This is a genomic window from uncultured Mobiluncus sp. (assembly GCF_947254095.1).
In the GTDB taxonomy this organism is placed as follows: domain Bacteria; phylum Actinomycetota; class Actinomycetes; order Actinomycetales; family Actinomycetaceae; genus Mobiluncus.
The window spans coordinates 1-115,343 of record NZ_CAMYBV010000005.1 but is presented as its reverse complement, the minus strand read 5'-3'; the positions used below and the strand labels follow the sequence as shown (position 1 = coordinate 115,343).

Here is a 115,343-nt window from a genome sequence, read left to right as displayed (position 1 = left end):
GAACTTACCCGCCGCAACGCCCTTGTGACCGGGCATAACGCCTCGGTAGGGAGCTGCGAACCCCGACACCACGTCCGCGGAGGCGGGCAACTCCCGGGTGGACAGAGTCACGCACCAAGACGCGAAAGTGGCGTAGCTCAGGGCCTCGACCCCCTGCATCCAGGCGGTTTGCGCCTGTGCCTCGGCCTCACGCAAAGTCGCGGGAACCCAGCGCAAAGGGTGTTCGGCCGTGAAAGCCGTGACGATGTCGCGCACGCGGGTATAGTCCTCAGTCCGGCCCTGTTCCAGCGCCGTCATCATCTGCTGGCAGCCCTGAGACAGAAAAGCGAACTCCAGCCCCAGGTGGTCGTCCGGTTCGGTGTGCAGCCGAGGAACCTGCAAACCCAGGCGGGCATAATAGCGCCGGACTTGAATCGTCTCGGTATCGAAAACCAGCTGCTCCTCACCAACATGAACCGACTCGAAAGGCGAAACTCGGGCGCTGGCCGAAACCCCGTAGAGGAAGTCCTGATCCATGCGAATCGTGTCATCGTCCTCGTGACTTTCCCAAGAGCGTTGCAGCAGGTCGGTGCCGCGGGTGTGGGCGGTGTGGGCGTCCGTCTGGAGGTCAGCGAGTTCGGGGAGGGGGGACGGTTCAGACCAAAAGGGCCAGTCCGAGAGTTGCGAGTAGATGTCGCGGCGGGTGTCCTCGGTGGCGTGACCCAGGTGCAGCCGGCCCAGAACCAAAAAAGACGCTGCAAAAGCATCGAGATAGGGGGTGTCGACGCGCTGACTCATGGGTATCTTCCTTCTGTCATAAAGCGTGGCTCCCGGTTATGCGCCGGGAGCCACCGAGTTTTCTCTTGGACCCCGGTTAGGGTGCGATAACGTTTTGCACTGTATTCAAGCCTACATGCCACAAGCCCTCGTAGTGGACGGCTCGGCCCATCAGTTCGCTGATGAAAGCCAGCAGTAAGGAACCGCACAGCAACACGGTCAGGGTGGTCGTGGGCTGCGAATGCAAACGAATCTGGGTGAAAGCAAACACGCCAGCGCCGATGACGGCGATACCTAACAGAATCAGGCGGCAGGTCAGGAAACCACCCGAGATGACGTCGGCAACCTGCGCCGCCGCCCCGCCCTGCTGATGCAGACCCAAAAGGTAAGCCGGGTAGGTAATCATGATGACGATGCCGCTGGCCGCGCTCACGATGGTGAGGATTTGCATGGCGGAGTGCACCAGCGACTTCAGGTCGTCGCTAATCTGGCCGACCGCGAGACGTGAACGCCACCCCTTTGCGTCGGTCGCAACTTCGGTAGCGGACAGCGCCTTTTTCCACACCAGCAGCAGGCTCAGCGCCACCGCGAGCGGGCCGGTCAACAGAGCCGAGGCAAAGAAGAACACGGGAACCGCGGGGGTGTGCCACGCCGGAATGGTCCTGACGGTGCAGTACACCCCGCTCATCGCGGTCAGCAGAGCCAAGCCGCTTAGGGCGGTGAGGATCGCCAGCGCATCGCGGATGGTGCGGCTCAGCCACTTATTCCACTGGCACGCGGCGAAAACGAAACCGAAACCGCCGAACAACACCCCGCTCAGCAGTTCGCGGCTGAGCCACGAGGAGCCGACGTGCAGCAGCGTGAACGGGGCGTGGAACGGGTCGTTTAGGTGGAAAAATGCCGCGAAGAAACCGAGAATCAGCAGCGGTCCGACCGCGAACAGAGACGTGTCGGTCACCCGGTCTATGGCTTCACCAGGCAGTTTGCGGAGCCGTCCTCGCAGTTGGACAAACCCCAGAGCCCAAAAAGCCCCGATTGCCATCTGGGCGATGACGGTAAACAGAATCATAGGGAGTTCTTCCATTTTCAGATCTCCTTCGGGTTGGTGATTTCGCCGGTGGGCTGATCCCACGGTTCCGCGTCCCGGTGTGCTTCGATGACCAGGTGCGGTTCCGTCAAGGACGGGTCGGGCAGGGGGGCAATACCGTTGAGGTTACCGTGTTTCTTACGAAGTTCCTCGATGGGTCCCCATTCCAAAGCGCGCGAGGGGCAAGCCGCGACACAGGCCGGGTCTTTACCCTCCGAACGGTAGTCGTAGCACAGGTCACACTTCGACATGTGGCCGGTCTCCGGGTTGAGCTGGGGTGCGCCGTAGGGGCAGGCCCACTGGCAGTAGCGGCAGCCCACGCACTTCGATTCGTCCACATATACAGTGCCGTCCTCGCGGCGGCTCATCGCGGTAGTCGGGCAAACCTCCATGCAGATCGGGTATTCGCAGTGGTTGCAAGAGATGGAGACATAGTAGGCAAACACTTTCGGTTGGAAGGTGTTGCCCTGGACTTTCCAGGTGCCCCCGGAGTATTCCGCGACTTTGCGCCAGTGCACGCCCAGCGGCAGGTCGTGTTTGTCGATACAGGCAATCTGGCAGGCTTTGCAGCCGTTGCAGCGGGTCTGGTTGAAATAGAACCCGTACTTGGCGCCAGCTTTGGTGAAGTTTTCAGCCATGATGTGTCCTCCTAAGCCTTCTCAATTTCCACGGTGATGGTGTGTACCGCGTTGCCGTGCGCCAAGGGCGAGGGACGCAGCGAGGACAAAGTGTTGGTGTTTCCACCAATGTCCACCGGAATATCGGGGTTGGCACCGGCCGGGGGTTTCACCTCGGAGGCGTCGACCGGATGGTACCAGGCACCTTGAGGCAGGGAAACGACTCCGGGAGCAATACGGGGAGTGACTTTCGCTTCAATCCTCACGGTGCCGCGGTCGTTGTAGGCAAACACCAGGTCGCCGTTCTTGATTCCGCGAGCCTTGGCGTCAATCGGGTTGATCCAGATGGTTTGCAGGTGAGCCTCCCGCAGCCAATCCACGTTTCCATACGTCGAGTGCGTCCGGCCTTTGAAGTGGTGGCCGATACATTGCAACGGGTATTTGCCGGTCATGGCGGCGGCCGGTCCGTCCCAAGTCTCAACATATTCGGGCAGCGGCACCAGCCGGTCTCCCTCGGCCTTTTCGCGGAAGTCGTCAAAAGTCCACTTGGTGGCCATCTGTTCGATGCGCTGGGAATAGATTTCGATCTTTCCGCTGGGAGTGGGCAGGGGGTTGGCCTGCGGGTTCGTGCGGAAGTCTTCCATCGAGACAACCGGCCCCTCGTAGCGACGGTAGACGCCCATCTTTTTCCATTCCTCAAAGGTGGGCAGTTCCGGGTCGTCAGCGCGTGCGGCGTCAATCGCCTCTTTCAGCCAGCCCTCGCGAGTCTTGCCCTCGGTGAAATCATCCTTTATGCCCAGGCGGTCGGCCAGTTCGGTGCAAATCGTGTAAACGTCCTTGCACTGATACAGAGGTTTGATGGCTTGCGAGGAAACAATCCCGTACGCCATCGGCGCGCCGTTTTCCCCAGCATGATAGTCGCATTCCTCAGCGGCAGAAGTGCCGGGCAGGACGTAATCGGCGTAACGGCAAGACACCGTCATCTGAATGTCGCAATCGACAATGAGTTCGCACTTGGATTCGTCCTGGAGGATTTTCACAGAAGCGGCGTTTTCTCCGGTCTGGTTGACCAGCGAGTTTCCGCCGTATTGCCACACCATCTTAATGGGGACTTCCAACTTCGTGTTGGTGGGAGTGCCGTTATCGTCGACCGGGACTTTAAAGTTGCGCACCCCCAGTTCGGGCTTTTCCATTACGCCCGAGTTGAACGTGTCCATCTTTTCGCCGTGCTCAATCGCGTCCAGCCACGAGAACACCGAGATAATCTTCATCGACGGGTTCGGTTTCGAGGAGGTCAGGTTCTTGCCGACCCCGAGGGCGGGTGAGGATTCCCGGGCGCCGTTACCGCCACCGGGGATACCCACGTTGCCGGTCACGCAAGCCAGCAGGAAGATAGCGCGGGCAGTATTTTCTCCGTTGGCGTGGCGTTGCGGACCCCAGCCCTGGGTAATCGCGCAGGGTTTCGCGGTGGCAATTTCACGAGCCAGCTGGCGGATAGTTTGTTCCGGCACGCCAGTGACTGCGCTGGCCCACTGAGGGGTCTTTTCGATGCCGTCCTTTTTCCCCTCGATGTAGGCGCGGTAAGACGCATTCGCGGGAGCGCCGGGCGGCATATGGGCCTCGTCAAAGCCCACACAATAGGTATCCAAGAACGCTTGGTCTTGCAGGTTTTCCTGGAGCATGACGTGAATCATGCCCGCAATGAGAGCCGCATCCGTCCCCGGACGCAACGCCACCCACTCGTCCGCCAAATCCACCGCGGTTTCGGAATAGCGTGGGTCGATGATGATGGTGCGCACCCCGGAAGCCTTTTTTGTCTCCAACGTGGTGAACGTCAGTCCGCCCCCGCTCATGCGAGTTTCCAGCGGGTTGTTGCCAAACATGACCTGCAGCTTTGAACGCGCCGCGTCATCGAGCGAGTTCGATCCAAACCAAGTCCCGTAAAAGTACGGGTAGGCGGTGGTGATTTCCGTGGTGGAGTAGTCGGAATAGTGATCCAGGTAGCCGCCCCAGCAGTTCATGAGGCGGGCAAAAGCGGTCACATCCGGGGGCCACGAGGTCGACACGACAGATCCGAGGGTGCCGGTGCCGTAGTTGATGTAAAAGGCTTCGTTGCCGTACTTGGACTTGATTTCTTTCATCTTTTCGGCGATTTCGTCCAGGGCTTGCTCCCAGCTGATTTCCACCCATTCACCGGCGCCGCGTTTCGTGCCGGGTTTGCGCTTCAGCGGCTTCTTTAGCCGGTCAGGATTGTAAATCCGGTGCCGGATGGAGCGACCACGCACGCAGGCGCGCACGGATTGTGAACCGAGTTCGTTCGTGCCGGTGTCATCAGGCAGAACCCGCACCACCCGACCGTTCTTGACCTGCAGCTGCAGTGGGCAGCGCGAACCACAGTTCACGGTACAAGCCGACCACACCAGCTTGGTGTCGTCAGATGCGGCGGCGTTGGCTGCCGAAGAGCCCGGCAGCGAGCCTTCCATGCTCAGCAAGGTTGCGGTTCCAGCAGCCACACCGGACCATTGTAAAAATGACCGCCGGGAAATTCCCGAGGTCTTTTCGCTCTGTTGTGCCATAAGTGTTCCTTTTCCGCAGTTCAAATGAAGCCACTTTGCTTCTGGATTTATATTACACGCTATTGGACACGTGTTCAATAGAATGTTGCGTAATTCTTTATTAATGTTTCGGCTTGTCCGCGGGTTGTGTCACAATAAATTTGTGGCAAGAAACGAGCCTTTGAGTTTTCCGACCGGTGAAGTGGCGATGGATCCGCGCTATGCCCGCGCGCGGGCCAGCCTGAACGACGCTATTTTGCGCCTCTGCGCCACCCGGGCTCCGGAAGACGTCTCCGTGTCGGAACTGACAAAAGCCGCGGGCGTGTCTCGGGGCACGTTTTACGCCCACGCCTCCAGCCCCGCCGAACTGTTAGCCAAGTGTCTGCTGGCAGAAATTCATGAATTCTTCCCCGCTATTGGTCAGCTGCTCAGCGCCAGCCGAGAAAACTACCTGCTGCGCTGGCGCCAGATTTATATCGAACTGTTGGAACACATCGCCAGTCACGCTGGGGTGTACCGCCATATTTTCCTTGACGTGCCCTCGTCGGGAACCCGCGGCTATTTCAGCGACTACTTTCACCAGTATCTGCGCCGCTACGTTCTGGATTACGTGACTTATTCCGGCGAAAACAACGGCGACCTTTGGGTTGCCATGGCTGCCGAACAGCAGGTACAAAACACTTTCGTAATTATTCGTTCCTGGCTGCAAAACGAAATGAAAACCAGTCCGGAAGTCGCCATCAACACGTTCATGAGCCTGGCGGCGCCCTGGCAGTTCACCAAGTTCGACCAGCCCGGCGCCACACTCAACCGCCGCCGCCACGCCATCGAACAGCTCCTGCACCCCTAGTGCGTTCGCAAGGTCAAGGGAAGGCGTAGATTTGGCTCCGGGGAGCCAATGTGCTAGTCTATACGAGCCTAAGACCGCCGGTCCGATTGGATAATTCAGCGATAGCTGAGCCTGCGCAGGAAACGATAAGCGAATCACGAACGGTGACCCACCGACCTTGTGCAGGGATAAAACCCCACAGAGTGTGGAAACTGTAACTGTACGCCCCGGATCTTGCGCCCGGGGCTTTTCTATTGCCCGAAAGTCCGTGACGCCGGCTGAAAACGGAAGGAGGGCTCATGGCAAGGCCTGATAAAGTCACAGATGTGCAGTCGCTCGCGGCATCCGCGAAGGACTCCACCGCTGTTATTTTGACCGAATACCGTGGTCTGACCGTAAAGCAGATGAAAGAGCTGCGTACCTCGCTTGGGGTAGGAGTACGTTACTCCGTAGCGAAGAACAAGCTCGCGAAGCTGGCTATGAAGGAAGCAGGGCTGGAGGGTCTCGACGAATATCTCGTGGGACCGACCGCTATTGCCTTTGTCCCGGCCGATGGTGATGTCGTTAGCGTTGCCAAGGCTTTGGATACCTTTGCGAAAGATAACAAGGCGCTGGTTTTGAAAGCGGGCATCATGGACGGAGAATTCCTCGATGCTGACGCTGTTAAGAAACTCGCTTCCCTGGAATCCCGCGAAGTTTTGCTGGCTAAGTCCGCTGGATTGCTCAAGGCGCTGCAAACTCGCGCTGCCGGGCTGTTCCAGGCTTCCGCCTCCAAGACGGTTCGTACCATCGACGCCTACCGCGAAAAACTCGCGGCCTGAGGCGCTTTACTCTAGACCTAGATTCAAAAAGAAATGCGCTCGCCCTCGCGAGAGCGACGCCCGGTGTACAGAAACCACCAGGCGGATAAACCGAAAGGATGCCGAAAATGGCGAAAATGACTGTTGATGAACTGATCGACGTGTTCAAGGATATGACCCTGATTGAGATCTCTGACTTCGTTAAGAAGTTCGAAGAGGTCTTTGACGTGACCGCTGCTGCTCCGGCTGCGGTGGCCGTGGCGGCTGCTCCGGCTGCTGGTGGCGAAGCCGCTGGTGGCGAAGAGCAGACCGAGTTTGACGTAGTGCTCGAGAACGCTGGCGCCTCCAAGGTTCCGGTTATCAAGGTCGTCAAGGCTCTGACCGGCCTGGGCTTGAAGGAAGCCAAGGACCTGGTTGATGGCGCTCCCAAGGCCATCCTCGAAGGCGCCAAGAAGGAAGACGCTGAGAAGGCCAAGGCTGACCTCGAAGAGGCCGGCGCCGAGGTTACCCTGAAGTAAGTTTAGCTTCGATAATCGGGTTTATCCCGAAATCCAAGGATTCGTCATAAACGGCTGTTGAGCCGGTAATGACGAATCCTTGGTTTTTAAGTTCGTTTAGCCTTGAGTCGGCGACTTGATTCCGGGTTTAGTTTCGGGCTTAGCCGGGTTTAGCGGCTTGAACAGCCTGTTTTGAATCGCAGCCAAGGCCTCGTTGTATTTCTTGGTCAGAATTTCGGCCTGAACCTGCGGTTTCTCCTTATTCTCCGGGTCAATCCGCATCATATCCAACAGGTTCGTTGTCGGTTTTCCGTCTTTGTCCTTACCGGGCGTGAACAAAATCGACAGGGTGTTGTTGGCAGCGAAGGCGTTGGCGAGGGCGTCGACCTTCCGCAGGGAGGCCTCGTCGCCCTTTTCCTCAGCGAGTTTATACATCTGGGTCAGCACGCTCTTTTGGTCGCCGCTCAGCGAGGATGTCAGACCGGAAATGCGTGAAGAGTACTTGTCAAAAGCAGCCTGAGGGTTACTGGCTTCCGCCCTGGCTTCTTCGTGTTTGATTTCGACAATGCGTTTCCACACTTCCAGCTGCTGATCCTCTTGCAGATGCGGATACTTTCCGACCCGCCCTTCGTAGAAGCGCACCATTTCCTCAGCCACGTCACGGACCTTACGGTACGGTCCACCGTCCATAGAAAACACGCCGTCAATCATGCTGCGAGCCCGAATCTCGACAAGGTCTTTCTTCGGTGGCTCTTTCGCCTCTGCCTCCAAGGAATGCCGGGCGGCGACCTCGCCTTTACGCCAGTTCAGGTAGCGCTGAGCCAGCGGAGACATCTCCACAGGCTTACCGTCATCAGTGTTCGGCGTGCGCGAATAGGCGTGTACGAGTTTTTCGAGGTCTTGGAAATGAGCTAGGCTGCGGGTGTTCTCTCCGCCCCAGTCCGTAACGAAGCTCCAGTTTATGGCGTGTTCGGAGATGAGGTTGTCCTTCATGGCCGCTGAGGACAAGGTGCGCAGGGCGACCTCATCGCGCTGCAAAGCTTCCGCATCATCCCTGGCGGAGTTGTTCCGGGTGTTAAATCCGTAGCGACGGATGGAATCCACCAGGTAGTCCCGATTTGAAACTCCATGAATGTCCTCGCGGGTATCCGCCGCCTGTTGAGCGAGACTTGCCACTTCATCGTATTCCTGCAGACCTGTCGACCAGGAACCTCGCGTCGCGATGTCAACCATTGCCGAAGCGAGGGAATGAACTGCGCCGTCCTCACTCATGCCGTGGTCATGGGCATAAACAAAGAGATTAGCAATGAGATTGCGCTGCTCGTTAGTCAAAGCGTTGGCGGGAATGTAGCCAGCGGCGAGACCGTAGCCGTCAACCGACCTATCCAAACTGCTAAAGCGAGGAATAACCGGAATGTCAGTGCGATCGAGATTCTCGGTCATGCCAAAACAGTGCCTCAGCATGGCGGCCCAGCCATCGTAGCCGTCAATGGCAGAAGAAGTGGCAAGCTCGCCGCAGACGTGCTTTTGAGCATACGTCCCGTTGGTTGCGGTCGGATCGAACACGGCTTTTTGGGGAGATTGCTGCGGGGTTGGGGAACTAATTTCAACCGTATCCACAATGGGCTTTCCCAGGCCGGTTGTTGGTGCCGACGCTTCCTGTGCGGGGGCGGAATTCGAAGGCTTTGCCTGCGGCTTGATTCCGTTCATCGCCGCGTAATTACTCAGTCCAATAGCATCCATGCTGACCACTTCCATCAAGAAATCCTCGGGTGGGCAAATTCCACCCACGTTTCCTATCGGTCGCAGAGAGGGGTTTATTAGCTTTTTTGCTTTATTGGTTTAAATCCGTTGGGCACTGCAGATGCAGTGCCCAACGTGCATTTACGGATTTGCGACCGGAGGTTAGCCCTCGACCGGCAGGTCGTCCGTCTCCGAGTTCCGGTCGGGAATCCCGGTCGGAGTCTGGGAAACCGGGAGCTTCGACACATCAACGGGGTGGAGCAGGTCGATGGCGATGCCTACCGCGACCCCGGCCAGAGCGGGGGTCAGCCAGCCCATTTGGACACTGCCCAGCGGAAGGATATGCAAAACGTCTTGCAGAGCCTGCTGCCAACCGCTGACGTTCTCCCAATCCGGCAGCTTGAAAGTCGAGATGGCTTCAAAAATCCCGATGATGGTGGCTACCCACGCGGACAGCCGGTAGGTCCAGAAAAGCTGGCGCTTCATGGTGTAATCCAGTAGGGCGATGAGAATCAGGCAGATAGCCGGGGGATAGGTCGCCAAACCAATCGTCACCACGATGGCGAGGATATTCTCTAAGCCCAAGTTGGCCACCAGCAGGGAAACCACTACGTGAATCCCCAGCATGGCCGACCGATGAACCTTCGGGAACAGGTCGCAGAAGTATTGGGTCGAGGCTCCCATCAGCCCGGTAGCGGTGGTCAAGCAGGCCAGGAACACGATAATCGAGAACAAAATCTGACCGACCGGACCGAAAATCATTTGCGCCGCCAGGGACAGGCCGGCAGCCGGGTTAGCAATCTCCTGGTCAGCCACGCGGGTACCCACGAATGCCAAGCCGGTGTAAACAATGGCTAGGGACGCTCCGGCTATCCCGGCGGTAAAGGTCGTCGCCCGGAACACGGAACGCTTTTCGTTGTAGCCGTGAGCGTGCAGCTGGGTAATGATAACGACGCCGAACACCAGGGAGGCCAAAGCATCCATCGTGCCGTAGCCGGTAATCAACCCGGCGGTAAAGGGCGAAGCCTGGTAGGCAGGGTCAGGGTGGAGTGTCTCGACACTGGGCAGTTTAAACATCGCGATGGCAATCATCACCAGCAGCAAAATCAGCAGTGCCGGGGTCAGGTACTGACCGATACGATCGAGCATCCGGTCGGGGCGATTCAGCAAAATCAGCACGATGGCAAAGAAAATCAACGAATAAATAAACAGCCCGACATGATTCGCGGCGGTCTCCCCGCTCTGGGCTCCGAGGCTGGTCAAAGGCCGGACAGCCATCTCCCAAGACACGGTCGCCACGCGGGGCATCGCGTAGAGCATCCCGCAGAACAGGAATACGGCTACGGTCAGAATCAGGCCCGGAATGTGTCCGATGCGGTCCGCAATCCGCCCGGCTCCATAAGCATCCGTCGAGGCCGCCATCATCCCCGCCACCGGGAACAGTACGCCCGTCAGCAAAATACCGATAACCGCGGGGATTACGTTGGCCCCGCCGCTGACGCCGACTTGGAACGGAAATATCAGGTTGCCGGCGCCGAAAAACATGGCGAACAGGGCAAATCCGGAAACTAAAAGGTAGGTGTCGAAGCCTTTACGGCTAGGGGAATTCATATATATAGCCTTCCTGAGGGGTGGCAATTTGGCGGGACTTTCCCGGATTCCAAGCCTAGCACAAGTCGGATTTGCCAGGAATTTCCCGGTTTCTCAAGGATTTCAGGGGAGCCGGGTTGGTGAAGGCCGGTCATGGTTGGTGGAGGGCGGTGAGTGCGGTCGAGGTCGGTGCGGGTGGTGGCACAAGACGGCTGGTGGTGCGATGGCACGAGGCAGCGCGTCGCCCGGTGGCGCGGTGGTGCGAGTTCCTCCGCCCGCGCCAAGCTGGCTAACAGCGCAGTTCGTGGAACGGAACTTCGGCAGCCCGCAGACGGGCGGCAGTCAGGTCAGCGATAGTGTGTAGCCCCTGCTCGCCAGCCGGGCCGGATGTAGCCGAGCTAAACGGCTCTTCCAGTTGAATCAGGAAAAAACGCCGCCCGGTGGCGTGCGCAGCCTGCCCGGTGGTGCCTGAGCCGGCAAAAAAATCCAGAACCGTGTCGCCGGGGCTGGTAGCGGCCTCGATGAGGACTTGCAACAGTCCCGTGGGCTTGGGGGTTTCAAACAGTCCGCCGAGCCCCAGACGCTGCAGTTCCCGCTGCCCTGAAATCGTAGAGGGGCCCATGACCAGGTCTTTTAGGGCAGTTTCATGAAAATTCCGGATTTTCGTATAAATCTTTAGGCTACGGTGCGCCCCCCGACGGTGAACCTGAAATTCCAGGTCAGCGTAATCGCGTTCCACCTTGGCTCGCGACCAGCGCCAAGCGTGATACTTCAGTCCCGGTTTCGCATTCGGGTGGGGGTGGGCGCTGACCCAACCGGCACCTGTCAGTTCGGAGTCAGCGGCCCCGACCTCGCTGGTGCGCACCGCCCCGGTCTGGGGGTGATAGTGAATGTCGAACACCATCGAAGGGGCGGTGACCTCGTTGAACTTCGAGTTCGTGTTGTACAGCTCGTTCTTGGTGACATAAGCCCCGCGCGCATCGTGTTTCACTTGGCGTTGGGGCAGGTGATACACGGTGGGCATGAGTTGTTGCAAAAGCTCGGTGCGACCGCGGAGCTGGCCCACCTGGGCGGCGTCGCGGGAATAAGTCAAGATGTATTCGTGTGTTCCGGCCGGTCCAGCCCCCAACTGGCGGCCTTTCAGGTTAGAGACCCACACGAAGTTGCCAATCAGATTTGCGGTGCCAAAAATGCGGTCCATCTCGAGTTTCAGTTCGCACAGTTGGTTAAAGTCAATCGAGATAAAGATGAGACCGTCAGTGCTGAGCAGTTCACGCCCCGCCGCCAACAGCGGACTCATCATGGCGAGCCACTCGTCCTTAGCGCGCCGGTCGTGGTAGGCGAAAGTGTTTCCGGTGTTGTAGGGCGGGTCGATGTAAATCATTTTCACTTGTTGCCCAGCCCTGTGCAGCGCCCGCAAACCGGCCGCGGCATCGGCACGCAACAGCCAGTTACCTTCCCGAAAATCGTCCACGAAAAAATCCTATCCAGGCAATCGCCCTTCACCGGGAAAAATCGCCGACGAGCCCGGGAAAGTCAGAACCGGCGCTTGGGGTGGGACACAGAAATAATGGCGCCCTGGGGCAAAACCTTGTTCGGATCCAGGGAGGCCGGCACGGTGGCGACAAAAGCCTGGAAAGTCGGGGGGCGGCGCTCAATGAGTTCGAGTTTCCCGCCATCGGCTTCGATGAGCTGTTTCGCCAGCGCCAAGCCAATACCGGTCGAACCGTGCCCCGAAACGCCCTTCTTAAAAATATCCGGGGCGATTTCGTCGTCCACCCCCGCGCCCTCGTCGCTGACCTCGAAATACATGCCTTTCTTGTTGCCGCTCATTTTGGCGCGCACCGTGGTCGTGCCCGCCCCGTACTTCAGCGAATTCTCCAGCAGGGTGGCGATGACTTGACCCAGCGAGCCCGGCGTGGCTAGGGCGGGACGGTCGGTTTCGTTGCGGAACACCAGCGGGCGATTCGCCGCCCGGAACTGGTTTTCCCACTCGTTTTGCTGGTGCACCAGGAATTCGTCCACGTTAATCGCCTGGGTGGTGCCTCCGCCGGCATTCTGGGAGTTGCGTTTCAGGTCCTCGACCACGCCGGTCAGGCGTTCGAGCTGTTCCAGGCACTGTTCGGCTTCTTGCTGGACTTCCGGTTCACTGCTGATCATCTGGATTTCTTCCAGCCGCATAGACAGGGCCGTCAGCGGGGTGCGCAGCTGGTGGGACACGTCCGAAGCGAACTGGCGTTCCGCAGCGATACGCCCCGCCAGGTTTTCGCTGGCCCTAACCAGTTCGTCTTGCACCAGGTCGATTTCCTCAATCCCGGAGGGGGTCACGCGGGGACGCACCCCGCCGGAACCGAGCTGTTCAGCTTGGGCGGACAGGTAAATGAGCGGCGCCGAAATCCGGCGAGACGCCCGCAACGCGATAAACGCGCCGACCAGGACTGATGCCCCCACTCCGGAAAGCGTCACCAAAACGAACACCACGGAACGCGAACGGGCGTTGTCTGACGAAGAAATGACCGTCAGGGTGGCTCCCGTGGCGGTCTCGACCCTGGAGATGAGCGGGAAAACTGGGCGAGTCCCGAAGCTCAGGTCGCGCCCGTCTTGAGTGGTGACTTCCACCCTGGTGTCCGCCGCGCGTCCTGGCCAAAGCCAGCTGGCCACGGTCACGTCAGTCACATAGTGGCCGGTCAGGGACGTGCGGTCCAGGGCGAGCGCGTATTGTTTAGCGGTCGCGTCAACATCGGCACGTGCTGAATCCCACAGCTGATTGACAGCGAAGGCGGCCAGGGGCACGCCCAGCAGCAGCACGGCAATGATTACCGCGCTGAGGATAGAAATCAGGATTTGCTTGCGCAAGGGCTAGGCAGTTTCAAAACGGAAACCCATGCCGCGCACGGTGGTGATGTAATGCGGATTGTTCGCGTCGTCGCCGAGTTTGCGGCGTAGCCACGAGACGTGCATATCCAGGGTCTTGGTGGAACCCGACGGGTCCCCGCCCCACACTTCCCGCATAATGGCTTCCCGCTCCACGACCGCGCCGGCTTCGCGCACCAGCACCCGCAGCAGCTCAAACTCTTTCGCGGTCAGCTGCAGTTCACGCGTGCCTTGGAAAGCGCGGTGAGCGGAAATCTCAATGCGTACATCCTGGACGGTGAGGTCGTTTTCTTCAGTGATTTCCCCGCCGGAACGCCGCAGCAGAGCCCGCACGCGGGCCAGCAGCTCGCCCAGCCGGAAAGGCTTGGTGACGTAATCGTCCGCCCCGGCGTCTAGGCCCACCACCATGTCGACTTCGCCGGTACGCGCGGTCAGAATGAGAATCGGAATGGTCAGGCCTTGGGCGCGAATCGTGCGAGCCACGTCCAGGCCGTCCATATCGGGCAGACCCAAGTCCAAAATCACCATGTCGGAGTCATTGACTTGTTTCAGGGCGGAACCGCCCGTAACGTGGGCGCCGACCTCGTAGCCTTCGCGTTGCAAAGCGCGGGTCAGCGGCTCGGCAATCGCGGGATCGTCTTCGACTAAAAGGACTCTGGTCATTCTTTGTTCCTCTGCTTTCGTTTCTCTATATCCTGGTTCCGTTCTCTCGAATTTACCGAAACGCTGGACTATCGCAGGTATTCGTGAACTGGGAGATTGGTAAAACCCTAAGTCATCATCGAGTAAAACTTTACCCTTTTTTGACCCGTCGCGCTATTCGACGGAACATTTAAATTATTCCTTAGTATTCCCAGTCTTTCTGGAGTCTCTGGCGGGTACTTTGTCCGGCTTTTCCGGGTGGGAACGCAACCGAAGCTAGAATAGTGCTGGCGAAAGGAAACTGGTGATGCTGTCCCATTATGTGTCGGGTGAGCCCCAAAACCCGATGGTGGTGTTGGTTCACGGAGTCTGCGATTCCGCCTTGGCCTGGGTCGATTTGCTAAACCACCTGCGCGACCGCTATTTCGTGGTGGCGCTGGATTCGCTGGGACACGGCACCTCGCGGCGTCTGCGCGATACGGAGCTAGCCGACCCGGCTGTGGCTTCCGCAACAGAATTGGCGCTGACCTTGCAATATCTGGAACAGCTTTATGGGCAAACCCCGGTAATCGTAGCCCATTCTATGGGGGCGGCCATTTCCAGCTATCTCGGTGGGCGTCGTCCCGAATTGATGAAAGCGCTCTTTCTCGAGGACCCCGCCTGGTTAAGCCCGGCACAAGCGGCAGGGTATCGCCAGCGGGCCGGCGAACAGGTCACCCGTTGTGAACACACTTGGCAGGCCAATCCGGTGGAAACGCTGGCGGACAACGTGGCGCTGCGCCCGGGCTGGAGCGCCGCCTCGCACTACGGCTGGGCTTTCGGAAAAGGGCTGGTGGATTCGCGCCTTCTGGCCACCGGTATCGTGAGTTTTCGCGAGCCTTGGCCTGAAATCGTCGCGGCGCTGCGCGTGCCGACCAAAGTTGTTACCTCAGACACTGATGAAGTGCTGATTGGTCTGGAGGGCGTGGCCGCTATCGCCCAGGTGGGTAACCCTTTGGTGCAAACCGAGGTTATTTCCGGGACTGGTCACGGCGTGCGGCTCGGCGCCCCGGAGCAATACCACGCCAGCTTGGACGAATGGCTCCACCGCTACGCGGGCTGACCTGAGAGGTAAAACGATGCAACCCTTCTTGTGCCCCGAACTAACGCCAGCAATCGCCGCTACGCCCCCACAAACACCTTGTGAACTGCAAACTATGCGAAGCGAAGGGGACCGAATGTTAGGTATGTCCACAGAAACCCCGACCGGAGTGAACCTCGACGTGAGGGAAATCCCCGGCGGGGATGGCCAACCCATGGAACTGCGTTGTTTCACCCCCCAACCCGCTGCGCAGTCTCCGGCAGCAAAAGGTCGGGCGGGCGGTGCGCCAATCTTGCTCACTTTCCATGGCGGCGGCTACGTGGCTGGCAGGGCTCGGTTTGATGATGTCCACAATGTTGAGCTGGCTAAGTATTTGGGGGCCATAGTCCTGTCCGCAGACTATCGCCTCGCCCCCGAATTTCCGGTGGACCGAGCGGTGGCGGATTGCCGCTCGGCGCTGCTTTACGCCCTGGAGCGGGGTCGCGAGTTGGGGCGGGGAGTGTATGTTTTTGGCGATTCCGCCGGGGCGGGCTTGGCGTACTATGCCGTGGCCGACCTGCTGGCGGAATCAGCGGAGTGTCCGGTGGCGGGAATGATCCTGTTTGAACCCTGCTTGGACCCGCGCTGCGAGAGTGAATCTATGAAAACCCACGCCGCTGGCCCGGTCTGGACGGCCGAGGCTAATCGGGAGGCTTGGGCTTTGGCGGCGCCGAGCCCGGCCCTGCGTGCGAAACTGACGGAAATCCTGGACAGTCCGGCAGTGGCTGAGAAAATGCCGCGCAGTCTCATCGTGGTGAACCCCATCGATCCGCTACGCGATGAAGGGCTGCGTCTGGCGCTGCGCCTAGCTGATTGCGGGGTGCCGGTGGAGGCGCATATGTATGCCGGGACCTTCCACGGATCCTTGCGAGTGCCGGGCAGCCAAACCTGGGCTGAACTGCGGGAACTACTGGGTCGTTTTCTGGGTTGCCGTGATTCAAACCCGCGCGATTAGGCTAGAGGCATGGAAAAATCGGATTCTGATTGGGGTGCGGCCGCGGTGAGCGTGGTGTTGGCTTCCGCTTCCTCGGCGCGGCGCAAAGTGTTGCAAGGTGCGGGGTTGCGCCCGGTGGTGCGGGTTTCTCATGTGGACGAGGACGCTTTGCTCGCCAAGCTGCGTGCGCGTGCGGCCGGTCCGGCCGAGCAGGTTTTGGCTCTAGCGCAGGCAAAAGCGCGGGCGGTAGCGGGGGAGCTGGAGACGTCGCTTTCGCCGGGCGCGGACGCATTGGTGGTGGGCTGTGACTCCATGCTGGAGTTTCATGGCGAAGTGTTGGGCAAGCCCCATAATCCCGAGGTGGCCCTCGCGCGGGTACGCGCCCTGTCGGGGGATTGTGGGGTGCTGCACACCGGACACTGGGTGATGCGTTTACGCAGCGATGCTACCGAGGCCGTTGCAGAAGTGGGGCGCACCGAGTCTACCGTGGTGCATTTTACGGATTTTAGCGAGGCGGAGGCTCGCGCCTACGTGGCCAGCGGGGAACCGCTGGAAGTCGCCGGCTCATTTACCATTGACGGCCTGGGTGGGGCCTTCATCAGCGGCATCGAGGGCGACCCGCACAATGTCATCGGGATTTCCCTGCCCTTGTTGCGAAAACTGGCTGGCGAGCTGGGGATTTTCTGGCCCTCGTTGTGGAGCTGAGCCGAATCCCCCTCTTTATTGACCTCTGAAAAAGTTTCCCCTTGACAGCTGTGTGCCGGTGTATTAGTGTTGTAGTACACAAACATGGTACCGCGTTTGTCTAGGTAAGGAGGATCTGATGGATTTCGATACTGGAACGCCCATTTGGCGCCAGTTACTTGACGAATTCTCACGGCGTATCACCAGCGGAGCGTGGGAGCGAGGTTCCCAGATTCCCTCTGTGCGCGATTTATCCGCCGAGTACGGGGTCAACCCCAACACCATGCAAAAGGCGTTGACCGAGCTGGAGCGCACCGGCTTGGTTGCCTCGCGCCGGGGCTTGGGACGTTTCGTCACTGAAGATGCCCGAACCGTTCGGGAACTCGGCAAGGAGCTGGCGAAAACCTCCGTACGCAACTTCATAACAGACATGAAAACTTTGGGACTGAGCCTCAGCGAAGCCCAAGATCTGTTGAATAGTCAATGGAAAGGACGTGATTGAGATGCAACCCTTAGTGGAAGTGTCCAACCTCACTAAACGCTACCAGGGCATCAAGGTAAACGGAGTGGTGAAACCGGCATTAGACCAGCTCACTCTCAACTTGAGCGCCGGAAAAATCATCGGTTTGCTGGGCGAAAACGGCTCAGGGAAAACCACGCTGCTAAAAATTCTGGCCGGGGTGCTGGAACCCACCAGCGGGCAAGTTCGGATAGACGGTCAGGAAGTCGGGGCGAAAACCAAAGCCATGACCTCTTTCCTGCCCGACGCCGCCTGGCTGCCCGAATCAATCAGTGTCGACGCGGCAATCGGGCGACACGCCGACTTCTTCGCGGATTTTGATGCGAAAAAAGCCACGGAACTGGTGGAATTCCTGGGGCTACAACGCCGCCAAACCACCAATCACATGAGCAAAGGAATGCGTGAAAAACTGCAGCTAGCGCTGGTGATGTCACGCTCCGCCCGGCTCTACCTGCTGGACGAGCCGATTTCGGGGGTGGATCCGGCGGCGCGCCAAACCCTGCTGGACACCATTGTGAAAGGCTGGAATCCCGAAGCGACGCTGTTTATTTCCACCCACCTGGTTACCGACATTGAGCCGGTGCTGGACGAAGCCGTATTCCTGCACGCGGGCAAACTGTTCAAACAGGGTGAAGCCGATGAACTGCGGGAAGCCTACGGCATGTCCCTAGACCTCATCTTTAGGAAGGAATACTCCCATGTTTGCTAAGTTATTCAAGTATGAAGCCAAGGAAATGGGCTGGCAGCTGCTGCTCTATCTGGTTGTCGGCTTGGCGGTGGTCTTTGCCTCGGGGCTGCTGAGCCTCACTAACCAAAGTTTCCTGGCCACCACGGGCACCACTATCGGCGCTCTCGCGGCAATCATCATTCCCTTCCTTGTGTTTATCATGGGTTCCAAGTACTACTACCAAACCGTCCACGGACAGCGCGGCTACTTTACAAACACCCTGCCAGCCTCGGGTGGAACCGTGCTGGGTGCGAAGTCTCTGTGGCTGTTTATCGCGGTCCTACTCAGCATTTGTTGGAGCTGCTTGGCACTGGGTTGGGTCATCTTAACCCGGTGGGTGGAGGCGGCAGGCCCCGAGCTGAGTTTCGGCGACAAATTCGCTGCCACCTGGGAGGCTATCGGTAAGCTCCTGCAAAGCACCCCCGCCTACCTCATCATCGCGATGATTGTGGTCTTACTGCTGGCGACGGCACAGTTTGTGCTGTGGGTGGTGTGCTTTTCCGCCCTGGCTAACCGTTTCGGCTTCGCTTACCTGTCCACCAACAAGGCGGTGACCATCAGCGCGATTCTCATCTATGTGGTTTATGAAGCGGTGTTGGCTCTGTTTACTTTCCTGGTGCCGGCGACGTTGAGTATCACGGGTTCGACAAGCAGTCCCCAGATGCAGTTGGTCTACGGGGCTATATTCTCGCAGTCCAACGAAGGCGCCGGCGTATTTATTCCGCTGGGAATGTTGAGCATAATCCCCCTGCTGATTGTCGGCTACTGGTTTGCTCACAACTCGCTGTCTCGACACCTGTCGTTGCGTTAGTTGGGTGTTTCACTGTGGCGGCTCGGTATTCCGGGCCGCCACAACATTTAGGGTCACAAGGTCGGGGCGGCGCTTACTTGCCCATCAGCAGGTCAGCGGCCGCGCGGGCGGTGGAAAGGGACAGGTCGGGGTCTGTGCCGCAGACGTTGACGTGGCCAAGTTTCCGCTTGGGGCGGTTACCTTTACGGTAAAGGTGCAGCTTGACCTCGGGATATTGTTCCATGACTTGCCTGCTCGCAGCACCGGGGTCGTCCAGCTTGCTGCCCAGGACATTAGCCATCGCAGTGTAGGGCGCGGTGCGGGACGTGTCGCCCAACGGCAGGTCCAATACCGCCCGCAAATGCTGCTCGAACTGGGAAGTCACGCACCCGTCTTGGGTCCAGTGTCCAGAGTTGTGCGGGCGCATCGCCAGCTCATTGATATAGAGGCGGTGGTCTCCGGCAGGGGTTACTACCAGGAACATTTCGACCGCGTACACCCCGGTGATGTCGAGTTCCACCCCAATCTGGCGCGCCAAGTCCTCAGCTTGATCCATGATGTCCTCAGGAATCGGAGCCGGCTCCAAAACAGCCGCACACTGTCCCTGTTCTTGCCAGGTTTGCATGGGTTTATAGGTACGCAGTTCCCCCGAGGGCCGCCGCGCCGCCATCACCGCCAGCTCGCTGCTGAAAGGAACACGCTGCTCGACCAAGCACTCGATACCCTCGTCTAAGCCCTCTCGCCAGGTCTTGAACTCGTCCAAACTCGATACCAGTCGCACCCCGCGCCCGTCATACCCGCCGTGGCTGATTTTCGCCACCAGCGGCCAGCCGCAGCGCCGACCCACGTCCTTGACAGCATCTAGGTCTGCCCCATTAGCCCAAGCGGGCATGGGCAGTCCCAGTTCTCCCAAACGTTGGCGCATCGCCAGTTTGTCTTTGGCATAGAGCAGTGCGGATTGGGAGGGTCGGGCGGGAACACCGGTCCCAGCGGCGGTGTCGAACACGGTGTCTGGAATCAACTCGTGTTCAAAAGTCACCACGTCAGCCCCGTCCAGCAGCTCGCGCAACACCTCGGGGTCGTCTGGGGAGCCCAGCACAGTTTCGGGGCATACGAAAGCGGCTGGATCCAGGCGCGAGTCAGCCAAAATCCGCAGCCGAAATCCCAGTTCACCGGCTTCGGTAGCCAGCATTCGGGCCAGTTGGCCAGCGCCGATACACGCCACCACCGGCGGATGATAGGTGGTCAACTCAGTTCTCCTCCGTGTCCATCACGTTTTTCAGAGCTTCGCCCTTGTCGATAGCTACTTGGCGCAGCAGGGCTTGATAGTTCAACATACGTTCGCGCATCTGTTGTGCCTCCGGTCCTTCACCGGCGCCCAAGATGCGGGCGGCTAGCAGACCGGCGTTCTTGGCATTGCCGATAGAAACGGTAGCAACCGGCACGCCAGAGGGCATTTGCACGATGGACAGCAGGGAATCCATGCCTTCCAAGTGCTTCAACGGAACCGGCACCCCGATAACCGGCAGGACAGTAGCTGCCGCCAGCATCCCCGGCAGGTGCGCCGCTCCGCCCGCGCCGGCAATAATCACCCGTAAACCGCGCTTTTCCGCCGAAGTCCCGTACTCCAACATATCGATAGGCATCCGGTGGGCGGACACGACCCGAGCCTCGAAAGGAATCCCAAAGTCGCGCAGCACCTCCGCGGCGGCCGACATTGTCGCCCAATCGGAATCCGAACCCATAACCAAGCCCACCAGGGGCGCATTCTCAGCTTCGCTCATAACGTCATTCTACCCCGCCGGTTTGCAGCCCGGTGCGGCGATTGCGCCATTCGTCCCCGCTTCGGGGACGTCACAAGGGTTGTGGTTTGGGTGGGCGGAGATGTCGCTCGCGGAGGTCTCGCGCGACTTGGGGGGTCACAGACCCCCCTCGGAAAATGCTTGCAGAGCATAGCATTTTCCTCACCCCCTAGCGTCGCCTGCGAGTACCTCCGCCATCGCTCATCTCGCCCCGCTGACGAGCGAGGCCCCGCCCGGCTAGCTATCTAAACGAGCGATACCCCGCCCGCTCGGCTATCTAAACGAGTGACACCCCGCCCAGCTGGGCAGTTCAACGAGCGATAACAACAAACCTAGAACTGCGGGGTCAGGTCGGCAGGGGTGAGGGTTCCGTTACGCAGTCCTTCCCAGAAAGCGGGGGTGCGGCTCTCATCCAGCTTCACCGTCGAGCCAACCCCGCCGCCGGGATTGTAGCCGAGCGACGCAATGGGGGGCACCCCCTGCAGACCGGCGTCCCCGGCCTTCCGCAGCGCCAGCGCGAGCCGAGCAATGTCAATGGTCTGTGCAGAACGGTCAACTGTCAGAGCAGCCGCGCCAGCGTCTGCCAGCGCGACTTGCCGGGCGGGATTAATCAGCACTTCTGGGCTCAGCGCTTTTTTCAGGGTGGAGCTGATGACCAGGCGTTGGCGTTGGGTGCGCCCGATGTCGCCCAGCGGGTCGGAGTAGCGCATTCGCGCAAACAGCAGCGCGGTCGGCCCGTCCACGTCGTGACAGCCGGCTTGCCAACTGAGCCCGGACATTCGATCCGAAAACGTCTGATCCCAGCACAGGTTAATCCCGCCAACCCCGTCGACGACCTGGGAGACCCCGTTGAAACCGATTTGCACATAATGGTCGATAGTCAGTCCGGTCAAGCCTTCGACGGTGGAAACCAGCAGCGCCGGACCGCCCTCAGAAAACGCGGCATTGAGCTTGTTATGACCATGACCTGGAATTTCGACATAGGAATCGCGGGGTAGGGAAACAATCATGGCGGTGCCGTTGGCGGCTTGGTGTACCAAAATGATGGTGTCGGAACGCTGGCCCTGCACCCCGCTGTTCGCCTCGGCGGTGCCCTCGCGGGAGTCTGAACCGGCGATGAGCCAGGTCGTGCCCGGCGTGTCGGCGGCCCCGCTCAGGGCATCGGTGCGACCGATATTCGTATTGACCCGATTGTTCAGGAACAGCCCCCAAAACACGATGGCCAAAACCAGCGCCAAAAGCAGGGTCAAGATGGTGATGAGAATGCGTTTTGGCCAGTTGCGGGCGGCGCTGGAGCGGGGCCGACCGACGGGCGGGTGTGGTTTCGGGCTGGTCACAAGGCGGGGTGCGGGCCTTGGGCTGGCAGGTTTTGCCGGGGGTGTGCTAGGTGTATTGGATGTGCCGGGGCTGTGGCTCGCAGCCGAACCGGGGGCATAAGCTGCTGGCAGCGCTAAATCCGCATAGCTCAGTCCTTGGCGCTGCGCCGATGATGGTGTGGAGTCGCCCACCACCACGGCAGTGCGCAAATCCGGTCGGTTTGTCGCATTGGGGCTGGCTGGAAAAGCCGGGGGAGCCGGCTGGCTAGCTTGGTGCTGAATTTTCGGGGACTGTTCCGGGACGGGGCGGGGCTGGGAACTGCCCGGCGGAAATGACGGCGGTAAAGTCATTGCTGGGGATCCTGCCACGTGCCGCTACCACCGGACGTTTCTCCAGATGGGACGTTATTGGCAGAATTTCCTCCCGATTCACCCGTACCGACCGAGTTCGGATTGTTCGCAGTGCCTGAGTTATGTGCCGGGGTGTCAGTGTTACCCACGTTGTTACCTGTAGGGTTGCTGTTCGTCGAGCCTCCTGCGGTTTGCCCGGAGTGAGCAGAATTGGCCCCGCTCGTCCCGCTCGTCCCCCGGGAAAGCGACCCTCCGGTACGACCGGAGCTGTTCCCTTGTGAAGGGACAGACCCGCCGGAACTGGCGGAATCAGGCGAGAGCGAGGACGCCGGAGCCTGCTCACTGGGCTCGTGGAGGTTCCCGTTCATGTCCTGATAAGGGAAATAGGGAGGAACTCGCTTGTCCAAACGCAGGGCATCGAACATATCCACGGCATTGTCCGCCACCGCCACGCGCGCCCGGTCGGGAGCATATTCCCCGAAAGGCAGGGTGTAAAAGCGAATGTTTTCAGGTTTGACTTTAGCCAAGGAAAACGCCAATCCGCCCAGGTTTTTAGCATTGCCGAATGTCTCGGAGGTAGTCAAAGAACGCATCCCGGCTCGCAGGAAAGCGTAAAGGGAGGGCAGGTCGGTCAACAGATTGCGGCTCTTGGCTTCTTTCATCATGGCGCCAATCAGCTGCTGCTGACGACCAATCCGGGAAATATCCGAGCCGTCCCCCACCCCGTAGCGGGCTCGGGCAAAACCGAGTGCCTGTTGGGGATCCAAAACGTGGCAACCAGCGGGCAGATTGATGTTGCCAAAACTATCTTTCATCGGCTTGTCGATACAGATGTGTACCCCGCCCAAGGCCGCCACCATTTCTTGGAAACCATCGAAGTCCACTACCACGAATTCATCTATGAAAATCCCGGTCAGTTGCTCGACAGTTTTAATTGTGCAGGCTGTACCGGTGGCGATGTCGGTACCGTCGCTAAGTTCGGCGAAAACGGAATTGAACTGGACGTTCCCAGAGCTTTCGGGAATGTTCCGGCCTTTCGAGTTGATGCAAGCCGGTCGCTTTACCATCAGGTCACGCGGAATAGACATGACTTCCACTCGGGTGCGATCCGCGCTAATATGCGCCACCATGGTGGTGTCCGAACGCATCCCGGTAACCAGTTGTCCGTGCTGGTCATATTCGGGCTGGGCTCGATAATCCGAACCAAGTACTAAAATATTTAGGTCTCGATTTGCGAAAGTGTCTCCGGGCTTGGCTGTTTCTTTGCGATTCTTTCCCAAGACAGAATCTATATTCACCTTGTTTGTCCAAGACGAGATGTCAGCGTTTACCATTCCCCCAAAGCTAAGCGCAAAGAGTGCCAAAAACAAAAATGCGAGGCTAAAGAAACGCGCTGCCCTCCGTGGGCGCGGCAAAGATAAAGCGTGTGAAGCCAAGGGGCGACGCAAATTGGGCACCCCGCCATTTTAGACTATTGTGGCGTTTTCGCATTATTAAGCATCGGCGCTGCGGAAAGAACGCAATTTCGGCGTCAGAGTACCAGCCGGGGTGCGCAATAGGTTTCTCCGTTCTTCACGGGTAGGATTTCGCTTTATGAGGTCTGGTCTGGTTGATGCCCTGGTGTACCAGGATTGGTTTTACAACTGGGCATTGTTTCCATTCGCCGTGGTGTTGGCGGCAGCTTTGCTGTGGATTCCGGGTCTTATCATTGGTGTCGCTGCAGGGATTCGGGGGATTCGTCTAGCCGCTTGGGCTCCGTCCGCGTCAGTCTTCGTTTTTACCACCGCCGGGGTATTGGCTCCCTATTTCGGTTTGAGATGGGGACTGTTGCCGGCTCTGGCTATGACTTGCACCATAGCTATTCTGTGTCTGGTTTCTAGACTGCTGTGGAGGCTGTGGTGCTCCTGGCGGAAAAGCACCCGGATCGAACCAAATCGAAACAAACCGGTCACGGAAACTGTTGCCTCCGGTTATGCTGGCTGGGTTTTGCCAACCATAGCGGGTGTGACTTTCCTCAGTGCCACAGTCGTTTTCGGTTTCCTCATCAGACTTCCCGGCGCTTTTGCCCAAACCTGGGACAACGTTTTTCACATGAATGCGATTGCCGCTATCCTCGATACCGGCAACGCCTCGATTTTCAATCAGAATGTCTACAATCCCACCGCTCCAGTATTTTATCCCGCCGCTTGGCATGACTTGGTGAGTCTTCTCACGGTTACTACCGGGATTCCCGCCCCCACCGCTGTAAACGCCAACGCGGTTATAGTGGCCTTTCTTGCGTGGCCGCTGGGGATTTTTCTGTTGGCACGTCAATTGGTTGGCGATAAGCGTGTGGCTCTGTTCGCTCTGCCCGCTGCGGTGATTTTTCCCCAGTTCCCGTTAATGTTTCTGAACTATGGAACACTGTATCCAAATTTTTTGGCCATGGCTTTCTTGCCGTTGCTGGTGGAAATCACGGTCGGGGTGCTGCGCGAGACTCTGCCTGTGTCTACTTCCGCCTTTGCGGCTCTGGTGGTTTTCGCTGCTCTATGTGGCGCGCAGCCCAATGTGGCGATTCTTTACGTGCCAGTGGCTATAGTTTTGTGCGGCGCTTTCAGTGTCTACCGGGTGTGGACCAGCCTTCTCGCAACTCGGTGGCTGCGGGCGCTCATCATTGTCCCGGTGACGGTGGCGTGGACGGCGGTAGGTTTTCTATTCAATTGGCTGCTTGATCAGGTTCATGCTCTCAGCTATATGCGTACCGGCTATCAGTATTGGCCAGAGTCAGGTTCACTGCCCCGCGGTATCCTCGAGCTGGTTTTGTGGTTTGGCGGGGAGCCGATTGATTTTCCAGGTTTGCTGAGAGCCACCCACCTCTTCCCACTGGGCCTGCTGGTTCTCTCAGGGATGGTTGTGGTGGCTCTGAAGTATCACAAAAAGTTAATCTTTATTCTTTATGCGCTGTTTGCGGTGTTTTTCCTGGTGGCTTACACAGTGTCGGGAGACCTGCGCACGTATTTGTTGGGCATCTGGTACTGCGACATACCTCGTCTGACTGCGCCGCTGGTGATGCTGGCACCCATCTTTGTAGGTGCCGTAGGTGCCGGCGTCTGGGAGAAAATAGTGAATCAAACCGACTCGTGGGCACTACGAGGCATAGCGGCGGCGGGGATGTCGCTATGCCTAGTGATGACTGGCGGATGGGCTTGGGTCAACTTAGCCAGCTATTTCCATCAGATGTACGACATTCCTGCCGCGTCAGAATCCGCCAAGCTGGAACTGGTTGACCAAGATGAGCTGCAACTATTCTTCCGGATGCGCAGCAACTTGCCCCCCAACGCTATTGTGGCGGCAAACCCGTGGGAAGGCGGCACGTTTGCTTGGGCTATTGGGGGAACCCAAACGTTATTCCCCAAGATTACAGCGAATGTCGAAACCGACCGCAGCTATCTGGCGCAACATCTGAAAGACGCTGCGACCGACCCCCAGGTTTGCCCGCTCATCAAGAAATTCAAGGTGACCCACGCTTTAGACCTTTCCAACATCTATATGCGTGCTGGCAGTGGATTCGGCGTGGAATGGGCGTACCCCGGATTGGACGGAACCGCCGACGCCGGTATCGGGCCAGTAGTGGATCAGCAAGGTCAGGCAAAACTCGTGAAAATCACTGTTTGTGGCTGAGCTTGCACCGTCCCCGACGCAATAGACGCAACACCCAGCCGCTGAGGGGGCGGTCTATGCGAATATCGTTTCTGAAGTCTCTGAATTCCTGCTGGAGCTCAGAAAGCTGCGCTGACTGTGCGACAATTCGTGCCTGCGTATTGGCAGTCTTTTGCTCCAGTTCATCAACCTGATAACGAATAGCCAGGGAATGGTCGGAACTTAATTTTTCGATTTTGCGCAGGTTTTCATCCATTCGGTCGGTGATTTCTTGGACGTACGCTCCGAGCTGCAGGGCATGACCGAGGCCTCCCGCGTCAATAAAGTCACGTAATAGACCGTCGCGGTATTCTCCTTCGACGCGAGCGTGAACGCCGTGCATCTGGATTACCGAGTTGCCTGATTCCACCGACTGGTCTTCAGGGCGTTGATGCCAGTAGGCGCGAGGCTCTCCATCGATAAAACCGAAAGTACCGCGCCTTGCCAACTGCATATTGACCAGCCAGTCCTCCACCACGGGGGCGGACTCCAACAGCTCTCGCAATTCTTGCAGTGCAGACTTTCGGTAAAGAGTCGCAATCGGCACAGTCTGGTTCGTCCGCATCAGATTTCCCAGCGTAATTGCGGCGTGGCGTTCTTGGTAAATCCACCTATACAGTTCAGTGAACTGTCCGTTCTCGATTTTTTCCGCCACAACTTCGAGACGTACTGCCACCGCCGGCGATTCCTGGTGTGTGTCCAGAAATTGCGTTGTCGCAGCCAGGAAATCTGGTGCCCAAGTGTCGTCGTCGTCATGAACTGCAATGAACGGTGCTTTAGCCGCATTCAGTCCCTGTACCCAAGCTTTGCCGCGCCCCACAGAATCGGGGTTGTTCAGAATACGCGCCGCAGGCAAGAGCTCCGACACCGTTGCCGCCAGGACGGTTTCATCCCCGCCGTCATTGATGACAATAACCTCAAAATCAGTGAAGGTTTGGCGGGAAATATCCTGTAGTGCCCGGCGCAGGAAAATGTCGCGATCTTTCGTGCGGATTATGATGGAAACTTGTGGCATCTGCGTTCCTAACCTTGGCCCTACTTGACCATACCGAAAAACTTGCCGAATGTGTGGAAAATAAACTGTCTGAGGTTCGCGGGGATAATCCGGTAGGGAAGACGTATCGCCAGGTTGCGCAGATATTCCAGGGGAGTGATGAATCCGATGCTCAAAAGCTGACGCTGCAGCCTGAGTTCGGTTTTTAGCATCGTCCATCCGCCGCGCCGTTCGAAGGCACCGCTGCCTATCCGGTAATAAACCAGTGGTTCAGCCAGGTTCCCCACGCGTGCGCCGCGTGCCATCATGCGCGCGAACAGCCAGTAGTCCTCCATCTTGCCGCCACCTCCGTAACCACCGCAAGACAACACAAAGTCCCGGCGAAACACGACAGTGGGATGGTTGAATGGGTCACGTAATTTCGCTGCTTGACGAATAGCTATTGGATTTGTCGGTGGGGTACGACGGTTACCGGGCTGAGCTGGATTGTCAGAGAACTCCAGCATTCCCGCCCCTAACAGATCGAGCTTGCGCAGCAGCGGAATTTCTTTGGCGAAACGCTCGGGAGTAGAAATGTCATCCGCATCGGCGCGAGCCACCACGTTGTGTTCGGCGAATTCTAGTCCGAAGTCGAGTGCCGCCGCCAAGCCTCGGTTTTTGTTCAGCCGGTGTACTTCCACTTCTTGCTTTGCGATTTCGGTGGCCTGTGCAATAGCGCGTTCGAGCTCGGCTGGTACCGGACCGTCTTGCACCAAGATAACCTGATTGGGGCGGAGGCTTTGATTCTTGGTAACTGATTCTAGGGCGTCACTAAAGAAGTCCGGTTCATCACCGGCAAACACACTCATGAGGACGGTGAAGTTGGGGACAGCCGTCTGTGACTCTAACTCAGCGTGGGCTGGGGACGTGGGACTCAGCACTGCTTTCACGTCGTGTGCAACCGGAGTGTTCGCCAGAATACTTGCGGTTGATTCGGGGCGATTTCGGGCCTGGTGCAGACCCTCACGGGCATAGGCCAGCAACTCTTTGGAGTCAGACGAACAGCACAGTAATTTAGACCAGCGCAGCAGAGTTTTCCCGCCATAGAGCAGTTTTTCCTCGGGGCGTAGTCCGCTGCTGTCCCGAAAAGTCCAGATTTTGTTGCGTACCTCGTTAGAGAAACGGGCCCCGGGACTGGCTGCCGAATTGCCAAACTTGGCTGTCTTGTGAACGACGATTGAAGCGGGAACGTACAGCCCTACCCTCTGGCGCAAAAGCCGGGAAGTGTATTCGAAGTCATCGTTCCACAGAAAATAGGCGGCGATTGGTAGGCCTTCGGTCCTGATGGCGCGCGCGTCCATGAGGATAGACACGAAAGAGGCGGTACGGATGGGGACACAGTCTATGGCAGCGGCATTCTTTCGCACCCCTCGAGTCAAGAAAGGGCGTCTGCGGGGACGGTTCATCGGGTGTTCTCGTCCGTCGGTCCAGACTGCTTGTGATGCCAGCAGCGCTGGAGTACCTCGATACGCTGCGCGGGCGCGCAGCAGTTCTGCTAGGGCGGTGGGGGTGGGGACGGTGTCGTCATCCATAATCCACACTAGGTCGGCCTTGTGAGTAGCCACTGCACGAGCTATGCCTGCCGCAAAGCCGCCCGCTCCGCCAGTGTTTTCGTCAAGTCTCACGTAGTCGGTGACGGCGGGATGAGTTTGCGCCACTGCTGGGGTGTTGTCGGTGCTGGCATTGTCGATGAGCAAGATTTGGTCAAGGGGACGGGTTTGGGATTTGAGGCCGTCGAGGCACTCGCGCAGCAGTTCAGCGCGGTTGTAAGCGACCACAACTGCCGTGATGACAAGGTTTTGCCTCATCTTTGTCCTCAATCTTTCTGATTTCTGGTTCGTAACATCTGGTCATCAATCCAGTAGCTGGTTAACAGAATACAGTCTTGTGGGCATTGGTTTTGCTGCGGTCAGAAATCCGGTAGCATAGGGCAGTACTAAGTGGCGAGAGGAATGCCTGTTGAATGAGCGTTAAAACCAAAGATGGGTTTGTGTTGCCTGGGCAATCAAGAGGTCTTCTAGGTGCCCTAAGCCAAAACTACTTGCTAAGCTTATTGGTGCATAAGGAACTGCGAGTTCGCTACCGGGGATCTTTCCTGGGAATGTTGTGGTCATATGTGAAACCTGCCACCCAGTTCCTGGTCTTCTATTTCGCAATTGGCGTGTTTATGGGCATGAACCGCAACATCACAAACTACGTCGTGTATATGTTTTCAGGTGTGGTCATAATCAACTACTTCAGTGAAATCTTTGGCAACGCGACGCGCATCCTGGTGGGAAACTCGGATTTGGTGAAAAAGATATACATGCCACGAGAGTTGTTCCCGCTGTCCTCGGTGGTGGTTGCTTTCATCCACTTCTTTCCCCAAATTGTCATCATGATAATCGGAGCGCTCTTTTTCGGCTGGAAACCCCAACCGGTGGCCTTCCTTGCGCTAATCCTAGGAATCATCATCACCACCATTTTGGCGCTGGGGCTTGGGTTGATATTTGGGGCCCTAAATGTGCTGTACAGAGATTCAGAAAATTTCGTGGACCTCATCTTGATGATGGCGACCTGGATTTCTCCGGTACTCTACCTGTGGTCGATGGTTCACAATGTCTTTTCGGGTTCTTGGGAATGGCTATGGCATCTCTACCTGCTCAACCCGATGACCATCGCTGTCGAGTTGATGCACAAAGCTTTCTGGGAGCCGACCAACGGGGTGGGTGCGGGTCAGGTTCTGCCCAATCTGGGGCCGTGGACTCTCGTGGCTTTAGGGATTTCTTTTGTCATCTTAATCATTGGCAACGCTGTTTTTAAGCACTTCGAGAGTAAGTTTGCCCAGGAGTTGTGATGAGCAAGGAGGTAACTGTTTCGGTTCGTGACGTAGTGAAGGATTTTTCGCTGCGTCACACGCACACCCTAAAAGAAAGACTGGTGTGGACTCTGACTGGTCGCCGCAGCGAAATGATTGATAATTTTCGCGCTCTTGACCATGTCAGCTTCGATATCACAGCTGGGGAAACCGTGGCTTTGCTCGGGCTGAACGGATCGGGCAAATCAACAATGTTGAAGCTCATCTCCGGGGTGATGCGCCCCAGCACCGGCTTTGTCGGTTACAAGGGGCGAATTGCCGGCTTGATTGAGGTGGGGGCAGGGTTCCACCCCGATTTGACGGGACGTGAAAACGTGTACCTGAACGGAACCATTCTGGGTATGACAAAGGCTCAGATTGATGCTGCCTTCGACGACATTGTTGCTTTCAGTGAGATTGAACAGTTCATCGATACAGAAGTGAAGTTCTATTCTTCCGGTATGTTCCTGCGCCTAGCCTTTTCGGTTTGCGTCTATACGAATCCCGACGTTTTCTTGATTGACGAAATCTTGGCTGTTGGCGACGAGCCCTTCCGCAAGAAGTGTTACGAGCGGATTCGTGAACTTCAGAATGAAGGAAAAACCATGATTATAGTCAGTCATGACTTGGATACAATGCGAGATTTTTGCGCCCGTGGACTGGTGCTGGAGAGAGGGCGTCTGGTCAAGGACGGTCCTATCGATGAATGTATTGCTTACTTAAGAGAAGAGAGGGAATGATGGCAGATATGCGCGTAGCTGCAGTGGTGGTTACCTTTAATCGCAGTGAGTTACTTAAGAAAACCTTAGCGGGGCTGGAGGCCCAAACCGTGTCGCCGGCAAAAATCATCATTGTTGACAACGCCTCGACTGATGATACCCAGGAAGTTTTGCGTTCCCGCGACAACAAGCTGCCCACTAAAGTCTTCCGTTTGGCCAAGAACAGCGGTGGTGCCGGCGGTTTCTTCTTTGGTATGAATGCGGCCTATGCCGATGGCTACGACGCATTCTGGGTCATGGACGACGATACCGTTCCCCAACCCAAGGCACTCGAGGAATTGGTCAAGAACCTTGAGGCCGCCACCGTGGCCAGAGGTGGGGCTGCGCCTTCTTTCGCCGCTTCGATGGTGCTGTGGACCGACGGAAACGCCTGCCTGATGAACTTCCCCACAGCACGCTGGGAATGGCCGCAAAACCTGGCGGCAAAACAGCCCTGGATTGACCTGGACTGCACGTCGTTTGTGTCTTGTTTGGTAACGCGGGAAGCCGTTGAACAGTGCGGTTTGCCCCATCCCGAATACTTCATCTGGTTCGACGATGCCGAATACACCTATCGACTGGCAAAGTGGCGTTCGGGGATTTTTGTGCCGAGTTCGCTTACCGACCACCTCACCCCGGAAAATAAGGCGGTGTTCTGGTCGGATGTGAACGAAAAAAACATTTGGAAGTATGCTCACGGAGCGCGCAACCAAATGTCCACGGCACTGTCTTTGCGCAAACCGCGCATCCTCACGGACTTGTTGTTCGGTATGTTCCAGGGCCTACGTCACTCTGACGTGCCGTGGAAACTGCGGGCACGTCTCTTGTGGTCTGCGCTGAGCGGTATCTGGAACCAGCCGGAGGTACGTTTCCCTGGCGAGGTTAAGACTTCGGCGTAACTGCGGGGACTTTGAGTCCTAGTCCGTCTGCCAAACGAGGCACCAACAGCAGGCTGTACTGCCGGTTGATATGGGTAGTGTCGAAGTACACCGGCATTCCGCCCGCCACTGCGTAACAATAGTCTCGGTCGCAGAAGGCGTCGGTGAAGTCCAACAGTTTCACTTTCTCGCTGTTCACCGAAGCGGCAACTCCGGGGAGGGGATCGGTACCCAGCGCCTGGACCCGATTAACGCGGCATTCCCGGGCTGGGTTCCGCGCTATGCTGTAGCAGAAGATATCGCGCACCCCCATGTTGTAGGGCACGTCAGCAATAACATAAATCCTGCCGACACCGGCCTCGAGCCAGCCCTTGAAAGTGGTACCGACTAGGTTATTCCAGTTGTCCTGCTGTGAGCCCGGACCCGGCAGCCATTCGTCCTTGGCATAGCTGGAATACACCAGTATCGAGGGTTTTGCTTTCTTTATGTAGTCACTGATGACCTTGTTGGAAGTGCCGCACTGGGCTTTGCTGACATCGTCGTATTCATCCTGAGCAGCTTTATCCTGAGGAGTGAAAACCGAGCAGCCGCTGTTAATCAAGATTTCAAGACGTTTATGGTTAGCCTTGGCAATCTGGTACATCGGCCACTTCCACTGGTCACTATGCGAGTCTCCCACCAGCACAATTAAGTCTTCAGATTTGACCGGTGCGGACTTGTTTTTGCGAAAGTCGAGCATGGTTTGCCCGGCAAACTTGTTCGTTGTGAAGCCCATATCGACTTTCACAGCTCCGGGAGGGGTCGAGGAATAGTCTGTATCCGGCCCCAGAACGGTGCTGATGGGCTTGTCGAACAGGGTATCGCAGCCGTTCTTGGGGTCGAGAGCGGCAGGACCGGCGCACCCCTGCGCAATAGAACGTTGAAGTTCGGAGGCGCTTGTCTGCATTCGGATTTCTGCCAGCTTGCCGCCGAGTTGCCAAGAAAGGGCAAAAATTATGATGCCGATGCACATGAACGCAAAGGCGCGGCGTAATTTGGCGCCGAACCACACCGAGTGGATGCCCCGATCCTCAATAAACGGTTTGGAAAGTCCCGCCAAGACAAGAGTTAGGGCAAAGATTCCCAGCTTGTGTTTCGTGGTGACGGTAGTGCCCAGGACATAGGGAGCCAAGACGATTAGTGGCCAATGCCACAGATAAATCGAGTACGACACGTCCCCCAGCCAACGCACTGGACGCAGGGAAGTAAACCAATCCAAAACCAGAATCTTGGCATCAGTGCCGGCGGCAATCACGGCCGCAGCACCGAAGGTGGGAACCGCCGCCCAGTATCCGGGAAAGAACGTGGCGGGAGTGAAGAACCAGGCGCTCAGCATCATGGCAATCCACCCGGCTACGGCGAGCAGAAGTCGTGCGGCTCGGTGAAAACGGCTCGAAGCAAAACTGGTTGAAAGAGCCGCGACCAAGCCGCCGGTGGCAAACTCCCATACCCGAATGGGAGTGAAAAAGTATGCTCGATTGAAGTCAGCGTGGGTATACCACACAGAAAAAGCCAGAAATCCAGCTACAAACACCGCCATTCCGATGGCGGTAACGTGGCGTGCGTTGTGTCCTCCACGCCTCGCTAGCCAAGCCAAAGCAAGCAAAAGCCACGGCCAAACAATATAGAACTGTTCCTCCACCGATAGTGACCAGTAGTGTTGAGCCACCGTGGCCGCTTGACCTTGAGCATGGTAATCCACCGCGCGAGCAGTGAGATAGAGGTTCTGCACGTAGGACGAGGACGTGAAGATTTCGGTTAGGTTTTGACGCCACATATCCGGGGGCAAGAATGCCAGCACGCCCACGGTGGACACTCCCAAAACGGTGAATGCGGCCGGTAAAAGGCGGCGAATACGTCGCGCATAGAAAGCGCCTAGGTGTAGTTTGCGTGCTGGATCCAGGGTCGATTTCATCAAATGTGTCGAGATCAGAAAACCTGAAATCACGAAGAACACATCCACGCCAATAAAACCGCCGCTGAGACGCCCAGGGAACAAGTGGTTTGCCGCCACGACCAGAACAGCAAAGGCGCGCAAGGCTTGGATATCCCCACGGAAATCCTTACGCGGTCCCGATTTTTTCATTCCTCCTAAGGGCAACTTCGCGTCTGTGCGCGCGGCGGAGATTAGTGTGGATGCGTTTTGAGACAACTTTGATACTTTCTGCGCGGGGTTACTTTTTTCGTTCTAGCAGTCCACGCAGTTTGTAGTATTTCTTTTTAGCAAAGCTGAACGCAGTCTCCGGACCTGTGGTGCGGGCCTGCTTCAGCATTGCGGCCTGCCACAAGAGTGCCCCAATTCCATTGTGGGCAACGTAGTCTTTCAAGTATTCGTCACGAATTTGCAGGTCAAAGTATGCGTGCTTTTCCGCTGCAGCAAAAGTGGAATTGCCCAGCACGCCCTTTTGTGAGCGGCGCTGGTGCCAAAATGCCAGCGGCTTTCCATCAATGAATCCGACATCGTACTTTGCTGCCAGACGCAGGTGGAACTCCCAGTCTCCCACCACTGGCAGGTCGGAGCGAAAGCCGCCTAGGTCTTTGATGACGACCCGTGGATACATACAGGAAATTGGCACCGCGATATTGTTTTCCAAGAGCATCGACAGCGAGAACTGGTGCACCTCAGGCCACGCGGGCAGACGACCTATTTCAATCAACTTATCGCCAGCGATTCTTTCCAGAACCATCTCGGTACGCACCGCGACACCACCAGCCTCAGGATTTGCTTCGAGATACCCGGTGCAAGTCTGGAGGAAGCTGGGTGCCCAAGTGTCATCGTCATCGTGGATGCAGATGTACTTGCCATCGGAAGATTCAATAGCCACGTTAGAGGCTTTTTCCATCCCTAAAGACTCAGGGTTATGTATCACACGAGCGCGACCGTGGAACTGTTTATCGTATTTTCGCAGCAGCTCATCAATTGGGGCAGGGTCGCCGCCATCGTTGACAATCACCATCTCAAAGTCGGTAAAGCTCTGGTTGAGACAATCATTAAGAGCGCGCTCGAGGAAGACCGGGCGGTCTTTCGTGCGCGTGACGATGGTGACTTTAGTTGGGTCAGACATTATTGCTCCCTAATTTTCGTTCGTTTCACCTGATAATTTACTATATTTCCCTCCAATAGTCCGGATTGGACCGGGAGGACTTCACTGCCCGGTTTCGGTGTTTCGTTTCGTGGTTTCCTGAGAGTCATAGCGTGCTTCTGCCAAGGCCAGAGCCCGGGTCAGTTCGGTCAAGCGCGCCTGGACCGCGATGTTGTAACGCCACTGCACCAGCCAGGTCGCCAACACCACAATAACCAGCAGATACAACAGTAAATCAGTGCCGCGCCCCACGCCGAGGAACGCCGCGACCGCGGAAATAACCGGCGGATAGATGATTGACACGGCTGCCAAAACCGCGAACAGTAGCGCCAGGATACGCCGCAATGCCAGGTCGCGGGCTCCTTGCAGGCTGGACACGTAAACCAGCCCCACCGCGACCACAATTAACAGGACAATCTTGATACCCCATTGGCCGGCCGCGACCCAAGCCAGCAGTGTCGGAACATGCGCGGGAACCAACCCGGCCACACTTGTGAAAACGTCCACGTCAACGCACCCCCATAACTAAATCCATGACGATGTTTATCGAGTTCCACAGGGATTGACCCTTGGCTTTGGAATAGTCGGTGTAGCGGATATGGACCGGCATTTCCGCCCAGGGCAGACCGCTTTTGCCCAGCTGCGCCACGATTTCCGAAGCGTGGGCCATACGGTTTTGCTTTAGATTCAACTTGCCCGCCGCCCGGCGCGACAGCAGTCGCAGTCCGTTGTGAGCGTCGGTAAGCTCCATGTGGGTCGTGCGAGCGGTGGCCCAGGCGGCGGTTTTCAGCACGATACGCTTGGCGGCACCCATCTCTTGCCTTTCGGACAAAAACCGGGAACCAAAGATAATGTCGAATTCGTCTGTTTTGGCGCGTTCCCACATGGAAACGACGTCATCGGTTCGGTGCTGGCCGTCGGCGTCGAAAGTCGCGACATAGGGAAGGTCGGTGGCTTGCAAGTAGTAAGTGATTCCGGTCTGCAGGGCGGCGCCTTGTCCCAAGTTGATAGCGTGGGTCAGGACAGTAGCGCCGGCGGCGCGAGCCAAGGCGGCGGAATCATCGACAGAACCATCGTCTACGCAGATAATGTGAGGGAAAATGGTTTTCGCCTCGCTGAGAACCTTGGCAATTACCGGACCTTCGTTGTAGATAGGGATAACCAGCGCAACTTCGCGTCCTGCAGCGGAATTTTCCTCATCAGCAGTAGGGTCGGGCACTTTCCCAGTTTTATTCACGACCCTATTGTGACATTTCAAGGGGCTTCGACGAAAAGCTGGACTTTAGCTATACTCTGCTGTGATAATGTCGGGCTCTAGGACACGAGGACAATAAATACCATGGGCGAAACAGAGCAGGCTGAATCCGCAATCCGAACCTGGTGCGCCAAGAGGCCTGGGCTTATCCTGTTTGTCTTGGTTTTCTTGGGTTCCTTGGGGCTGCTGACAATTTTCCTTTACTGGGGTAGTTATGCCCCGTTCGGGGGAGAAGACCAGCGTTCGTTGGCGGGGCATGATGCCAACATTCAGTATTTGGATTTTTTTGCTTACCTAAAGGATGTTCTGGCAGGGAAACAGTCAATAGGGTATACCTTCAGTGCTTTACTTGGAGGAACTGGCATCGGGACTTTTTCTTACTACCTGTCATCCCCGGTAAATATTTTGATACTCTTTTTTGATAAATCCGAGCTTAATTCCTTTTACGACATTGCGGTTATCGTCAAAATCGCTATGGCATGCGCGACCATGTCGTACTTTTTAAAGAACCGCTTCGAAAAAGGCATGCCCTACCCTTACATTGTGTTGCTGTCACTCAGTTATGGAATGGCGGCGTACTCTTTCTATCAGGTATGTAATGTCATTTGGCTCGATGGTGTCTATATGCTTCCAATAATGATGCTGGGCGTGTATAGAGTCGTTACTGAAAACAAATTCATCACTTTAGTACTGGCTACTGGGCTGGGCATTCTCTTTAATTGGTACGCGGCAGGCATGAACTGTATTTTTTCAGGTATCTGGTTTGTGCTGGAACTTGGACTCTACGCTACAAACAACGGGATTACCCTAAAGCGCATAGTTAAAACTACTGGTTTATATGCCCTCGGCGGAGCTTGGGGAGCCTGCCTAGCAGCGTGGCTGTTCCTCCCGACCGTTATCAATTTACGCGATTCCAAGGGGGATAATCTTGGAATCGGATTGCACGGGTTTGGCCTTGTGGGTAATCCGTTGCGCATGGTCGGAAACTATGGACTAGGTGCAACCAGCGGGCTCGGAATTGCCTCCGTGTTTTCTGGAGGTTTGGTACTGGTTGGCTGCTTGGGATATTTCTTAACTAGGGGTGAGCGCAAACAGAAAGTTATTCTCGGCTCCTTACTGGTGCTGATGGTGTTAATGTTCTATTGGAAGCCTCTGGTCTACGCGTTCTCGCTATTTACCCCGGTGTACTCCTATTGGTACCGCTATGGTTACTTGGGCAGTTTTATATTGGTATTTATTGCAGCTCACTATTTCAAAAATTCGCATGGATTATCTTTGAGGTTGGTTCTTGCAACTGTGCTTAGCTGCGGCACCATTTTTGCCCTCAATAAGTTTTTCTCGACTAACCCGGATTATAAGATATTAGTAACGATAGCAATTGTACTCGGATTTTTGCTGGCTACCCAAGTTTTAGATAAATTCCCGTATCCAGCTGGTAAATCCCTGGTGGTGTTTGTCCTAGCGGTATTGAGTTTTTCCGAGATTCTGTTGAATTCCTTTTGGCTCGTTAAGCCTCTTACGGTAGATGTGGCATCAGTAGCTGGTACCAGGAACTACATAACCAGTGAATCCCGGTTACTGGAAACCCTACGAAACCGAGATCCCGGGTTTTATCGGATTACTCAGACTACGACCCGGGGTACGTGCATTCAAAGTGACGCCCAGCAGTTTTTCCTTAACGAAGCTCTGGCTTACAACTATGCGTCCACTGAAGGGTACAACTCTACGAATAACTTCAAAGATTTGGCATTGCTGCAGGCCTTGGGATACCGAACAGAAGGGCAGGTCGCGACGGTGCGGGAAACCAGTCTGCTCCCCTCAGACGCTTTGTTGGGGGTGCGCTACGTGCTTTCACCAGAACCTATTCCGGGCCTAGTACCCGTCGACGGGCTGCCCGAGACTAACCGCAAACAAGTTTTTGAAAATCCCTTCAGTCTTCCTCCGGTTTTTGTTCACGAAAAATCAAAATCTAGCGCGAATTTCACCGGAAATCCTTTTGAATACGTCAACGCTCTGTACGCTGAGATTACCGGGAGACAAACCCCAGTTTTTAAGCCTGTCCCTTTTGAATCGAGTATCGACGGTAAGCAAATGACCTTCACTCTCGATGTGGCGCGAAATGGTAAGTTTCCTGTTTATGGCAACATTCCCTGGAACGAGTATGCCGACGACACCATCGAGATAAACGGAAAATCTCAGCTTCCTTATGCGACTTGGGGCAGTTTTGGGACGTTCTCTGTTCCCGTGAATACCAATGATTCAACTGCGAAGGTGACTTTGAATACGGAAAACCCCGGCAATTTCATGCCTGCGCAGTTCTACTACGCTGACTTGGATGTTTTGCGGGACGCGGTTGACTCTATCCAGCAAAACCAGCCCTCTCAGGTGACTATCCAACCGGGCTCTGCAGACATCACGGTCAGAGAGGGGGACAGTAAGCAACTATTCACTTCGATACCGTTCAACCAAGGGTGGACAATACTTAACAACGGCGCTCCGGCAGACGTAGAGCTTTTCGCGGATTCGCTAATATCCATAGATTTGCACCCAGGGATCAATCGAATCACCATGCGTTATTCCGTCCCGTTTCTGTGGCCTGGGATTTGCCTCACTGCTATTTCCGCGGCAGCGTTGATACTCCTTGCAGCCATCAAAGCAATGAAACTGCGTCGCCGACCGAATCCTCGTGAAACCGCAGCCGTAGTTCAGTCCGAGGCGAATTCGAGGTGACGTCTTACTGGTGGATATCCTCAGCAATAATGTAATCTGGCCGGTTCTTTACTTCTTCAAAAATGCGGGCTACGTATTCGGCAATTACTCCCAGTGACGTCATCAGGATTGAGCCGATGAGTACGATAATGCCGATAGTAGTTAGGTAGCCGCTGACCTCGACTCCGTTGAGGGCCCAGCGTATCAACAGCCAAATGAGGTAGATTACCGCCAAAAAAATCCCGAACATTCCAATCCAGGAAATCATGCGCAAAGGTTTGGCTGAAAATCCAATCACCCCGGTTAGCGCATAGTTGACCAGACCGCGCATTGACCAGTTAGTTTCTCCGTGGGCTCGAGGGGCATTATCGTATGATATGACCTCGCTGGGATACCCAATCCAGGAATACAGTCCTTTCGAAAAGCGGTTATGTTCTGGCAGAGACAGTAGTGAATCCAAAGCGGCACGTGACAGTAGGCGAAAATCGCCTTCGCCGTCAGTTAAACGCACGGTAGCAAGTTTATTGATTAAGAAATAGAACAGCCTGCTGAAACCGGTCCGTATGGCTCCGTCCCCTTTACGGTTGCGTTTTGCGATGACCTGATCTGCCCCGGTCCGTTCGTGACAGTCGATGAGCTGACGAGCCACCTGCGGGGGATGCTGCAAGTCGGCATCCATAATAATTACAGCGTCTCCCTTGGCGGCGCGAAGCCCTGCAAGTAGCGCGGGCTCCTTGCCGAAGTTTCGCGAAAAGGACAGCAGACGAACACGCTTGTCTTTCTGTGTCAGCGTTTTAGCAACATCGAAGGTGTTATCGCTTGATCCGTCATTGACTATGACCAGTTCCCATTGCAGGTTCTGAAATTCTGCTGAGAGGTGTTCAAGCAGCAAGGGCAGGTTTTCCCCCTCGTTGTGAGCTGGAACAACAACCGAGTATAGTTTAGGCATAGCCACTATTATAATGGGCAGGTGCTTTTTTGAGGTTATCGTTAGTCTTAAACCGTCAGCTAGCAAAGCGTCCAAATCGCGAGGTGAGAGAATGTCTGAAGGTGAAGCGGTCCGCTCCGAATTGGACGGTTCTTTCCCACGTGCCACTGCAGATGACGTCGCTAAAAAACCTCTGGATATAAAGCAGATTTTTCGTTATCTCTTTAGCGGTGGGTCGTCATTTCTTCTGGATTTTGCGCTCCTGTACGTTTTCAAGGCGTGGGTAGGGATGCCCGCTTGGTTGGCGGCCGCTGCGGCGTTCGTCATCGCCACAGTGTTTTCGTACTATATGCAAAAACTGTTTACTTTCAGTTCTGATATTCAAAACCGCAAGGCGATGTGGCGGTTCCTCGCCTTGGTTGCTTTCAACACCGCTATGGCGGCAGTAATCGTGCAAGCATTCGATTCTTTCTTTGGGCTCTATCTGGTCGGGAAAATTGTCGCGAGTACTCTGACCACAATTTGGAACTACCCCTTAATGCGGCGTTGGGTATTTCCCAGCAACTCACTCCGCTGAGCCGTCTTGGTGCGCCGGGGCGGGTAAACAAATCAATTTTTCGGGCTGGAAATCGCGGGGAGGCGACTCCAGTCGTGTTACCATTGTTACTGATGTGAAAATTCAGCATCAAAGCGCATCAAAACGCAAGATAATTCTGAGGTTTTGAGCAAATACATCTGGACAGAGATGAATAAATCAGGAATGCTAGATTCTGGCACTGATGGGAGGAACTTATGCGTAAGCGCGTCATAATGGGGACTTTATTGGCTTTTAGTCTGTTGGCTAGCCCGGCTGCGGTAGCTTCAGCAGCAGAGGGGGACAGCGGTATCGCCGATAACGTCAGTTCTGATTTTGTGAGCCAGCCGGCTCTGGACGGTCTGGGCAACGCGGAACTGAACCAGAAAACGTCAGCATTTCAAGCCTCCCGGCAAGGCGAGGTGGCTCTGTTCGACAGTCAAGGAATACTTCGGGAATCACGATCCGCAGCTGCGGTTGAGTTAGGCCAGACGAACAAGCTCGTCTCCACCGTGACAGTGCAAGCACCCGTAGCGTTGATAGCGGCACGGTGGCCAACTCGCGGTCCGCAGCCCCTGGTGGTATTGGGGCGTTACCTACAAGGCGGAGCCTGGAGCGAGTGGCAAACCATCGGTGACGAATTTGAGTCCAGTAAAGACGCCGCACTCAACGCTACCGAGCCGTGGATTTTGACCAACGTAGCGGCAGCGCAAATCGCTGTGGTAATCCCGCAGGGGACGAAACTGCAGCCGACCGTAGAGGTGATTGATTCCCAAACCAAAGCCGAGGACCACGCTTTTGCCACCGTCGAAACGGGTGACACGCAAGTATTTGTGTCCGCCGGGGTGAAGCCCAGCATCGCCACCGGCCCGGACGGGGGTAAAGAAAAGCCCGATAACAACACCAGTGACGCCGGTAAACAGGTTATTCCCCCCGACCCGGCCCAAAATGCTTGGACCAACGTCCCGGCAACGGGACAACCTGCCACGGTTTATTCCCGGGCTGACTGGGGAGCGGACGAGTCCTGGATGGGGTGGAGACTCCGGGCGGGCGCGGTCCGTGGAGCAGTAGTGCACCACACCGCCACGGGAAACAACTATTCCCCCGGAGACGTCCCGGCCATCCTGCGTTCCATCTATCGCTACCACGCCATCAGTTTGAAGTGGGGCGACATCGGCTACAACGTGCTGGTGGATAACTTTGGGCGAGCCTGGCAGGGCCGCGCCGGCAACTTCTGGACCTCCAACATCGTCGGCGGGCACGCCTATGGCGTAAACAGCACGACCTTCGGGATTTCCGTGCTGGGTAATTACATGGACTTCCGGCCATCCGACGCGGCCGTAGACACAGTCGCGCGCGTCGTGGCTTACAAGCTGCGGCCCACCGGCTTGGATCCGTTGAATCTACGAACCAACATCCGTAAAGACGGACATGATTTTATGGCTCCGGTCGTCTCCGGGCACCGTGACGTTGGCGCTACCGCCTGCCCGGGCAACGCCTTTTACGCATTCTTGCCGACGCTGCGGCAAATGGTGGCGCAATACGTTTCTGAGCCAGGTAACCCCATTGTTTCCCCTGACTTCAATCAGTCGCAACAAGATCAGGTCAATAAGGGAATCCCCACGGTTCTAGCTGGGCAAGACCGGGTGGGCACCTCTATCGAAATCGCCCGGCACGCTTTCCCGCAGGGTTCGCGTACGGTCTACGTGGCTAATGGGGTGAATACCGCTGATGCGCTGGCCGGAGGGTCGCTCACGGATGGTCCGATTGTGCTGGTGCTGGACAAACGGGATGCCCAAGCGGCGGTCGCGAAATACGTGAAAGAAGCGAAAGCTACCAAGGTGGTCGCTTTGGGCGGTACCGGAGCGGTCAGTGATGCGGTGCTGAATACCGTGGCGGCGGGGGCGGCGACCGACCGAATCGGAGGCCGCGACCGGGTGGAGACTTCCGCTCTCATTGCCCGTCATGCCGCGGAAACCCGGCCGGCTAGTGCCGTATTCCTGGCGGAAATGTCGCGAGGAGTGGACGCGCTGGCGGCCGGTTCGTTGACGGCTGGGCCGGTCATTTTGGTTCCCACCAACGGCAAGCTGCCCTCGGTTGTGGCCCAAACGATTGCGGCCATAAACCCGGCCAAAGTCGTGGCTTTGGGCGGTCCGGGCGCGGTATCAGACGCAGTTTTGTCGCAAGCCGCCGTCGGGCGCGCCAGCGAGCGGGTTTTTGGGGCCGATCGCTACCAGACCGCCCGCGAAATCAGCAAATATCAGTTCCCGCAAGGCTCCGACCACGTTTACCTGGCATCCGGAACGAACCCGGTCGACGCGGTAGCTGGCGGGGTGCTGTCAGACGGGCCGATTCTGCTGTTGCCCAACGCCCGAGGGAAATCCTTAGGCGCGAGCACGGCGGCTGAGATTGTGCGTCTCCAGGCACGCACAGCCACGGCCCTGGGCGGCCCCGGTGCAGTGTCCCGTGAGCAACTGAACCAGGTCTTTGTGACCCTGCAATCCATCTCTGTAGCTCAGCCAGCCGGCTCTAAATGATGCCTGATCAGCGGGGGCTCGGGGCGATTCCCGAGCCCCCGTTTTTTGCACCCGAGATAAATCGCGGGGGTGGAGTTCTCGACATCGGGGGTGCCTGTTGCTGAGCGATTCTAATTCGCGATTAAATCGGGGTAGGTGGCTATATAGACCAGCACCCCCGTTTTAATCGCAGATTTCGATCACCAAACTCGGATATTGTTTGGCCCGCCCGCTTTCCACCAGGCTCCGTTGGGATAAGATGGAGGAGTTTGATTTGGTCAGAAAGGCAGCTATGGGTCGCATCGTTGAAACCGCCCAAATTGCGCCGTCGGCTGCAATCGGTGCCGGCTGCTCGATTTGGGATTACGCCCAAGTCCGCGAAAATGCGGTGTTGGGAGAAAACTGCATCGTGGGACGCGGAGCCTACATCGATGCCGGCGTGAAAGTCGGCGCGAATTGCAAAATTCAAAACTATGCCCTGGTTTATGAACCGGCGGTGCTGGAAGACGGCGTGTTTGTCGGTCCGGCCGCGGTCTTGACCAATGACCAGTGGCCGCGGTCCATCAACCCGGACGGCACCTTGAAATCCGCAACTGATTGGGAAGCCGTGGGGGTGACGTTGCGCCATGGCTGCGCCATCGGGGCTCGGGCAGTGTGCATCGCCCCGGTTACCGTGGGGCGGTGGGCCACAGTCGGTTCCGGCGCGGTGGTCAGCCGTGACGTTCCTGATTACGCCCTGGTGGTTGGCGTTCCGGCTCGCCAGATTGGGTGGGTAGGGCGCGCCGGGGTGCGCCTCGAAGCGGTGGAAGGCAAAGCTGGGCGCTGGCGGTGCCCCGTCACCGGACAGACCTATACCGAAACTGACGGAACACTGACTTTTGACGAAGCCTGAGGCTTTAGAGAGTTACACAAGCAAGGAGACAATATGAGTAAAGAATTCATCCCCGCAGCCAAGCCGATTATCGGCGCGGAAGAACGCGAAGCAGTGGATGCGGTCCTGCGCACCGGAATGTTGGCTCAAGGTAGCGTAGTGGCTGAGTTTGAACAAGTTTTCGGCGCCCAGCTGGGGGCGGGGAGGGAAACCGTGGCGGTCAACGCCGGCACTTCCGCCCTGCTGTGCGGGCTGCTGGCGGCTGGAATCGAGGCGGGCGACGAAGTCATCGTGCCATCCTTTACCTTCGCTGCCACGGCGAATTCGGTAGCGCTGACCGGGGCAAAGCCCGTGTTTGCTGACATTGAGGCGGAGCATTTCTGCCTCGATCCCGGCGCAGTTGAGGCGGCCATCACGCCGAACACTAAGGCGATTTTGCCGGTCCACCTCTATGGACACCCGGCGAATATGACCGAGTTGGGTCGGATTGCGCGCGAACACAACCTGATGATTTTCGAGGACGCCTGTCAGGCTCACGGGGCGACTTGGGACGGCCAGCCGGTTGGAACATTTGGGACCTTCGGGGCGTTCTCGCTGTATCCGACCAAGAATATGACCTCCGGCGAAGGCGGCATGATTACCTCTGAAACCCCCGAGCATGCTCGCAAGTGCCGCCTGTACCGCAATCAGGGCATGGAAAAGCAGTACCAAAACGAAGTCATCGGCTTTAACCTGCGCATGACGAATATTCACGCCGCAATCGGGCGTGAACAGCTGAAAAAGGTCGCGGGTTGGACGGCGAAACGCCAGGAAAACGCTGCTTTCCTGAGCGAGAACCTGCAAGGGGTCACCGTCCCGGCCATCGCTCCGCAAGCCTCTCACGTGTTCCACCAATACACGATTCGGGTCACGGCCGACCGCGATGGGTTTGTTCAGGCATTGCGCGAAGAATACCAGATTGGTTCCGGTGTGTACTACCCGATTCCCAATCACCGGCTGGGGTCCCTGTGCCACTTCGCGCCGGGCTTGGACCTGCCCCAGACCGAAGCGGCCGCCCGCGAAGTCGTGTCTCTGCCGGTGCATCCCTCCCTAGATCAGGAAGACTTGGAACGCATCGTGACTGCCGTCAACGCCCTGGCCAAAGCCGGTGCCTAGATTCCAGCGTGGCGCCGGTGCGATAATGGGGGCGCCGCGTGTTGGTCTGGAGGCGTTTAGAAACGGTCCGGGGGACCGTTTTAGCCGGAACTCAAAGCAGATAGGAAAGTCATGAAAGAAATACGTGTTGGAGTAATCGGTATTGGTAGCATGGGTCGCCACCACGTCCGCAACGTCCGCGAAACCCCCGGCGAAACCCTCGTCGCCGTAGCGGATCCGGCCGGCGACAAGTTCGGCGTGGCCGGAGACTTGGAAGTCCTGCCGAATGTGGAATCTCTCATTGCCACCGGAATCGAGGCGGCGGTCGTGGCAGTGCCCACGGCTTTTCACCTGGAAGTGGCGCTGCAGCTGGCCGCCGCGGGTGTCCCGGCTCTCATCGAAAAGCCCCTGGCCCGCACGGTTGCGGAAGGCGAGCAAATCGTGAGCGCTTTCCAACGGGCCAACCTGGTGGGTGCCGCCGGCTACGTGGAACGCTGCAACCCGGCGTTAATCGAACTGCAAAAGCGGGTTGCCGCCGGCGAGCTCGGGGAAGTGTTCCAGATTGCTACGCGGCGCCAAGGCCCGTTCCCGGCCCGAATTTCTGACGTGGGGGTCATCAAGGACCTGGCGACTCATGACGTGGATTTGACCGCGTGGATTGCGGGTTCGCGCTACCAATCCGTGTCCGCCCGGACGGCTCGCAAATCTGGGCGCGAACACGAAGATTTGCTATTCGCCACCGGGGTTCTGGAAAACGGGGTGCTGGTGAACCACATCGTCAACTGGTTCAGTCCTTTCAAGGAGCGCCTGACCACCGTCACCGGCGAAAAGGGCGCGCTGGTCGCGGACACGATGAACTCCACTTTGACGTTCTATGAAAATGGCACCAAAGCTGTGGAATGGGACCAGGTGGCGAACGTTCGCGGGGTCAGCGTCGGGAAAGTGACCCAGTACGCCTTGGACCAGCGCGAACCGCTGCGGGTCGAGCACGAAAACTTTGTCGCCGCCCTGAATGGGGACGCCAGCCGAATCGTGCCGCTCACGGACGCGCTGCAGACCCTCAGAGTGTTAGAGGCGATGATTCAGTCGCGAGACACGGGACAAACGGTCGACCTCTAGAGCCGCGACTCGAAAGCGCCTTGACACCCCCTTTTCGTCACCAAACCCGAAAAAGCCTCGCGGTGTCATATCTGGCATACCGAAGCAACACAATAGGTTTTACGAACCACCCTGGCACACCGAAAAACGCGGCCAATCCGCCCTCGTGACCGGAAAAACTTGGAAAGAATGGAGCTATGCGCGCACGTCCTGATGTCACCGTGGTTTCCCGGATTTTTGCCCCGGAGCCGGCCGCGGCTTCGTTCCGGCTCGAAGCCCTGGTGAAAGCCCTGCTAGAACAACGTGCCGCCGTAAGCGTGCTGACCACGATTCCCGCCCCCGGCACTGACCGCGACGCGCGGGCGCAAGTTGAGGCGCAAACCGGCGCGGGGAACCTTTTGCACATCCAACGAGTCCAGGCCAAACGTGACGAAACCGGGTACATTCGCGGCTACCTGCCTTATATGAGCTTTGACATTCCCGCGTTTTTCCGGCTCCTGTTCGCCCCGAGCCCCAGGGTCTATGTCAGCGAGCCGCCGCCGACTACCGGGGCAATGCTGCGCGTTTTGGCAGCTTGGAAACGCCGTCCTTACGTGTATTACGCGGCCGATATTTGGTCAGATGCGGCTCAGACGAGCGCCCCGGCCTGGGTGGTGCGGGCGCTGCGAGGGATGGAACGTTTCGCGCTGCGCGGTGCCGCCACGGTCATTGCCGTGTCTGACCAGGTGGCATCCCGTTGTCAGGAGCTGGGAGCCCGGCGGGTGGCGGTGGTGGAAAACGGGATAGATACCGAGGTGTTTACCGCGCTCGGTCCCGCCCCGCAGCCGGTGGCGGGGTTGAGTGCCGATGAGGTCGCACAGGCGGATTGGTTGGTTTATGCCGGGACGGCTTCGGAGTGGCAGGGGGCAGAAATTTTTGCCCAGGCGTTTGCCGAAGTTGCCCCGAAGTTTCCCCGCGCTCGCCTACTGTTCCTGGGGCAGGGTAGTTCTTTCGCGGCGATGCGCGATATTGCCCAGCGCTTGGAGCCGGGGCGAATCCTGTTTGATCAGGTGTCCCCGGTTGAGGCTGCGGCGTGGCAGCGTCAGGCGCGGGCTTGCCTGGTCAGTATCAAACCGGGGCGGGGCTATGATTTCGCCTACCCGACCAAGGTGTTGGCGGGGCTGGCTTGCGGCGCTCCGGTCATTTACGTGGGCGGGGGGCCGGCCGGCGCGGACATTACCGAAAACCGGTTAGGTTTGACCCTGCCTTATGACCGCGAAGTCCTGAAAATGGCTCTGACCAGCGTTTTAGAGGGTCGGTTGCGGACCGATGAGACGCGCAAATGGGTGGAAGAGCACCGTTCGTTGCGTTTGACCGGCCAGAACGCGGCTCGGGTCGTTTTGGCGCAGATACGTCACTAGAGTCCGGCGTCGCTTTCGTGGGTTCACCAGCTTCGCGCCTAGGTACAGGCGCCCGGTCTTGGTAAGTTAGAGACATGAAAATCATGTCGATTGTGGGGGCGCGCCCCCAGTTTGTGAAACTGGCACCGATTGCGAAAGCGTGCGCCGAGGCGTCGGTGGAACATCTCATTGTCCATACCGGCCAGCACTACGACCCGATGCTGTCCGAAGTGTTCTTTAAAGACCTAGGGATTCCGCGTCCCGACGTACATCTCAACGTGGGCAGTGCCAGTCACGGGGTGCAAACCGGGCGGATGCTGGCTGAGCTGGAACCGGTCATTGCCGAGGCACAGCCGGACTGGGTGCTGGTTTACGGGGACACGAACTCGACGCTGGCTGGGGCGCTCGCAGCGGTGAAGATTCACCAGCGGGTCGCGCACCTGGAGGCCGGGCTACGTTCCTTTAATCGGGATATGCCCGAAGAAATCAACCGGGTGCTCACCGACCACGCCGCGGATTTACTGCTGGCACCCACCCAGGTCGCGATGCGCCACCTGGCAGACGAAGGCCTGGAGGGTCGCTCGGTCCTGGTCGGGGACGTGATGACTGACGTACTGTTTACGATTCGCGACCGGGTTCAATCCGGGCAGATTGCGAACCCTATCCCCGCCGAACTCGGCTTGGAGCCTGCGCAATACGCCCTAGCCACCATTCACCGAGCCGAAAATACTGACGATCCGAGCCGTCTCGAGGCCGTGGTGGCGGCTCTCGCGGCGCTGCCGTTCCCGGTCGTGCTGCTAGCCCACCCGCGCTTGCGCGCCAAAGCGGAGGTGGCGGGCGTGAACCTGGCGCGCGGAGCCATTCGCCTGCACGAACCACTGGCATATCCGCAGCTGGTGGCGGCGGCGCTGCAGGCTCGCCACATCGTCACGGATTCCGGGGGGCTACAAAAGGAAGCATTTTTGCTACGGGTTCCCACTACCACGGTGCGACCGCAAACCGAGTGGGTAGAGACAGTTGAGCTGGGCTGGAACCAGTTGGCTGAACCAGCCTCGCTGGTCCAGGCGGCGACCCGGCCCCTGCCGGAGCCAACCACCGCCACCCCCTACGGAACTGGTGCCGCCGCGCGTGAAGTCGTGCAAGTCCTGGTAGAACACGCAGCTCAGGGCTAATTTATGCGCCAAAACCCGGTTTGGCACACCGGTGAACCAGCCGGGCACGCGGGAAGCTCAGCACACCTAGCGTCAGTCTAGCGTAGAATCAACCGTGGACAGATGGTGCCGAGTTCGCGCTACCATGCCGCACAGGTACCACGTAAGCGTTGCGAAGGAAAGGAAACGCCGTGAAAATCGCTGTTGTGGGAATGGGAAAGATTGGCCTGCCGTTGGCGACGCAATACGCGTCAAAGGGTCATCAGGTCGTGGGGGTAGACATCAATCCCCACACGGTTGAGGCCATCAACAGCGGGACAGAGCCGTTTCCAGGGGAAGCTCACCTTGGCGAATACCTGGCCAAGCTGGTTTCGACCGGGCAGCTGCACGCCACCACGGACTATGCCGAGGCGATTCCCGGAGCTGATGCAGTGGTCATCGTAGTGCCGCTGTTTGTCAACGACCAGACCTGGGAGCCAGACCTCACGATTATGGACGCGGCCACGACTTCGGTGGGAGAAAACCTCACCGCCGGCACGCTGGTTAGCTACGAAACGACCCTGCCGGTGGGCACGACCCGTCACCGTTTCCAGCCGATGCTCGAAAAACTCTCCGGTCTGCGCGAGAGTCAGGACTTTTGGATGGTGTTTTCCCCCGAACGCGTGTTGACCGGGAGAGTGTATGCTGACCTGCGTCGTTACCCGAAACTCGTGGGTGGACTGAGCGCGGAAGGCACCCGGCGCGGTATCGAGTTCTATCGCGCAGTATTGGATTTTGACGAGCGTACCGACCTGCCGCAACCCAACGGCGTGTGGGATATGGGCAGTGCTGAAGCGGCCGAGATGGCGAAACTGGCGGAAACGACCTACCGGGATGTGAACATTGGGCTGGCCAACCAGTTCGCGCGTTTCGCCGACAGCGCCGGGATTGATGTGATGAAGGTCATCAACGCCTGCAACTCTCAGCCGTATTCCCACATTCACCGTCCCGGTATCGCCGTGGGCGGGCACTGTATTCCGGTCTATCCCCGGCTTTACCTCTCGACCGACCCTGAAGCAACGGTGGTGCGCTCCGCCCGGGTGGCCAACTCGGAAATGCCGGCTTATGTGGTGGAACGTCTTTCACAAGCCCTGGGCGAGCGGGGTACGGCGCTTTCGGGAGCTACCGTGGTGGTGCTGGGTGCGGCCTATCGCGGCGGCGTCAAAGAAACCGCGTTTTCCGGCGTGTTTGCTACTGTCGCGGAGCTTTCGCAGCGTGGGGCACACGTGGTGGTACACGACCCGATGTTCAGTGACGAGGAGCTGCGCGGGTTTGGCTGGGAGCCTTATCACCTGGGCGAGCCGGTCGAAGCCGCCATCCTGCAGGCTGATCACGCCACATACCGGCAACTGTCCGCAGCGGACTTGCCCGGAGCAAAAGCGATTTTTGACGGCCGTGGTATCCTCACGCCCTCGCGTTTCCCCGCCGCACGCTACCTGCGAGTCGGTGGCGGCGCCAGCGCATACAGCGATGCGACCGCGGCTTTTGCCAACGCGAAACTGGCGACTGACGCTTAAAGAATCGAACCCGTTTATCCCTGGTACAGACAGCGTCAGCTCAGATAGCGTCGCGGTAGAGTTTCTCCAGGTGAACAGCATAAGGCGAAGCCTGGTGGTGACTATACACCCAGTCTTTGCCCCCCAGGGCGGCAGCCATCGCCGGAGGATCTTGCAAAGCCTGAGCAATTCCCGCCATAACGGTTTCCAAGTCCCCCTCGATAACGGGAGAGCTGCTGCCGTCATCTGGGCGAGGAATCCGGGAACCGAGCGCTGCCAAGGGCAAGCCGATAGCCATAGCCTCAAATTCAGAGACGGCGAGAATGCGGTTGGCTTGACCGATAGCGAGGGTCCCGCCGGCAAGCCACTGCAAGTAATCCGCATATTTCATCTTTGGTTGCAGCTGCACGCCCAGAGACTTCGCCGCGCCGGCGCCGTAATCCCAATCTAAGCCTTCCAAGGGAATCTGAGGGAAAGCCCGGCGCAGTTCGCTCACGACTTGCAGTTGTTTTTCAATGCCTTTGTCGTCATCCCAGCGCGAGGTGAAAATAATTTTCGGGGCATTATGCTCTAGCTGCCACTTCGGCAGGAACTCAGTCTGGACGAAAGCTGGCATATATTCCGCGTCGCCACGTGCGGTGGTGGCTTCTTCGATGGTGTCCAGGTTTGTGTAAAAAACTCCTTGAGCTTCGTCGATGGCACGCTGTACCTGGTCATGGTACGGTTTTTCTTTCCAGCGGCGGCGAATATCACTGCCGTGCAGGTGCAGAAAGTAAGGACGCTGCGGGAGGGGAGACTGCTGAATCAGCGGCACAGAAGTGGCGTAGTGAACGTGCACCACATCCGTTCGTCTCAGGTGGGATCAGCGGCGGAAAAAATACGGGGTCCAAGCCAATCGTGACCAGCCGAATCCGGGGTTGACCTGGGGACGCACCAAGGCGGGCGGAAGATAATCCCAATCTCAACCCTGCTGCCGGGCAGCGCGGACCAGGGACTGCCTGACGTTAGCACAATCATTGAAGTGCAGGACTCGAGGGGAATCAGCGCTGCTCATACCCCTATTTTAGGGGGAAAAGCCAGTCGGTGCTCGATACTTAGATATCACGGTGAGTGTGGGTCAGTGTAGACTGGTCAGGTGCGTGTTTTGGCTGTAACTACCTGGTTTCCTCATCAGAAGCGTCCCTCCAGTGGTGCTTTTGTGGTGAAGGATTTACATGCGATTGCATCTGCCGGGAACCAAGTGCGAGTCGTTCATCTGGATGCGGATTACCGAGGTTCCCCGCAACGTTTCCAATACGAAGGCATCGCGGGGTTGCGAATTGCGTTCCAGCCACTCAACCCGCTTTCGGCAGTGTCAGTCTCACGTCACCTGCGCAACTCAGTGGGGGACGCCGACGTGATTCACTCGATGGCGATGTCCACCCTGTTGCCTACAGCTTTGGCGCACCCCCAGGTTCCGTGGGTGCACACCGAGCACTGGTCCGGGCTGACGAACCCTGACTCCTTGACACCACTGCTGCGGCAGGCTCGAAAAGTCATTTTTCGGCTGGAGAAACTTCCGGACATTGTCACTACCGTTTGCCCCTATCTGTCCCAGCCTATCCGCCAATATCGGCATCGCTCCACGGTAGAAGTGCCTTGCGTAGTGGAGCCGGTGCCTGACCTTACTCCGCGAAATCTACCTGCCCCAGAGCCCTGGCGTCTGATTTCGGTGGGGGGACTGGTGGAGCGCAAGGATCCGATTTTTGCGCTGCAAGTCGTGGAGGAACTGCAACGCAGAGGGCGTCGGGCGGAACTGACTTGGGTGGGTCAGGGACCTTTGGAAGAAGCCGCGCGTGATTATGCGGCGAATCACGGCCTGCCGCTGCGTTTGACCGGACCTCTGCCCTATACCGGGGAAGGGGGCGTTTCAGCGGAACTCCAGGCAGCAGACTTGTTTATTGGTCCCACTCATGGCGATAATTTCTTTGTGTCTTGCGCAGAAGCGATACTGAACGGCCGTCCCGTGGTGGTCGGCACGGCGGGGGGCCACCCAGATTTTATGCGCGACTTTGTGGGGCGAGCTATCGCCACCCATGATGTGAAAGTCTATGCGGACGAGGTGACGGAACTGTTGACTGCCACCCCTGATGACGCGCCTAGTGCCGAGGCTATTGCCGCCAGTATCGGAGAGGCTTTCTCCAGCCAAACCGTCGGGGAGTCCTACCGGAAAGTTTACGAGGCTGCCGTGGCCGGTGACCCCGCACTTTTGGAGCGGCTGCCTTCCTGGAGGGGCTGGTAGACAGACTGCACAAGGTCGGTGCGGTGGGTCGCGCGGTGCCCTCAGTTTGTGTCGAGTGCTAGCGCACCAGGAAGCTGGCCACGTCAAAACGGAGTGGTCCCTCCCTGTGCCACCAGCCTTTGGGATATGCCGGGATGAGAGCTTGTGGGGTGAAAAACTTGCGTCTGGCTTGCGCTCTGGAATACATAATGTCCACCGATATGGATGGGTTTAGTATGGCGTCCAATAGTGCAGTATCGGTTCGAGAAAACACCTGTTCGCAGCCAGGGGCGAAATCCATTACCGCTTGTGCATATTCAGCTAATGCTTCGCGGGAGTTTGTGCTCCACCAGGACTTCTCCCGGGTGTCTAAGACTCCAAAAATCAAAATCCGCAGGGTCGTAATTGCGATGGATTCACGGGTTGTGGCATCTAACCCAGATATGAAATTTCGATTCAAAAGATCTGTGATGTGCTGCAGCTGTTCGTCTATCAGCCGGGGTATTTCTGTAACCCGATTATCAGTGTTAGTGGCATCTGAAATTTGAGCAGTTTTGGCATTTGAAAATCGAGCACTTCTGTCAGATCAGGAGTGTGATTTCGTTGCATGATTGGGAAGTTATTCAGTCTTTGGCGCGGTCGGGTGTTCCGAAAGCGCAGATTGCTAGGGATTTGGGGTTGGCGCGTAACACGGTGGCGCGTGCTGTTGGGGCGGATTCACCGCCGCGTTATCAACGGTCTGGGAGGGGTTCGTGTTTTGATGCTTACGAGACCAGAGTCCGCTCGTTGCTCCAGGAAACACCGCGTATGCCGGCAACGGTTATCGCGGAACGGATTGGCTGGCCGTGGTCTGGGAGGTTGTTACGTCATCATGTTGCTTTGATACGTCCTGAGTTCTTACCTATTGATCCGGCAGACCGGCTGGAATGGGATATCGGGGACGCTATCCAGTGTGATTTGTGGTTCCCTCCGTACAAAGTGCCGTTGGACGACGGACAGGAATGTCTAGTTCCGGTTTTAGTGATGGCCTGCGCGTATTCACGTTACACGGTATGCGTGGTGATACCTACACGTACAACTGCTGACCTGTTACAGGGTATGTGGGAAGGAGTGCAGCGTTTTGGAGGTGTACCACGCCGATTCATTTGGGATAACGAGTCTGGTATCGGGCGTGGTAATCATCTCGCTGCAGGGGTTAGCGGGTTCATGGGAGTACTTGGAGCCACGCTCAAACAGCTCCCGCCCAGAGACCCAGAATCCAAAGGGATTATCGAGCGGTTTAATAGGTACGCAGAAACATCATTCATGCCAGGACGGCATTTTCTTTCCCCGCAGGATTTACAGGCGCAGCTCGATGATTGGATAGTGAAAGCTAACGGTCGTACGCATGCCACGTTACATGCTATACCTGCTGAAATGTATCAAGAGGAACTGGCTCATTTCGCGTCGTTACCACCCGTGAAACCAGAGTGTGGCTGGTTCAAAGAAGTCCGGCTAAGACGGGATTATTACGTTTCCCTGGACGGGAACCATTATTCCGTGAGCCCGGAATGCATAGCCGCTCTCGTCCAGGTCAGGGCCGACCTGAACACTGTTAGCGTTACCTGCAAAGGAGAGGGTGTCAAATTGTTTGTGTAAGTGACACGTAGAAAGGGATTGTGTTGTGAGCATAACGGATGGTTTTGTTCCCGGTAGCCTTGAGGTTATGGCTGATAGGAGTGAGCGGAAGGATTACACTCAGGAGCTGGTAGTTTCGGGGGCCTTGGACAGGGGCTTTGACTCCATTGACTCTGGCGAGTTACAACTTACTGGTGAGGGCGGGTTCATCCCGTCCATGATTAAAGCAGTTCTGGAACGGGCCTTGCAGGCCGAGCTGTCTTCCCATTTGGGTTATGAGAAGAACGAGGCCGCTGGGCGGGGGTCTGGTAACTCCCGCAATGCTACCAGCCCCAAGACTCTGATTACCGAGGCTGGCTTGGTATCCTTGGGCGTGCCCCGGGATCGTAACGGCGTGTTCGCTCCGCGTCTGGTTCCTAAAGGGATGCGTCGTACTGGGGGTCTTGATGACATGATTATCTCTTTGTATGCCGGTGGCATGACGGTCAGGGAAATTGGTCATCACCTGGAGGCCACTTTCGACACTCAGATTTCTCACGAGACGATCTCGAATATTACTGACCAGGTCCTAGATGAGGTTAGGGTGTGGCAAGACCGGCCTTTGGACGCGTTCTACCCGGTGATGTATCTGGATGCTATCAGCGTGAAAATCAAAGACGGCGGCAAAGTCGTCAACAAGGCCGTCCATATCGCCCTGGGTGTGGATATGGACGGGATCAAGCACGTGCTAGGGACCTGGGTCCAGCCCGAAGAAGGAGCCGCGTTTTGGGCTGGTGTGTGCGCTAACCTTGCCAACCGCGGGGTACGTGATGTCCTGGTCGTTGCCACCGACGGGCTATCCGGCTTTCCTGAGGCCGTGGAGGCGACCTGGCCGAACGCTATTATTCAAACCTGTGTGGTTCACCTGATCCGGGCCTCAATGCGGTTCGTGGCTTACAAGGACCGCAAGGTCGTGGCCAGGGGTCTGCGGTCCATCTACACCGCGCCCAGCGAGGAAGCCGCCTTAGAGGCCCTGGAAGCCTTCGCTGAGTCGGATTTGGGCCGTAAATACCCGCCCACGGTCACTACCTGGCAGCGGGCCTGGGAGAGGTTTATCCCGTTCTTGGACCTGGCGCCCATGGTCCGCCGGGTTATTTACACCACTAACGCGATCGAGTCGTTCAACTACCAGCTACGCAAGATCTCGAAGAACCGGGGCCATTTCCCCAACGAGGAAGCCGCAGTCAAACTCTTATGGCTAGCCATTATCAATATCGAGGAAAAACGCGCCCGAGAGCGCGAGAAAGAGAAAGGACGAAAACGAGGCGAAAACCGGAAAGCTAAAGGATACCTAATGGAAGGGCAAATGACCACAAACTGGAAACAAGCCCTAACCCAACTAGCAGCCGCATTCCCCGACCGCATGGAACCCCACCTATAAACCCCCACTTACACAAACAACTTGACAAGCTCAAACACTAACGTTTTGTTCAACACCGCTCAAGGCTGGATAGAAACCCTGCAAACCGCGCATAACCACGCACAGCTAGCCCAAGCATTAAAACGCTTGAAAAATACCCCCTTCTCATCATTGACGAGTTCGGATACCTCCCAATCGATGCGGACGCCGCGAACCTGTTCTTCCAACTCATCTCGGACCGCTACGAACAAGGCTCGCTCATAATCACTTCCAACCTACCATTCAGCCAATGGGGAGAAATCCCAGGCTCCACAACCATAGCCACAGCAATAATCGACCGCGTAGTCCACCACGCCCAAGTCCTGCAAACCAGCGGAGAATCCTACCGACTACGCAACCACGACCAACCAAACCCAGTAAAATAAAACTGCTCAAAATTCAACAGCCAAAAACGCACCATTTTCAACTGCCACCGACAATCAGCATCTTCCCCCACCAGATAGCCCGGACCGCGTCTTTGCACAACCACCCTTGAAGGGGTATAAAGCCGCGCTGAAAAGGCGATGTCTGAGCCAACCGGAAGTCCCTCGGTCATGTGAAGCCCCAGCTCACGCAATCGAGACAGACGTATTAAACCCAGCGGGGCGTTTCGGTAAAACAAGCGATCGCGTACCGGATCTGCCACCCCGTAGAGCCAGGGGCGAACCGCGGGGGCGTGAATGGGAGCCTGTGATTGCCCACGGGTGGTTGAATCTGCTGTATTCCGGGCTGTTGATGTTCCCGCATCACAAAGAGGAAATATTGCAGATGCTCAGTGAAAGATAGTATTTTAGGCTTGAGCTCCACAATTACCAAATTGAGGATTCGAGCTGTTGGGTTCCAAGGTGTAGAGTTAATCCCGGTCTGAACTCAGGGTTGGAATGCTAAGTATGCGGAGGTAGTTTTGAACCTTACATGGGCGCGTCGTGCCACCGTCATCATTACAGACGCAGTCTCTTGGGTCGTTTCTATTTCCCTAAGCACATTTCTGGTGTTCGGAACTGAGCTTGATTCGCTCAAACTTCAAAGCATACTTTCCTTCGGTATTTCAACGGTTTGTTTTCAAATTGTTGTCGGCCTAGTCATCAAGCGCTACCAGAACCGCTATTGGTTAGCTTCTTTCGAGGACGTTGTCTCGCTGGCGCTACTCACTTACGTATCCGCAGCATTTGGTGTAATCCTGGTGCTCCTGTCCTGTAGGACTCTGGTCCCTCCACAGATTTCCGTCGTGGCCCCGTTCATCGCGCTCTTCATTATGTGTACAGCGCGGGCTTTTTGGCGGATTTTGCAGGAAAGAAAACACCGGGGGCGTCCCGGAGCGGAACGCGTACTGTTAATTGGTGCCGGTCGCAATGGTGAACAACTTCTCCATCAGCTCGAAACCGACACCTCCGCCCCCTACCAAGTAGTGGGTTTTATCGATGATTCCGTTTATAAAAAAAACCTCCGTATTCGTGGGATAAAGGTCTTAGGGAACCGCACTAAGTTTGTTGCCGCAGCCCGGCACCTCGATGTGAGAACCGCTATCATGGCGATTCCGAATGCAAGCGACGAAACCTATCAGGCTTATTCTATGGCTGCCTCGAAGGCAGGGATTAAGTTACTGACAGTCCCTTTGGTGGGACGTATCATCGACGAAAAGATGCAGGGTGAAATTGACTTGCATAACATCCGTCAACTAAATGTTGGAGATATGCTGGGTCGTCGCCAAATCCAGATTGACTTTGAAGAAGTGACTAAATATATTACCGGCCGTCGTGTTCTCGTTACTGGGGCTGGGGGCTCTATTGGTAGTGAATTGTGCCGCCAAGTAAAGGCATTGAGTCCTGCGGAACTCGTACTCCTAGACCGAGACGAATCTGCCCTGCACGCCATGGATTTGGAACTTTATGGCTCTGGAATGCTGGACACACCGAATTTTGCTCTATGCGACATTAGAGACCGCGAGGCGCTTCGGTCCATCTTTGATCAGCATCACCCGCAAGTAGTTTTCCATGCAGCAGCACTAAAGCATCTTCCAATGCTAGAACAGTACCCAGAGGAGGGTTGGAAAACAAATGTTTTGGGAACCCGGAATGTGGTTGAGCTCTGCACTGAATTCGGTGTAGCGAACCTAGTGAATATTTCTACCGATAAAGCCGCCGAACCCACTACTGTATTGGGAAGAACGAAACGTACTGCGGAACGTATCGTAGCTTACTATTCTCAGAAAAATGCGAATAAAGGGTGGCGGTACGTGTCGGTGCGTTTTGGCAACGTGCTGGGTTCTCGAGGCTCTGTGCTATGGACTTTTACCTCTCAGATTGAAAGAGGGGGTCCAATCACAATCACTCACCCGGATGTGGAACGCTTTTTCATGACAATTCAGGAAGCCTGTTCCCTAGTTATGCAGGCGGGAGCTATTGGAAGAACTGGGGAAGTGCTGGTCCTTGACATGGGTAAGCCGGTAAAAATTATCGATGTTGCTAAACGCATGATTGAGATGAGCGGTAAGGACATAGAAATTGAAATTACGGGACTGCGACCCGGGGAGAAACTAACCGAGGTTCTGCATTTCGAAGGTGAAAATGATGAGCGACCGTTCCACAAACTGATTTCTCATGAGAACGTTCCCACCCTAGAACCTGAAGCTGTTGAGTCTGTGCACAGCGAAGTCACGAAGAAAGACAAACTTCTCTATCAGATTTGAGTTTCACCTGAACTGCGGAGAGCGCAATGCTCTAGTCGGTTTAGCGCACCAGGAAGCTGGCCACGTCAAAACGGAGTGGTCCCTCCCGATGCCACCAGCCTTGTGCATACGCCGGAATGAGGGCTGCGGGCGCAAAGAACCGACTCCGAGCATGAGCTAACTGGAGCAGCTGGTCATTGGGGGATTGTGGGTTTAGGATGGCCTGCAACAAAGCTGTGTCGGCTCGTGAGAAAGCCTGCTCACAACCGGGGGCAAAATCGCACAATGATTGGGCAACCGCTGCCAGAGAGAGGCGTTGGGCGGGTGTCCAGAAATCCATCTCTCGGTTTAGTAACAGTCCAAAAACGTGAATCCGCAGAGTCTTGATCGCCACCCCGGCGCGCATTTCTGCGCTCCAATCTGCCACCCAAGACCGAGATAGCAAATCAGTGATGTGTTGCAGTTCCACATCTACCGGTCGAGACGTAGTGGTGACCCGCGTTTTGGCGTCTTCGCCGACCAGGTAGCCGGGTCCGCGACGCTGCACCACCACTGTAGACGAAGAATAGAGTCGCATCGAAAAAGCAATATCTTCACCCACCGGAAAGTCAGGAGTCATGCGGAGTCCCAGTTCCTCCAGGCGTTCGCGGCGCATTAACCCCAACGGGGCGGAACGATAATAGAGCCGATCTTTGGCAAAGTCCGCCACTCCGTAGAGCCAAGGGCGAACCGCGGGGGCGTGAATCGGACGGCGGGCTTTTCCGCGGCGCAATCGCGTCAACACCATATCAGCGTCCCAACGTTTCGCCAGTACGCGCCAGTAATCGACTGCCCCCGTTTCCAGAACATCGTCGGAACCCATGATTGACACGAAGCGGGTGTTTGTGATGGTTAACCCGTGATTGAATGGTCCCGCCGGGGAGGGAATACCATCCGTAAACGGCTCCAGACGCACCCGGGAGGCCAGTGGACCCAAGGCGGTGCGCATCCCTTCTGAATCCGTATTATGAGCTATCACCAGCACATTTACTCCGCTGGAACGTAGCGCTGAAGCGACCGCGCGTCGAATCGGACGGTTGGGGTCGTGGCAGGGAATTATGACCGTGGTATCAATCCTCATTGATTTCGTCCTGTTCAGGTTTGTTGGTTCCGGCGTTGCCTATTTCATCATCAAAAGTCTGGTCAGTTGGTTTTCCGGTTTCGGCGGCTTCTGCTTTGTCGTAGGCTCGGGCGGCTAAATCAGCGATAAAGATAAGCACTAGGAGCATGAAGGCCATCATGAGGCTCAGAAAATGCAGAGTCATCATGAAATCTAGTGGTGATAAAGCTAACCAAAGTAGCGGCACGGCGGTAAAGATGATGGTGTGCAACAAAATCCAGAGTTGACGTCCGGTGACTACGAAAACTCCGGAAAGCGGGGAAGCAATGAGGTTTATAGCGAGCCACGGAACGATGGCGCGGGCGATTAATCCGGCTTGGGCCCAGTTGGGGCCAAAAACCAGAGGCACCAGCCAAGGGGACAGTATCCACAGTAAAACGAAAGGAGGAATACCGAAAAGCGTGGCTCGCTTCATCACGGCGCGAACCAGCCCGGTAAGTTCACCACGTTTCACACGAGCCATACGTTCCAAAAAAACTTGGGCAATAGCACCGTTCAAAAGAGCAATCGGAGCCTGAAGAATTCTCCAGGCCAAGTTAAACTGACCCAGAGAGTCTAAGGCAATGGCTCCTATCAACATTTGGATTCCGTTTGTGCGCACTGCGTCTATCAGAGCATTAGGAAGGTTCAGCAAGGGCATCTTTTTGTAGCGGTTGGCCATTTCCCAAATCGATGCCGTGTCCTCGGTCGGGGGAATTCGAGTTTCCCTGGATTGGCGCCCTAAATTGAACAGTGCCCACAGCAATCCTATGAGGTTGCCCGCTATCAGACCTAACAGTGAAGTGAGTCCAGCTAGTCCCAATCCAAGTTGACCGAAAGATGTGCCCGCACCCGATTCGAAACGATTGAGGGCAATAACTGTGTATTGTCGTTTTCGGTTATACCAATACTGCCAAATCGATACTTGGGCTGAGCAAAAAATAGCGACACCAATCAGCGGGATCCAGGTTGCTAGAATTTGTGAGCCCCAAATTTGTAGGACTATCGGGCGCAGAGCGAACGCCAGGGCAGTAGCGGCAATCGAGACTATGAAATTGGTTCGCGTAGATAGTCTAATCAGCTGACGAGCGTCTTTGTCAGTATCAGGCAGCACTACAGCCAGGTCATACCTGAGAGTAGCAATGACCACGAACACTCCGACTATGGCAGAAAACAAGGCAAACTCACCGAATACCGCAGGAGAGAAAATACGAGCGGTAAATATTGAAACAATCAATACTAAAGCTTGAGTAGCGGCAGTTCCGGTAGCCAGGATGCTGATATTTGAAAGCACCTGGTGTTGGGTGGTGAATTTTTTCCACCATTTTGCCACGTTAAAATTAGTAGGCATAATATTTATTATTCCTGTTCAACCGGTCGATGGGCTGCTCCTACCAGAGATAGTAGAAGCTGTTCTTTCTCGTGGTTGGTTGTGGTTGCATTAAAGTTATCTTCTACCCAACGGCGGTATTTTTCATCCGGGGTGGTAAGCTCAAGAATTCTCCGAGTCGCTTCCTCTGGACTGTTTACAATCCATTCATGGGGATATACGGCTGATGCTGCTCCATAATGTAGAAGTTCAGGCCAGTTACGTACCACAGGAACGCACCCGGCACACGCTGCTTCTGCAACCGCCATGTGCAGTCCTTCCTGGACCGATGCAGAAATTATGTAACCAACTTCCGGCAGATAGTTTTCGACTTTGTCCCAGTTTCCTGTTATTTCAATCCAATCGTATTGAGCAATTTGTTCATAAATCTTCCGGGCCCACACCGAGCTCGGATTTGGTTTCGGACCAACAATCAAAAGTCTCCATTTGGGGTCGTGTTCGTGAACCCGGCGCATCACTTCAATAGTCCAACTGGTATCTTTGACTTCGGCCCTCCATCCGATTTGAGCAACGGTGTATCGAGCAGTTTGGAGTTTATTAGTGGTGAACCGGTTTACCTCAATACCGAGTGGGATGTAAGAGTGGGGGACATCACTGATTTCTGGACGTTGAGCCAAGGATATACTCAACGCAGACGGAGCAGAGTAGCAAATATGGTCTATACCTGGAATATTAAGCAAGTGCAGCCAGTTGCTCTTCGATTCATATTGGTGAATGTGCACTTTTACGGGTTTATTAAGTTCCCACTGGGACACTAAGACAGCAACTTCATTGCCCCATTCAATCCAAATAATGTCGGCCTGTGCGATTAGAGGTCGTAGCGGTGCAGGTGGCAAAATTTTTTCACCTTCATGCAGCTTAATACCGCGGTCCACGGCCATCTTAACACTTAACAGGCGCTCAGAATCAGGTAAGTCTTCCAGAGCAAATTTAGTAATGCGATGCCCTTGCTTTTCAAGAAATGCAAATTGCGGCAGGCTAAAATAAAAATCGTTTTCGGTTCTAGACAGAGCCAGAATGCTAAGTTTCTTGTCTGCACCCAATTTTTCGCTGTTTTTGATAGCTCGAGAGCCTTCGTTGGATTGGAAAATTTCACAGTAAGCTGTGCTTTTTCGCAAGATATCTGAATAGTGTGTGTTAGCTAGAAGCGGAGACCCAATCCCCCCTACCTGACTTGAGTGATAGTAGAGTTGCAACGCTGCGCTTAAGAAACGCGCTGTATCGACTGTATTACCCTTTTTCCATAATGAATCAGCCCGCCCGAGACTGAGCTCAACGAGGCTCGTAACTTTGTCTACGGGAAGTCTGCCCTTTAGGTACATTGAGGATATATATGCATTTAATCGCAGTAGCATACCGGCGTTCCCTGGAACTATACGCCCCAAGATTCTTGCCAGAAAAGCCAATCGTCCCATGATATGAAAGCGCTGGTTTAGACGAATGATAGTTCTGTGAAAATTCATGGTGTTTCCCCTTCAAATATGCGCTTAGCGGAACGCAAGCTGGGTATTCACTCCTTGCTTTTAGCCGTTATAGTCTCAACTGCGTCTTTCCACGGTTGCACCACATTTTCACTGGAAAGTTCGCGGGCGTGGCGGTGAGCGTTTAGTTTCCAGGTCGCAACTTCTGCGGGAGTAGTTCTATCCAGTGCCTCCCGCAGAGTTTCCTTGGTGAAATCAGCGGCGACCCGGCCCAGCTGGTATTTCTCGAGGCGAGAGACCATCTCCGGCGAGGGGCCGATGACCATACCAATTCTGGCTTGTACGAAGTCAAAAAACTTGTTCGGCAAAGCGTAACGACTGTTGAAGTTCACCGGAGGAAGGTTGTGAAAACCGAGGTCATAGCGGTGCAACGTGTCGATGAGGTTATCGTAGGATACACCGGGATGCAGATTTACATTGGGAATGTCGCGGCATTTCTCACTTAACTGCGTAAAGTAATCGGAGCCGTTGTTGACCAGATACATATCCAAGGTATATCTGCCGTCCAAATCGGCTACCGCGTCAATCATGATTTCAGCAAAGCGATCCGGTCGGCAGGTTCCGGCATGAACCATACGAATCGGACCGTTTTCAGGGGTATCGGTAGGGTGCAAGTCATGGAAAGGGGTGGCATTGACGACCAGTGTCGGGGAAATGCCGAAATTCTTTTCGTACTCGGAGGCAATAAATGTGGACACGGTGGAACACGAGTCGGCCCGCTTCACGAAATGACGCACCTGCCATTCCATGTAGGGTTTTACGAAAATCCGCCAGCGAGGTACGTTCTCTTTTTCTCGGGGAGAGTATTCGTGCAGGTCAGCATGAACACCAAGTTTCGGTTTCGTCCACAGCCCGACCCCGATGGAATCGATGTCGTCCGCGAAAGTCACGTCGAAATATCCCTGTGGCAGGTTGCGCCGGCACCACGCGGAGGCAGGCGAGGACCAATACGCCCAAGTGTACAGGTGCAAGATGGTGGCTAGCCGGTTGCGCTGCCAGTACGTGCCTTCACCGGGGATTTCGTAATGCTGAGCCACGCCCTCCGGGGCCGGCCCATAACCGCAGGTGGTCAGCTCGTAAGTGTCTTTGAACAGGTTAATCTGTTTCAAAATCCGCGCATCGCTGATTAGCCGGGAATAGGACACAATCAGCATCTTCAATTTAGACACAGGGATATTCTACCTTTGGACTCTCAGGCTTCGAAATCCGGGAAGCGCGTTCCAACCCCCAGCAGCTGTTCCAGAGCCGCCACCACGTGAGCCGCGGCCTGTCCGTCACCGTAAGGGTTCACGGCGTGAGACATCACCTCGCGTTCCTCCTGAGAATTCAGCATTCCCTCCAGGGCGGAGTGGACGGACTCATAAGTGGTTCCCACTAGGCGGGCGGTTCCCGCGGCGATAGCTTCGGGACGTTCGGTCGTGTCGCGCATCACCAGAACCGGTTTGCCCAGCGCCGGGGCCTCCTCTTGAATCCTTCCGGAATCGGTCAGTACCAGGTCGCAGCCCTTCAACAGACCGCAGAACGCGGCGTAAGGTTGAGGGTCGCCAATGGTCACGTTGGGGACGGTGCCCAAGATGTCGGTCAGCACTTCGCGCACAGCGGGGTTGGCGTGGGCGGGCAGCAGGAATTGCCCTTCCGGATGATTGGTGGCGGACTGGGCGAGAGCGCGAGCCATCTCGCGTAGCGGCTGTTCCCAAGACTCCCGTCGGTGCGCGGTGACCAGTACTTTCAGCCCGGGACGCGTTAGAGCGGCGCCAAATTCGGGGGACAATCCCTCACCAGCTTGGTCAGTGTCGACCACGTAGTGCAGAGCATCGATGGCAGTGTTACCGGTGACCACAATCAGGCGGGAATCGACATTTTCCCGCAGCAGGTTGTCCCGGGATTTCGGGGTGGGCACCGAAACAATGTAAGCCTCAGCTGCACTGGCCTGGGTGGAAGCCGAAATCAAGCCCTGAGCGTGAACTTTTTGCAGTGCTTCATCCAAACCCGGCTCCAAAAACGGTACTTTCCCTGCGTTGACGGACTCCACGTGGGCGGGATCCACGTCCACGCCCTTGATGGCGATATCGGCTCCCGCCAAAGCCACCGCTGTCGGCAGCCCGATGTACCCCAACCCGACTACCTGTACCGTTTTCGCAACAATAAGCCTTCCTTTCGCCCTTCCATAATAATCGCCCCACCGAACCTTTCCAGAATCGTGGCAAGGCTCCGGGCATTGCTCTCGGCTAGAATTAAACCGCCCTTAGAAAGGAACCGTTGACGTTGATTGACTCCCTGTTACTGACCTGTGCGACGCTGGTAGCTCTGGTCTACCTGCTGGTGCCGGGGCTGACGGTGCTGTGGGGTTTAGGGATTCACGGGGCCTTGCGCGTCGTGGCCGCTCCGGCGGTGAGCTTGGGAGTGTGGGTCGGGGCGACTTGGATTGCTATCGGGCTGCAGCTGCCGTGGCGGGCGTGGCTGGCGTTGCCGCTGCTGGTGCTCATCTGTCTGCCTTTCGTGGTGGGACGGCTGTGGACCCTGCGTTCGGGGTCACGAGCGGTGTGGCCCCGAGTTCCCTCAACCGGTGTTCCTGGTGGGCTGTGGGCAGTTTTCGCCGGCTGCGCGGCGCTGTCAGCGTTGCCTTACCTGGTAGCGACCCGTATGGCGACACGGGTGCCCCAAACCTGGGACGTGGTGTTTCACCTGTCGGGGATTCGCTATACGCGCGAGTTCGCTTCCGCCAGCCCCTGGGTCACGTTGGCTCCCATGAACGAGGGGGTCGGGGCCTATTACCCCAATATCTTTCATAACTTGGTGGCACTGCTGCCCGGCTCCCCGCTGCAGTCTTACGCGGGAGCCATGACGGCCGTACTGGTGCTGTGGCCCGCCCTCTTGGGACTGTTCGCCCTGCTGGCCCTGACCGCGTGGAAAGGCGCGGGTGACGCGAGCCGCACCGTCGCGGCTTTGACCGCCTTGGGTGCGGCCACCAGCTCCACCTTCACCGCCAACTACGTGGCGAACCTGGCCACCCCGCCCTACACCTTCTCGCTCATAGCGACCCCGGGCATGGTGATTTTCGCCGTCGCCATCTATCGTCTGCGCCCCGCTCCGGTGAAATATCCCCGCCACGAGACTGCCGGGACCTCCCTTGAAACACCCGGTGACGTGCCGTCTCCCGGTCGCGTGGCACGGCGCTTCGGGCAAAAAGTCCGCGGAGACCTCCGCCACAGCCTGCTGTCCTCCCAGCTCGCCCCGTGGATGAGCCTGGGTTGGCTGGTGGGACTGGCCGGTCTGGGCTGCACTCACCCGGCGGCGGTGTTCAATCTGGTGCTGCTGATGTTCGTGCCGGTGCTGGTGCTGGGGTGGCGCTGGTGGCGGGGCTGGCACGTGTCTCGGGCGGTAAAGCTGCTGGTGCCGCTGATGGTTGCGGCGGTGCTGGGGATCGGGTTTTGGCTGGTGGTGTTACCCCGTCTGGTTTCCATGTCAAAATTCGCCAACCCGCATAACCACACTTGGGACATGACCTGGCGGCTGCTGGTGGATTACCCGAAAGGCCCGTTCTTTACGGGTTTTGGGTTGGGGGGCGCGATTTATACCGTGGCAGCGGTGGTGGCCAGTGTGTGGCTGGTGCGCCAGCGCCGACTGTTGTGGCTGGTCGGCGGGCTGGTCATGAGCACGGCGTTTTTCCTGCTGGCGGCCGGGCCGGTGTGGCCGGGATACTTTCTCACGGCACCGTGGTATCTGCAGTCCGGTCGGATTGCCCCGCTGGTGTTGATGTGTGCCTATCCTTTGGGGTCACTAGCCCTGTCGCGCGGCCTGGAACGTCTCGCCGCCTGGCCTCGTGGGGTGTCGCGCCCGCGAGCTTACCGGCGGTTTTCGTGGGCACTAGCTGCGGTGGTGTTGGTCAGCGGGTGCGGAGGCACCGTGGGGGGACGCCTCACGGTGATTGACGGTTCCTATGATCCGGCGGTTATCGTCCGCGGCACGATGGTCACCGCTTCCGAACAGGCGTTCATCGAGCGGGTGGCCCCGACTTTGCCTCCCGATGCCGTCATCTGGGGCGCTCCGCAGATTGGCACCCCGTTTTGGTGGATTTTGGGTGGGGTTCATGTGGCACGTCCCGCCATGAACTACCCCACCGGGCGAGCCCTAGAGGCCACGAAAGACCTCTATGACGGCCAGATTTCCGCCGAAACTTGTGACTATCTGAAAGCACAAGGGGTGACGCACTATTACTCGGACAACGACACTTCTGCGGCCGGCTCGCGATACGGCACCTACATCTGGATGTGGAAAGAACCGAATGTAAAGTTTCGCCCGCCCCAGCACATGCTTCAAAAAATCGCGGAAAACAGGGTGGACACGGGGGACTACGAGTTCACCGGTCAGCGCCTGTACCGCGTCAACTACGACACCTGCCCCGGACACGTGCGCTGAGCGGCTTCGCAACACCCGCCCTTGTGCAGTCAATACCAGTCAGTAGACCAGAATCGGCAACCCAACCGCACTATTGAGACATAATGGACAGTATGAAGGTTGCCATTGTTACTACTGAATATCCCACGATTGAATCTCCCCATACCGGTGTGTTCGTGCGTATGAATGCTCAGGCTATCGGGATGAATCACCAGGTGACGGTGGTGCATTTGCGTTCCGAAGCGGCTGGCAGTGAGGAAAATCACTACGTGGACGCTAACGTGGATGTGCGGGGTTTTCCCAACGCGATGCGCGCTCCGGAGGATTTCGAACGTGCCGCTCAGATTGTGTACGCCCTAGCTCCCGGTTTTGACATTATTCACACGATGAATCAGCGTTCCCTAATTCCGTTTGGGCTGCCGGAACGCGAGGATGAACAGCTGGCTTGTGCTTGGGTGCACACCGAGCCGTGGCAACTGACCAGCCCGATGGACTGGCCTCAGGAAGTCTTGCCGGTGGAGGAAATCCTGCTGCGTCCCGACGGCCTCACCTCCCCGGCGGTGAAAATGCTCGAGGACATTGCCTCCCGGCGTTTCTCGTCCTATACCGCCGCCGTGCCCTACATAGTGCCCTCCCCGCTGTACCCTGCGGTTCCGCAGCTAGAGGGAACGCAAAGCGCGGTTTCCGCTGATAGCGAGTTCGCCCCTCGCCCGCGCGAGGCGGGTCAGTTGCGCCTGGTTTCGGTCGGTGCGGTCAACGCGAAACATCAGCCGGAAGTGGCGATTCGCACGGTGAAAACGCTGCGTGCTGCCGGGGTGGACGCCACCCTGACCTGGGTCGGTGAAGGGGTCGCGAAGATTCGGAGTCAGGAAAAGATTAAAGACCTGAAACTGGAGGAATACGTGCGTTTTGTCTCCGCCAACGAGGTCGGGGCCGTGGAAGCCCTCAATGCTGCGGATTTGTTCATCGGTCCCACCAAGGAGGAAAACTTTTACGTGCCGGCTCTCCAGGCTCTGCTGGCGGGTCGTCCCCTGGTGCTGGGTGAAGGTGCCCGCGATTTGCAGTGGATTGGCGCCGATACCGAGCGGGTCGTGCGCATCGTGACGGAAAAGAATTCAAAGTTTTGGGCCCAGGCTTGTCAGGAACTGCAGGCCGCTACCGCCGAGATGGAGGCCCGCGAAGTCGCCGAAACGGTGGGGGATCGCTACTCGCCGTCCGCCATCGCCGCGGAATACGACGAGGTCTACGCCGAAACCATGGCGGCCAGCGGGTTTGCGGTGTGAGGCGCGCCAGATGCACATTTTGGTGACCGGGGGAGCCGGGTTTATCGGCGCGAACTTTGTGCGTACCTTCGTGCGTGAACTTCCCGGCGTGAGTGTGGATGTGCTGGACAAGATTAGCTATGCCGCCAACCTTGATTCCATAGCCTGATTGCCGGGAGTGACTCTCTACCGTGAGGAACTGGAAAACCGTGAAGTTGTCGATGAACTGGTCAAAAAATCTGATTTTGTGGTGCACTTTCTGCCGAATCACACAACGATAACTCCCTAGCAAATCCCGCGCTATTTACCTATTCCAACTTGGTGGGGACCTTTCACGTTTTGGAAGCCTGCCGCCGCTATGAGGTGCGGCTGCACCACGTCTCGACCGATGAAGTTTATGGAGACAAAAAACTGGGTGATGCCGCTCTTTTTACAGCGGATTCCCCCTACCGGCCTTCGAGTCCCTATACAGCGACAAAAGCAGGGTCGGATTTGTTGGTGCGTTCTTGGGTGCGTTCCTTCGGGGTAGCGGCGGCAATTTCTAATTGTTGCAATAATTATGGCTCGTTTCAGCATGCGGAAATGTTCATTGCGCGCACCATCACGAACCGAATCGACGGGATTCGTCCACGACTTTACGGTGACGGTCGAAATGTGCGGGACTGGATTCATGTTGAGGACCACGACGCTGCCCTGTTTGCGGTTATCGAGCACGGCCGGCTGGGTGAGATCTACCTAATTGGGGCACGTTGTGAAAAGAGCAACCTGGAAATCGCACGAACTTTGAACCGTCTGATGGGACTGCCCGAAGAAGACTTCGATTTGGTGGCGGATCGTCCCGGACACGACCGACGGTATGGGGTTGACCCGACGAAGCTGATGGAAGAGACCGGGTGGACTCCGCGTCACACTGACTTTGAGGCCGGGTTGGCTCAGACGATTGAATGGTACCGGGCGCATGAGGATTGGTGGCGGCCCGCGAAATCTGGCACCGAAGCCCAGTATGCCGCTCACGGCCAGTGAAAAAACCCATTGGCGCTGCGTCACAGCAGCGACAGTGCCGGCAGATAACCAAAAGCCTCCCGAAATGACTTATGAACGGCGAAAACCTCCCTAAAATTAATCCCAAACCAGTGAAAGGGGAAACACCGTGGAACGCATCGGAGGGATTGAGAAACGCTACGCCTGGGGCTCGGATACGGCTATTCAGGAGCGCTTTGGCATCGGTACGCCCGGTCAGACGTTGGCAGAAGTGTGGTTTGGTGCCCACCCCTTATCACCCTCGGTCCTGCTCGATGAGTCGGGGCAGCCCGAGGAGGACCCCTTGACCTTGGAGGACTGGATTGCGGCCGACCCCGTGGGCACGCTGGGGGCTTCGGTGGTGGAGCGCTTTGGGCCGCGCCTGCCTTATCTGATGAAGTTCATCGCCCCGAAACGCCCGCTGTCCCTGCAGGTCCACCCGGACAAGGAGCGTGCCGAAGCCCGCTACAAAGCCGAGGAACTGGCGGGCATCCCGCTCGATTCCCCACAGCGGCTGTATAAGGACCCCAACTATAAACCCGAACTCATCTATGCGATTACGAAGTTCGAGGCGTTGGCAGGGTTTCGGGCGCCCCGGCGCATCATTGAAATCTTCGCTGACCTGGACACCGAGTTGGCGATGCAAATCGTGTCCATGCTGCGAGTCAATACGTCTCCTGAGGGCATCCGCACGGTAGTGGACCGGCTTTTGTCTCCGCATACGACCCCACAAGCGGCGCAGGTCGAGGCCACGGTGGCGGCGATGACGGACCGCCTGCAGGCAGGAATCTCGCCGTCCGTGCGCGTGGACCGTACCGTGATGGGTTTGGCGCGTTCCTATCCGGGTGATGCCGGGGCAGTAGTGGCGGCGATGTTGAACCCGGTGACGTTGCGGCCGGGGGAAGTGCTGTTTACGCCTCCCGGCGGGATTCACGCTTATCTGTCCGGGCTGGGGGTGGAAGTCATGGCCAGCTCGGATAATGTGTTGCGGGCAGGGCTGACTGAGAAGCACGTGGATTGCCAGGAGCTGTTGAACTGCCTGGATTATGTCGCCGCCCCGCCGGTGCGCATTGCCCCGGAGTGGGTTACGGAGTCGACCCAGGTGTTCTATGCCCCGGTGGACGATTTCGAGTTTTCCGTGACCCGCTTGGACGGGCGGGAACTGGCGCTGCCCGGTCACGGCGGACGGCTGATTCTTTGCCTTGAAGGCACTCCGACCTTGCGTGATGGAGCGACTGCTGGTTTGGTGTTGCATCCGGGAGAAGTCGTGTTTGTGCGGGCGGATAAGGTTCCGGTTTATGCCTCAGGGGTCGGGGTCGTCCTCCAGGCCGACATCCCTTGAGGTGAGTTAGCAATTAGTCCCAAACCCGCTTTTGTGGCAAACGTTCCACGGGCGTGTCGAGCCTATGTGACATATCTCACATTTGCGTTCAAGCTGTGCAATTGGTGGATTTTCGCATACTTGAGCCAATATCGGCGCCTGAAACCACTTGAACTATTGAATCACACGCGTGTAACTTATAGGTAACAGTTCTTGGCGCCTCTGAGACGCGGCACCAAGTTTTACAAAAGTTGTCAGAGCGAATGAGGTGAAGGGTCCTTGTGGAATCTGTTTGGTGAAGGCGATCTCGATTTCGCTGATGCAACCCCAGAGATGGACGAAATTCTCAATGGACCGCTGGCCTGGCAGGCTCAGGCACTGTGTGCGCAAACCGACCCGGAGGCTTTTTTCCCGGAAAAGGGCGGTTCGACCCGTGAAGCGAAAAACGTCTGCGCCCGCTGCGAGGTCAAGGCTGAGTGCCTGCAATACGCGCTGGAAAACGACGAACGCTTTGGAATTTGGGGTGGCTTGTCCGAGCGGGAACGCCGTCGTTTGAAGCGTCGCGCGTCCTAACCCCAACAGGGACGTAATATCCTTAACCCTGTGCGCACTGCAGTTACCGCTCTCATCGTAACCTCCGGGGAGACACCTTACCTGGCGGCGACCCTTTTGGCGGTATCCCGGCAAACTCTGGCCCCACGCGATGTGTTCGTCATCGACGTGTCCAGCTCCGGGGTGGCTCACCGCTCCGGCACAAAAGTCCTGAAAACTCCGGGAGCCCCCAACTTGGGCGAAGCATTGCGCCAAGCCAAATCTCAGCCCGATTTCCCCACGCCGCCCCCGGGCCAACCCCACGCCCTATGGATTTTGCACGACGACTCCGCCCCAGCGCCCTCCTGCCTGGCAGAACAGATGCAAGTCCTGGAATCCGGCGCTTCCATCAAAGTTGTCGGCGCGAAACAGCGACTGTGGGACAAAGCCAATCAAATCGTAGAGGTCGGCATTCGTGCCACTCAATCCGGGCGGCGCTTGCAAGAGATGGACGCCGGCGAGGTTGACCAGGGACAATACGACGGTCGCGAGGACGTGCTGGGCGTGGGCACGGCGGGAATGCTGGTGGACTGGGAGACGTTCTGCCGTCTGGACGGTTTTGACCCGCACCTGGGTCCTTTCGGTGATGGTCTGGAGTTTTCCCGGCGAGTACACCTAGCTGGGTATCGGGTCGTGGTGGCGCCGCGCGCCGTGGTTTATCACAAGATGGCGGGCTACTTCGGGCTCCGCGGTCCCGACGGGGGTCGTCCCACTCGTTCCGCCCGTAGCTTTGACCCGACCGGGCGGGACTTGGAAGCCAACGGCAAGCTGGAGTCCGATTCAAAGCGTTCCTTTACCGCCCGGCGTACCGCCCAGCTGCACAACTGGATGGTGGCGGCACCCTGGTGGCTGTTTATCTTCCTCCCGCTAATTGTGTTGGTGCTCGGCCTGCTGCGGTTTTTCTGGCGTATCGTCACGAAAGAGCCCAAGCTCGCGGCGGGAGAACTGAAATCGACCCTGGTGACGGTGTTCCGGCCTTTTGCTGCGTGGAGATCCCGGCTGCGGCGGGTGCGGCAAAGCAAGTTGAGTCCCCGTACTTTGCGGCCCCTCCAGGTGAAATCTTCCCAAATCCGCCAAGCCAAAACTACGGCTCGGCGCGTCGCTAAAGATCAGCGCCGTCCCCAAATCCCGGACGCGACAGCGCGGCGCAATTTTTATACCGAAAAGTCTGTGGATCGCACCCTCGTGTGGATCGTCGCTGCTGCCCTGACCCTGATAGGGCTGCTGGGCTGGCGTTTTGCTATCGGCGGGGTATCCGGCGGGGCGCTGGCGAACCTGCCGGTTAACAACCGAGACTTTTGGACTGACCTGATTTCCGGGTGGATTCCCGCCGGCCTGGGCTACGGTTCAGCGGTCGGGGCGGTGGACCCTCTGGGTCTGGAGGTGGCGAGCCTGGGCCAAATCGCGGGTTTCGTAGGGATAAAAGGGTCGGTGGTGCTGGCGGTTTTGCTGTTCGCGACCCTGCCGCTGGCCTGGCTCAGCGCGTGGTGGGCTGCCGGGGTTCTCACCGATTCCCGCACGCTGCGTACCTTGGCTGCTCTGTCTTGGACTTTCAGTCCTAATCTGCTGGTCAGTATGGGTTTGGGACAGCTGCCGGTGTGGGTTTTAGCGGTGAGTGTGCCCCTTTTTGTCGGTTCACTAGCCCGGGGCGCCGGGATGCCGGTGTCCCGCGTCGTGATGGGAGAAATCGAACCGGTCACGGTCAGCGTGCATTCCGCCGCGATTATCCAGGTCGGTATCGCCGCCCTCACCGGTTTCCTAGTGGTGAGCGCGGCCGTGGTTATGGTCATTCCGGTGGTATTCCTGGTGTTGATGGCAATGCTGAAGGGGGTCTCTAACCCCATTTTTGCCGCGTCGCAAACCGAGGCGCCAGACCCGGTACTCAGCCATATTCCGGCCCGGCTACGGCTGAAAGCCGTTCACGCCTTGATTGTGCTGGCTCCAGCGGTGCTGCTGGCAGTGCCTACGGTGGTGCGCACAGTTGGTTCGCCTGCCCAATGGCCGCTGTGGCTGTCCAGCCTGTCGGTGCCGCTGCCCACCCCGAGACCGAACTGGTGGGATTTGCTCACCGCTTGGCCGCTTGATGTGGCAGCGACGTCCCTGCCCATTGCCCTGCCCGGCTGGCAAATTCTCGCTTTCCTGCCCTTAGGGCTGCTGCTGCTCACCGTAGTATCCGGGGTAATCATTCCAAGTCATTCCACCGGGGCTCACTGGAGTCTGCTGTTCGCGCTGGGAGGCTTGGCGACGGCGTGGTTGGCCAGTTCCACCCCGGTGTCTGTCTCGGGGACCGACGCTGTGTGTGCCTGGGCCGGGCCGGGATTGGCGGTGTTTCACGCAGGGTTGATTGCCTCCGCCCTGTTCTCGGTGGGGCGTCTGCAATTGACGATTCCGGTTGAAATAGCCAACTGGAGCAACCGCGGTATCCGGGCCGTGGTGTCCGCGGCGGTGTTGATTCCCATCTTGGGGGCCACTCCGATGCTGGTGAACCAGGTTGGTGCCCCCGCTGCGTCCGGTTTTAACGCGCTGGAAACGTTTCGGGACGTGAGCCTTCCCGCCACGGTCGTCCAAGGCCAGTCTTCCCCGCGTCATCTGCGGGCCCTGAACCTGGAGGTTGCCAGCGCCCCCAACCAATCCACCCTGGTGACGGCCGGTCTATGGCGGGACTGGCGGCACACGACTTTTGAGGCTTCCCCCTACCTGAAACTGAAAAATTACCGCAACGTGACCGGTTCGCGTACTCCCGATGCGGCCGACACGGCGCTACAAGCCACGGTGGCAGCGGTGCTGGGAGGTTCCACGCCGAAGCTGGGTGAACAACTCGCCCAGTTGGATGTGAACTTCATTATCGTGCCGCGCAGCAAGGACGCCGCGACCACCGCCCTGGTCAACACGTTGGATTCGGCTGCGCCGCTGGAACGGATTACCACCACGGAGGCTGGTACGGTGTGGCGCTTGGCCGATACCGCCGCGGTCAGCGTGGCTCGGGTCGCCCCGGCCCAGTGGAAAGGGGGACATCCCTCCTGGCCGACCGGCGAAGTCAGGGCTCAGGTTCTCAATGTGCGCGGCGGAAAGGCACAAGTCAGGGCCGGACCGGCGGGTCGCCTGCTGGCGTTGAGTGAACGAGCTGATAGCAGCTTTACGGTGCGGTTCAACGGCAAAATCATCGACCCGGTGGAAACTGGTCAATGGAATGCGCTCTACCAGCTGCCCCCCAATCCCGGTACCGTGTCCATCACCTATGCCTATCTTCCTTACCAGTTGTGGGGTGCGGTGTTGTTGCTGTCCCTGCTGATTGCCCTGGCTGCAGCCCTACCGCTGCGTCGGGTGTCGGAGGTGAGATTGTGAAACCGCAAACCGCTCAGGGTTCGCGCCCGGATTCGCACCAGGATACGGAGCCGGAAAAGATTCCGTCGGCTGGTTCTCGTTACACGACGGTCAGCCGTTGGGATGCGGTGCGCTGGTTCCTGGCCACCCTCCTGGTCGTGGCCGTGTCGGGCCTGGTGGTTGCCGTTGGTCTGACCCGGCCGGCAGCTGCCCAGAAGCCTCACTACGGCGAGCCCGTGCCGGTGCCTCCCGGCCAGATTACCTTGGCTTGTCCCCAGGTGCCGCCCACGGTAAACCCAGCGGCAGTTGACGGCTCCGGAAATCCATTGGCGCCGCCCAAAATTGCGGGGTCGATGACCTCCACCGTTCTGGCTCGCACCGCGCGGGTCCCGGAAAAGGCAGTGTATCAACCCTTGGGTTCGCGGGGCCGTGCTCCGCAGTCCGCCGCCCCGACTCCGGAGGAAACGAACCCGGACCAAACGAACTCGCACCAATCCGGGGCAAAACACCTGGTGACAGAGGACACCGAGGAAGTGGCGCCGCCCCCGGAAAATCCCCAGAACGACCTGGACCTCACCCCGAAATCGGCCATGCTTTACGGCAGTTTTTCCACACCGGTCAGCGGTTTTCTCACCGCCCAGCCGTGGGACGGCAAAGTCGCCCTTGCCGGGGCGGATATTGAACAATCGGTTTCCTCAGGAGACTACCGCGGCCTGGCCAGTGCGTCCTGTCAGCCGGCGCAGCTGGAATCTTGGTTGGTCGGCGGGTCGACCGAGATTGGAGAATCGAGTGTCCTGCAGCTGATGAACCCCTCGTCTAACTCGGTTGATGCCAAGGTAGAAGTGTGGGGCGACACCGGGAAACTCGATTTCCCCCGGGGGGAAAAGATCACCGTGCCAGCCCGCCAGCTGCAAGCCATCCCCTTGGAATCCCAGGTCGGAGGAACCCAGCGCCTGGTGGTAAGGGTCACCTCAAACGGAGCCGGTCTGGCCTCCTCGCTGATGACGCACAGTTTACTGGGCCTGACCGCGGGGGGTGTATCGCTGGTACACACCTCGGCCCTGCCCAATACCACCCAGGTCATTCCCGGTGTCGCGATGGACGGAAGTCTCGGCGCGGTGCGCCTGTTGAACCCCGGTGCAGATTCAGCGCGGGCCACCATCGAAGTTGTCAACGAAAACGGGCGTTTCCCACTGCCGGGAGGCAAAGACCTCGATCTGGATCCCGGCGCGGTGCTTGACTTCACGCTGGGCGGCCTACAACCGGGCAACTATGCGGTCATCGTCAACGCCACCGAGCCCGTGGCGGCGGGGGCGGTGATATATCGGCAAGGCTCGGTTTCCCCCACTGACTCGGACAAATTTGTGCGAGACCTGGCGTGGCTGCCCGCCCTTTCTACCGGTGGAGGAGTGGTGATGGGACCCGCCGCGACACAGCGCCAGCTGCTGGTGACGAACCTTAACGCCGAAAATCGGGAATACCGGATTGACGGAGCCACCCATGTCGTCAACGCGATGACGACCGTGGTCGTGCCCCTTAAAGACGAAACTCCCCAGTTGATTGAGGCTCCCGACCTGTATGTAACCCAGCTGGTTACCACGAACCTAGGCGACGGTGACGGGATTGACGCCCTGGAACCGATTCCAGACCTGTCTGTGTCCAGCCAAATCTATGTTCACCTCACCAGCTGACGCAGCTCGGCGCGACTAAATCCCGTATCGGGAACCGGACACCGCGGAGAGTTTTTTCTCCAAGCGCGCCTGAACGGCGTTATTCATGTGGTATTCGGCATCTCGGCGCAACACCAGGACTGCCGCGATAAATCGTTCCGGGTCAGTTTCGGGGGGAGGCGGCGGATACACCTTGTTCAAAAGGGCGGTGGCGAGCGTATGGGCCGCCTGCTGGCGGTGGAGCGGGTCCATCTTGGCAGCGCTTTGCAGGAATCGGCGCGCCGCCACGGTGGTGACCCCGTCCAGCTCACCGACATTGGCTCCGCCAGCCCAATCTGCCAGCTCCGGAGCCAACAACAGCGGTCGGCGAGTCACCCCGGACGCTTCGGAAACCGCGTAGGTTCCAGCGAAAATATCCCCGATACGTTTGCCTCTGCGGTTCGTCCACGCCGCGATGATGGCTCCGGCTCCTACCGTCGCCCACAGTTCGCCCAGACCAATCAGGGTGCGTACGAAAGCGTGGCGCAAAGTGATGGGACCGCCGTCGTCGCGGACTATGCGTGTTCCCACAATGAAGCGTCCCAGCGACTTTCCGCGGGTCAGAGTCTCTACCGTCATCGGCACAAAGAACAGCCACACCGCCGTAATCACCGCGACGAACGCAGTGACTTGTGCCTGGTTGGAAAAATACAGAAAACCGTCGTCCTCGCCGCTCAAAGTCAATATCAGGAACAACACCTCGTAAGTGATAACCATCCCCAAAATCGACACAGCCGCATCAATAGCAGCTGAAACGATGCGCAAAAACAGGGAGGCTGGCTGCACCAGCAAGGCAATGGCTTCGCCGGTGATGACCACGTCGGGCCGGATTTTCGTTCCGCTAAATTGTTCCATTGAGTATAAATTAGCAGCATGGACATCGACGCGTATACCGCAGGGCGAACTGAGGACTGGTCGCGCTTGGCTCAACTGAACCGGAAACGCCGTCTGAGCGGGGCAGAGATTGACGAACTCATGGGGTTGTATCACCGTGCTAGTGCGGATTTGGCGACCATCACGTCCGTGCCGACCGACCCCGATGTCGTGCTGGATCTGACGAATTTGGTGTCCACGGCACGAGGGCGTATCGGGGGGCCGCGCCGGACATTTCGGGAGTCCGTGGGCGGGTTCTTTACCGTGACTCTGCCCCTAGCGCTGTATCGAATCGGTCCGGTTTTCCTGGTGCTGCTGGCGTTATCGCTGATTACCGCTGTTTTCACCGGTTTTTGGGTCTACACCCACCCGGAGATTCTGCTGGCCCAGAAAACCGAGATAGAGATGCGCCAATACGCCGAAGATTCTTTCAAAGCCTATTATTCAAACTATCCGGCCCCGGATTTTGCCGCCCAGGTATGGACGAACAACGCGACGATAGCCGTGCTGATGGTGGCTATGTTCTTTACCGGAGCCTATCCGGTCTACCTGTTGCTGACGAACTTCGCCAATGTGGGGGTGGCCGGGGCCATCATGGCCAAGTACGGTGACTTAAGTGTTTTCTTTGGGTTGATTACCCCTCACGGCCTGCTGGAACTGTCTTGCATCGTCCTGGCTTGCGCCGCGGCCTTGCGGCTGTTCTGGGCGCTGTTTGTGCCCGGGGAAGACCCGCGTATGGTTTCCCTAGCGCGGGCGGGCCGCCAGTTCGGGCCGGTGGCTGCCGGGTTGATTATCCTGTTGGGGATTTCGGGTTTGGAAGAAGCGTTCTTGACGCCGTCTGCGCTACTGACCCCCGTAAAGATTGCGGTGGCCGTGGTGGTCTATGCGGCCCTAGTGACGTGGGTCGTGGTTTTCGCGCGGCGAGCCGTGCGGGCGGGTCTGAGCGGGGACCTGGCGGAATCGGCTGCCGGCTACGTAGCCTAACGGATCAGCCAGTTGCCCCACTAGGGGTGGGACACCACCGTGGTGTTCGTATCAGCCCAATCCCACAGCCATTTCGCGTCGTCGGGACGCATATTGACGCAACCGTGTGAACCGGTATCGGGAGTATAGACGAAACTGGTGCGCCACGGGGCGGGGTGGAGGGCAAAACCCTTGTGAAAATACTGGATATAGTTCGCCGGTTCAGAATACGGCCCGTCGAACCCGACCCCGGTCATGTCTTGGAACGGGACTCGTGAATAGATTTTAAACACACCCTGCGCCGTGGGAGCGAGCCGGTGCCCATGGACAACCGGGACCGGCCCCAAAACCAATTTGTCGCCCTCGTAAGCGGCCAAGGTGTGATTGGTCAGATTGACGTCAACCCATTTTTCGTCGGGCTGGGGTTGGTAGGGCAGTGGCGGAGCCGCCACGACGGTGTCGTCGAAACCGCCTTTGCGGGGGGACAGTTTAGCGGTGACTTCCACGTTGCCCTTGCCGCTGTCCAGGGCTTTTTTGATCTGGGAAACCAGGTTGTTCGGGTGGTCCACGACCGTGCCGTCAACCGGGTCTTTCAACAGACTCACTAGGTGACCTGCGCTGTCCACCTGTCGGCTGCCGTTCGTGGCAGGTTTCTCGACTTGAGAGATGCAGGAGTGCACCCACTGGGTAATCGCGTCGACGTTGAACTGCGGTGAGGGTAGCGGTTGGGGGCTGAGCTGTTTGGTGGGCTGGGGCACGGGATGCAGCCACGAACAAACTTGGTCAGGCTTGGCCAAAAAACTGTTGTCCCCGAGGCGTAAAGTGACACTGCGCTGGCATGCCGAGTCCCGCGCCGCGCTAATCTGGGCGGACTGTTCGGGGTTCCACAACGGCGTGTAGCTAAAAGCTAGCCAACCTCCTCCGGCTGCCACCAGCAGCGCAGCTCCGAGCGCGAGCCATCCGGGGTTGGACGCCAGCGACCGACGCCGATGTTGCGGCGTCAAATGCGTCGGACGATACGGAAAGCGCATCCATTGAACCTTTCGAAAAACCTAGATAACCCCAGCTCGGTGAATGACCACCGGGGTTCCCACTCGCGCCCAGTCGAACAGCTCCTTGGCTTTCGCGGGCTTCAAGTTCACGCAGCCGTGTGACCCGCCATAGTTCGTTTGTACCCAATTCCAGCGGGTATAGGTGCCATGTACGGCGTAGCCGCCGTGATAGTACATGGTCCACGGACTCCAGGTGTCATAAGCGCCGTCCCAGGCTTTGTCGTTCTTCATGTGGGCGTTCACCAGTTTGGTTTGGACATGAAAAATTCCTGGGTAGGTCGGGGAGGGCAGCGAGCCGTGGACCGCCTCGACCGGTCCCCACACGACTTTGTCGCCTTCCCAAGCTGCCACGGTGTGGTTGGTCAGGTCGATACTGATGAACTTTTCTCCAGGTTTGGCGTTGTAGGGCGGGCGGGGAAGGGACTGATCCACAACCGTGTCGTTGAACTTGCCTTCCTGTACTGCCATTTCAAACACGCCGCGGTAGTTTTGCCCGGCGTTCAGCGCCGCGGTGATTTCGGCGGCGATGGTGTCGTTGTTCGAGACTTTCTTTGAGTCCAGAGCCATTTTCGTCATGGTCAAAAGGTAGCCGTCTTTCGTCATGGTGCGTTCGCCGGGGCCGTTATTGACGTCAATTTTTTCGTCGGTGAACGTCTTGAGCCAGTCCAGTACTTTCTTTTCGCTGACGACCGGTCCGTTCTCGGTGACCTCTACCCACTGGGCTTTGTCCGCGGGGGTGATGATGTGCCCGACTCTGCGACCAATCAGGTTCACTTTCGGGGCAATGAGCGAGTTGGCTCGCTGCGCCCAGGTTTCCAGCTGCGGATCTGGGGCGATTGGGGTAACTTCGGTCAGTTTCACCTTTATAGATTGTTTCGCCTGGGTTTCCCAAGTTTTCTGAGCGGCAGCGATGATGACTTTCGGGTCGACGCCCTGCCCGGCGCTGCCCGGCTGCACTTCAAAGGAGCCCTTTTCGCTGTTGAATCCCAGATGCGGATCCACGACGGTGTTGGGTCGCTGAGCAGTCAAAGCCCGGGCTGCCTGAGTGGCGGCGGATTCATCGAGAGTAAAGAGGGGGGTGACTTGGCGTTCTCTGACGGTGGAGGCCAAGATTTCGCCGAGGTTCTGGTTCGCTTTCATCACGGCAGCAGCGGTGCCGGGGACGTCGCAGTCCAAACCCATTTGCCCCAGGCTCAGGGAGGTGCGGGGAACGCCACCGCTAAAGGCAGCGTTCAGATTTTGGCAGTTGTCCGTCAAATGGCGTTTCAGTTCATCAGGGGTCATGCCCCCGATGTCGAGTTTTCCGACCGTAGTGTGGGGCAGGGCCAACTTGGAATAGTGCGTGGCGTAAGCCCAGCCGCCACCGGTCAAACCGAGGGCGAGAACCCCCACGCTGACGCCAACCACGATGGGCCAGCGGCGTTTTTGCTTGACGACACCACGAATTTCCAGCTGTGGATTTGTAGAATCTTGTGTCATGGTTTCCCCTCTATGCCATTGTTTATGATAACTGATAACCGCATTGAATCGAGAAGTCCCCAGACCGGCGGGTGGAGCCGCACGGTCGTGGCTGCGCCAGTTGGTGCGACTTTGTGGATTGTGGCATAATAGACCCTTGGTCTTTCCGGTTCACCCAAAGCTTTCGCCGCGGGACCCGGGGCCCTTGAACCCAAGGAGTAATCATGAAACAGGGAATCCACCCCGAATATGTTTTAACCGAGGTCACCTGCACCTGCGGAAATCACTTTACGACTCGCTCCACCCTGGCTTCGGGCCAGATGCGCGTGGACGTGTGCTCGGCTTGCCACCCGTTCTATACCGGCAAGCAAAAGATTCTTGACACCGGCGGTCGTGTGGCTCGTTTCGAGGCTCGCTACGCCAAGTTTAACGACGCCAAGAAGAAAGCTGCCGATAAGGCTAAGAAAGACGCCGAAAAGGCCGCTAAGCAGGCCGCTAAGGCTGAGGAAGCTAAGGCTCCCGCCGCCGCGGAATAGCGAAACTTTGGCACCGGTCGGTACATATTACCGACCGGTGCCTTTTATTTGCCGGGGTTTGCCGGTGAGCAACTCTCAGCCGCAAGCGATATGAAAGGTCAGAAATGAGTGACTTCCCTGAAGAATTTGGAGGCGTGGAAGCCCTGCTGGAAGAGTTCCACCAGGTCGAGGCACAGATGAGCGACCCGGACTTGCACTCCAACCAGGCTCATGCCCGCAAGGTTGGCCGCCGCTATGCGGAGCTGAGCCGCATCAACACCGTGGCGCAAAACTGGCTGCAGGCGCGTGACGACTTGGACGCCGGGCGCGAAATGGCTGGTGAGGACCCGGACTTTGCGGCGGAAATCCCCGGGCTTGAGGCCGCTTTTGAGCAAGCCAACGCCGATTTGATTGAGGCCCTGACCCCGCGCGACCCCGACGATGCCCGTGACGTTATTATGGAAATCAAAGCCGGCGAGGGCGGCGAGGAGTCCGCCCTGTTCGCCGGCGATTTGATGCGGATGTATCAGCATTACGCCGAAAAGATGGGGTGGACGATGCAGGTGCTGGGCCTGACCGAATCTGACCTCGGCGGGGTGAAGGACGCCTCGATAGCGTTCAAAGCGAAAGGCAACCCCACCCCGGAGGAGGGCGTATGGGCGCACCTGAAGTACGAGGGCGGGGTGCACCGGGTCCAGCGGGTTCCCGTCACCGAGTCCCAAGGGCGTATCCACACTTCGGCGGCAGGCGTGCTGGTCATGCCGGAGGCCGAGGAAACTGGGGACATCGAGATTGACCCTAATGACCTGCGCATTGACGTGTACCGCTCCTCGGGGCCGGGGGGTCAGTCCGTGAACACCACCGACTCGGCGGTGCGTATCACTCACCTACCCACGGGGATCGTGGTGTCGATGCAAAACGAAAAGTCCCAGCTGCAAAACAAAGAGGCCGGTATGCGGGTGTTGCGTTCCCGCCTGATGCAGCTGGAAGCGGAAAAGCGCGAGGCGGAGGCGGCTGAGGCGCGCGCCTCCCAGGTCCGCACCGTGGACCGTTCCGAGCGAATCCGCACCTACAACTTCCCGGAAAACCGTATCGCCGACCACCGCACCGGCTACAAGGCATACAACCTGGACCAGGTGCTCAACGGCGACCTGGCTCCGGTCATTCAATCCGCTATTGACGCCGACGAAGCCGCCCGCCTAGCGGCGGTGGGCAAATCTGCCCACTAACCACCCCGGCTGCAAACCTCCCCATCGCGCCGGTCTGCCAGACTAGGCAAATGAACGCGAATTAATATCCGTACCCAGTGACAGTTACGTTCGCTGGTAGTGAACAGTGTGCGGGGGGGGGGGGGACTTTCTTAGCATTTCCTTACCCGATTGTTTTCTACCGTTAGGAGTTTCGTTATGGGTAAGAAGAGATGGCTGACAGGGCTGGTTGCAACTGCGTCACTAGTGGGTTTGGCCGGTTTGGCGGCAGTGCCGGCGAGTGCTGAGGATATGCCTTGGTCGCGCGTTTCCGGTCCGACTGCTATACAGACTTCCGGGGAAGTGGCACGTAGTGCCTATCCGTCTGGCGCGAATGTGGTTTATGTGGCGTCGAGTCTCAATCCGGTTGATGCGCTACCAGCGGCTTCGATTGGTGATGGTCCGGTGGTGCTGACTGATGGCAAGACGATTGATTTAGGTCAAAAGGTTCCCCAGACGGCAATTATTGTGGGTGGTACCGGTGCGGTCCCCGCTTCAGTTGAGACCCTACTGCGTTCCAAGGGTGTTCAGAACGTCCAGCGTTTGTGGGGCCAGACTCGTAATCAAACTGCTTTAGAAATAGCAAAGCGTTGGGTGCAGGTAAACGGTACCCCAAAGATGGTTTACGTGACGCGGAATGCGGGGACGGGGTCACCCGACGCGGTGGCTGCTTCCATTAGCCGTCAGGGACCGATTTTGACTTTCTGGGATGCCGCTTCGATGGACGCGGTGAAGTCTACGATTAAGTCTCTAGGTGTTGCTAAAGCAACCATTCTCGGCGGAACCGGGGTGGTTTCTGCCGAGGAACAGTCTGCGGTGGAATCTACGGGCGTGCAGGTGGATCGTTTAGCCGGAGCAAATCGTTACGAGACGTCTTTCCGGATTGCCCAGTCTATCCGGGCTGCTCAGGGTGGAACCAAGGTCTATTTGGCTGCTGGCACAGCCTTGAAAGATGCCATGGTGGCTGGGGCGTTTAGCAATGGCGTGATTATCTTGGTTCCCCCGAATGCTGACGGGGTGAGTGTTCAGATTAAGCAGCTTGGTGGTACCACGGTCGTGGTTATCGGTGGCAAAGGCGTGATGCCCGATGCCAGGGTTCAGGCTGCTATCAACGGCAACGCACCCCAGCAACCGAGCCAACCCGCGCCAAACCAGGACGGAGAGTATCCGCCGAATAACATCGACCCTGCCACGGGACTCCTGATTCCTAACTACGGAGGCGTCAGGTTCCAACTCAAGCAAGAAAGACTCAAGCACTGGTGCAAAGACACCGTAGACAACGAAATTTGTGGAAAGAGCGGAATCACCACGGGAATCGCTACAGATCACTCAAAGCAGCTCTATGAGTCAGGAGAAACAGTAACTCTAGATTGGACCACCCTGCAGCTTGATGAAGGTCTCAACAAGAGCGATTTTGTCATTCAGGTCGAAGCACCTTCTTGGAAAACCCAGGACGTTTGGGTTTGGGATCGTGCCTTTAATCCACAAGGCTCAGATGTGAAAGTGCTGAGTTTTAAGAATAAGGTTACGGACCCTAAGACCGGAAAAGTAGCGTGGACTCCACGCCTGTATTTCTCCACCCTGCGTTAATGACGCATAACTTCATAAATGCCGGGACGAGAAGCGTTGGCTTCTCGTCCCGGACGTATGTATCTCACCGTTGTGGATAGGGTTGTCACCAGCCAGTAAATTATTCTTGCCGAAAAGGTTTCGCGGCATCAGGATTTCAAACTAACAGTTTGTTCTTTGCTGTGATGATTGACACGAAAACCGTTTGCTCCTCCGCAAATGCGTGCTGTGATTTTGACGTCCAGCAGGGAGTGAAAAACTGACGGATAAAATTCTCCCGGTCGGCTCAAAATGAAATACTGGACACGGCGAAAGGAATTCGATGCAGATACCCCAGCAGGCGGCAGCGCGTTCGGCGCTCAATGACGCGGCCTTCGTGTTGAGCGAGGCCGGAATCAACAATGCTCCCGGTGAGGCGCGCCTGCTGCTGGAGCACGTGTTGGGCCACCGGCCCGGCTACGGCGAACGCTTGGACGGGCCGACCTGGCAGCGGTTCTTTGAACTGGTCGGACAGCGCGCCACCCGGGTCCCGTTGCAGCACGTCATGGGGGTCATGTATTTTCGCCACCTAACCCTGCACGCTCGCCCGGGAGTGTTTGTGGTGCGTCCCGAGACGGAGTGGGTCGCACAAGGGGCCATCGACGCGGCCGCGGATTGGGTGCGGCAAGGGGTGGCTCCGCGGGTGCTGGATCTCGGCTGCGGTTCCGGGGCATTGGGGTTGTCTATCGCCTCCGAGGTTCCCGAGTCTGTTCTGACCTGCGTGGACGTGTCAGAAGCGGCGGTGGATTTGACGGCGGAAAACGCCCGGTTTACCGGGGTAGCGGCGCGGGTTCTGCTCGCTGACGCGACCGACCCGCAAACGCTGCGCAACGCCCTTGTGCGCGCCGAAATCCCGCCGAAGTTCCACGTCATCGCCACCAACCCGCCTTATGTGGTCGACCCGGTGACCCAGCCTGAAGCGGCTCAGGACCCGCAGTTGGCGCTCTACGGCGGGGGCACTGACGGTTTGGAGCGGCCGCGGGCCTTTTTGGCTGCCGCCGCCGCGGTTGCACTGCCGGGAGCCACCATCGTGATGGAACACGCCGAGTCGCAAGGCGTGGCCCTGGTACAGGCGGCCCAAGCGCTGGGGCTGAGGGACGCGCAAACCCGATGCGACCTGGCTGGTCGCCCCCGATTCTTACAAGCTGTAGCCTGACCGTTGCCGGCCTGTCGAAACAGCACCGGCCTGGGGACTTCGGCGGCTGCCTCAGGGCTTGTCAGGGTTAAATCAGGGGTATCCCTGATGGCGACCGGGCGGGGAGCCAAGATAATGTGGGACTGTCTCCTCCTGGGGAGTGAGAGCGGCATATCCGGGGACCGACAAAGTCTCCTACTTCAGATTGATTTTCCTGGATTTACCGCTTTCAGCAGAGCAACAGCGCCCTGGAGAGTTTATAGTCTTTCAAAAGAGATTTTGGATAATAAGGAGTATTTGTGAGCGACGAACCCGTGTTCACTCCCGTCGATGACCCGACCGTCACCCCCGCCGCCACCGTGGCGGGAGAGGGCTCGAAAAAGTCCGCGAAATCCCTGCTCAAGGGCAAGAAAAAGCTGAAACTCGGTAAGGGAAAAACGAGCAAGAAAAAGAAAATCATCATCGGGGTCAGCGCGGTGGCGGTCCTGGCGATTGCCGGGCTGGTCATTCCGGCAGTGATGGGTCTGGGTGCTCCCAAGTACGACCCGACTGCCGTTTACCGCGGGGACGTCGCCACTGTCACGAAAGACGACGTTATCAAGAGTCTCAACATGACCGGCACGCTGAAAAGCGCCAAGAGCATGACCTTGTTCTCCTCGCTGAACTCGAAAGTGCAGACGCTCAATGTAAAGGCGGGAGACCGCGTGAGCCAAGGTCAGCTGTTGGCGCAGCTGGACAGCTCTGAGGCCATGTCCCAGCTGTCCAGTCAGCAGTCTCAACTGAACGAGAGTCGCATCACCCAGCAAAACAGCATTGACGAGGCTGCCCAAAACTACCAAAACGCGAAAAGTGCTTTGGACCAGGGCTTGAACCAGGATATTCGCGGGGCGCAAACCGCCCTGCGCGAGGCGCAAAACGAATATGTGAAAGCGTCGCGGGCTTATGACCAAATGAAGCAAGAAAAAGATAACCGCACCCTGCAAGCCTTGCTGGACCAGGAAAATGCTTTGCGTTCCGCCAACCAAGAGGCCGAAAACGCCAGAATGGAAGCGAACCGGGCCGGGGCAGCGGTGGCAGATGCGAAAACGCAGCGCGATATTGCGGATATCGAGAGGAAAACAGTCCAGGACGAGTTGGAGTTAACCAAGAACGAAATTAAGCGGATAAGAGACAATCCTAGTTCATTCACCAATCCTGACCAGTTAATCAAAGAAAAACTTGCGGCTATCGAAAGTCTGAAAGCAGAGCTCGAAGCCAAGGGCCAAAACGCCGATGCCGCAGAGAAAGCTGTAAGTGAGGCGTGGTCCCAACAGGCTCAAGCCAAGCAAGCGGCCAACCACGCCAGCGAAAACTTGGGCATGGCCCGGCGCCAATTCCGGGCGGCACTGCGCCAGATTGACTCCCAGATTGCCGAAGCAGGCGAGGCGGTTGCCAAAGCGCAAACCGGCATCTCTGATGCCAAAGTCGCCCTGGAATCCGCCAAAATCCACGCGGCTCAGGAAGTGAACTCAAATCTGCGGGCATTGCGGGCGGCCCAAGCCTCGGCGGGATCTGGTATGGCGGAAGGTCAGAGCGCCATTCAAAAGCTGCGGGCTGACATCAACTCGGCGCACGTAACGTCCCCGATTGCGGGCATCGTGACCTCGGTAACCGCCAAGGTCGGCGCCACACCAGAGGGCCCGCTGATGATGGTGGAAGATGACCAAAATATGGTCATTGAAACCCAGATTAAAGAATCTGGGGTCTCCAAACTCAGCGTGGGCAACCAAGTCACTTTCACCACTCCGGCCACCGGCGACAAAGAGTTCACGGGTACGGTTTCCTTTATCTCTCCGGCAGCCCTCGACCAGTCCTCCGCGCCGTCCGGTCCGGGGGCTGACCAGGGAGTCGGCGGGGGTGGCAATGCCTCGGTCATGTTCCCGGTGCAAATCACGGTGACGGGCGATTTGCAGGGCTTGCGCCTGGGCTCTACCGCCAAAGTTAAGGCGATTATCGCCGGGCAAAAGAACGCTTTGACCGTGCCGAAAGGGGCTTTGGTTGATGCGATGATCCCGCTTGACGGCAAGGATTCGTCTGCCACCGAGGCTCCCGTTTCAGGAGGAATGATGGCACCGGGGGCGTCCGCTGATGATGGTCCGAAGTCCGTGCTGGTGATAGACAACCCCGACTCGGAAAAGCCGAAGATTCGCGAAGTCCCGGTGGAAGTCCTGGTAGAGGGCAACGGCATGGCCGCAATCAAGGGTAAAGGCATCAAAGAGGGCACGACCGTGCTGGACAACGCTCTGAACTACCTCGACTTGGTTGGTGAAACTGGCCACTACGTAGACACTCCGCAGATGATGGAGGGGACTGTTGAGTGACATCATGAGCCTGCCGGGGGTTTTCGCTGGGGGTCAGGCGGATTCACAAGCGTCCCCTCCCGCGCTTGCCCAGCAGGGTGGCGGTCAGTCGGGGGTGGCGACGGGGCAGCCGGTCATCCAGCTGAGCGACATCTATAAAGGATTCTTCCTCGGTACCGACCACGAGCTGACAGTGCTGAAAGGCGTGAACCTGGCGATTTACCCAGGAGAGTTCGTCTCCATCGTGGGGTCCTCCGGTTCGGGCAAATCCACCCTAATGAACATCATCGGACTGCTGGACCGGCCGACTTCGGGCAGCTACCTGTTGGGAGACGTGGATATTTCTGAAGCTGACGACAACGATGCGGCGCTAATCCGCTCGCTGTCCATCGGGTTCGTGTTCCAAAACTTCAACCTGGTGGGACGGACCGACGCGTTGAAGAACGTGGAACTGCCCATGATGTATGCCGGCATCGGGCGTGCCCAACGCCGCGAACGAGCGCTGAAACTGTTGGAACTGGTCGAAATGAGCGACCGAATGCACCACCAGCCCAGCGAGTTGTCCGGCGGGCAAAAGCAGCGGGTGGCGATTGCGCGGGCGATGGCTAATGACCCGGACATTATTTTGGCCGACGAGCCGACCGGAGCCTTGGACACCGCTACCGGGCATATGGTTATGGACCTGTTCCACCGGCTGCACCGCGAGCAGGGCAAAACCATCGTTTTGATTACCCACAACCCAGAGCTTGCCCAGCAAACCCAGCGGATTTTCACCATGGTTGACGGTGTGTTGGGCGAGGGCGTACCGACCTCAGGAGGTGCCCAATGACTTTCGGAGAAAATGTGCGCCTGGCCTTGGCGGGATTGTGGGCCAATAAGCTGCGGGCCATTCTGACCCTGCTGGGCATCATCATCGGTATCGCCTCCGTGGTGACGATTCTCACCATCTCTCGCGGAGTGACCAGCGCGGTTACCGACTCGCTCGGTTCCCTGGGAGGTCAGGATATGTATCTCTCGGTGGATACCAAGGAAAACATCGCCAAAAACAAGGCTAATGAGGTTCAGCCTGGCACGGAAGATGACGGCAGTATGACCGAGGAACCTAACGAAGATGACGAGGACATGTCCGGGGATAGCGATGCCGGCTCGGCTTTTGCGGACAGTGAGGGGGACGACCAGTACCTGACCCCGGAAATCTTGGACCAGATTCGCGAAGAATTTTCTGACCAGATTAAAGGTATCAGCGTGCAAGGAATGGGAGGCTATGGCACCGCTACGGGCACGGGCGGAGACGAGGACGCGGACGTGCAAACCACCAACCAGGATTTCCTGATTGGGTCGAACATGGAAATGGTCGCCGGCCGCGGTTTTGATGCCAGTGAAATCGAAAGCGCCGACACGGTGGCAGTCATTTCTGATACCTTGGCGAAAAAATTGTTCGGGGGAGCGGCGCAAAACGCCGTGGGCCAGAGTTTCGAGTTTAACAGCGACGAATCCCAAATGACGTTTCAAGTCATCGGGGTCGCCCGGCAGGTACAAATGAAAGGGGCTGCTAACGCGCTCTTAGGCGGAGGCGGAGGGGCGAGTGGGACGACCTTTTACATTCCCTACACTCTGGAGGAGGAAGTCACCGGTACCAAGGATCCCGGTTTTAACTGGGCGACCGTGCGCCCGATTCCCGGCACAGATGCGAAAGCCTTGAAACACAATCTGCAGGAGTTCTTAGATAAAGCTTGGGCCGACTCAGATTACGGCGTCTCGATTGATTCCATGGACTCGATGATGGACGAAATTAAAAAAGTCTTTTCCACTATCGCTATGGGGTTGTCAGTCATTGCGGGGCTGAGCTTGCTGGTCGGAGGCATCGGGGTGATGAACATCATGCTGGTGTCAGTCACCGAACGTACCCGAGAGATAGGTATTCGCAAGGCTCTGGGGGCGACCCAGTGGAATATCCGATTGCAGTTCCTGGTCGAGGCCATGATGGTGTGTCTGCTGGGAGGGCTTCTCGGCGTGGCCCTGGGAGGTCTAGCTGGATATCTGGGGTCCAACGCGATGGGCAATCCCGCTCTCCCGCCCTTGGGAGGGGTGTTGTTCTCGCTGGCTTTCTCACTGGGTATCGGGATTTTCTTCGGCTACTATCCGGCGTCCAAAGCCGCCAAACTCGACCCTATCGAGGCTCTGCGCTACGAGTAGCCCGGGGTTCCCCATCTAAAAACTATTTTTACGGCTCGGTGTGCCAGATATGGCACACCGAGGCAAATTAATAGGATTAACGCCCGAAAAATATCCTTGGCTCGCAAACGCACCCGTGCACCGGCAAAATTCCGGCATGATAGTGGCATGTACGAAAGACGCTTTGTTTTTGACCTCGAACAGGACGACGAAGAAATCATCGCCGAAATCGTGCGCCGCGCCGAGATTATCTTGGGACCCCAGGAACGGATAACGTTCCCGGTGGGGGCGCACCTGACCGAGGAAGGCCAGCCGGTTCGCAGCATTATCCTGGCGCTATCGGGCAGTATTGCCCTGGAACGCTCCTCAGAGAGCGGGGACCTGCTGATGCACCATGCTTCGACCGGACGCATCATCGGAATGCTGTCTTCTGGGGAGGAAATCGGGGCGTTCTTTACCGCCGTGGTGACCGAAGAAGTCGTGGGGGTCAGCCTCACTCTCGACGAAATGAACATGATTATTGCCGGGGATTCCCGGGTATCGCTGCTGGTGGCAGCCTTGTTCATGCGCACTTACGATCGCCGGTTGCGGCGTGCCGAAAATCTCCACATTGAGTCGGCAGTGCTGGCCGACCAGCTGGCAGTGCAGCGGGCGAACTTGGCGAAAGCCCTGGACAAGTTGCGCGAAACTCGGGAGGAAATGGCTGCACAAGCCCGGTTTGCCTCGCTGGGTGAGCTGGCGGCGGGAGTGGCCCACGAACTCAATAATCCGGTGGCGGCGATTCGCCGCGCCGCGGATTACATTCACGAGGACATGCGGATGCTGCTGTCGACCTGTCCCGATGTAGCGTGGCGGAACCTAGCCCTGGAATCCCTGGAAAATGCCGAGGAAGCCCCGTTCTTGTCCACCAAGGAAACGCGGGCGCGTAAACGCGAGCTGTTGGAAATCCTGGGAGACGCGACCCTGGTGGAACGCCTGTCCGTGGCGGGAGTCTACAGTACTGACCTGGCTCGCAACCTCGCCAGAGACATGAAAGCCAACCCGGACACGGACCTGGGGGCCTTGGAACAGGCGGCCGCCATCGGCACCAGTCTGCGCAACCTGCGCACCGCCTCGGGACGCATCATTGACCTGGTAGCCTCGCTGCGCTCTTATGCCCGGCCTGACGGGGATCCGGTGCAAAACGTCGACGTCAACTCGGGGCTGCAAGACACGCTGCGCCTACTGTCCCACCGCTTGGACAAAATTGCGGTAAACGTGGAATATGGTGAACTGCCGCGGATTTCTTGTCACCCCGGCCAGCTCGACGAAGTGTGGACGAACCTGATTACGAACGCGGTAGAGGCCATGTCCGGCGAGGCTTCGGCCGCCAGCGATGCGGTCGGCAAGCGCCCCACGGACCGAGCCGAACTGGCGGGAATGATTGGGCAGCTCAACATCGAAACGAAAGCCCGCGGTGACCAAATCGTGGTGACGTTCCGCGACACCGGCCCGGGCATTGCCCCTGATGTCATCGAACACATTTTCCAGCCGCACTTTTCCACCAAAGGCGGTGAAGTGAGGTTCGGAATGGGCATTGGCCTGGGGTTATGTCGCTCGATTGTGGAAAACCATGGCGGAACCATCCGGTTGGAAAACGTCTCCAACCCGACGGGCACCCTGGCCACCGTGGAGTTGCCGACCACCGGGATTCCGGTCTCGCTTTAGGGTCACAAGCCATGTCGGGCGGGTTTGCGCGGTTTGTCAGTTTTCGTTTTCTGACGTTTTTCCGGCAAATTTGTCCAAACCCCATGACGGGGTGAAAGAATAGAAAAGTCCCCAATGAAGGAGAAACCATGAAACTCGCCATCCTGATCCTTGAAGACGAACCGGAAGTTCGTGCCGCTGTAACCCGTGACCTGCTGGGATTCGCGGACACTTTGCGCATCGAACCGGCGGAGGATGTGCCTGATGCGTGGGAAGTCATCGATGAGATAACGGACGATGGCGACGCCCTGGCTTTGGCACTGTGCGACCATCGTCTACCCGGCACGACCGGCATCGAGTTCATGGGACAGATGATGTCCGACGAACGCACCCAGTTGACTCGCAAAGTCTTGGTGACCGGCCAGGCTGACCTAGCTGACACCGTGCGCGCGGTGAACGAAGCCGGACTCGATCAGTACGTGGCGAAACCCTGGAAACCCGAGGAACTCCAAGACGTGGTGCGCACCATGCTGACCGACTATGTGGAACTGGCAGGGATTGACCCGGTGCCCTATCTCGCGGCGCTGGATCCGGCGCGGGCGATGGAGTTGACTAAAGGGCTCAGCCGCCCTGACTAACCGGTTGCTGGCACGTGGCAGCGAACAGCGAGGAATAAAGGGGCAGGGGCAGTGAGTACTCCAGACAATCCGCAATCCGAAAACGCTATCGAACCGTCCGATGCGGCGGCCCGGGAACGTAACGAGCCGGCGGCAACTCAGCCCCAGTCTCGTGCCGCCGTCCCGAAACCCGCGAAACGTCCTATCCGCACTTTGCGGCCCAAGCCCCCCTCTAACGTTAAGAAAACCCCCCCACTGGGCTTGAAAGAAAAGATTGGCCTGGTGCTCGGGGCCATCGTGTTCTTCGTTCCGCTGCTGGTTGACATCCCGAACCTGGGCGAGCCGGGCGAACGGATGCTGGCGATTTTCCTGCTAGCTATCGTGTTTTGGATTACCGAGCCGATTCCCCTGACCGCCACCGCGGTGCTGGTCATTGGGCTGGAAGTGCTCCTCGTGTCAACTGGGTCGCCCTTTGACCCCACCGGTGGTGACCCGTCGCAAGCGGAACATGTCGCCAAGTATTCGGAATACTTCGCGACCCTGGCCCACCCGACAATTATCCTCTTCATGGGTGGTTTTATGATTGCGGAAGGCGCTGAAAAGTTTTCCCTGGACCGCAACCTGGCGGCGGTGATGCTCAAACCTTTCCCGGAAAAGGCGCGTCTGACGACCTTGGGACTCATGCTGATTACCGCTATGCTGTCCATGTTTATGTCCAACACCGCCACGACTGCCACCATGTTTACCGTGGTTATCCCCATTTTGGCGGCGCTGCCAAAGGGCCTGGCGCGAGCTGGTGTGGCACTGTCGATTCCCCTAGCCGCCAACGTGGGCGGTATCGGCACCCCGGTCGGCACCCCGCCCAACGCCATTGCAGTCGGCGCCCTAGCCGCCCAGGGCATTCACGTGTCTTTCGGCCAGTGGATGCTGATGGCGGTGCCGTTTATGCTGGTCGTGCTGTTTTTGTCGTGGCTGTTCCTCAGTGCCGTGTTTATCCCGCGCGATGCCGTGATCCACATTGAAATGACCTCTAAGTGGAACAAAACACCGAAAGCCGTACTGTTCTATATCATCGCCGGATCCACGATTTTGCTATGGATGACCGAGAGCCTGCACGGGATTTCCTCCAACGTGGTCGGGTTCCTGCCCGTCGTGGCCCTGCTGTGTCTCAAAGTCATGAGCGGCGAGGACATCAAGAGTATCGACTGGCCGGTGCTGTGGCTGGTGGCGGGCGGTATCGCGATGGGTGAGGGCATCGGAAACACCGGCCTGGACAAGTTCTTGGTCAACTCCGTGCCGTGGAACTCCCTGGGGGCGGTGCTGATTGTGGCACTGCTCGGTTTCGTCGGTTTCGCGATCGCCAATGTCATCTCCCACTCGGCTTCCGCGAACCTGCTGGTGCCTCTGGCTGTGTCCCTGGCTGTGTCCCTAGGCGATTCGGTCGATACAGTCACGGTCGCCTGCGCGGTAGCCATCGCCTGCTCGCTAGGCATGTCGCTGCCCATCTCGACCCCGCCGAACGCCATTGCTTATGCTACCGGGGAAATCTCGGTGAAACAGATGGCTTTGCTGGGTATGGTGGTCGGAACCGCCGCCACTTTGACGCTGGTGTTCGCGCTGCCGCAGCTGTGGGCGCTCATGGGGTTTGTCGGCTAAGGAGTGCCCCGGCTGGTCCCGTTTCGCAAACGCGGTCACAAGCGCGGTGGGGTCGGGTCTGCCGGTTGAGCCAGCGCGGGGACTAACATTAGCTCTATGAAGATTGTTGATGCCCTGACCGGGCCGATTACCCCTACTGACCTGGCGGCGATTGACGCAGCGGTGAAACGCGATGAGCTGCTGGTCATGCCTACCGATACGGTTTATGGAATAGCCTCGGTGCCGTTTGCTCCCGCGGCGGTGGAGCGCCTGCAACAGGCCAAAGGTCGGGGGGAGGATTTTCCCCCGCCGGTGTTGGTTTCCGGTCCGGCAGCGCTGGATGAATTGATGGCTCCGGCGACTCAGACGGGCGAGAGCCAGGGCCGCGCGGCGCGTGTGCTCGCACAGCGCTTTTGGCCCGGTGCCCTGACTATTATTGTGACTGCGAACCCGGCTCTGGGCTGGGATTTGGGACAAACCCACGGGACTATCGCCTTGCGCCAGCCCGACCACCCCCGTGCCCTCGAAATTCTGGGCTATACCGGTCCTCTGGCGGTCACCTCCGCCAACCTGCATACCCGGCCTCCCGCCACCGATATTGCCGCCGCCACCCAATATTTTGGGCAACGTGTCAGTGTTTATGTCGATGCCGGCCCCTCGCCCTCCGGGCATCCGTCCACCATCATCACCTTGACAGAGGGCTCCCCGCGCTTGATCCGCCAGGGCGATATACCCCTGTCTGACATCCTCGCGGCTCTGGCTTGAGGCCTCGTGCGGTTATACAGGGGGATATGGGCAGCAGCTGCCAATAATGGCAGCTGCTGCCCATATCCCACCCTATATTCACATCAAAGACGAATACCCTGCCACTAACCGGATAAACTAAAGCCCGTATGAAGTTTTACCTGTTGATATTCTTGGTCGCGGCCGCGGTGACGTACCTCACGGTCCCGCTGGTGCGCCAGTTTGCCCTGGCAACAGGCACTTTAGCTCCGGTGCGGGAACGTGACGTCCACGAATTTCCTACCCCGCGTCTGGGCGGGGTAGCGATGGGTGCGGGTTTCCTCGCGGCACTGGCCATCGCCTCACACACGCCATTCTTGGCCGATGCCGCCAGCTTTCATAACATCAAAGGTTTGGCCGTGGGTGTCGTCCTGATTGTGATTTTGGGTGTCATCGATGACATCTGGGACTTGGATTGGTACACGAAACTGGCGGGCCAAATCTTGGTGGCGGGATTGATGTCTTGGTTGGGTATCCAGCTGACCTCTTTCCCGATTTTCGGCCTTACCATCGGCTCATCTCGCCTGTCCTTGCTGGTCACAGTGCTGGTAGTGGTGGCTGCCATCAACGCGGTGAACTTCGTGGACGGCTTGGATGGTTTAGCTTCCGGCATGATGGCCATCAGCGCGACCGGCCTGTTCATCTATTCCTACACGCTGTCGCGCACGCTGGGTGCTGCGTCCTACGCCTCTTTGGCCTCAACGGTGGCGGCGGCTCTGGCCGGAATCTGCCTGGGATTCTTGGCACACAACTTTTCTCCCGCCTCCATATTCATGGGCGATACCGGAGCCATGCTACTGGGTTTACTGACGGTGGCCTCCGCCATCATCGTCACCGGCCAAATCGACCCGGCTGTCGTCTATTTCCGCCAGGCTTTTCCGTCTTTCCTGCCCATAGTTTTGCCCCTAGCGGTGCTGGCGATACCCATTATTGACATGGTCGCCGCGGTCATTCGTCGGTTGTATCATCACCAGTCTCCCTTCCAAGCCGATGCCGGTCACCTGCACCATCGCCTGTCCCATGCCGGACGTTCCCGAGTTCGCGCCGTACTGGTCATGTACCTGTGGACGGCGGTGTTTTCCCTGGGGGCGGCCTCGCTGACTTTGCTGCGGATGCGCTACGTGTTGGTGTTGATGCTGGTAGCTTCCCTGCTGGCGATGGTGGCGACCATCGAGATTCTGCCCGCCTGGCGCGAAGGGGTGCGCCGCTGGTTTAACCCGAACTATCGCCAGCCCCACGGCCCGGAACACGCCCTTTACCGTGACTCTTCCCTTTCTGATAGCGTAAAGCCGTGAACGAAACGACTCCCCGACCTGAGCAATCCGCCGCTTTCCTCGCGGCCCCCTTGGGTCCCCGGACTCGCCGGGCGGTGAAGTTTTCTCTGACCGCGATTTCCCTAGCGGTGGTGGCGGTACTGCTGGTGGCGGCCGGGTTAACGGCGTGGCTGGTAGGGGTGGCGGGACTGCGTTCCGTAGGTTTATGCGCTGCGGTGGGGGCGGGTCTAGTGGCGGTGACGTTTGCCACCCACCTGTTCACCTTGAATCACCCTGACTTGATGATGGCGGGCATGGGCGCAGATTTTGTCCTGAAAATCATAGTCATTTTGCTGGCCTTGGGGGTGGCGCGAAAGCTGCCGGGCCTGGATGCGGAAACAATTTTTTTCACCCTGCTGGCCATGATTTTGGTTCAAGCCATCGTCTTTCCAGTGGCGCTGACCAAAGCGCAAGTGCCCTTGTTAGACCCAGCTTCTCCGCCCACGCAACCGGAATCCGCAGGGGAAAATCCAACGCAGTAGTGAAAATTTGCGTTTTTTCACCCCTGCCAGTTTTCACCCGTGTCAATCGTGCTTGAATTTCATGATAACGTTGTTAGGCGAACTCATGATTTATGACTCAAAGGAGAACAATGGGAGTGCAGTTGACGCTCATGTCGGCATTGGTGCCGAATTTGGTTCCCGCTACAGATGACTCGTTCCATGCTCCCACCATTATGGACTTGTTCCCTCCGGTCGTTGCTTTCGCTGGAACTCCTTTCGCTATCGACCGTGTCATGATGATTCGTCTCATCATGACGCTGCTGCTGGTGCTGTGCTTGGTGCTGTACGCCACGCGGGCTAAGCTCATCCCGGGGCGCGCCCAGTACGTGATGGAGTTCGGGTTCAAATTCTGCCAGGAAAACATTGCTGAGGAAGTCATCGGCAAGGAAATCGGGCGCAAATACACGCCCATCGTGACTTCCGTATTCTTCTCGGTTTTGTTCATGAACATTGCGGGTATTATTCCCGGCTTTAACCTGGCTGGTTCCGCGAAACCGGGCTTCCCGCTACTGTTAGCGGTGTTTGCCTGGTTTGTTTTCATTTACGCCGGAATTCGAGAGACCGGTGTGGGTCACTTCTTCAAGTCCTCCCTGTTCCCGCCGGGGGTGCCGTGGCCGCTGTACATCCTGCTGACCCCGATTGAGGCCATCTCGACCTTCATCATTCGTCCGTTCACCCTGTTCGTCCGTTTGTTGGCCAACATGATTGCCGGCCACTTCTTGCTGGCTTTGACCCTGAGCGCCACGAACTATTTCCTCTTTGCGCATCTCTCGGCGCTGTCCCCGATAGGGATTCTGACTTTTGCGGCAGCTTTCGCGTTTACCCTGTTCGAAATCCTGGTGGCTTTCCTGCAGGCATACATTTTCGCGATTCTGACCGCGGTGTATGTGAACCTCTCCGTACACGCACATTAGAAAAACAATAGGCTTCTCACGCCAACCGGCATGAGAATAACAACAAATAAGGAAAGAAAACATGACTGGAAGTGCACTTGTTCTCGCAACCATCGGCTATGGTCTGGCCGCCATTGGCCCTGGCATTGGCTTGGGCATTCTGATTGGTCACACTCAGGACGCTATTGCCCGTCAGCCGGAACTGTCCGGAAAGCTCACCACTAACATGTTCATCGGTATCGCCTTCGTCGAAGCCTTGGCTTTGATTGGTTTGGTAACGGGCTTCCTGTTCCGGTAAGGAGCACGTATGTTAGGCACTTTGGTATCACTAGCGGCTGAGGCGGGCGAGAACCCGAACCCTCTGCTGCCGGCGACTTACGACATTGTTTGGTCGGCAGTTATCTTCTTGGTCATTTTGATCATGATTGTGAAGGTGGCTTTGCCGAAGTACAGCGGGTTGGTGCAGGAACGCGCCGACAAGCTCCAGGAGGGCTTGGACGCTACGGCTAAGGCACAGGCTGACTCGCAGGCCGCGGCACAGCGGATTGAATCCGAACTGCGCGACGCGAAAGCTGAAGCTGCGCAAATCCGCAACAAGGCCAACGCGCAAGCTGAGGACATTGTGTCCCGCGCTACCGAACGCGCTGATCAAGAAGCCAAGCGCATCATCGAGCAGGCTCAGCGCCAGATTGCTGCTGAGCGGGCCGCGGCGGAAGCCTCCCTGCGTCAGGACGTGGGCGACTTGGCTACCCAGCTCGCGGAAAAGATTGTGGGCGAACAGCTGAAAGATGAAGCCCTGAGCTCGCGCGTCGTGGATCGGTTCCTCGACGAACTCGAAGCTCAGCCGGTGGCTTAAGGATAGAGAAGGTAAGGGAAGTCAATGAGAGCCTCGTCGGTAAGGACCTTGGCCGCTATGGTCATGGCCGTCGATAAGACCCTGGGGAAAGCCACGACCAAGACTGGCCCCGCGGTCGCCGAGGAATACTTTGCCCTGTCTGAACTGCTTGAGAACAACGTCCGCTTGGCCCGCAACCTGTCCGACCCGGCGCGTACCGCCCCGGACAAGCAAGAACTGGTCCGCACCATCTTGGGTTCGAAACTTTCTGAGCCGGCTCTGGCGGGAGTGTTGGAACTCGCCGCCGGTCGCTGGTCCAGCGAGCATGACCTGCAGGAAGCCTGCCGGTTGCTGGCAAACCACGTGTTGCTGAAAACCGCCCAGGATAATGGCCAGCTAGAGGACGTCGAACGCGACATCTTCGCCATGAGCCAGGTGGTCGCCAAGAACCGCGATTTGCGTAACTTCTTGACTGACAATCATCGTGCCCCCCTGGACCAGCGTCTCGAGACTTTCAACTCCCTGGTTGGCAAGGAGGTCAAGCCCCTGGCGTTGCGCTTGGTCAACGCGGTGATTGCGAAAGCGGCGCCCGGCCGTCTCGCGGCTGACCTGCGGGCTTTGCTGGATTCAGCAGCGCGGATGCGTCAGCGGAGGATGGCTACGGTTTACACCGCCACGCCGCTGAGTGAAACCCAGCACTCCCGGCTCATTCAGTTGCTGTCTGACCGCAGCGGCGAACAGGTTGAGGTCAACGTAGTGGTAGACCGGAACCTGGTGGGCGGCATAAAGATTGTGCAGGGCGACACGGTGATGGATGGCGCGGTGAAGTCCCGCGCCGAGCAGTTCCGGCGCAAGCTGGCAAGCTAAAACGAAACGAAAATATGACCGATAGGGCAAGGCCCTATGGAACGACAACAGAAGGAATGCTGATGGCTGAGCTATCAATAAGTCCCCAGGACATTAAGAGCGCCCTGGACAAGTTTGTGGATGCGTATGAACCATCCGCCGCGACCGCGGAGGAAATCGGCTACGTGACCGAAACTGCTGACGGCATTGCCCATATCGAGGGCTTGCCCGGCACTATGGCCAACGAGCTGCTGCGCTTCCAAGACGGCACCCTGGGTCTGGCAATGAACCTGGATGAGCGTGAGATTGGCGCTATCGTCCTGGGTGATTTCACGGGGATTGAGGAAGGTCAAGAGGTCTACCGCACGGGTGACGTGCTCTCCGTGCCGGTGGGCGATGGTTACCTGGGCCGCGTGGTTGACCCGCTGGGCAACCCGATTGACGGCCTGGGTGAAATCAAGGACTTGGGCGAGCGTCGTGCTCTGGAATTGCAGGCTCCCGGCGTGATGATGCGCCGTTCCGTGTTTGAGCCACTCCAGACCGGCCTGAAGGCCATCGACTCGATGATTCCGATTGGTCGTGGCCAGCGTGAGCTGATTATTGGCGACCGCCAGACCGGCAAGACCGCTATCGCCATTGACACGATTTTGAACCAGCGCGACAACTGGAAGTCGGGCGACCCCAACAAGCAGGTGCGTTGCATCTACGTGGCCGTCGGGCAGAAAGGCTCCACGATTGCTTCCGTGAAAGGCGCGCTGGAAGACGCCGGCGCGATGGAGTTCACCACCATCGTGGCTTCCCCCGCTTCGGACGCGGCCGGGTTCAAGTACCTAGCTCCCTACACCGGTTCGGCCATTGGTCAGCACTGGATGTACCAGGGCAAGCACGTGCTGATTGTGTTTGATGACCTGTCCAAGCAGGCCGAGGCCTACCGCGCGGTGTCGCTGTTGCTGCGCCGTCCGCCGGGGCGTGAAGCCTACCCTGGTGACGTTTTCTACCTGCACTCTCGCTTGCTGGAACGCTGCGCGAAACTGTCCGACGATTTGGGCGGCGGTTCGATGACCGGCCTGCCGATTATCGAAACGAAGGCGAACGACGTGTCGGCCTACATTCCGACCAACGTCATCTCCATCACCGACGGCCAAATCTTCCTGCAGTCTGACCTGTTCAACGCGAACCAGCGTCCGGCCGTGGACGTGGGCATTTCGGTGTCCCGTGTGGGCGGCGACGCTCAGATTAAGGCCATGAAGAAGGTCGCCGGTACGTTGAAGCTAACCTTGGCGCAGTACCGTTCGATGGCGGCTTTCGCCATGCTGGCTTCTGACCTGGATGCCACGACCCGCAAGCAGCTGACTCGCGGCGAGAGGCTGATGGAACTGTTGAAACAGCCCCAGTACACGCCTTATCCCGTAGAGGAACAGGTGTGCTCCATCTGGGCTGGCACCAACGGTTACCTCGACGACATCGCCACCGACAAGGTACAGCAGTTTGAAAAGGACTGGTTGGATTACCTGCGCAACGAAGGCAGCATCCTCAACGAAATCAGGGAAAAGGGCGCTTGGCCCGATGAACTGGTGGCGCGTTTGGAAACTGCCGTCAAGGATTTCCGCAAGTCTTACGACTTGGTCCCTCAGACTGACTTGAATGCCATTGAGGGCGAAGCCGAGGCTGAGCAGTCCGAGGAACAAATCGTTAAGCAGCGCTAAGGCGCTCGTGCCAGCGCTGTTGGCCAGCACCGAAAGTAACCGAACAGAACGTAAGGGAAGGGCAAAGTGTCAGGTTCGCAAAGGGCTCTCAAGCAGAGAATCAAGTCTACTGAGACTCTGCAAAAGATTTTCCGTGCCATGGAGATGATTGCGGCCTCCCGGGTCGGCAAGGCTCGAGCCGGGGCGGAATCCATCACCACTTATGACTCGGCCATCGCGGCGGCAGTTGCAGCCGTGTCCGCCCACGCCAAACTCAATCATCCGCTGATTACGGAACGCACCGACACCAACCGCGTGGCGGTTTTGGCGGTCACCTCTGACCGTGGCATGGCCGGTGCTTATTCCGCGTCCATCTTGCGGGAAACCGAGCGTTTGCTGGAGCGTTTGCGTGACGAAGGCAAAGACCCGGTGGTTTACGTTTCGGGTCGCCGCGGCCTGTCCTACTTCAACTTCCGCGGTACGGAAGTGCGCCGGGCGTGGACCGGGGATTCGGACAAGCCCAGCGAGGAACGTACCATGGAAATCGCCAAGACGCTCTTGGCGGCGTTCCTGAAGTCGCCCGAAGAGGGCGGGGTGTGTGAGCTGTACATGGTTTACACCAAGTTCCGTTCGATGGTTTCCCAAGTGCCTCAGGTGCGCAAGATGCTGCCGATTAAGGTCATTGACCCCGACGAAGCTATTCAGATTGATGGCATGGGTCTGAGTGAAGTGGACGACAAGTCCGTCATGCCACTGTACGACTTTGAGCCCAGCGCCGAGGAAGTGCTGCAAACCGTCATGCCGCTGTATGTCGAGTCGCGGATTCGCACCGCCCTGTTGCACGCCGCCGCCGCCGAGCTCGCCAGCCGTCAAAACGCTATGCACGCCGCGACCGATAACGCGTCCAACTTGATTAACACCCTGACTTTGGACATGAACAAGGCTCGTCAGGCCGACATCACCACCGAGATTACGGAAATCGTGTCCGGCGCTGACGCGCTCCAAGATTCTAAGAAATAACCGATTACCAACCGCCGATTAGAGGAAACGAAAATGAGTGAGAAAACCCCAGGAACCGGTCGTATCTCCCGGGTTATTGGCCCGGTTGTGGACGTGGAGTTCCCCCCGGATCAACTGCCTGATATGTACAACGCTTTGACCGTGGAATACACGGGCATGGGCAGCACCGAAGCCGGACAGATGCAGACCATGACGATGGAGGTGGCTCAGCACTTGGGCGACAACATTGTCCGGTCCATCGCCCTGAAGCCTACTGACGGTTTGGTGCGCGGAGCCAAGGTTGTAGACACCGGCTCCCCGATTACGGTGCCGGTGGGAGACATCACCAAGGGTCACGTCTTTAACGTGATTGGCGACTGCCTGAACCTGAAAGAGGGCGAAACCCTGGACGTCAAGGAGCGTTGGTCCATCCACCGCAACCCTCCGGCCTTCGACAAGCTGGAATCCAAGACGCAAATGTTCGAGACCGGCATCAAGGTCATTGACCTGCTGACCCCTTACGTGCAGGGCGGCAAGATTGGCCTGTTCGGCGGCGCTGGTGTGGGCAAGACCGTGTTGATTCAAGAGATGATTCAGCGTGTGGCGCAGGACCACGGCGGTGTGTCCGTGTTCGCCGGCGTGGGCGAACGTACTCGTGAGGGTAACGACTTGATTCACGAGATGGCTGATGCGGGCGTGTTGGACAAGACAGCGATGGTGTTCGGACAGATGGACGAGCCGCCGGGGACGCGTCTGCGCGTGGCTCTGTCAGGTTTGACGATGGCGGAATACTTCCGTGACGTCCAGAACCAAGACGTGCTGCTGTTCATCGACAACATTTTCCGTTTCACCCAGGCCGGCTCCGAGGTGTCCACCCTGCTGGGCCGGATGCCTTCCGCCGTGGGCTACCAGCCGAACCTGGCTGATGAAATGGGCCAGCTCCAGGAGCGCATTACTTCCGCGGGTGGTCACTCGATTACTTCGCTGCAGGCCATCTACGTGCCAGCGGACGACTACACCGACCCGGCCCCGGCGACGACCTTCGCCCACCTGGACGCGACCACGAACCTGTCTCGTGACATTGCGTCCCGCGGTCTGTACCCGGCAGTAGACCCGCTGGCCTCCACCTCGCGTATTCTCGACCCGCGCTATGTCGGCAAGGAACACTACGAGGTCGCGACCCAGGTCAAACAGATTCTGCAAAAGAACAAGGAACTGCAAGACATCATCGCCATTCTCGGTGTGGACGAACTGTCCGAAGAGGACAAGGTCACCGTGGCGCGCGCGCGTCGTATCGAACAGTTCCTGTCCCAAAACACCTATATGGCAGAGAAGTTCACCGGTGTGCCCGGTTCGACCGTGCCGATGAGCGAAACCATTGAGGCGTTCAAGCGGATTTGCGAAGGCAAGTACGACCATATTGCCGAACAGGCGTTCTTTAACATCGGCGGTATCGAGGATCTCGAAGAGGCCTGGGCGAAACTGCAAAAGGATATGTGATAAACCATGGCAGACACGCTGAAAGTTGCGGTGGTAGACCGCTCGCGCACCCTGTATCAGGGAGAAGCGTCCCAGGTCATCATGCCTGCCGCAGACGGCGACCTGGGGGTCCTGCCGGGTCACCAGCCGTTACTGGTCGTGCTACGTGCCGGCCAGGTGCGCGTCGACGCGCCGGATTCGACCGGAAAAGCGGGTTCGCATAACTTTCCGGTTGAGGCCGGGTTTGCCTCGGTAGACAATGACACCGTAACCGTGGTGCTGGAACGCGATTTGTCTGCTGGAACGGCAAACCAGGCTCCCGAGCCGGAGAGCTAAAATAAACAACTTACGCGAATCAGACCGATTGGGATATGATTTCCCATAAGGCTATTCACCTTCCCCAGGGGTTTGCTTGGGGGTGGCAGTGGCGGGTTCGTCCCTAGGGACGCCCGCCATTGACAGATTAACCTGAGATTCAGGCTCGAATGCTGCGGCTTTATGGCGTGAGGAGGGACATCATGGGCATGGCAACCAGTTATATACTTACCGGTCTGCTCCTGGTGCTGTTCCTGATTTGCGCGCTGGCGATTTACTTCCTGGCGCGCTTGCGGTTTAAAGCCCAAAATAACGGCTCATTTAATGTGGCCTTGCGGGCTAACACTACCGATCCGTGGCGGGCCGGGGTGTGCCATTATTCCGAGGATTTTCTGAAGTGGTATCGGGTTATTTCCCTGCGTTGGGGCTCGAATCGCCGTTGGGAACGGGCGGACTTTGAGATTTTGGAGTCCGCGGTAGACACGGAACCGGACTCAGACTTTACCCTGGCTATTTTGCATTGCCGCGCGCCGCGTCAGGGTTTTTCCGAGCCGGATGATTTTTGGTTGGCGATGGATGAACATGATTATTCCGGCCTGGTCAGCTGGAAAGAATCCTCCCCGCCGCGCACCCAGGTGGTTTACTGAGTTTCTTGGATCGCGCGCTTCGGCTAGGCTAGCTGTATGCGCCTAGTCATAGCGGATTGTGAAGTCAATTATTCGGGACGTTTGGACGCGCATTTGGCCGCGGCGAAACGGCTGTTGATGGTGAAAGCCGACGGTTCAGTGCTGATTCACAGTGACGGCGGTTCCTACAAGCCCCTGAATTGGATGAGTCCGCCCTGCCAGCTACACATTGAGCTGGAAGATTCCAGCGCCCCCAAAGGCCCGCAAACGTGGCGGGTCCAGGCCAAATCCGGCGACGCCCTGCTGATTAACATTACAGAGGTCTATGAAGATGTCGTGTGCGATTTGGGGGTCGATCCGGGACTGGAAAAGGACGGGGTCGAGGCGCATCTGCAACAGTTGCTGGCTGACCAGGTCGCGCTGCGGTTGGGGGAGGGCTGGACTTTGGTGCGTCGGGAATGGCCCACTCCCATTGGTCCGGTTGACCTGCTGGTTCGTGATGCACAAGGGCGTCCGGTCGCGGTGGAGGTGAAACGTCGCGGCGAAATTGATGGGGTCGAGCAGTTGACTCGCTACCTGGATTTGCTGGGTCGGCAAGCCGAGCTGGAGGGCATTACCGGGATTTTTGCTGCCCAAGAGATTAAACCTCAGGCTCGCACCCTGGCCACTGACCGCGGGATTCGCTGTGTCGTGCTGGATTACGATGAGATGCGCGGCTTGGATTTTGACGCCGAGAATCGGCTGTTCTAAAACCCGTAAAAATCCCCCTGAACCGCGGTTTTACCCCGAAAGACGACCCGAAAACGCCGCGTACCCCGCTTGTGCCGCCTATCGGCCTGGTGCCGTCAACACCACGGGAACTGACTAAAATCCCCCGGTAGTACCGGATTCCCAGCAGTAGGTGTGCCAGTGGCGGCGCGCCGCCACCCCAGTGTCCACTCCAAAAGGAGCGCTCAGCGGCCAGGCCACGATATGTGGGGTATTGGATTCTACGGCGTGCCCACAACCGGGACAGACATAGGATTTCTGAGCCCCGCCGCCGGTCAGACGCTGGACGTGGTATTCCCGCCCAGCGCGCGTCACGACCCGCGGGACGCTGGTGAGGCGCTGCATGTCCAAGGGGCGATAGGGTTGGCCGCGCCGCTTGGATTTTCGCTGACTGGGCACTGCTAATCCGGTTAATTCTTAGGTACGGAAGCCACCAGGGTGCCGCGGCGATAGACCGAAAGCGGATAGAGGTTCTCGTCCGTGACCAGCAAGTCTGCGCGTTTGCCCGCGGTGATTTCGCCGATGTTGGTCTGACCCAAAATGCGGGCTCCCTGCACCGAAGCACAGTACACCGCATCGCTCAGCGGAATCCCCGCGCCTTTCCAGGCTCGGCGCACGATGTCTACCAGGTGCAAGTTGGGTTCAGCCTCGGTAGAGCCGGGCTCGTCAGAAGGCATTCCCGTGGCGGCGGTAGCGTTGCTAACAAACACCACCGAGTCGCGTCCGACCAGCTCAAACACGTTACGCACCGCGCTGAAATCCACGTGTTCCCCGTCCGCAATCAACTCCAGAATGCAACCGCCTCCGGCCGCATCCGCCAGCAGTTCCAATATCGGTCCGGGGTTGCGATGGTGGAAAGGCTGCATCCCGTTAAAGAAATGCGTCACAATGTAGCGGGGGCAACGCAGCTTATCCGAGGGGGTCAGCCCCAGTTTTTCCCGTGTCCAGGCCGCGGCTCCGCGAATCATCTCGGCGGAGGCGACCGTGTGTCCAAAAGCGGGAACCGCCCCGTTTTCAATCAAAACTTCCGCCACAGAACCCGAACCGATGGCGCGTTTGCCTTCCGGAGCCAGCGTCATCGACACCGTGTGCCCGCGGGTGGTAATCATCAACTCGCGGGTCAGGGCCGGGTTCGGGGGCTGGACCTGTGCGAAATCTTGTGTCCCCAGGACGGCACGAGCTCGTTCCTCGCGTTCCTGGGCGGTGAGCCCTTCCCCGGGAAAGGAATCAGCGGGGGAGTCTCCGGGCAGCATCCCCGTCACGCCCAAACGTCCCGACGCCAGGAACGGCCCTTCAAAGTGAATCCCGTCCAGTTCGCCCGCGTCACACAAATCGGCCAGCATCTGGCCCTGTCGGCGCAGGTCCTCCGGGGAGGCTGTCGAGAGCGAACCGACCAGGGTGGTGGTGCCGTGAACACGGTGTTCCCACACGGCGGTCATCATGGCTTCTACCGTGTCGGCAGCGGGGAAAGAGCTGCCTCCACCCCCGTGGCAGTGCGTATCGACTAGGCCCGGCAAAATGTAGCGTCCGTCAGTCGGAGAAGGAGCGGCCACGACCTCGGCGCCGTAACCTGCCGCCTGGGCCTGGGGCGCCTCGCCCATCCACACTATGGATTCCCCGTCAATAATGACGGCCCCATCAACGATTATGGAAGAGGGCGTGACGATGCGTCCGCGTACTGCAAAAGGTTCACTCATGTTCCGATTATCGCATTTTTGCTCTGTTTCAAAGTAATTTTTTCCCTCCCCAGTCCTGGCGGTCGCCGGTTCAGTCACGCCCGGTTCGCGGGGCTGGACCGATGTGGGTGGTGCCAGGCGGGCAAAACCGTTCGGGTTTACCCGGTATTAGAGGAAATCCTTTAAGATAAAACCATGCTGAACATGATTGCCCGCGACATTATCCCCGGCCCGATTGGTCCTACGATGGTGCTGCTTCACGCTTTTCCGATGGATCACCGGATGTGGCTGCCGACCGCGGACCGTTTGGGCGGGGTGCCGCTGCTGATGGTGGATGCCCCCGGATTCGGCCAAACTCCGCCGATGATGGACACTCCTTCGTTGGACGCATTTGCGGATGAAATCGTGGCGAACCTGGGCAAGTTCGGCATTGAGCGCATCATTCCGGTGGGTAATTCGCTGGGTGGCTATGTGGCACTGACCATTTTGGAGCGTCACCCTGATGTTGTGGCTGGTCTGGGCTTGATTGGGACTCGGGCGGACGCGGATACGGTCAGCGAAAAAGCCGACCGTTTTGAAAATCTCATCACCATGCTGGCCGGGGACCGCGCGAGCCTGTTGACCCCCCAGATTGAATCCCAGTTCACCGCCTCGACTCGCCGAGCGCGCCCCGAGGTCGTCTCTCAGGCGGTGCAATGGTCCGAGGAAGCCTCCAACGAGGGAATCTCTTGGGCACAGCGGGTGATGGCGGCTCGCCCGGACCGAATGGAGCTGCTGGAAAACTTTGACAAGCCGGTCTTGGTCATGCGCGGCGAGGAGGACCCGGTCGTTTCCCCCGAGCGTGCTGCCGCGATGGCTCAGGCCGCCCACACTGAAGTCGTCGAGGTTCACGAAACCTCGCACCTGGTGCCGATTGAAAATCCCGGGGCCGTTTCGCGCCGTCTTATGGCGCTCTACCCCCAGTGCATGTAGGCCGCACCCAAACACACTAACCTGCGGCAACGCCCTTGTGAACGCGCACGGAAACGCCATCAAACGTTGCGGCAACGCCCTTGTGAACGCGACTGCAACGCCCTAGTCCGCGCTCATCGCCGTGACGGCATCGGAGGCGCCCAAGACCGTAATCTTCCGGTTTTTGCTGGCTTTGTCCGGCAAGTTGAACAACGCCACCACCGTGTGGGTTTCCGTCAAGGTCGAGGCCGCGGTGTTTTTCCCGGTGTGGGCCTGAGCCAGGGCAGAGAGCTGGAGTTTCCGGGGAGACTTCATGGTCACATCGTAGTTGAGGGTCGCCATGACCAGCGCTCCGCCGTCGGTGGTGCCCAGGGCGATACAGCCTTCAGCGCCGGGCCGCGCGGCCATCGTGACTTCCAATCCGCGACTTTGCTGGGAGAGAGTGGCATAGTCCGTGCGCCGCTGGGCAAAAGTCGCGGCGAAAGAATCGTTCTCGGTTTCAAAAACATCTTTGGCGCTGTTCGGGTCGTTCAGGTAGTCGGCGTAAGTTTTCGCCAAGGCTCTGGGCGCCACCACGAAATCTTTGGAATCCGCGGGGGGGCGGGGCGAGCCGACTTCCGGCTTGAAAGTCGCGGGGAAACTCGCTTTGGGGAACAGTTTCGTGTAGCCCCACAGCGCGTAGTTGGCGCGCGGCGAGGACTGGACGAAACCGAAGACGTACAGCGGCTGGCCTTCGACCGAAGGTGAAACCGTGTAGGCGTAGCGCGGCCAATCCGAGGCCTGCTGAACCACTGCTACCTGCGGATTCGCCAGTGGTAGGGCGCCTAGGTTGGCGCCGCGGGTCGCGTTGGTCATCAGGTATTCCCCGTTGCGCATGGCCATAGCCGGGTTCATAAAACGGCTGGCCAGCTGCTGCCAGTCACGAGCGCCGTCCCCGGCTTGGGCGGCAGCATTCGCCTCGGTGGTGACCTTCGTGATGCGCTGCTGGTCAAGGGCGGGCGGTTCGTTACCGGCATTGGGGGAGGTCACAAGGGTGGGGGTGTAGGCACAAGCGCTCAGGGCCAGCGCGGTTGCGGTGCCAGCCAGGAGGGTCGTCAGCTTATTCGTCATGGGTGTCCTCCGTCTCTGCGTCTTTCAGGTCCTCGTTTTTCTCACTGCGCCGCGACTTTCTGCCTTTTCGGGTCTGGCTCTCGGCTTCCTCCGCCATCCGCAGGGAGCGGCGCGTGGGATGAACTGCTGGAATGACGCCGGTATCCGCGGGGGCGTCGCCGGTGACCGCGGAAGTAACCTGACTGGCGAGCTGGCGTGCCTGATCCTTTTCCAAAGTTTCCAAACGTTTGGCACGCGAACGCCGTTCGGACAGCACCAGCAGGGTCAGATAAGTCGCGATGGCTCCCGCGGCGATAATCCCCACGATTACCAGCAAAATCGCCGAGATATTGGAGGGTTCGTGCTTCAGTTTCCACTTCAGTTCCAGTTGCGGTCCGGCCGCTTTAGCCGGGGCGTTCACCACGAATGCGACCGCGCTCCAGCGATTGTCACTGAGTTGCCAGTTCAGGGAGGCGTGACCGGTGCCGCGGGCGCTCTGTTTCCAAATATCCAAGGACGTCAGGTCCGCTGCGTCCGCCTGGGCGGGGGCGGCGAGGTGCTGCAAACCGTCCGGCGAAGTTTGTTCGCCAGGAGCAGAATTAGTTTTTTTCGCCTTGATGCTCCGAGAAGTCAGTTTGCCATCGGCTTTGAAACCGGTCAGTTCTAGGTGATTGACGGACTTGGCGAAAGCCATGGCGTCCGAGGTTAGGGCGATTCCTAAAAAGACTTCCTGCTTTGCCGGGCCGGTGGCACGAATCGTGACCTTTTCCCCGGTGGACTCCAACAGGTTTTCTCCCGTCAACACCACCGCCGACTTGGTTGGTTCACTGTGAAACGCCACGTTAGCGCTGGGACGCAGGAAAGTCAGGCGAGACACCCCAATGAATGCCGCCAAAAGCGAGACAACCAGCAGGGCAATGCTGAGATAGCGGGCGGTGCGATTCGTTGACATGGGTCTCCTTGAAAATTTTGGAACCGACTACCTTTTAACTTTAGCGAGAATGGCGGCTCGCAGCGACTTAGCCATGTCATAAAGGTTCGTGTAAATGGTTAATCCTAGAATTTTTCGTTATAGACTTAGGGTATCGTTATACTAAGTTTGGCGGGGCAGGTTAATTTGCCCGTTGGTTGACGTCTTTAGGAGGACTCACAAGTGACCGAAGAGCAGACAGATTTTCCAATCGTGATGCGCGGGTACGACCGCGTTCAGGTTGACCTGCAGATTCAAACTTTAATGACGGCTTTGGCTGAGGCACGCCGTGAGGTAGAAACCCTTGACGCGCGTAACGCCACCCTGGCTGGGGATTTGGGCGAAGCTCAGCGCCGTCTAAAGGAAAGCGACAAGTCGAGTTATACCGGCTTGGGCGAGCGCATCGAACAGCTGTTGCGTTCGGCTGAGGAACAGTCCACCACCGTTATTAATAAGGCGAACGCTGACGCGGAATCCCTGCTGGAAAAGACTCGTTCTAACACGCAGCGCCTGACCCAGCGCGCCGAAGCCGAAGCGGCTTCCATGCTGGCTGAGGCTCGCCGTGAAGCGGAGGAACGCACCACTCAGGCGGAAACCGAAGCGGAAACCGTGCTCACCAACGCTCAGCACCGCGCTGATGAACTGGTCGCCGCGGCGGAACGTGAAGCGGCGTCCTTGCGCGCTGAAGTGAACACCCAGGTCAACGACCTGCGCGCCACTGCTGACCGCGAAACCGAGTTGCAGCGCGCTCAAGCTGAAAAGGACTACGTAGAAGCCCGAGTTAAGGCTGAACAGGAAACCACGGCTTTGCGTAACGAAGCGGCGACTGAGATTCAAGAGCTGCGTGAAACCGCTACTGCCGAGGCCACCCAGGTGCGCGAACAGGCTCAGCAAATGGCTGAAAAGTTGCTGGCGGAAACCCGCGCCGAAGCCGACAAGATTATCTCTAACGCTCGCGCCGAAGCCGAACGTCTGCGTGCCGAATCTGAACAGGCTCGCCAGGACACCGAAACTGAGATTGCCTCCGCGCGTGCGGCCGCTCGTGAAGCTGACGCGCAGGCGCACGAACAGGCTCGCGCCGAGACCTCTGCGATGGTTGCCACCGCTAAGGCTCAGGTCGCTGACGCTGAGAAGCACCTCGGCGAAACCCTGCAGCGTGCCGAACGTCTGTTGACCGATACTGATGCCGTGGTGCGCCGCCGTCAAGAGGACGCCCGCCGCACCGCCGAGGCCACCATCTCGGCTGCGGAAGTCGAAGCGCAGCAGCTGCGCGAAGCGGCTCGTGCCGAAGCTCAAGCCGAACGTGCCGCGGCACAACGCACGGTCGAAAAGCTGGAACGTCAGCGCGAATCTGTGGCGGCCTACCTCGACGAGATGCGTGGCCTGTTGGGGTCTCGCGCTGCCGACGCCATCTCTGGTTTGCAGGCTCTGCAAGAGGACGAGGAAACCCGCGAGCCGGTCGAGTTGCCGGCCGACGTGGACGCTTACGCCCTGCCGGAAGATGCCAGCGAATAAACTTTTTTCATGACACCCCCAAGTTTTGGCGGTCCTTCGGGGCCGCCAAAACTATGTTTTAGTAAAAATTTACCTAAAATCCTCAACTACCACGTAGGATAGGACTGTGAAAGCAATACGAAGATTTACTGTACGCTCCGTCCTTCCTGAAAACTTGAAGCCAATTGGTAACTTGGCTCAAAATCTGCGCTGGTCCTGGCACCGGCCTTCCCGCGATTTCTTCGCGTCCTTGGATCCGAAAGTCTGGGAGGAAGTCGGCCACGATCCGGCGGCTTTCCTCGGCTCGATTTCGGTGCAAAAACTGGACGAACTTTCGGCAAACCCGGACATTGTGAACCAAGCCGCGGCTTTGGAACGCGATTTGGGTGATTACTTGGAAAAGCCGCAGTGGTATCAATCCCAGTTCAACAATGCTGACAAGCCCAGCGCGATTGGGTATTTCTCGGCTGAATTCGGCGTGACTGCCGTTTTGCCGCAATACTCCGGCGGTTTGGGGATCCTGGCCGGCGATCACTTGAAGTCCGCTTCCGACTTGGGGGTTCCGATTATCGGCGTGGGCCTGCTCTATCAGGCTGGCTACTTCCGTCAGTCCCTGACTCGCGAAGGCTGGCAGCGCGAATCCTACCCGGTCATCGACCCGGATAATATGCCGCTGACCCTGCTGCGTGAAGATGACGGCACCCCCGCGATGATCGAAGTGCCGCTGCCCGACCACCGCACTCTGTATGCCCAAGTGTGGGTCGCGAAAGTGGGGCGCATCTCCCTGCTGATGATGGACTCTGACGTGGCCAAGAACGACGAGGCCGCCCGACTGGTGACCGACCGCCTCTATGGTGGGTCGAAAGACCACCGCATGGAACAGGAACTGTTGCTCGGCGTGGGCGGGGTGAAAGCCCTGCGCACCTACAGTCGGTTGACCGGCGCACCGACCCCCGAGGTCTATCACTGCAACGAAGGCCACGCCGGATTCATGGCGGTGGAACGTATCCGCGAGCTGATGACCGGTGAGGAACACCTCGACTTCGGCACGGCTATTGAAGCGGTGCGTTCCGGCACGCTGTTCACCACCCACACGCCGGTTCCCGCCGGTATCGACCGTTTCGACCGGTCCTTGGTGCAGCGTTACCTGGCGCCGATCGAGATTCCTGGCGTGACCACCGAGCAGCTGCTGGCTCTGGGCGCGGAAACGTACGAGGGCGGGGACCCCAACGTGTTCAACATGGCGGTTTTGGGCTTGCGCATGGCGCGTATGGCCAACGGTGTGGCTCGGCTGCACGGCAAAGTTTCGCGCGGTATGTTCCACAAGCTGTGGCCCGGATTTGACGTCTCCGAGGTGCCCATCACCTCTATTACCAACGGGGTACATGGCCCGACCTGGACTGATGGACGTTTGGCGCAGCTGGCTCGTGGACACCAAGATCCCGGCGAACACGTCAACACCTACCGGTGGGTGCGCCCTCCCGAGGAAGGCGGTGTTAGCGACGAGGAACTCTGGGAACTGCGTCGTGAGCTGCGCGAACAGCTGGTGCTCGATGCCCGCCGGCGGGTGCGTGAATCCTGGCTGGAGCGCGGGGCGTCCCCGGCCGAGCTGGACTGGACGAACCGAATCCTCGATCCTGATGTTTTGACCATTGGTTTTGCCCGCCGCGTCCCGACTTACAAGCGTCTGACGCTGATGATTAACAACCCGGAGCGCCTGGCGGCCATCTTGACGAATAAAGAACGCCCGGTTCAGATCATCGTGGCTGGGAAATCCCACCCGGACGACGAACAGGGCGTCAGCCTGATTCAGCGCCTGGTGGCTTTCGCTGACCAGTACGATGTGCGCGACCGTATCGCCTTCCTGCCCAACTATGACATGGATATGGCTCAAACCCTGATGCCCGGCGTGGATGTGTGGCTGAACAACCCGCTGCGCCCGCTGGAGGCCTCCGGGACTTCTGGCATGAAGTGCGCCATCAACGGTGCTTTGAACCTGTCCATCTTGGACGGCTGGTGGGACGAAATGTATGACGGCCGCAACGGCTGGGCCATTCCCACCGCTGACGGGGTTGACGATCCGGAACGTCGCGACGCTATCGAGGCCGAGGGGCTGTATAACCTCATCGAGAACACGGTCGCTCCGCGCTTCTACGATCGAGACGAGAACGGGATTCCGCGCAACTGGATGGAAATGGTACGCCACACCCTGGCGACGCTGGGGCCGCGCGTGCAGGCGCAGCGCATGGTCAGCGAGTACGTGGAAAACCTCTATACCCCGATTGCCGCGTCCAACCGGGTGCTGAACAGCGTGGGTCACCAAGCGGCTCGTGACCTGGCGGCTTACAAGGCGCGGGTGCGTTCGAGCTGGAATCAGGTCGCGGTGAAACACGTCGGCTCCAAAGTCGGTGACGTAGCAATCGTGGGGGACAGCGCCTCGTTCTTTGCTGATGTCCAGCTGGGGAACCTGCGTCCCGAAGACGTCGAGGTGCAGTTGCTACTGGGCCGCGTCACTTCCAGCGATGACCTGTCCGGTTTCGAGGTCCTGGCGATGCAGGCGGAACGCTCTGAAAACGGCGTGGTGTCCTACCGTTTGGAGACAACGCTGAAAAATGCCGGTCCGCTGGGTTACCAGGTTCGCGTGGTGCCGAGCCATCCGCTGATGGCTGGTTACACCGAGCTGGGCTTGGTCACCAATGCCGAGCGCGCCGCCGATAACCCGGAGACACACTACTTCTTCGGAAGCTAAGTTTGCCGGGTTTTTGCCCGAATTTGCCCGGTCGGCTGGGATTCCCAGCCGACCGGGCTTTTTCTATAGCTGCGGGCTTTGAGCCGCTGTTTGTGAGTGGGATACTTGCTGGATTGCGGATATAAGGTGGGATTTGGGCAGTAGCTGCCATTATTGGCAGCTACGTCCCTATTTTCACCTTTAATCCACGCACGCTCCCGATACCGAGGGATTTTTGAGGAAAACTGGCCAAGCCGGCGCGGCAATTGAACGAACGGTCAAAAATTCACCATACTGTCAGTTAGACGGATTGACTCGCGGAAAGGACCAGCGGTGGGGAAACCAAATCGCGTGGAAATAGTAGGTAAGCTGGCGGCGCTATTTCAAGCGCGGGGCTACACCGGAGCTGGCATGGCCGAGATTTCGGCGACGACCGGACTGGGGCGAGGTTCGCTGTATCACCTCTTTCCCGATGGTAAAGCTCAGATGATGCGCGAGGTCCTAGCGGCCGTGGAACAGGACTTTCAAGCCGCCGTGGTCGCGCCGCTGGAATCGGCGGACGTCGCCGGAATGTTCGCTGGTATCCTCGCGTTCTTTGACCACGGCGAGAAACAGAGCCTCTGGGGCAAACTCGTTCATGACGCTGCGGCCCACGACTTTGCCCCCGAGGTGCAGGAACACTTCGACACGTGGCGTAGGGCACTGACGAAAGCCCTGCTCAGTCTAGGAGTAGACCGCGGCTTGGCGGCTTCTCTGTCCGAACGCACCCTGTCCGGGGTAGAGGGCACGCTCACCTTGGCGGCCGGTTTTGATGATGCGGGTGCGCTTTCTCGCGGCCTGCGCACTATGTCCGCAGAAGTCACGAATGCTATCTCCGCTGCTGGCGGCCCAACTGGAAAGTCGTCTGGCACAAAGAAACCAGCCGCGAAACCCGCGAGCCGAACCCCGAAAAAATCCGCGGCGAAAAAAGCTAGTAAAGCAAAGTAGCCAGTTTCGGAGTGACACCACGGAGTCGGTGTGTCACTGGCTGGGTTGTAAATACTAAGGTGAGAAATGCCCGATTGCTGCCATTATTGGCAGCTACTCGCCAAAATCCCACCTTATATTCATATATCCGCGGCGAAAAAAGCTAGTAAAGCAAAGTAGCCAGCTTCGAGCGCATCGCCGGAACCAGCGGATCATCGCCCAGAATCACGAAATACTCCACCAAACGCGCCCGAGCCGCGTCGCGGTCCTCGCCACTGGCTTCCGCCACGACCCCCAGCAGTCGAGACATCGCCCCGGCGGCATCTCCCGCGTTCATCTGGGCATCGGCGGCCTCGAGCTGCGCCGCTACCTCGCCGCTCACAGCCTGAGCGCCCTGTCCAGTCGGCTCACCGGCGGGCTCGGCCTCTGCCGAGCGGGCCTGCAATCGAATTTTCGCCAGCAGCGGCTCCACCTTGCCAGATTCACCAGGGTTGGCTTTGAGGTAGGTCTCTAAAGTCTCGATGGCCTGGTTGTATTCTCCCTGGGCCTGAAGTTTCAGCGCGGTTTCGATTTCTTCGGCCACCGCGGGCGGCGCGTCCGGGGCAGTCGCACCGGCAGCCCCAGCCCCGTCAGCAGCTCCAGCCTCGTCAGCTCCATCAGTCTGCACGCGACCCGTCACGCCTTCCTTTTCAGCCAACTCGATAACCTTGTCGATGACCTCCTGCACTGCCGAAGCGGGCAGCGCGCCGTTGAACAAAGGCGCGCGTTGCCCGTTCATCAGCAGGAATACGGCGGGAATGCTTTGCACTTGAAACGCTTGACCGATGGCCGGGTTTTCGTCTATGTTGACCTTTGCCAAGGCCACGCGCCCGCCGGCCTTCTTTACAGCCTTTTCCAAAACGGGGCCGAGCTGGCGGCACGGCCCACACCAGGGCGCCCACATGTCCAAAATGAACGGGACTGTCCGCGAAAGCTCCAGGAGCTGGGCAAACGTGTCGTCAGTGACGTCTCGCACCACCGGTCCCGGAATCGTTTGCGAGCCTGCCGCCCCGCCCGAACCAGCTTTTCCGCCCTGACCAGCGGGAATATCGTGCAGTTCTTCGGGAGCTTTCATGGTTATGCCTCATCTTTCCTAAATCCGAACGCGGCGCCAACACTGGCCGCCTGCTTGATATTTAACCCGTTAAGCCTGGACTGTATCAAATCCAATCGAGGAAAATCGCCCAGCGCTTAAAACCCGCCCGGTGCTCACTGCGACATCTGGGGTTGGCGCGTCTGCGCCCCAAAGCCGCGAAATTTGTCACAAGTGAGGTGCTTTGGTTGGGTTCGCTGCCGCGCCTGCCCGTGGTAGCCAGCCTCGCCCGCTCCGCCCGCCTCACTCGCCTCGTCCGGAGTCGCTCCGCCTGTCCAGCCCCCGCAACCCGCCCCGGCGTAGCCGCACCTAACCAAGGCAAGCCTTAGATTCGTTGAAATATCGCCGAAAACCTCGTAGCTTGAGACAGTAAACACAGCACCGAACGGGATAACGGAGGCGACACACCTTGAGCGAACAGTTGGGTCAAAGCTCAGTCGAAAACCTGAGCGAAAACCCGAACGAAACGGACGTAAAACACGACAAGTCCGCGGCGACTTCCTCGCGCCTAAACTGGCTCCGAGCTGCAGTGTTAGGCGCCAATGACGGCATTGTTTCAACCGCGGGCGTGGTCGTGGGCGTGGCGGCGGCGAACCCGGAAAACACCACGGCCATTGCGACCGCCGGTATCGCGGCTGTGGTCGCGGGGGCGCTGTCGATGGCGGCGGGCGAATATGTCTCGG

General features: G+C 58.0%; 96 protein-coding genes and 1 pseudogene (1 of these 97 running past the window's edge). 63 read left to right on the top strand and 34 right to left on the bottom strand.

Translation table 11 applies throughout. From position 1 onward, the window contains the following. The 4 genes from Q0X47_RS02955 to Q0X47_RS02940 all read right to left on the bottom strand — a co-directional run. Positions 1-777: the 5' portion of a molecular chaperone gene (locus Q0X47_RS02955; protein ID WP_297722729.1), read on the bottom strand. It extends 123 nt beyond the left edge of the window; the window shows 777 of its 900 coding nt (coding positions 1-777); the start codon lies at positions 775-777; its stop codon lies beyond the left edge, outside the window. Positions 778-853: 76 nt separating this feature from the next. Next, complete coding sequence (locus Q0X47_RS02950) at positions 854-1,840, bottom strand: DmsC/YnfH family molybdoenzyme membrane anchor subunit (protein WP_297722727.1); 987 nt, start codon at positions 1,838-1,840, stop codon at positions 854-856. Positions 1,841-1,842: 2 nt separating this feature from the next. After that, positions 1,843-2,481 carry a DMSO/selenate family reductase complex B subunit gene (locus Q0X47_RS02945; RefSeq protein ID WP_297722725.1) on the bottom strand — a complete coding sequence of 213 codons (639 nt, stop codon included), beginning with the start codon at positions 2,479-2,481 and terminating at the stop codon, positions 1,843-1,845. Between the two features lie 11 nt (positions 2,482-2,492). Next, the gene (locus Q0X47_RS02940) at positions 2,493-5,036 is read right to left on the bottom strand and encodes a DMSO/selenate family reductase complex A subunit (protein WP_297722723.1); all 2,544 of its coding nucleotides are present in this window, start codon (positions 5,034-5,036) and stop codon (positions 2,493-2,495) included. A 160-nt stretch (positions 5,037-5,196) separates the two neighbouring features. Here Q0X47_RS02940 and Q0X47_RS02935 point away from each other — a divergent pair, with 160 nt between their 5' ends. From Q0X47_RS02935 to rplL, 3 genes are all read left to right on the top strand, one after another. Further along, a complete protein-coding gene (locus Q0X47_RS02935; protein WP_297722721.1) occupies positions 5,197-5,865 on the top strand; it encodes a TetR/AcrR family transcriptional regulator in 669 nt (222 codons plus the stop codon). Positions 5,866-6,143: 278 nt separating this feature from the next. Beyond that, complete coding sequence (rplJ, locus tag Q0X47_RS02930) at positions 6,144-6,665, top strand: 50S ribosomal protein L10 (protein WP_297722719.1); 522 nt, start codon at positions 6,144-6,146, stop codon at positions 6,663-6,665. Positions 6,666-6,772: 107 nt separating this feature from the next. Next, complete coding sequence (gene rplL / locus Q0X47_RS02925; protein ID WP_297722717.1) at positions 6,773-7,162, top strand: 50S ribosomal protein L7/L12; 390 nt, start codon at positions 6,773-6,775, stop codon at positions 7,160-7,162. A gap of 96 nt (positions 7,163-7,258) precedes the next feature. Here the strand turns inward: rplL and Q0X47_RS02920 are convergent, their stop codons facing one another. The 5 genes from Q0X47_RS02920 to Q0X47_RS02900 form a co-directional block, all read right to left on the bottom strand. Beyond that, positions 7,259-8,899 carry a hypothetical protein gene (locus tag Q0X47_RS02920; RefSeq protein ID WP_297722715.1) on the bottom strand — a complete coding sequence of 547 codons (1,641 nt, stop codon included), beginning with the start codon at positions 8,897-8,899 and terminating at the stop codon, positions 7,259-7,261. A gap of 147 nt (positions 8,900-9,046) precedes the next feature. Further along, positions 9,047-10,495 carry a branched-chain amino acid transport system II carrier protein gene (gene brnQ, locus Q0X47_RS02915; protein WP_297722713.1) on the bottom strand — a complete coding sequence of 483 codons (1,449 nt, stop codon included), beginning with the start codon at positions 10,493-10,495 and terminating at the stop codon, positions 9,047-9,049. Between the two features lie 268 nt (positions 10,496-10,763). Then, a complete protein-coding gene (locus Q0X47_RS02910) occupies positions 10,764-11,948 on the bottom strand; it encodes a site-specific DNA-methyltransferase (protein WP_297722710.1) in 1,185 nt (394 codons plus the stop codon). A gap of 62 nt (positions 11,949-12,010) precedes the next feature. After that, positions 12,011-13,330 carry a HAMP domain-containing sensor histidine kinase gene (locus Q0X47_RS02905; RefSeq protein ID WP_297722707.1) on the bottom strand — a complete coding sequence of 440 codons (1,320 nt, stop codon included), beginning with the start codon at positions 13,328-13,330 and terminating at the stop codon, positions 12,011-12,013. A gap of 3 nt (positions 13,331-13,333) precedes the next feature. Next, positions 13,334-14,011 carry a response regulator transcription factor gene (locus tag Q0X47_RS02900; protein ID WP_297722704.1) on the bottom strand — a complete coding sequence of 226 codons (678 nt, stop codon included), beginning with the start codon at positions 14,009-14,011 and terminating at the stop codon, positions 13,334-13,336. A 286-nt stretch (positions 14,012-14,297) separates the two neighbouring features. Here Q0X47_RS02900 and Q0X47_RS02895 point away from each other — a divergent pair, with 286 nt between their 5' ends. From Q0X47_RS02895 to Q0X47_RS02870, 6 genes are all read left to right on the top strand, one after another. Further along, complete coding sequence (locus Q0X47_RS02895; RefSeq protein ID WP_297722745.1) at positions 14,298-15,092, top strand: alpha/beta fold hydrolase; 795 nt, start codon at positions 14,298-14,300, stop codon at positions 15,090-15,092. A gap of 124 nt (positions 15,093-15,216) precedes the next feature. Continuing rightward, positions 15,217-16,065, top strand: a complete 849-nt coding sequence (locus Q0X47_RS02890; RefSeq protein ID WP_297722701.1) for an alpha/beta hydrolase — start codon at positions 15,217-15,219, stop codon at positions 16,063-16,065. 9 nt (positions 16,066-16,074) lie between these two features. Then, the gene (locus Q0X47_RS02885) at positions 16,075-16,749 is read left to right on the top strand and encodes a nucleoside triphosphate pyrophosphatase (protein ID WP_297722698.1); all 675 of its coding nucleotides are present in this window, start codon (positions 16,075-16,077) and stop codon (positions 16,747-16,749) included. A gap of 118 nt (positions 16,750-16,867) precedes the next feature. Next, positions 16,868-17,230: a GntR family transcriptional regulator gene (locus Q0X47_RS02880; protein WP_297722695.1), complete on the top strand. Its 363-nt coding sequence runs from the start codon at positions 16,868-16,870 to the stop codon at positions 17,228-17,230. Beyond that, on the top strand, positions 17,223-17,957 hold the full coding sequence (locus Q0X47_RS02875; protein WP_367178277.1) for an ABC transporter ATP-binding protein: 735 nt from the start codon (positions 17,223-17,225) through the stop codon (positions 17,955-17,957). The genes Q0X47_RS02880 and Q0X47_RS02875 overlap by 8 nt, the downstream gene beginning before the upstream one ends. Continuing rightward, complete coding sequence (locus Q0X47_RS02870) at positions 17,947-18,786, top strand: ABC transporter permease (protein WP_297722692.1); 840 nt, start codon at positions 17,947-17,949, stop codon at positions 18,784-18,786. The genes Q0X47_RS02875 and Q0X47_RS02870 overlap by 11 nt, the downstream gene beginning before the upstream one ends. A gap of 73 nt (positions 18,787-18,859) precedes the next feature. On the opposite strand, the gene Q0X47_RS02865 is transcribed toward Q0X47_RS02870, so the two are convergent. The 4 genes from Q0X47_RS02865 to Q0X47_RS02850 all read right to left on the bottom strand — a co-directional run bounded on the left by Q0X47_RS02865 (position 18,860) and on the right by Q0X47_RS02850 (position 23,568). Beyond that, a complete protein-coding gene (locus Q0X47_RS02865; RefSeq protein WP_297722689.1) occupies positions 18,860-20,014 on the bottom strand; it encodes a 5-(carboxyamino)imidazole ribonucleotide synthase in 1,155 nt (384 codons plus the stop codon). A gap of 1 nt (position 20,015) precedes the next feature. Then, positions 20,016-20,549 carry a 5-(carboxyamino)imidazole ribonucleotide mutase gene (gene purE, locus Q0X47_RS02860; protein ID WP_297722686.1) on the bottom strand — a complete coding sequence of 178 codons (534 nt, stop codon included), beginning with the start codon at positions 20,547-20,549 and terminating at the stop codon, positions 20,016-20,018. Between the two features lie 350 nt (positions 20,550-20,899). After that, positions 20,900-22,234: an LCP family protein gene (locus Q0X47_RS02855; RefSeq protein WP_297722682.1), complete on the bottom strand. Its 1,335-nt coding sequence runs from the start codon at positions 22,232-22,234 to the stop codon at positions 20,900-20,902. Beyond that, the gene (locus Q0X47_RS02850) at positions 22,231-23,568 is read right to left on the bottom strand and encodes an LCP family protein (protein ID WP_297722679.1); all 1,338 of its coding nucleotides are present in this window, start codon (positions 23,566-23,568) and stop codon (positions 22,231-22,233) included. Before Q0X47_RS02850 ends, Q0X47_RS02855 begins: the two co-directional genes overlap by 4 nt. 259 nt (positions 23,569-23,827) lie before the next feature. On the opposite strand from Q0X47_RS02850, the gene Q0X47_RS02845 reads away from it, so the two are divergent. Beyond that, positions 23,828-25,894 (top strand): DUF6541 family protein, encoded by a 2,067-nt coding sequence (locus Q0X47_RS02845; RefSeq protein WP_297722676.1) that lies wholly within the window; start codon positions 23,828-23,830, stop codon positions 25,892-25,894. On the opposite strand, the gene Q0X47_RS02840 is transcribed toward Q0X47_RS02845, so the two are convergent. Together Q0X47_RS02840 and Q0X47_RS02835 are read right to left on the bottom strand one after the other, a co-directional pair. Beyond that, positions 25,878-26,927 carry a glycosyltransferase family 2 protein gene (locus Q0X47_RS02840; protein ID WP_297722673.1) on the bottom strand — a complete coding sequence of 350 codons (1,050 nt, stop codon included), beginning with the start codon at positions 26,925-26,927 and terminating at the stop codon, positions 25,878-25,880. The genes Q0X47_RS02845 and Q0X47_RS02840 overlap by 17 nt on opposite strands. A gap of 20 nt (positions 26,928-26,947) precedes the next feature. Continuing rightward, positions 26,948-28,753 (bottom strand): glycosyltransferase, encoded by a 1,806-nt coding sequence (locus Q0X47_RS02835; protein WP_297722670.1) that lies wholly within the window; start codon positions 28,751-28,753, stop codon positions 26,948-26,950. 245 nt (positions 28,754-28,998) lie between these two features. Between Q0X47_RS02835 and Q0X47_RS02830 the strand changes: the two genes are divergently transcribed. From Q0X47_RS02830 to Q0X47_RS02820, 3 genes are read left to right on the top strand one after another with little or no spacing between them, the layout of a single operon-like run. Continuing rightward, complete coding sequence (locus Q0X47_RS02830; protein WP_367178276.1) at positions 28,999-29,781, top strand: ABC transporter permease; 783 nt, start codon at positions 28,999-29,001, stop codon at positions 29,779-29,781. After that, positions 29,781-30,521, top strand: a complete 741-nt coding sequence (locus Q0X47_RS02825; RefSeq protein WP_297722664.1) for an ABC transporter ATP-binding protein — start codon at positions 29,781-29,783, stop codon at positions 30,519-30,521. The genes Q0X47_RS02830 and Q0X47_RS02825 overlap by 1 nt, the downstream gene beginning before the upstream one ends. Beyond that, a complete protein-coding gene (locus Q0X47_RS02820) occupies positions 30,518-31,438 on the top strand; it encodes a glycosyltransferase (protein WP_297722661.1) in 921 nt (306 codons plus the stop codon). The genes Q0X47_RS02825 and Q0X47_RS02820 overlap by 4 nt, the downstream gene beginning before the upstream one ends. Here Q0X47_RS02820 and Q0X47_RS02815 read toward each other — a convergent pair. The 4 genes from Q0X47_RS02815 to Q0X47_RS02800 all read right to left on the bottom strand — a co-directional run bounded on the left by Q0X47_RS02815 (position 31,422) and on the right by Q0X47_RS02800 (position 35,776). Continuing rightward, positions 31,422-33,542 carry an acyltransferase family protein gene (locus tag Q0X47_RS02815; protein WP_297722659.1) on the bottom strand — a complete coding sequence of 707 codons (2,121 nt, stop codon included), beginning with the start codon at positions 33,540-33,542 and terminating at the stop codon, positions 31,422-31,424. The two genes, Q0X47_RS02820 and Q0X47_RS02815, sit on opposite strands and share 17 nt — an antisense overlap. Positions 33,543-33,630: 88 nt before the next feature. Then, a complete protein-coding gene (locus Q0X47_RS02810; RefSeq protein WP_297722657.1) occupies positions 33,631-34,521 on the bottom strand; it encodes a glycosyltransferase family A protein in 891 nt (296 codons plus the stop codon). An 81-nt stretch (positions 34,522-34,602) separates the two neighbouring features. Next, on the bottom strand, positions 34,603-35,046 hold the full coding sequence (locus Q0X47_RS02805; protein WP_297722654.1) for a DUF2304 domain-containing protein: 444 nt from the start codon (positions 35,044-35,046) through the stop codon (positions 34,603-34,605). 1 nt (position 35,047) lies between these two features. Next, positions 35,048-35,776, bottom strand: a complete 729-nt coding sequence (locus Q0X47_RS02800; RefSeq protein ID WP_297722652.1) for a glycosyltransferase family 2 protein — start codon at positions 35,774-35,776, stop codon at positions 35,048-35,050. 102 nt (positions 35,777-35,878) lie between these two features. Here Q0X47_RS02800 and Q0X47_RS02795 point away from each other — a divergent pair, with 102 nt between their 5' ends. Beyond that, on the top strand, positions 35,879-38,524 hold the full coding sequence (locus tag Q0X47_RS02795) for a YfhO family protein (RefSeq protein WP_297722649.1): 2,646 nt from the start codon (positions 35,879-35,881) through the stop codon (positions 38,522-38,524). Positions 38,525-38,528: 4 nt separating this feature from the next. Here Q0X47_RS02795 and Q0X47_RS02790 read toward each other — a convergent pair whose 3' ends face one another. After that, on the bottom strand, positions 38,529-39,452 hold the full coding sequence (locus Q0X47_RS02790; RefSeq protein ID WP_297722646.1) for a glycosyltransferase family 2 protein: 924 nt from the start codon (positions 39,450-39,452) through the stop codon (positions 38,529-38,531). A 91-nt stretch (positions 39,453-39,543) separates the two neighbouring features. Between Q0X47_RS02790 and Q0X47_RS02785 the strand changes: the two genes are divergently transcribed. From Q0X47_RS02785 to Q0X47_RS02750, 8 genes are all read left to right on the top strand, one after another. Continuing rightward, complete coding sequence (locus Q0X47_RS02785) at positions 39,544-40,008, top strand: GtrA family protein (protein ID WP_297722643.1); 465 nt, start codon at positions 39,544-39,546, stop codon at positions 40,006-40,008. Between the two features lie 215 nt (positions 40,009-40,223). Then, entirely contained in the window at positions 40,224-42,542 is a 2,319-nt protein-coding gene (locus tag Q0X47_RS02780) for a cell wall-binding repeat-containing protein (protein WP_297722640.1), read from the top strand. A 238-nt stretch (positions 42,543-42,780) separates the two neighbouring features. Continuing rightward, a complete protein-coding gene (locus Q0X47_RS02775; protein WP_297722637.1) occupies positions 42,781-43,413 on the top strand; it encodes an acyltransferase in 633 nt (210 codons plus the stop codon). Positions 43,414-43,446: 33 nt separating this feature from the next. Further along, positions 43,447-44,547: a DegT/DnrJ/EryC1/StrS aminotransferase family protein gene (locus Q0X47_RS02770; RefSeq protein ID WP_297722634.1), complete on the top strand. Its 1,101-nt coding sequence runs from the start codon at positions 43,447-43,449 to the stop codon at positions 44,545-44,547. Positions 44,548-44,658: 111 nt separating this feature from the next. Continuing rightward, a complete protein-coding gene (locus tag Q0X47_RS02765) occupies positions 44,659-45,645 on the top strand; it encodes a Gfo/Idh/MocA family protein (RefSeq protein ID WP_297722631.1) in 987 nt (328 codons plus the stop codon). A 176-nt stretch (positions 45,646-45,821) separates the two neighbouring features. Then, the gene (locus Q0X47_RS02760; protein ID WP_297722628.1) at positions 45,822-47,024 is read left to right on the top strand and encodes a glycosyltransferase; all 1,203 of its coding nucleotides are present in this window, start codon (positions 45,822-45,824) and stop codon (positions 47,022-47,024) included. A 74-nt stretch (positions 47,025-47,098) separates the two neighbouring features. Further along, positions 47,099-48,175: a non-hydrolyzing UDP-N-acetylglucosamine 2-epimerase gene (gene wecB, locus Q0X47_RS02755; protein ID WP_297722625.1), complete on the top strand. Its 1,077-nt coding sequence runs from the start codon at positions 47,099-47,101 to the stop codon at positions 48,173-48,175. Between the two features lie 170 nt (positions 48,176-48,345). Continuing rightward, positions 48,346-49,710 (top strand): nucleotide sugar dehydrogenase, encoded by a 1,365-nt coding sequence (locus tag Q0X47_RS02750; protein ID WP_297722622.1) that lies wholly within the window; start codon positions 48,346-48,348, stop codon positions 49,708-49,710. 40 nt (positions 49,711-49,750) lie between these two features. On the opposite strand, the gene Q0X47_RS02745 is transcribed toward Q0X47_RS02750, so the two are convergent. Next, positions 49,751-50,530, bottom strand: coding sequence for a glycosyltransferase (locus tag Q0X47_RS02745; RefSeq protein WP_297722619.1), 780 nt, complete (start codon positions 50,528-50,530; stop codon positions 49,751-49,753). Positions 50,531-50,887: 357 nt separating this feature from the next. Between Q0X47_RS02745 and Q0X47_RS02740 the strand changes: the two genes are divergently transcribed. The 5 genes from Q0X47_RS02740 (at position 50,888) to Q0X47_RS02720 (ending at position 57,693) form a co-directional block, all read left to right on the top strand. Beyond that, on the top strand, positions 50,888-51,970 hold the full coding sequence (locus tag Q0X47_RS02740) for a glycosyltransferase family 4 protein (protein WP_367178279.1): 1,083 nt from the start codon (positions 50,888-50,890) through the stop codon (positions 51,968-51,970). Positions 51,971-52,543: 573 nt separating this feature from the next. After that, positions 52,544-53,587 carry an IS21 family transposase gene (gene istA / locus Q0X47_RS02735; RefSeq protein WP_297722614.1) on the top strand — a complete coding sequence of 348 codons (1,044 nt, stop codon included), beginning with the start codon at positions 52,544-52,546 and terminating at the stop codon, positions 53,585-53,587. Positions 53,588-53,654: 67 nt separating this feature from the next. Next, entirely contained in the window at positions 53,655-54,986 is a 1,332-nt protein-coding gene (locus Q0X47_RS02730; RefSeq protein WP_297722611.1) for an IS256 family transposase, read from the top strand. A 116-nt stretch (positions 54,987-55,102) separates the two neighbouring features. After that, positions 55,103-55,390 (top strand): ATP-binding protein, encoded by a 288-nt coding sequence (locus Q0X47_RS02725; RefSeq protein WP_367178278.1) that lies wholly within the window; start codon positions 55,103-55,105, stop codon positions 55,388-55,390. Positions 55,391-55,908: 518 nt separating this feature from the next. Beyond that, positions 55,909-57,693 carry a nucleoside-diphosphate sugar epimerase/dehydratase gene (locus Q0X47_RS02720; protein WP_297722608.1) on the top strand — a complete coding sequence of 595 codons (1,785 nt, stop codon included), beginning with the start codon at positions 55,909-55,911 and terminating at the stop codon, positions 57,691-57,693. A 40-nt stretch (positions 57,694-57,733) separates the two neighbouring features. Here Q0X47_RS02720 and Q0X47_RS02715 read toward each other — a convergent pair whose 3' ends face one another. The 5 genes from Q0X47_RS02715 to wecB (Q0X47_RS02695) are packed head-to-tail and all read right to left on the bottom strand — an operon-like array spanning position 57,734 to position 63,827. After that, positions 57,734-58,792: a glycosyl transferase gene (locus tag Q0X47_RS02715; protein ID WP_297722603.1), complete on the bottom strand. Its 1,059-nt coding sequence runs from the start codon at positions 58,790-58,792 to the stop codon at positions 57,734-57,736. After that, positions 58,782-60,161, bottom strand: a complete 1,380-nt coding sequence (locus Q0X47_RS02710; protein WP_297722600.1) for a lipopolysaccharide biosynthesis protein — start codon at positions 60,159-60,161, stop codon at positions 58,782-58,784. The genes Q0X47_RS02715 and Q0X47_RS02710 overlap by 11 nt, the downstream gene beginning before the upstream one ends. An 8-nt stretch (positions 60,162-60,169) precedes the next feature. Beyond that, positions 60,170-61,663 carry a glycosyltransferase gene (locus tag Q0X47_RS02705; protein WP_297722597.1) on the bottom strand — a complete coding sequence of 498 codons (1,494 nt, stop codon included), beginning with the start codon at positions 61,661-61,663 and terminating at the stop codon, positions 60,170-60,172. A gap of 47 nt (positions 61,664-61,710) precedes the next feature. Next, positions 61,711-62,835: a hypothetical protein gene (locus tag Q0X47_RS02700; RefSeq protein ID WP_297722739.1), complete on the bottom strand. Its 1,125-nt coding sequence runs from the start codon at positions 62,833-62,835 to the stop codon at positions 61,711-61,713. 38 nt (positions 62,836-62,873) lie between these two features. Beyond that, the gene (gene wecB / locus Q0X47_RS02695) at positions 62,874-63,827 is read right to left on the bottom strand and encodes a non-hydrolyzing UDP-N-acetylglucosamine 2-epimerase (protein ID WP_297722737.1); all 954 of its coding nucleotides are present in this window, start codon (positions 63,825-63,827) and stop codon (positions 62,874-62,876) included. Between the two features lie 113 nt (positions 63,828-63,940). On the opposite strand from wecB (Q0X47_RS02695), the gene Q0X47_RS02690 reads away from it, so the two are divergent. The 7 genes and pseudogenes from Q0X47_RS02690 to Q0X47_RS02660 all read left to right on the top strand — a co-directional run bounded on the left by Q0X47_RS02690 (position 63,941) and on the right by Q0X47_RS02660 (position 75,288). Continuing rightward, a complete protein-coding gene (locus Q0X47_RS02690; protein ID WP_297722594.1) occupies positions 63,941-66,100 on the top strand; it encodes a DUF6541 family protein in 2,160 nt (719 codons plus the stop codon). Between the two features lie 92 nt (positions 66,101-66,192). Then, the gene (locus tag Q0X47_RS02685; protein WP_297722591.1) at positions 66,193-67,362 is read left to right on the top strand and encodes a glycosyltransferase family 4 protein; all 1,170 of its coding nucleotides are present in this window, start codon (positions 66,193-66,195) and stop codon (positions 67,360-67,362) included. Between the two features lie 10 nt (positions 67,363-67,372). Further along, positions 67,373-68,364 (top strand): annotated as a pseudogene (gene rfbB / locus Q0X47_RS02680) (dTDP-glucose 4,6-dehydratase). Between the two features lie 127 nt (positions 68,365-68,491). Continuing rightward, on the top strand, positions 68,492-69,703 hold the full coding sequence (gene manA / locus Q0X47_RS02675) for a mannose-6-phosphate isomerase, class I (RefSeq protein WP_297722588.1): 1,212 nt from the start codon (positions 68,492-68,494) through the stop codon (positions 69,701-69,703). Positions 69,704-69,961: 258 nt separating this feature from the next. Further along, positions 69,962-70,255, top strand: a complete 294-nt coding sequence (locus Q0X47_RS02670) for a WhiB family transcriptional regulator (RefSeq protein ID WP_297722585.1) — start codon at positions 69,962-69,964, stop codon at positions 70,253-70,255. A gap of 30 nt (positions 70,256-70,285) precedes the next feature. Next, a complete protein-coding gene (locus Q0X47_RS02665; protein ID WP_297722582.1) occupies positions 70,286-73,618 on the top strand; it encodes a glycosyltransferase family 2 protein in 3,333 nt (1,110 codons plus the stop codon). Further along, positions 73,615-75,288, top strand: a complete 1,674-nt coding sequence (locus Q0X47_RS02660; RefSeq protein WP_297722579.1) for a DUF5719 family protein — start codon at positions 73,615-73,617, stop codon at positions 75,286-75,288. Before Q0X47_RS02665 ends, Q0X47_RS02660 begins: the two co-directional genes overlap by 4 nt. Positions 75,289-75,303: 15 nt before the next feature. On the opposite strand, the gene Q0X47_RS02655 is transcribed toward Q0X47_RS02660, so the two are convergent. Beyond that, positions 75,304-76,161, bottom strand: a complete 858-nt coding sequence (locus Q0X47_RS02655) for an RDD family protein (RefSeq protein WP_297722576.1) — start codon at positions 76,159-76,161, stop codon at positions 75,304-75,306. Positions 76,162-76,179: 18 nt separating this feature from the next. Here Q0X47_RS02655 and Q0X47_RS02650 point away from each other — a divergent pair, with 18 nt between their 5' ends. Then, the gene (locus Q0X47_RS02650) at positions 76,180-77,163 is read left to right on the top strand and encodes a stage II sporulation protein M (RefSeq protein WP_296180413.1); all 984 of its coding nucleotides are present in this window, start codon (positions 76,180-76,182) and stop codon (positions 77,161-77,163) included. A gap of 20 nt (positions 77,164-77,183) precedes the next feature. Here Q0X47_RS02650 and Q0X47_RS02645 read toward each other — a convergent pair whose 3' ends face one another. Both Q0X47_RS02645 and Q0X47_RS02640 read right to left on the bottom strand, forming a co-directional pair. After that, positions 77,184-78,173, bottom strand: coding sequence for a L,D-transpeptidase (locus tag Q0X47_RS02645; RefSeq protein WP_297722572.1), 990 nt, complete (start codon positions 78,171-78,173; stop codon positions 77,184-77,186). Positions 78,174-78,194: 21 nt separating this feature from the next. Continuing rightward, complete coding sequence (locus Q0X47_RS02640) at positions 78,195-79,673, bottom strand: L,D-transpeptidase (protein ID WP_297722569.1); 1,479 nt, start codon at positions 79,671-79,673, stop codon at positions 78,195-78,197. A gap of 203 nt (positions 79,674-79,876) precedes the next feature. Here Q0X47_RS02640 and rpmE point away from each other — a divergent pair, with 203 nt between their 5' ends. The 23 genes from rpmE (at position 79,877) to nucS (ending at position 103,636) form a co-directional block, all read left to right on the top strand. Continuing rightward, positions 79,877-80,188 carry a 50S ribosomal protein L31 gene (gene rpmE / locus Q0X47_RS02635; RefSeq protein ID WP_296180421.1) on the top strand — a complete coding sequence of 104 codons (312 nt, stop codon included), beginning with the start codon at positions 79,877-79,879 and terminating at the stop codon, positions 80,186-80,188. A 104-nt stretch (positions 80,189-80,292) separates the two neighbouring features. Then, the gene (gene prfA / locus Q0X47_RS02630; RefSeq protein WP_297722565.1) at positions 80,293-81,396 is read left to right on the top strand and encodes a peptide chain release factor 1; all 1,104 of its coding nucleotides are present in this window, start codon (positions 80,293-80,295) and stop codon (positions 81,394-81,396) included. Between the two features lie 177 nt (positions 81,397-81,573). Further along, complete coding sequence (locus Q0X47_RS02625) at positions 81,574-83,004, top strand: cell wall-binding repeat-containing protein (RefSeq protein ID WP_297722563.1); 1,431 nt, start codon at positions 81,574-81,576, stop codon at positions 83,002-83,004. A 301-nt stretch (positions 83,005-83,305) separates the two neighbouring features. After that, positions 83,306-84,178 (top strand): peptide chain release factor N(5)-glutamine methyltransferase, encoded by an 873-nt coding sequence (locus Q0X47_RS02620; protein ID WP_297722560.1) that lies wholly within the window; start codon positions 83,306-83,308, stop codon positions 84,176-84,178. Positions 84,179-84,456: 278 nt separating this feature from the next. Beyond that, the gene (locus Q0X47_RS02615) at positions 84,457-86,517 is read left to right on the top strand and encodes an efflux RND transporter periplasmic adaptor subunit (protein WP_297722558.1); all 2,061 of its coding nucleotides are present in this window, start codon (positions 84,457-84,459) and stop codon (positions 86,515-86,517) included. Further along, positions 86,510-87,325 carry an ABC transporter ATP-binding protein gene (locus Q0X47_RS02610; protein ID WP_296180432.1) on the top strand — a complete coding sequence of 272 codons (816 nt, stop codon included), beginning with the start codon at positions 86,510-86,512 and terminating at the stop codon, positions 87,323-87,325. The genes Q0X47_RS02615 and Q0X47_RS02610 overlap by 8 nt, the downstream gene beginning before the upstream one ends. Further along, positions 87,322-88,692, top strand: a complete 1,371-nt coding sequence (locus Q0X47_RS02605; protein WP_296180434.1) for an ABC transporter permease — start codon at positions 87,322-87,324, stop codon at positions 88,690-88,692. The genes Q0X47_RS02610 and Q0X47_RS02605 overlap by 4 nt, the downstream gene beginning before the upstream one ends. 147 nt (positions 88,693-88,839) lie before the next feature. Continuing rightward, entirely contained in the window at positions 88,840-90,378 is a 1,539-nt protein-coding gene (locus Q0X47_RS02600) for an ATP-binding protein (protein WP_297722555.1), read from the top strand. 128 nt (positions 90,379-90,506) lie between these two features. Then, entirely contained in the window at positions 90,507-90,995 is a 489-nt protein-coding gene (locus Q0X47_RS02595) for a response regulator (RefSeq protein WP_296180440.1), read from the top strand. 51 nt (positions 90,996-91,046) lie between these two features. After that, positions 91,047-92,630: a DASS family sodium-coupled anion symporter gene (locus Q0X47_RS02590; RefSeq protein ID WP_297722551.1), complete on the top strand. Its 1,584-nt coding sequence runs from the start codon at positions 91,047-91,049 to the stop codon at positions 92,628-92,630. Positions 92,631-92,726: 96 nt separating this feature from the next. Then, positions 92,727-93,374 carry an L-threonylcarbamoyladenylate synthase gene (locus Q0X47_RS02585; RefSeq protein ID WP_297722548.1) on the top strand — a complete coding sequence of 216 codons (648 nt, stop codon included), beginning with the start codon at positions 92,727-92,729 and terminating at the stop codon, positions 93,372-93,374. Between the two features lie 128 nt (positions 93,375-93,502). Then, positions 93,503-94,687: an MraY family glycosyltransferase gene (locus Q0X47_RS02580; protein ID WP_297722545.1), complete on the top strand. Its 1,185-nt coding sequence runs from the start codon at positions 93,503-93,505 to the stop codon at positions 94,685-94,687. Next, positions 94,684-95,187, top strand: a complete 504-nt coding sequence (locus Q0X47_RS02575; protein ID WP_297722542.1) for a hypothetical protein — start codon at positions 94,684-94,686, stop codon at positions 95,185-95,187. The genes Q0X47_RS02580 and Q0X47_RS02575 overlap by 4 nt, the downstream gene beginning before the upstream one ends. A gap of 110 nt (positions 95,188-95,297) precedes the next feature. Next, positions 95,298-96,122, top strand: a complete 825-nt coding sequence (gene atpB, locus Q0X47_RS02570; RefSeq protein WP_297722539.1) for a F0F1 ATP synthase subunit A — start codon at positions 95,298-95,300, stop codon at positions 96,120-96,122. A gap of 61 nt (positions 96,123-96,183) precedes the next feature. Beyond that, entirely contained in the window at positions 96,184-96,399 is a 216-nt protein-coding gene (atpE, locus tag Q0X47_RS02565) for an ATP synthase F0 subunit C (RefSeq protein ID WP_004007339.1), read from the top strand. Between the two features lie 9 nt (positions 96,400-96,408). Continuing rightward, positions 96,409-96,957 carry a F0F1 ATP synthase subunit B gene (locus Q0X47_RS02560; RefSeq protein ID WP_297722535.1) on the top strand — a complete coding sequence of 183 codons (549 nt, stop codon included), beginning with the start codon at positions 96,409-96,411 and terminating at the stop codon, positions 96,955-96,957. Between the two features lie 24 nt (positions 96,958-96,981). After that, positions 96,982-97,803 carry an ATP synthase F1 subunit delta gene (atpH, locus tag Q0X47_RS02555; protein WP_297722532.1) on the top strand — a complete coding sequence of 274 codons (822 nt, stop codon included), beginning with the start codon at positions 96,982-96,984 and terminating at the stop codon, positions 97,801-97,803. A gap of 62 nt (positions 97,804-97,865) precedes the next feature. After that, positions 97,866-99,488, top strand: coding sequence for a F0F1 ATP synthase subunit alpha (gene atpA / locus Q0X47_RS02550; protein WP_297722530.1), 1,623 nt, complete (start codon positions 97,866-97,868; stop codon positions 99,486-99,488). 66 nt (positions 99,489-99,554) lie between these two features. Then, on the top strand, positions 99,555-100,487 hold the full coding sequence (locus Q0X47_RS02545) for a F0F1 ATP synthase subunit gamma (RefSeq protein ID WP_297722527.1): 933 nt from the start codon (positions 99,555-99,557) through the stop codon (positions 100,485-100,487). A 33-nt stretch (positions 100,488-100,520) separates the two neighbouring features. After that, complete coding sequence (gene atpD / locus Q0X47_RS02540; protein ID WP_297722524.1) at positions 100,521-101,966, top strand: F0F1 ATP synthase subunit beta; 1,446 nt, start codon at positions 100,521-100,523, stop codon at positions 101,964-101,966. A 6-nt stretch (positions 101,967-101,972) separates the two neighbouring features. After that, entirely contained in the window at positions 101,973-102,281 is a 309-nt protein-coding gene (locus tag Q0X47_RS02535) for a F0F1 ATP synthase subunit epsilon (protein WP_297722520.1), read from the top strand. A gap of 188 nt (positions 102,282-102,469) precedes the next feature. Further along, complete coding sequence (locus Q0X47_RS02530; RefSeq protein ID WP_297722517.1) at positions 102,470-102,907, top strand: DUF2550 domain-containing protein; 438 nt, start codon at positions 102,470-102,472, stop codon at positions 102,905-102,907. Between the two features lie 36 nt (positions 102,908-102,943). After that, on the top strand, positions 102,944-103,636 hold the full coding sequence (nucS, locus tag Q0X47_RS02525; RefSeq protein ID WP_297722515.1) for an endonuclease NucS: 693 nt from the start codon (positions 102,944-102,946) through the stop codon (positions 103,634-103,636). Positions 103,637-103,750: 114 nt separating this feature from the next. Here the strand turns inward: nucS and Q0X47_RS02520 are convergent, their stop codons facing one another. After that, positions 103,751-104,053, bottom strand: a complete 303-nt coding sequence (locus tag Q0X47_RS02520; protein ID WP_297722513.1) for an ATP/GTP-binding protein — start codon at positions 104,051-104,053, stop codon at positions 103,751-103,753. Positions 104,054-104,064: 11 nt separating this feature from the next. After that, entirely contained in the window at positions 104,065-105,351 is a 1,287-nt protein-coding gene (locus tag Q0X47_RS02515) for an N-acetylglucosamine-6-phosphate deacetylase (protein WP_297722510.1), read from the bottom strand. 174 nt (positions 105,352-105,525) lie between these two features. Between Q0X47_RS02515 and Q0X47_RS02510 the strand changes: the two genes are divergently transcribed. Then, positions 105,526-106,302: an alpha/beta fold hydrolase gene (locus tag Q0X47_RS02510; RefSeq protein WP_297722508.1), complete on the top strand. Its 777-nt coding sequence runs from the start codon at positions 105,526-105,528 to the stop codon at positions 106,300-106,302. Between the two features lie 102 nt (positions 106,303-106,404). On the opposite strand, the gene Q0X47_RS02505 is transcribed toward Q0X47_RS02510, so the two are convergent. Together Q0X47_RS02505 and Q0X47_RS02500 are read right to left on the bottom strand one after the other, a co-directional pair. Then, positions 106,405-107,391: a hypothetical protein gene (locus tag Q0X47_RS02505; RefSeq protein WP_297722505.1), complete on the bottom strand. Its 987-nt coding sequence runs from the start codon at positions 107,389-107,391 to the stop codon at positions 106,405-106,407. Beyond that, positions 107,381-108,322, bottom strand: a complete 942-nt coding sequence (locus Q0X47_RS02500) for a hypothetical protein (protein WP_297722502.1) — start codon at positions 108,320-108,322, stop codon at positions 107,381-107,383. Before Q0X47_RS02500 ends, Q0X47_RS02505 begins: the two co-directional genes overlap by 11 nt. Positions 108,323-108,523: 201 nt before the next feature. Between Q0X47_RS02500 and Q0X47_RS02495 the strand changes: the two genes are divergently transcribed. The 3 genes from Q0X47_RS02495 to Q0X47_RS02485 all read left to right on the top strand — a co-directional run bounded on the left by Q0X47_RS02495 (position 108,524) and on the right by Q0X47_RS02485 (position 113,549). Beyond that, on the top strand, positions 108,524-109,855 hold the full coding sequence (locus tag Q0X47_RS02495; protein ID WP_297722499.1) for a DivIVA domain-containing protein: 1,332 nt from the start codon (positions 108,524-108,526) through the stop codon (positions 109,853-109,855). A gap of 106 nt (positions 109,856-109,961) precedes the next feature. Continuing rightward, positions 109,962-112,583 (top strand): alpha-glucan family phosphorylase, encoded by a 2,622-nt coding sequence (glgP, locus tag Q0X47_RS02490; RefSeq protein WP_297722497.1) that lies wholly within the window; start codon positions 109,962-109,964, stop codon positions 112,581-112,583. A gap of 312 nt (positions 112,584-112,895) precedes the next feature. Then, positions 112,896-113,549 carry a TetR/AcrR family transcriptional regulator gene (locus tag Q0X47_RS02485; RefSeq protein ID WP_297722494.1) on the top strand — a complete coding sequence of 218 codons (654 nt, stop codon included), beginning with the start codon at positions 112,896-112,898 and terminating at the stop codon, positions 113,547-113,549. A 142-nt stretch (positions 113,550-113,691) separates the two neighbouring features. Here the strand turns inward: Q0X47_RS02485 and Q0X47_RS02480 are convergent, their stop codons facing one another. After that, complete coding sequence (locus Q0X47_RS02480) at positions 113,692-114,642, bottom strand: tetratricopeptide repeat protein (protein ID WP_297722491.1); 951 nt, start codon at positions 114,640-114,642, stop codon at positions 113,692-113,694. A 463-nt stretch (positions 114,643-115,105) separates the two neighbouring features. On the opposite strand from Q0X47_RS02480, the gene Q0X47_RS02475 reads away from it, so the two are divergent. After that, the coding region (locus tag Q0X47_RS02475; protein WP_297722735.1) for a VIT1/CCC1 transporter family protein at positions 115,106-115,343 on the top strand (238 nt) is incomplete at its 3' end.

Excerpts from the sequence above, each read along its gene's own strand:
- Q0X47_RS02950 (WP_297722727.1), bottom strand. The coding sequence starts at position 1,840 with ATGGAAGAACTCCCTATGATTCTGTTTACCGTCATCGCCCAGATGGCA.
- Q0X47_RS02510 (WP_297722508.1), top strand. The coding sequence starts at position 105,526 with ATGCTGAACATGATTGCCCGCGACATTATCCCCGGCCCGATTGGTCCT.
- Q0X47_RS02700 (WP_297722739.1), bottom strand. The coding sequence starts at position 62,835 with ATGCTGATTGTGTCCTATTCCCGGCTAATCAGCGATGCGCGGATTTTG.
- Q0X47_RS02765 (WP_297722631.1), top strand. The coding sequence starts at position 44,659 with ATGAAAGAAATACGTGTTGGAGTAATCGGTATTGGTAGCATGGGTCGC.
- Q0X47_RS02845 (WP_297722676.1), top strand. The coding sequence starts at position 23,828 with ATGAGGTCTGGTCTGGTTGATGCCCTGGTGTACCAGGATTGGTTTTAC.
- rplL (WP_297722717.1), top strand. The coding sequence starts at position 6,773 with ATGGCGAAAATGACTGTTGATGAACTGATCGACGTGTTCAAGGATATG.
- Q0X47_RS02880 (WP_297722695.1), top strand. The coding sequence starts at position 16,868 with ATGGATTTCGATACTGGAACGCCCATTTGGCGCCAGTTACTTGACGAA.
- Q0X47_RS02685 (WP_297722591.1), top strand. The coding sequence starts at position 66,193 with ATGAAGGTTGCCATTGTTACTACTGAATATCCCACGATTGAATCTCCC.
- Q0X47_RS02785 (WP_297722643.1), top strand. The coding sequence starts at position 39,544 with ATGTCTGAAGGTGAAGCGGTCCGCTCCGAATTGGACGGTTCTTTCCCA.
- wecB (WP_297722625.1), top strand. The coding sequence starts at position 47,099 with ATGAAAATCATGTCGATTGTGGGGGCGCGCCCCCAGTTTGTGAAACTG.
- atpE (WP_004007339.1), top strand. The coding sequence starts at position 96,184 with ATGACTGGAAGTGCACTTGTTCTCGCAACCATCGGCTATGGTCTGGCC.
- Q0X47_RS02920 (WP_297722715.1), bottom strand. The coding sequence starts at position 8,899 with ATGGAAGTGGTCAGCATGGATGCTATTGGACTGAGTAATTACGCGGCG.
- Q0X47_RS02940 (WP_297722723.1), bottom strand. The coding sequence starts at position 5,036 with ATGGCACAACAGAGCGAAAAGACCTCGGGAATTTCCCGGCGGTCATTT.
- Q0X47_RS02625 (WP_297722563.1), top strand. The coding sequence starts at position 81,574 with ATGGGTAAGAAGAGATGGCTGACAGGGCTGGTTGCAACTGCGTCACTA.
- Q0X47_RS02580 (WP_297722545.1), top strand. The coding sequence starts at position 93,503 with ATGAAGTTTTACCTGTTGATATTCTTGGTCGCGGCCGCGGTGACGTAC.
- Q0X47_RS02825 (WP_297722664.1), top strand. The coding sequence starts at position 29,781 with ATGAGCAAGGAGGTAACTGTTTCGGTTCGTGACGTAGTGAAGGATTTT.
- Q0X47_RS02605 (WP_296180434.1), top strand. The coding sequence starts at position 87,322 with ATGACTTTCGGAGAAAATGTGCGCCTGGCCTTGGCGGGATTGTGGGCC.
- Q0X47_RS02855 (WP_297722682.1), bottom strand. The coding sequence starts at position 22,234 with ATGACTTTACCGCCGTCATTTCCGCCGGGCAGTTCCCAGCCCCGCCCC.
- prfA (WP_297722565.1), top strand. The coding sequence starts at position 80,293 with ATGAGTGACTTCCCTGAAGAATTTGGAGGCGTGGAAGCCCTGCTGGAA.
- Q0X47_RS02645 (WP_297722572.1), bottom strand. The coding sequence starts at position 78,173 with ATGCGCTTTCCGTATCGTCCGACGCATTTGACGCCGCAACATCGGCGT.
- Q0X47_RS02650 (WP_296180413.1), top strand. The coding sequence starts at position 76,180 with ATGGACATCGACGCGTATACCGCAGGGCGAACTGAGGACTGGTCGCGC.
- Q0X47_RS02870 (WP_297722692.1), top strand. The coding sequence starts at position 17,947 with ATGTTTGCTAAGTTATTCAAGTATGAAGCCAAGGAAATGGGCTGGCAG.
- nucS (WP_297722515.1), top strand. The coding sequence starts at position 102,944 with ATGCGCCTAGTCATAGCGGATTGTGAAGTCAATTATTCGGGACGTTTG.
- brnQ (WP_297722713.1), bottom strand. The coding sequence starts at position 10,495 with ATGAATTCCCCTAGCCGTAAAGGCTTCGACACCTACCTTTTAGTTTCC.
- Q0X47_RS02595 (WP_296180440.1), top strand. The coding sequence starts at position 90,507 with ATGAAACTCGCCATCCTGATCCTTGAAGACGAACCGGAAGTTCGTGCC.
- Q0X47_RS02640 (WP_297722569.1), bottom strand. The coding sequence starts at position 79,673 with ATGACACAAGATTCTACAAATCCACAGCTGGAAATTCGTGGTGTCGTC.
- Q0X47_RS02655 (WP_297722576.1), bottom strand. The coding sequence starts at position 76,161 with ATGGAACAATTTAGCGGAACGAAAATCCGGCCCGACGTGGTCATCACC.
- Q0X47_RS02530 (WP_297722517.1), top strand. The coding sequence starts at position 102,470 with ATGGCAACCAGTTATATACTTACCGGTCTGCTCCTGGTGCTGTTCCTG.
- Q0X47_RS02835 (WP_297722670.1), bottom strand. The coding sequence starts at position 28,753 with ATGAGGCAAAACCTTGTCATCACGGCAGTTGTGGTCGCTTACAACCGC.
- Q0X47_RS02895 (WP_297722745.1), top strand. The coding sequence starts at position 14,298 with ATGCTGTCCCATTATGTGTCGGGTGAGCCCCAAAACCCGATGGTGGTG.
- atpH (WP_297722532.1), top strand. The coding sequence starts at position 96,982 with ATGAGAGCCTCGTCGGTAAGGACCTTGGCCGCTATGGTCATGGCCGTC.
- purE (WP_297722686.1), bottom strand. The coding sequence starts at position 20,549 with ATGAGCGAAGCTGAGAATGCGCCCCTGGTGGGCTTGGTTATGGGTTCG.
- Q0X47_RS02795 (WP_297722649.1), top strand. The coding sequence starts at position 35,879 with ATGGGCGAAACAGAGCAGGCTGAATCCGCAATCCGAACCTGGTGCGCC.
- Q0X47_RS02710 (WP_297722600.1), bottom strand. The coding sequence starts at position 60,161 with ATGCCTACTAATTTTAACGTGGCAAAATGGTGGAAAAAATTCACCACC.
- atpB (WP_297722539.1), top strand. The coding sequence starts at position 95,298 with ATGGGAGTGCAGTTGACGCTCATGTCGGCATTGGTGCCGAATTTGGTT.
- rplJ (WP_297722719.1), top strand. The coding sequence starts at position 6,144 with ATGGCAAGGCCTGATAAAGTCACAGATGTGCAGTCGCTCGCGGCATCC.
- Q0X47_RS02730 (WP_297722611.1), top strand. The coding sequence starts at position 53,655 with ATGGCTGATAGGAGTGAGCGGAAGGATTACACTCAGGAGCTGGTAGTT.
- Q0X47_RS02535 (WP_297722520.1), top strand. The coding sequence starts at position 101,973 with ATGGCAGACACGCTGAAAGTTGCGGTGGTAGACCGCTCGCGCACCCTG.
- rpmE (WP_296180421.1), top strand. The coding sequence starts at position 79,877 with ATGAAACAGGGAATCCACCCCGAATATGTTTTAACCGAGGTCACCTGC.
- Q0X47_RS02500 (WP_297722502.1), bottom strand. The coding sequence starts at position 108,322 with ATGTCAACGAATCGCACCGCCCGCTATCTCAGCATTGCCCTGCTGGTT.
- Q0X47_RS02600 (WP_297722555.1), top strand. The coding sequence starts at position 88,840 with ATGTACGAAAGACGCTTTGTTTTTGACCTCGAACAGGACGACGAAGAA.
- Q0X47_RS02715 (WP_297722603.1), bottom strand. The coding sequence starts at position 58,792 with ATGAGGATTGATACCACGGTCATAATTCCCTGCCACGACCCCAACCGT.
- Q0X47_RS02890 (WP_297722701.1), top strand. The coding sequence starts at position 15,217 with ATGTCCACAGAAACCCCGACCGGAGTGAACCTCGACGTGAGGGAAATC.
- Q0X47_RS02775 (WP_297722637.1), top strand. The coding sequence starts at position 42,781 with ATGGAGGAGTTTGATTTGGTCAGAAAGGCAGCTATGGGTCGCATCGTT.
- Q0X47_RS02760 (WP_297722628.1), top strand. The coding sequence starts at position 45,822 with ATGCGCGCACGTCCTGATGTCACCGTGGTTTCCCGGATTTTTGCCCCG.
- Q0X47_RS02770 (WP_297722634.1), top strand. The coding sequence starts at position 43,447 with ATGAGTAAAGAATTCATCCCCGCAGCCAAGCCGATTATCGGCGCGGAA.
- Q0X47_RS02900 (WP_297722704.1), bottom strand. The coding sequence starts at position 14,011 with ATGACCAGAGTCCTTTTAGTCGAAGACGATCCCGCGATTGCCGAGCCG.
- Q0X47_RS02945 (WP_297722725.1), bottom strand. The coding sequence starts at position 2,481 with ATGGCTGAAAACTTCACCAAAGCTGGCGCCAAGTACGGGTTCTATTTC.
- Q0X47_RS02480 (WP_297722491.1), bottom strand. The coding sequence starts at position 114,642 with ATGAAAGCTCCCGAAGAACTGCACGATATTCCCGCTGGTCAGGGCGGA.
- Q0X47_RS02505 (WP_297722505.1), bottom strand. The coding sequence starts at position 107,391 with ATGACGAATAAGCTGACGACCCTCCTGGCTGGCACCGCAACCGCGCTG.
- Q0X47_RS02560 (WP_297722535.1), top strand. The coding sequence starts at position 96,409 with ATGTTAGGCACTTTGGTATCACTAGCGGCTGAGGCGGGCGAGAACCCG.
- Q0X47_RS02820 (WP_297722661.1), top strand. The coding sequence starts at position 30,518 with ATGATGGCAGATATGCGCGTAGCTGCAGTGGTGGTTACCTTTAATCGC.
- atpA (WP_297722530.1), top strand. The coding sequence starts at position 97,866 with ATGGCTGAGCTATCAATAAGTCCCCAGGACATTAAGAGCGCCCTGGAC.
- Q0X47_RS02850 (WP_297722679.1), bottom strand. The coding sequence starts at position 23,568 with ATGGTAAACGCTGACATCTCGTCTTGGACAAACAAGGTGAATATAGAT.
- Q0X47_RS02705 (WP_297722597.1), bottom strand. The coding sequence starts at position 61,663 with ATGAATTTTCACAGAACTATCATTCGTCTAAACCAGCGCTTTCATATC.
- Q0X47_RS02840 (WP_297722673.1), bottom strand. The coding sequence starts at position 26,927 with ATGCCACAAGTTTCCATCATAATCCGCACGAAAGATCGCGACATTTTC.
- Q0X47_RS02885 (WP_297722698.1), top strand. The coding sequence starts at position 16,075 with ATGGAAAAATCGGATTCTGATTGGGGTGCGGCCGCGGTGAGCGTGGTG.
- Q0X47_RS02620 (WP_297722560.1), top strand. The coding sequence starts at position 83,306 with ATGCAGATACCCCAGCAGGCGGCAGCGCGTTCGGCGCTCAATGACGCG.
- Q0X47_RS02515 (WP_297722510.1), bottom strand. The coding sequence starts at position 105,351 with ATGAGTGAACCTTTTGCAGTACGCGGACGCATCGTCACGCCCTCTTCC.
- Q0X47_RS02790 (WP_297722646.1), bottom strand. The coding sequence starts at position 39,452 with ATGCCTAAACTATACTCGGTTGTTGTTCCAGCTCACAACGAGGGGGAA.
- Q0X47_RS02585 (WP_297722548.1), top strand. The coding sequence starts at position 92,727 with ATGAAGATTGTTGATGCCCTGACCGGGCCGATTACCCCTACTGACCTG.
- Q0X47_RS02780 (WP_297722640.1), top strand. The coding sequence starts at position 40,224 with ATGCGTAAGCGCGTCATAATGGGGACTTTATTGGCTTTTAGTCTGTTG.
- atpD (WP_297722524.1), top strand. The coding sequence starts at position 100,521 with ATGAGTGAGAAAACCCCAGGAACCGGTCGTATCTCCCGGGTTATTGGC.
- Q0X47_RS02810 (WP_297722657.1), bottom strand. The coding sequence starts at position 34,521 with ATGTCTGACCCAACTAAAGTCACCATCGTCACGCGCACGAAAGACCGC.
- Q0X47_RS02815 (WP_297722659.1), bottom strand. The coding sequence starts at position 33,542 with ATGAAAAAATCGGGACCGCGTAAGGATTTCCGTGGGGATATCCAAGCC.